The 113,237-nt window shown below is 64.9% G+C and carries 104 protein-coding genes and 1 rRNA gene; 44 read left to right on the plus strand and 61 right to left on the minus strand.

All coding sequences use genetic code 11. From position 1 onward, the window contains the following. A 5S ribosomal RNA gene (gene rrf / locus LJ656_RS28575) occupies positions 1-110 on the plus strand; the annotation flags it as partial. Between the two features lie 163 nt (positions 111-273). Here rrf and LJ656_RS28580 read toward each other — a convergent pair. Next, positions 274-1,266: a LysR family transcriptional regulator gene (locus LJ656_RS28580; protein WP_230512843.1), complete on the minus strand. Its 993-nt coding sequence runs from the start codon at positions 1,264-1,266 to the stop codon at positions 274-276. A gap of 198 nt (positions 1,267-1,464) precedes the next feature. On the opposite strand from LJ656_RS28580, the gene LJ656_RS28585 reads away from it, so the two are divergent. From LJ656_RS28585 to scpC, 3 genes are all read left to right on the plus strand, one after another. Next, complete coding sequence (locus LJ656_RS28585) at positions 1,465-3,663, plus strand: FUSC family protein (RefSeq protein ID WP_230512844.1); 2,199 nt, start codon at positions 1,465-1,467, stop codon at positions 3,661-3,663. A gap of 126 nt (positions 3,664-3,789) precedes the next feature. Continuing rightward, positions 3,790-4,008, plus strand: coding sequence for a hypothetical protein (locus tag LJ656_RS28590; protein ID WP_230512845.1), 219 nt, complete (start codon positions 3,790-3,792; stop codon positions 4,006-4,008). A gap of 219 nt (positions 4,009-4,227) precedes the next feature. Beyond that, on the plus strand, positions 4,228-5,727 hold the full coding sequence (gene scpC / locus LJ656_RS28595; protein ID WP_230512846.1) for a succinyl-CoA:acetate CoA-transferase ScpC: 1,500 nt from the start codon (positions 4,228-4,230) through the stop codon (positions 5,725-5,727). A 104-nt stretch (positions 5,728-5,831) separates the two neighbouring features. Here scpC and LJ656_RS28600 read toward each other — a convergent pair whose 3' ends face one another. The 3 genes from LJ656_RS28600 to LJ656_RS28610 all read right to left on the minus strand — a co-directional run bounded on the left by LJ656_RS28600 (position 5,832) and on the right by LJ656_RS28610 (position 8,636). Then, the gene (locus LJ656_RS28600; RefSeq protein ID WP_230512847.1) at positions 5,832-6,086 is read right to left on the minus strand and encodes a GlsB/YeaQ/YmgE family stress response membrane protein; all 255 of its coding nucleotides are present in this window, start codon (positions 6,084-6,086) and stop codon (positions 5,832-5,834) included. Between the two features lie 163 nt (positions 6,087-6,249). Beyond that, positions 6,250-6,957: an MgtC/SapB family protein gene (locus LJ656_RS28605; RefSeq protein ID WP_230512848.1), complete on the minus strand. Its 708-nt coding sequence runs from the start codon at positions 6,955-6,957 to the stop codon at positions 6,250-6,252. Between the two features lie 503 nt (positions 6,958-7,460). Further along, positions 7,461-8,636 carry a metallophosphoesterase gene (locus tag LJ656_RS28610; RefSeq protein ID WP_230512849.1) on the minus strand — a complete coding sequence of 392 codons (1,176 nt, stop codon included), beginning with the start codon at positions 8,634-8,636 and terminating at the stop codon, positions 7,461-7,463. A gap of 566 nt (positions 8,637-9,202) precedes the next feature. Here LJ656_RS28610 and LJ656_RS28615 point away from each other — a divergent pair. Further along, entirely contained in the window at positions 9,203-9,550 is a 348-nt protein-coding gene (locus LJ656_RS28615) for a hypothetical protein (RefSeq protein WP_230512850.1), read from the plus strand. Positions 9,551-9,684: 134 nt separating this feature from the next. On the opposite strand, the gene LJ656_RS28620 is transcribed toward LJ656_RS28615, so the two are convergent. Beyond that, entirely contained in the window at positions 9,685-10,269 is a 585-nt protein-coding gene (locus LJ656_RS28620; protein ID WP_075303885.1) for a malonic semialdehyde reductase, read from the minus strand. 150 nt (positions 10,270-10,419) lie between these two features. On the opposite strand from LJ656_RS28620, the gene LJ656_RS28625 reads away from it, so the two are divergent. From LJ656_RS28625 to yjfF, 5 genes are all read left to right on the plus strand, one after another. Continuing rightward, a complete protein-coding gene (locus LJ656_RS28625) occupies positions 10,420-11,016 on the plus strand; it encodes an alpha-ketoglutarate-dependent dioxygenase AlkB family protein (RefSeq protein WP_230512851.1) in 597 nt (198 codons plus the stop codon). A 227-nt stretch (positions 11,017-11,243) separates the two neighbouring features. Beyond that, positions 11,244-12,230 carry an ABC transporter substrate-binding protein gene (locus LJ656_RS28630; protein ID WP_230512852.1) on the plus strand — a complete coding sequence of 329 codons (987 nt, stop codon included), beginning with the start codon at positions 11,244-11,246 and terminating at the stop codon, positions 12,228-12,230. Between the two features lie 255 nt (positions 12,231-12,485). After that, positions 12,486-14,165 carry a sugar ABC transporter ATP-binding protein gene (locus LJ656_RS28635; protein ID WP_230512853.1) on the plus strand — a complete coding sequence of 560 codons (1,680 nt, stop codon included), beginning with the start codon at positions 12,486-12,488 and terminating at the stop codon, positions 14,163-14,165. Further along, on the plus strand, positions 14,162-15,205 hold the full coding sequence (locus LJ656_RS28640) for an ABC transporter permease (RefSeq protein WP_230512854.1): 1,044 nt from the start codon (positions 14,162-14,164) through the stop codon (positions 15,203-15,205). The genes LJ656_RS28635 and LJ656_RS28640 overlap by 4 nt, the downstream gene beginning before the upstream one ends. Continuing rightward, complete coding sequence (gene yjfF, locus LJ656_RS28645) at positions 15,202-16,296, plus strand: galactofuranose ABC transporter, permease protein YjfF (RefSeq protein ID WP_230512855.1); 1,095 nt, start codon at positions 15,202-15,204, stop codon at positions 16,294-16,296. The genes LJ656_RS28640 and yjfF overlap by 4 nt, the downstream gene beginning before the upstream one ends. Positions 16,297-16,375: 79 nt before the next feature. Here the strand turns inward: yjfF and LJ656_RS28650 are convergent, their stop codons facing one another. The 10 genes from LJ656_RS28650 to LJ656_RS28695 form a co-directional block, all read right to left on the minus strand. After that, positions 16,376-17,056, minus strand: coding sequence for a VIT1/CCC1 transporter family protein (locus tag LJ656_RS28650; protein ID WP_230512856.1), 681 nt, complete (start codon positions 17,054-17,056; stop codon positions 16,376-16,378). 15 nt (positions 17,057-17,071) lie between these two features. Then, entirely contained in the window at positions 17,072-18,640 is a 1,569-nt protein-coding gene (locus LJ656_RS28655) for an MltF family protein (protein ID WP_230512857.1), read from the minus strand. A gap of 208 nt (positions 18,641-18,848) precedes the next feature. Then, on the minus strand, positions 18,849-19,790 hold the full coding sequence (gene mdcH, locus LJ656_RS28660; protein WP_230512858.1) for a malonate decarboxylase subunit epsilon: 942 nt from the start codon (positions 19,788-19,790) through the stop codon (positions 18,849-18,851). Continuing rightward, a complete protein-coding gene (locus LJ656_RS28665) occupies positions 19,790-20,518 on the minus strand; it encodes a malonate decarboxylase holo-ACP synthase (protein WP_230512962.1) in 729 nt (242 codons plus the stop codon). The genes mdcH and LJ656_RS28665 overlap by 1 nt, the downstream gene beginning before the upstream one ends. Then, positions 20,518-21,342, minus strand: coding sequence for a biotin-independent malonate decarboxylase subunit gamma (mdcE, locus tag LJ656_RS28670; RefSeq protein WP_230512859.1), 825 nt, complete (start codon positions 21,340-21,342; stop codon positions 20,518-20,520). The genes LJ656_RS28665 and mdcE overlap by 1 nt, the downstream gene beginning before the upstream one ends. Beyond that, a complete protein-coding gene (locus LJ656_RS28675; protein ID WP_230512860.1) occupies positions 21,339-22,247 on the minus strand; it encodes a biotin-independent malonate decarboxylase subunit beta in 909 nt (302 codons plus the stop codon). The genes mdcE and LJ656_RS28675 overlap by 4 nt, the downstream gene beginning before the upstream one ends. Next, positions 22,244-22,561 (minus strand): malonate decarboxylase subunit delta, encoded by a 318-nt coding sequence (locus LJ656_RS28680; RefSeq protein WP_230512861.1) that lies wholly within the window; start codon positions 22,559-22,561, stop codon positions 22,244-22,246. The genes LJ656_RS28675 and LJ656_RS28680 overlap by 4 nt, the downstream gene beginning before the upstream one ends. Positions 22,562-22,566: 5 nt before the next feature. Continuing rightward, positions 22,567-23,511: a triphosphoribosyl-dephospho-CoA synthase gene (locus tag LJ656_RS28685; protein WP_230512862.1), complete on the minus strand. Its 945-nt coding sequence runs from the start codon at positions 23,509-23,511 to the stop codon at positions 22,567-22,569. Positions 23,512-23,513: 2 nt separating this feature from the next. Continuing rightward, positions 23,514-25,175, minus strand: coding sequence for a malonate decarboxylase subunit alpha (gene mdcA / locus LJ656_RS28690; protein ID WP_230512863.1), 1,662 nt, complete (start codon positions 25,173-25,175; stop codon positions 23,514-23,516). Between the two features lie 20 nt (positions 25,176-25,195). Beyond that, positions 25,196-25,969, minus strand: coding sequence for a GntR family transcriptional regulator (locus LJ656_RS28695; protein ID WP_230512963.1), 774 nt, complete (start codon positions 25,967-25,969; stop codon positions 25,196-25,198). A gap of 228 nt (positions 25,970-26,197) precedes the next feature. Here LJ656_RS28695 and LJ656_RS28700 point away from each other — a divergent pair, with 228 nt between their 5' ends. Then, entirely contained in the window at positions 26,198-27,496 is a 1,299-nt protein-coding gene (locus LJ656_RS28700) for an MFS transporter (protein ID WP_230512964.1), read from the plus strand. A gap of 33 nt (positions 27,497-27,529) precedes the next feature. Here the strand turns inward: LJ656_RS28700 and LJ656_RS28705 are convergent, their stop codons facing one another. Beyond that, positions 27,530-28,462 carry a DMT family transporter gene (locus LJ656_RS28705; protein WP_230512864.1) on the minus strand — a complete coding sequence of 311 codons (933 nt, stop codon included), beginning with the start codon at positions 28,460-28,462 and terminating at the stop codon, positions 27,530-27,532. Between the two features lie 102 nt (positions 28,463-28,564). On the opposite strand from LJ656_RS28705, the gene LJ656_RS28710 reads away from it, so the two are divergent. Beyond that, positions 28,565-29,443, plus strand: coding sequence for a LysR family transcriptional regulator (locus tag LJ656_RS28710; RefSeq protein ID WP_230512865.1), 879 nt, complete (start codon positions 28,565-28,567; stop codon positions 29,441-29,443). 49 nt (positions 29,444-29,492) lie between these two features. Here LJ656_RS28710 and LJ656_RS28715 read toward each other — a convergent pair whose 3' ends face one another. Further along, positions 29,493-30,992 (minus strand): carbohydrate porin, encoded by a 1,500-nt coding sequence (locus LJ656_RS28715; RefSeq protein WP_230512866.1) that lies wholly within the window; start codon positions 30,990-30,992, stop codon positions 29,493-29,495. Between the two features lie 304 nt (positions 30,993-31,296). Here LJ656_RS28715 and LJ656_RS28720 point away from each other — a divergent pair, with 304 nt between their 5' ends. The 4 genes from LJ656_RS28720 (at position 31,297) to hutC (LJ656_RS28735) (ending at position 34,714) form a co-directional block, all read left to right on the plus strand. After that, positions 31,297-32,022, plus strand: a complete 726-nt coding sequence (locus LJ656_RS28720) for a hypothetical protein (RefSeq protein ID WP_230512867.1) — start codon at positions 31,297-31,299, stop codon at positions 32,020-32,022. Between the two features lie 190 nt (positions 32,023-32,212). Then, on the plus strand, positions 32,213-33,049 hold the full coding sequence (locus LJ656_RS28725) for an arylamine N-acetyltransferase family protein (RefSeq protein WP_230512868.1): 837 nt from the start codon (positions 32,213-32,215) through the stop codon (positions 33,047-33,049). A 76-nt stretch (positions 33,050-33,125) separates the two neighbouring features. Beyond that, positions 33,126-33,806: a methyltransferase family protein gene (locus tag LJ656_RS28730; RefSeq protein ID WP_230512869.1), complete on the plus strand. Its 681-nt coding sequence runs from the start codon at positions 33,126-33,128 to the stop codon at positions 33,804-33,806. Between the two features lie 119 nt (positions 33,807-33,925). Then, a complete protein-coding gene (hutC, locus tag LJ656_RS28735) occupies positions 33,926-34,714 on the plus strand; it encodes a histidine utilization transcriptional repressor HutC (protein ID WP_230512870.1) in 789 nt (262 codons plus the stop codon). 26 nt (positions 34,715-34,740) lie between these two features. Here the strand turns inward: hutC (LJ656_RS28735) and hutC (LJ656_RS28740) are convergent, their stop codons facing one another. From hutC (LJ656_RS28740) to LJ656_RS28760, 5 genes are all read right to left on the minus strand, one after another. Further along, complete coding sequence (gene hutC / locus LJ656_RS28740) at positions 34,741-35,589, minus strand: histidine utilization transcriptional repressor HutC (RefSeq protein WP_230512871.1); 849 nt, start codon at positions 35,587-35,589, stop codon at positions 34,741-34,743. Beyond that, entirely contained in the window at positions 35,586-36,461 is an 876-nt protein-coding gene (locus tag LJ656_RS28745; RefSeq protein ID WP_329958911.1) for an amino acid ABC transporter ATP-binding protein, read from the minus strand. Before LJ656_RS28745 ends, hutC (LJ656_RS28740) begins: the two co-directional genes overlap by 4 nt. Before the next feature lie 13 nt (positions 36,462-36,474). Beyond that, positions 36,475-37,137 (minus strand): amino acid ABC transporter permease, encoded by a 663-nt coding sequence (locus LJ656_RS28750; RefSeq protein WP_230512872.1) that lies wholly within the window; start codon positions 37,135-37,137, stop codon positions 36,475-36,477. A 26-nt stretch (positions 37,138-37,163) separates the two neighbouring features. Next, positions 37,164-37,814: an amino acid ABC transporter permease gene (locus LJ656_RS28755; protein ID WP_230512873.1), complete on the minus strand. Its 651-nt coding sequence runs from the start codon at positions 37,812-37,814 to the stop codon at positions 37,164-37,166. Positions 37,815-37,899: 85 nt separating this feature from the next. Next, a complete protein-coding gene (locus tag LJ656_RS28760; RefSeq protein ID WP_230512874.1) occupies positions 37,900-38,727 on the minus strand; it encodes a transporter substrate-binding domain-containing protein in 828 nt (275 codons plus the stop codon). Positions 38,728-39,046: 319 nt separating this feature from the next. Here LJ656_RS28760 and LJ656_RS28765 point away from each other — a divergent pair, with 319 nt between their 5' ends. Further along, positions 39,047-40,018 (plus strand): isopenicillin N synthase family dioxygenase, encoded by a 972-nt coding sequence (locus LJ656_RS28765; protein WP_230512875.1) that lies wholly within the window; start codon positions 39,047-39,049, stop codon positions 40,016-40,018. A 24-nt stretch (positions 40,019-40,042) separates the two neighbouring features. Continuing rightward, positions 40,043-41,503 carry an FAD-binding oxidoreductase gene (locus tag LJ656_RS28770; RefSeq protein ID WP_230512876.1) on the plus strand — a complete coding sequence of 487 codons (1,461 nt, stop codon included), beginning with the start codon at positions 40,043-40,045 and terminating at the stop codon, positions 41,501-41,503. Positions 41,504-41,553: 50 nt separating this feature from the next. Here the strand turns inward: LJ656_RS28770 and LJ656_RS28775 are convergent, their stop codons facing one another. Further along, positions 41,554-44,970, minus strand: coding sequence for an alpha/beta fold hydrolase (locus LJ656_RS28775; RefSeq protein ID WP_230512877.1), 3,417 nt, complete (start codon positions 44,968-44,970; stop codon positions 41,554-41,556). Between the two features lie 252 nt (positions 44,971-45,222). Further along, on the minus strand, positions 45,223-46,014 hold the full coding sequence (locus LJ656_RS28780) for a hypothetical protein (protein ID WP_230512878.1): 792 nt from the start codon (positions 46,012-46,014) through the stop codon (positions 45,223-45,225). 251 nt (positions 46,015-46,265) lie between these two features. On the opposite strand from LJ656_RS28780, the gene LJ656_RS28785 reads away from it, so the two are divergent. Beyond that, on the plus strand, positions 46,266-48,110 hold the full coding sequence (locus LJ656_RS28785) for a hybrid sensor histidine kinase/response regulator (protein WP_230512879.1): 1,845 nt from the start codon (positions 46,266-46,268) through the stop codon (positions 48,108-48,110). Here LJ656_RS28785 and LJ656_RS28790 read toward each other — a convergent pair. The 4 genes from LJ656_RS28790 to LJ656_RS28805 form a co-directional block, all read right to left on the minus strand. Beyond that, positions 48,076-48,858, minus strand: a complete 783-nt coding sequence (locus LJ656_RS28790) for a response regulator transcription factor (protein ID WP_230512880.1) — start codon at positions 48,856-48,858, stop codon at positions 48,076-48,078. The genes LJ656_RS28785 and LJ656_RS28790 overlap by 35 nt on opposite strands. Positions 48,859-49,068: 210 nt before the next feature. Beyond that, on the minus strand, positions 49,069-49,224 hold the full coding sequence (locus tag LJ656_RS28795; protein WP_230512881.1) for a hypothetical protein: 156 nt from the start codon (positions 49,222-49,224) through the stop codon (positions 49,069-49,071). After that, positions 49,199-50,203 carry a cytochrome d ubiquinol oxidase subunit II gene (gene cydB, locus LJ656_RS28800; protein ID WP_230512882.1) on the minus strand — a complete coding sequence of 335 codons (1,005 nt, stop codon included), beginning with the start codon at positions 50,201-50,203 and terminating at the stop codon, positions 49,199-49,201. The genes LJ656_RS28795 and cydB overlap by 26 nt, the downstream gene beginning before the upstream one ends. Before the next feature lie 19 nt (positions 50,204-50,222). Next, positions 50,223-51,635, minus strand: a complete 1,413-nt coding sequence (locus LJ656_RS28805) for a cytochrome ubiquinol oxidase subunit I (RefSeq protein ID WP_230512883.1) — start codon at positions 51,633-51,635, stop codon at positions 50,223-50,225. Positions 51,636-52,299: 664 nt separating this feature from the next. Here LJ656_RS28805 and LJ656_RS28810 point away from each other — a divergent pair. The 3 genes from LJ656_RS28810 (at position 52,300) to LJ656_RS28820 (ending at position 55,757) form a co-directional block, all read left to right on the plus strand. Then, positions 52,300-53,121 carry an alpha/beta fold hydrolase gene (locus LJ656_RS28810; RefSeq protein WP_230512884.1) on the plus strand — a complete coding sequence of 274 codons (822 nt, stop codon included), beginning with the start codon at positions 52,300-52,302 and terminating at the stop codon, positions 53,119-53,121. Positions 53,122-53,619: 498 nt separating this feature from the next. Continuing rightward, on the plus strand, positions 53,620-54,414 hold the full coding sequence (locus LJ656_RS28815) for an NAD-dependent epimerase/dehydratase family protein (RefSeq protein WP_230512885.1): 795 nt from the start codon (positions 53,620-53,622) through the stop codon (positions 54,412-54,414). Between the two features lie 44 nt (positions 54,415-54,458). Next, positions 54,459-55,757: an MFS transporter gene (locus tag LJ656_RS28820; protein ID WP_230512886.1), complete on the plus strand. Its 1,299-nt coding sequence runs from the start codon at positions 54,459-54,461 to the stop codon at positions 55,755-55,757. Between the two features lie 142 nt (positions 55,758-55,899). Here the strand turns inward: LJ656_RS28820 and LJ656_RS28825 are convergent, their stop codons facing one another. From LJ656_RS28825 to garL, 9 genes are all read right to left on the minus strand, one after another. Further along, on the minus strand, positions 55,900-56,193 hold the full coding sequence (locus tag LJ656_RS28825; protein ID WP_230512887.1) for a contact-dependent growth inhibition system immunity protein: 294 nt from the start codon (positions 56,191-56,193) through the stop codon (positions 55,900-55,902). A gap of 275 nt (positions 56,194-56,468) precedes the next feature. Further along, the gene (locus tag LJ656_RS28830) at positions 56,469-56,756 is read right to left on the minus strand and encodes a contact-dependent growth inhibition system immunity protein (protein WP_230512888.1); all 288 of its coding nucleotides are present in this window, start codon (positions 56,754-56,756) and stop codon (positions 56,469-56,471) included. Between the two features lie 91 nt (positions 56,757-56,847). Then, entirely contained in the window at positions 56,848-57,138 is a 291-nt protein-coding gene (locus tag LJ656_RS28835) for a contact-dependent growth inhibition system immunity protein (protein WP_230512889.1), read from the minus strand. 85 nt (positions 57,139-57,223) lie between these two features. Then, the gene (locus LJ656_RS28840; protein ID WP_230512890.1) at positions 57,224-57,490 is read right to left on the minus strand and encodes a contact-dependent growth inhibition system immunity protein; all 267 of its coding nucleotides are present in this window, start codon (positions 57,488-57,490) and stop codon (positions 57,224-57,226) included. Positions 57,491-57,600: 110 nt separating this feature from the next. Then, the gene (locus LJ656_RS28845; protein WP_230512891.1) at positions 57,601-57,891 is read right to left on the minus strand and encodes a contact-dependent growth inhibition system immunity protein; all 291 of its coding nucleotides are present in this window, start codon (positions 57,889-57,891) and stop codon (positions 57,601-57,603) included. An 84-nt stretch (positions 57,892-57,975) separates the two neighbouring features. Beyond that, the gene (locus LJ656_RS28850; protein ID WP_230512892.1) at positions 57,976-58,266 is read right to left on the minus strand and encodes a contact-dependent growth inhibition system immunity protein; all 291 of its coding nucleotides are present in this window, start codon (positions 58,264-58,266) and stop codon (positions 57,976-57,978) included. Between the two features lie 9 nt (positions 58,267-58,275). Further along, positions 58,276-59,109: an RNase A-like domain-containing protein gene (locus tag LJ656_RS28855; RefSeq protein WP_230512893.1), complete on the minus strand. Its 834-nt coding sequence runs from the start codon at positions 59,107-59,109 to the stop codon at positions 58,276-58,278. Between the two features lie 392 nt (positions 59,110-59,501). Continuing rightward, positions 59,502-60,416, minus strand: coding sequence for a 2-hydroxy-3-oxopropionate reductase (locus tag LJ656_RS28860; protein ID WP_329958912.1), 915 nt, complete (start codon positions 60,414-60,416; stop codon positions 59,502-59,504). An 11-nt stretch (positions 60,417-60,427) separates the two neighbouring features. Further along, positions 60,428-61,228 carry a 2-dehydro-3-deoxyglucarate aldolase gene (gene garL, locus LJ656_RS28865; RefSeq protein WP_230512895.1) on the minus strand — a complete coding sequence of 267 codons (801 nt, stop codon included), beginning with the start codon at positions 61,226-61,228 and terminating at the stop codon, positions 60,428-60,430. 238 nt (positions 61,229-61,466) lie between these two features. Here garL and LJ656_RS28870 point away from each other — a divergent pair, with 238 nt between their 5' ends. Further along, on the plus strand, positions 61,467-63,050 hold the full coding sequence (locus LJ656_RS28870) for an aldehyde dehydrogenase (NADP(+)) (protein ID WP_230512896.1): 1,584 nt from the start codon (positions 61,467-61,469) through the stop codon (positions 63,048-63,050). Positions 63,051-63,157: 107 nt separating this feature from the next. Here LJ656_RS28870 and LJ656_RS28875 read toward each other — a convergent pair whose 3' ends face one another. The 3 genes from LJ656_RS28875 to kdgD form a co-directional block, all read right to left on the minus strand. Continuing rightward, positions 63,158-63,901, minus strand: a complete 744-nt coding sequence (locus LJ656_RS28875; protein WP_230512897.1) for a FadR/GntR family transcriptional regulator — start codon at positions 63,899-63,901, stop codon at positions 63,158-63,160. A 202-nt stretch (positions 63,902-64,103) separates the two neighbouring features. Further along, positions 64,104-65,474: an MFS transporter gene (locus LJ656_RS28880; protein WP_230512898.1), complete on the minus strand. Its 1,371-nt coding sequence runs from the start codon at positions 65,472-65,474 to the stop codon at positions 64,104-64,106. 186 nt (positions 65,475-65,660) lie between these two features. After that, entirely contained in the window at positions 65,661-66,578 is a 918-nt protein-coding gene (gene kdgD, locus LJ656_RS28885) for a 5-dehydro-4-deoxyglucarate dehydratase (protein WP_230512899.1), read from the minus strand. A gap of 258 nt (positions 66,579-66,836) precedes the next feature. Here kdgD and garD point away from each other — a divergent pair, with 258 nt between their 5' ends. The 7 genes from garD (at position 66,837) to LJ656_RS28920 (ending at position 75,393) form a co-directional block, all read left to right on the plus strand. Continuing rightward, positions 66,837-68,426 carry a galactarate dehydratase gene (gene garD / locus LJ656_RS28890; RefSeq protein WP_230512900.1) on the plus strand — a complete coding sequence of 530 codons (1,590 nt, stop codon included), beginning with the start codon at positions 66,837-66,839 and terminating at the stop codon, positions 68,424-68,426. A 206-nt stretch (positions 68,427-68,632) separates the two neighbouring features. Next, a complete protein-coding gene (locus tag LJ656_RS28895; protein ID WP_230512901.1) occupies positions 68,633-69,496 on the plus strand; it encodes an NAD-dependent epimerase/dehydratase family protein in 864 nt (287 codons plus the stop codon). Further along, the gene (locus tag LJ656_RS28900; RefSeq protein ID WP_230512902.1) at positions 69,497-70,432 is read left to right on the plus strand and encodes an SMP-30/gluconolactonase/LRE family protein; all 936 of its coding nucleotides are present in this window, start codon (positions 69,497-69,499) and stop codon (positions 70,430-70,432) included. Between the two features lie 610 nt (positions 70,433-71,042). After that, complete coding sequence (locus LJ656_RS28905) at positions 71,043-72,035, plus strand: TRAP transporter substrate-binding protein (protein WP_230512903.1); 993 nt, start codon at positions 71,043-71,045, stop codon at positions 72,033-72,035. Positions 72,036-72,213: 178 nt separating this feature from the next. Continuing rightward, positions 72,214-72,723, plus strand: coding sequence for a TRAP transporter small permease (locus LJ656_RS28910; protein WP_230512904.1), 510 nt, complete (start codon positions 72,214-72,216; stop codon positions 72,721-72,723). A 13-nt stretch (positions 72,724-72,736) separates the two neighbouring features. Then, on the plus strand, positions 72,737-74,089 hold the full coding sequence (locus tag LJ656_RS28915; RefSeq protein WP_230512905.1) for a TRAP transporter large permease: 1,353 nt from the start codon (positions 72,737-72,739) through the stop codon (positions 74,087-74,089). Positions 74,090-74,166: 77 nt separating this feature from the next. Continuing rightward, the gene (locus tag LJ656_RS28920; protein WP_230512906.1) at positions 74,167-75,393 is read left to right on the plus strand and encodes a porin; all 1,227 of its coding nucleotides are present in this window, start codon (positions 74,167-74,169) and stop codon (positions 75,391-75,393) included. Here LJ656_RS28920 and LJ656_RS28925 read toward each other — a convergent pair. Next, positions 75,390-75,620, minus strand: coding sequence for a hypothetical protein (locus LJ656_RS28925; RefSeq protein WP_230512907.1), 231 nt, complete (start codon positions 75,618-75,620; stop codon positions 75,390-75,392). The two genes, LJ656_RS28920 and LJ656_RS28925, sit on opposite strands and share 4 nt — an antisense overlap. A gap of 214 nt (positions 75,621-75,834) precedes the next feature. On the opposite strand from LJ656_RS28925, the gene LJ656_RS28930 reads away from it, so the two are divergent. After that, positions 75,835-76,389 carry a putative glycolipid-binding domain-containing protein gene (locus LJ656_RS28930; RefSeq protein WP_230512908.1) on the plus strand — a complete coding sequence of 185 codons (555 nt, stop codon included), beginning with the start codon at positions 75,835-75,837 and terminating at the stop codon, positions 76,387-76,389. Here LJ656_RS28930 and LJ656_RS28935 read toward each other — a convergent pair. The 7 genes from LJ656_RS28935 to LJ656_RS28965 all read right to left on the minus strand — a co-directional run bounded on the left by LJ656_RS28935 (position 76,350) and on the right by LJ656_RS28965 (position 83,607). Next, the gene (locus tag LJ656_RS28935) at positions 76,350-77,327 is read right to left on the minus strand and encodes an alpha/beta fold hydrolase (RefSeq protein WP_230512909.1); all 978 of its coding nucleotides are present in this window, start codon (positions 77,325-77,327) and stop codon (positions 76,350-76,352) included. The genes LJ656_RS28930 and LJ656_RS28935 overlap by 40 nt on opposite strands. Beyond that, positions 77,324-78,211, minus strand: a complete 888-nt coding sequence (locus LJ656_RS28940; RefSeq protein ID WP_230512910.1) for a metal-dependent hydrolase — start codon at positions 78,209-78,211, stop codon at positions 77,324-77,326. The genes LJ656_RS28935 and LJ656_RS28940 overlap by 4 nt, the downstream gene beginning before the upstream one ends. A 77-nt stretch (positions 78,212-78,288) precedes the next feature. Further along, positions 78,289-79,197 carry an SDR family NAD(P)-dependent oxidoreductase gene (locus tag LJ656_RS28945; RefSeq protein WP_230512911.1) on the minus strand — a complete coding sequence of 303 codons (909 nt, stop codon included), beginning with the start codon at positions 79,195-79,197 and terminating at the stop codon, positions 78,289-78,291. Between the two features lie 42 nt (positions 79,198-79,239). Continuing rightward, positions 79,240-80,874: a flavin-containing monooxygenase gene (locus LJ656_RS28950; RefSeq protein WP_230512912.1), complete on the minus strand. Its 1,635-nt coding sequence runs from the start codon at positions 80,872-80,874 to the stop codon at positions 79,240-79,242. 169 nt (positions 80,875-81,043) lie between these two features. Beyond that, positions 81,044-81,934, minus strand: a complete 891-nt coding sequence (locus LJ656_RS28955; RefSeq protein WP_230512913.1) for a MerR family transcriptional regulator — start codon at positions 81,932-81,934, stop codon at positions 81,044-81,046. Between the two features lie 46 nt (positions 81,935-81,980). Further along, positions 81,981-82,562 carry a GNAT family N-acetyltransferase gene (locus LJ656_RS28960; protein WP_230512914.1) on the minus strand — a complete coding sequence of 194 codons (582 nt, stop codon included), beginning with the start codon at positions 82,560-82,562 and terminating at the stop codon, positions 81,981-81,983. A 157-nt stretch (positions 82,563-82,719) separates the two neighbouring features. Then, positions 82,720-83,607: a DMT family transporter gene (locus LJ656_RS28965; RefSeq protein WP_230512915.1), complete on the minus strand. Its 888-nt coding sequence runs from the start codon at positions 83,605-83,607 to the stop codon at positions 82,720-82,722. 111 nt (positions 83,608-83,718) lie between these two features. Between LJ656_RS28965 and LJ656_RS28970 the strand changes: the two genes are divergently transcribed. Next, positions 83,719-85,152: an aminotransferase-like domain-containing protein gene (locus LJ656_RS28970; protein WP_230512916.1), complete on the plus strand. Its 1,434-nt coding sequence runs from the start codon at positions 83,719-83,721 to the stop codon at positions 85,150-85,152. Positions 85,153-85,267: 115 nt separating this feature from the next. Here the strand turns inward: LJ656_RS28970 and LJ656_RS28975 are convergent, their stop codons facing one another. The 3 genes from LJ656_RS28975 to LJ656_RS28985 form a co-directional block, all read right to left on the minus strand. Next, positions 85,268-86,338 (minus strand): TAXI family TRAP transporter solute-binding subunit, encoded by a 1,071-nt coding sequence (locus LJ656_RS28975; RefSeq protein WP_230512917.1) that lies wholly within the window; start codon positions 86,336-86,338, stop codon positions 85,268-85,270. A gap of 352 nt (positions 86,339-86,690) precedes the next feature. Next, complete coding sequence (locus LJ656_RS28980) at positions 86,691-87,950, minus strand: hypothetical protein (protein WP_230512918.1); 1,260 nt, start codon at positions 87,948-87,950, stop codon at positions 86,691-86,693. A gap of 416 nt (positions 87,951-88,366) precedes the next feature. Then, positions 88,367-89,902 (minus strand): MDR family MFS transporter, encoded by a 1,536-nt coding sequence (locus LJ656_RS28985; RefSeq protein ID WP_230512919.1) that lies wholly within the window; start codon positions 89,900-89,902, stop codon positions 88,367-88,369. Between the two features lie 75 nt (positions 89,903-89,977). Between LJ656_RS28985 and LJ656_RS28990 the strand changes: the two genes are divergently transcribed. Both LJ656_RS28990 and LJ656_RS28995 read left to right on the plus strand, forming a co-directional pair. Further along, positions 89,978-90,667 (plus strand): TetR/AcrR family transcriptional regulator, encoded by a 690-nt coding sequence (locus LJ656_RS28990; RefSeq protein ID WP_230512920.1) that lies wholly within the window; start codon positions 89,978-89,980, stop codon positions 90,665-90,667. Positions 90,668-91,112: 445 nt separating this feature from the next. Further along, positions 91,113-91,631 carry a response regulator gene (locus LJ656_RS28995; RefSeq protein ID WP_230512921.1) on the plus strand — a complete coding sequence of 173 codons (519 nt, stop codon included), beginning with the start codon at positions 91,113-91,115 and terminating at the stop codon, positions 91,629-91,631. Positions 91,632-91,745: 114 nt separating this feature from the next. On the opposite strand, the gene LJ656_RS29000 is transcribed toward LJ656_RS28995, so the two are convergent. Further along, a complete protein-coding gene (locus tag LJ656_RS29000) occupies positions 91,746-92,357 on the minus strand; it encodes a Fur family transcriptional regulator (protein WP_230512966.1) in 612 nt (203 codons plus the stop codon). A 115-nt stretch (positions 92,358-92,472) separates the two neighbouring features. Beyond that, positions 92,473-93,099, minus strand: a complete 627-nt coding sequence (locus LJ656_RS29005) for a glutathione S-transferase family protein (protein ID WP_230512922.1) — start codon at positions 93,097-93,099, stop codon at positions 92,473-92,475. Positions 93,100-93,295: 196 nt separating this feature from the next. Here LJ656_RS29005 and LJ656_RS29010 point away from each other — a divergent pair, with 196 nt between their 5' ends. Then, positions 93,296-94,963 carry an ATP-binding domain-containing protein gene (locus tag LJ656_RS29010; RefSeq protein ID WP_230512923.1) on the plus strand — a complete coding sequence of 556 codons (1,668 nt, stop codon included), beginning with the start codon at positions 93,296-93,298 and terminating at the stop codon, positions 94,961-94,963. Positions 94,964-94,976: 13 nt separating this feature from the next. On the opposite strand, the gene LJ656_RS29015 is transcribed toward LJ656_RS29010, so the two are convergent. Continuing rightward, positions 94,977-95,924, minus strand: a complete 948-nt coding sequence (locus tag LJ656_RS29015; RefSeq protein ID WP_230512924.1) for a phosphoribosyltransferase — start codon at positions 95,922-95,924, stop codon at positions 94,977-94,979. A 267-nt stretch (positions 95,925-96,191) separates the two neighbouring features. Here LJ656_RS29015 and LJ656_RS29020 point away from each other — a divergent pair, with 267 nt between their 5' ends. Both LJ656_RS29020 and LJ656_RS29025 read left to right on the plus strand, forming a co-directional pair. Continuing rightward, positions 96,192-96,740 carry a putative pterin-binding protein gene (locus LJ656_RS29020; protein WP_230512925.1) on the plus strand — a complete coding sequence of 183 codons (549 nt, stop codon included), beginning with the start codon at positions 96,192-96,194 and terminating at the stop codon, positions 96,738-96,740. Next, the gene (locus tag LJ656_RS29025; RefSeq protein WP_230512926.1) at positions 96,710-98,548 is read left to right on the plus strand and encodes an ATP-binding response regulator; all 1,839 of its coding nucleotides are present in this window, start codon (positions 96,710-96,712) and stop codon (positions 98,546-98,548) included. Before LJ656_RS29020 ends, LJ656_RS29025 begins: the two co-directional genes overlap by 31 nt. A 51-nt stretch (positions 98,549-98,599) precedes the next feature. On the opposite strand, the gene LJ656_RS29030 is transcribed toward LJ656_RS29025, so the two are convergent. The 3 genes from LJ656_RS29030 to LJ656_RS29040 form a co-directional block, all read right to left on the minus strand. Beyond that, on the minus strand, positions 98,600-99,454 hold the full coding sequence (locus LJ656_RS29030) for a helix-turn-helix domain-containing protein (protein WP_230512927.1): 855 nt from the start codon (positions 99,452-99,454) through the stop codon (positions 98,600-98,602). Positions 99,455-99,734: 280 nt separating this feature from the next. Further along, positions 99,735-101,075 (minus strand): type II toxin-antitoxin system HipA family toxin, encoded by a 1,341-nt coding sequence (locus LJ656_RS29035; protein ID WP_230512928.1) that lies wholly within the window; start codon positions 101,073-101,075, stop codon positions 99,735-99,737. Between the two features lies 1 nt (position 101,076). Continuing rightward, positions 101,077-101,340, minus strand: coding sequence for a helix-turn-helix domain-containing protein (locus LJ656_RS29040; RefSeq protein ID WP_230512929.1), 264 nt, complete (start codon positions 101,338-101,340; stop codon positions 101,077-101,079). A gap of 244 nt (positions 101,341-101,584) precedes the next feature. On the opposite strand from LJ656_RS29040, the gene LJ656_RS29045 reads away from it, so the two are divergent. From LJ656_RS29045 to zwf, 5 genes are all read left to right on the plus strand, one after another. Further along, positions 101,585-102,925: an NAD(P)/FAD-dependent oxidoreductase gene (locus LJ656_RS29045; protein ID WP_230512930.1), complete on the plus strand. Its 1,341-nt coding sequence runs from the start codon at positions 101,585-101,587 to the stop codon at positions 102,923-102,925. Positions 102,926-102,987: 62 nt separating this feature from the next. Beyond that, a complete protein-coding gene (locus LJ656_RS29050) occupies positions 102,988-103,620 on the plus strand; it encodes a C39 family peptidase (protein ID WP_230512931.1) in 633 nt (210 codons plus the stop codon). Between the two features lie 77 nt (positions 103,621-103,697). Then, the gene (locus tag LJ656_RS29055) at positions 103,698-103,946 is read left to right on the plus strand and encodes a hypothetical protein (RefSeq protein ID WP_230512932.1); all 249 of its coding nucleotides are present in this window, start codon (positions 103,698-103,700) and stop codon (positions 103,944-103,946) included. Between the two features lie 83 nt (positions 103,947-104,029). After that, positions 104,030-104,962 carry a bifunctional Delta(1)-pyrroline-2-carboxylate/Delta(1)-piperideine-2-carboxylate reductase gene (lhpI, locus tag LJ656_RS29060; protein WP_230512933.1) on the plus strand — a complete coding sequence of 311 codons (933 nt, stop codon included), beginning with the start codon at positions 104,030-104,032 and terminating at the stop codon, positions 104,960-104,962. Positions 104,963-105,227: 265 nt separating this feature from the next. Beyond that, complete coding sequence (gene zwf, locus LJ656_RS29065) at positions 105,228-106,709, plus strand: glucose-6-phosphate dehydrogenase (protein ID WP_230512934.1); 1,482 nt, start codon at positions 105,228-105,230, stop codon at positions 106,707-106,709. A gap of 191 nt (positions 106,710-106,900) precedes the next feature. Here zwf and LJ656_RS29070 read toward each other — a convergent pair whose 3' ends face one another. Continuing rightward, on the minus strand, positions 106,901-107,809 hold the full coding sequence (locus tag LJ656_RS29070) for a LysR family transcriptional regulator (protein ID WP_230512935.1): 909 nt from the start codon (positions 107,807-107,809) through the stop codon (positions 106,901-106,903). A gap of 101 nt (positions 107,810-107,910) precedes the next feature. On the opposite strand from LJ656_RS29070, the gene LJ656_RS29075 reads away from it, so the two are divergent. Beyond that, a complete protein-coding gene (locus tag LJ656_RS29075) occupies positions 107,911-108,978 on the plus strand; it encodes an SDR family oxidoreductase (RefSeq protein WP_230512936.1) in 1,068 nt (355 codons plus the stop codon). A gap of 97 nt (positions 108,979-109,075) precedes the next feature. Next, positions 109,076-110,221 carry a nucleoside hydrolase gene (locus LJ656_RS29080; RefSeq protein ID WP_230512937.1) on the plus strand — a complete coding sequence of 382 codons (1,146 nt, stop codon included), beginning with the start codon at positions 109,076-109,078 and terminating at the stop codon, positions 110,219-110,221. Positions 110,222-110,253: 32 nt separating this feature from the next. Here the strand turns inward: LJ656_RS29080 and LJ656_RS29085 are convergent, their stop codons facing one another. From LJ656_RS29085 to LJ656_RS29095, 3 genes are all read right to left on the minus strand, one after another. Further along, the gene (locus LJ656_RS29085; RefSeq protein WP_230512938.1) at positions 110,254-111,210 is read right to left on the minus strand and encodes a LysR family transcriptional regulator; all 957 of its coding nucleotides are present in this window, start codon (positions 111,208-111,210) and stop codon (positions 110,254-110,256) included. Then, entirely contained in the window at positions 111,207-111,410 is a 204-nt protein-coding gene (locus LJ656_RS29090; protein WP_230512939.1) for a hypothetical protein, read from the minus strand. Before LJ656_RS29090 ends, LJ656_RS29085 begins: the two co-directional genes overlap by 4 nt. Before the next feature lie 559 nt (positions 111,411-111,969). Further along, positions 111,970-113,022 (minus strand): NAD(P)-dependent alcohol dehydrogenase, encoded by a 1,053-nt coding sequence (locus LJ656_RS29095; RefSeq protein WP_230512967.1) that lies wholly within the window; start codon positions 113,020-113,022, stop codon positions 111,970-111,972. Positions 113,023-113,237 lie beyond the last annotated feature (215 nt).

Below are 113,237 nucleotides of genomic sequence, written 5' to 3' on the forward strand. Positions count from 1 at the left end.
ATGACCATAGCGAGTCGGTCCCACCCCTTCCCATCCCGAACAGGACCGTGAAACGACTCTACGCCGATGATAGTGCGGATTGCCCGTGTGAAAGTAGGTAATCGTCAGGCTCCTCATGCAGTATGTCCAGAACCCCGGTGTCTCCGAAAGAGAACCGGGGTTCTGGCGTTTACGCGGCTGTTTCAGGCGATCGCTAAAGAATCGTTTCAACCGATATTGTTTGTGCGCACCTAGCGTGCGCACAAACAAATCATGTCGATCAAGAACGCCTGCTTACGCAGCAGGATCCGCGCTTCCGGTGGCATCAACGGGTAAATGGCTATCCACCGAATCGATGTGGCCAATCTCGGCAAGCAATGCCTCATCGCGAGCGATGACTTTTGGCAAGTGCGTGCGCAGAAATTCCACCCACGTCCGCGTCTTCGCGTCGATGAACTTGCGCGATGGATAAAGCGCGTAAATATTCATTTTCTGCAGCGTATATTCCGGTAGCACACGCACCAGCGTGCCATCGCGTAATCCGGAAATGGCTGCGTACAGCGGCACCATGCCGATTCCCATTCCTTCGCGAATTGCCATCACCAGGGACTCGGCGATGTTGACGTGCACCGGCCCGTCCACTTCCATCAGCTCGCTGCCGTTTGGACCCTCGAGTGTCCATTCGTGCGGCGGAAATGCCGGCGTGTGCAGGATCAGACATTCATGGCGCGCGAGGTCCGCGGGCTTTTGCGGCGCGCCGTGCGTCCGGATATACGCTGGCGATGCGCACAGGATGCTGAACGTCGTGCCCAGATGAAACGACACTAGCTCCGAGTTCGGCAACGTCGACGCGCCGATCACGGCGACATCAGCGCTGCCCTCGAACAGGTCGGGCATGCGTTGCGACAACGTCAGTTCCACTGTCACTTCGGGATAGAGCGTGCGATACCGCGAAATGGCCGGCAGCACATAGTGCTGCCCGATGCTCGCAAAGCTATGCATGCGCAAGGCGCCGACCGGGCGTTCGTGCGCGCAACTGGCTTCTTCTTCGGCGATATCGACGTCTGCGAGAATCTGTTGCGACCGTTTCAGATAGCGCTCGCCAGCGGTGGTGAGGGCCAGCCGGCGCGTCGAGCGATTCAGCAGGCGGGTGCGCAGATGCGCTTCGAGTTCCGAAACCGCGCGCGACATCGCGCCGGTCGTGGAATTGAGTGACTGCGCGGCAGCGGTGAAGCTGCCGGCTTCGACTACGCGCACAAATACGCGCATGTTTTGTAGCGTGTCCATCAAACCTTCTATTTCCTGACCAAGGCCATATTGTCCGCCTGTCGCGGAAAGCTATTGTTGTCCTTTCTGGAACATATGTTCTGCGCGCATCGGCTTAATGCGCGTATCGCGGACTCCTACAATCGGCGCCTCTCCATTGGCTTGCGCAGTTCCGGCCGGTGGCTCTTTCAGCGACCAGGCGGGGCGCACTGTCTTCAGATGAAACACGATCATGCGATCAAGCGGTCGGCCGGATTTTTTCGGGCGCGCGGCCTCACGCAGCAACGATTCAGCCGGTCCGTGCTCGAACAGTCCGTGCGCGACTGGGCGAACACCGACGGTCTGACCTGGCTGCATCTGCTGAAAACGGTGACTGCGGGGCTGCTCGCGCTGGGCGTCGCGATGCTGTTCGATCTGCCCCAGCCGCGCATCGCCATGACCACCGTGTTCGTGCTGATGCAACCGTTCAGCGCGATGGTGCTGGCAAAGAGCTTCTACCGGATTTTCGGCACGGCAGTCGGCACGGTCGCCGCGCTGCTGCTCGGCGGACTCTTCGTCCAGCAGCCCGAACTGTATATGCTCGGCATGATCGTGTGGGTGAGCGCGTGTATTGCTGCGGCGGTGCGGTATCGGCATTTCAGATGGTACGGCTTCGTGCTCGCGGGTTATACCGCCGCATTGATCGGCATTCCGAACGTAATGGCGCCGCAGGGACTATTCCTCGCTGCGCTCACGCGCGCGGCGGAGGTGGCGGTCGGAATCGTGTGTTCGAGTGCGGTCAGCGCGTTGATCCTGCCGCAGCGCTCGAGTCTCGCACTCCGGCGTACTCTCCAGATCCGGTACGCGAATTTTACTTCGTTCGCCGCCGAGGTGCTCGCCCGCGGGTTCGAGCGTCATCAGTTCGAGCGGCGCTTCGCGGATCTCGTCGATGAAATCGCGGGCTTCGAAGCGACGCGCACGTTCGTCGCCTTCGAGGATCCGGCGTTGCGCTCGCGCGGCCAGCATCTGGCGCGGCTAAACAGCGAGTTCATGGATGCCTGCGCGCGGCTGCATGCGCTGCATCAGTTGCTCAAGCGTTTGCGAGCGAACCATCAGGCGTCGATACTCGAGGCAATCGCACCGTACTTCGACGAACTGGCCGCGCTGTTGGCAGCCAGGTCACCGGAGGCCGTCGACGCTTCGCGCGTAGCCGCCGATCTGCGTCTGTTCCAGGCGAACCTGCCGCGCCGCATGCGCGAATCGAAGCGCCCCCTTGAAACCGCATCGGCCGAATCCCGGGCGGACTTCGATACCGCAGCGGAGTTGTTGTATCGCTTCGTCGGAGAATGGATCAATTATTCGGATACCTATGCGTCGTTATCGTGGCGAAAATCGGAGCGCTGGCGGCATGCTGAAGCGCGTCACGCGCACAAAAGTCACCATATAAGCCGGACCAATAACTTCGTCGTACTGTTCGCGTTCGTGCGCTCGGCGGTCGTGATCGGGATCGCCGGATCGTTCTGGATCGCAACCAACTGGCCGAGCGGCGGACTTGCGGTAATCGGCGCGACGCTGGTTTGCGCGTTGACCTCGACCGCGCCGAACTCGACGAAAATGGCCGTGCAGATGGCAATCGGCGCGGTAGGCGCGACCGTGACCGGCTATCTGTTCATGTGCTACGTGTATCCGAATATCGACGGCTTCCCACTGCTTTGCGCGGTGCTCGCACCGGTGCTCGCGTGCGGTGCGTTCATCGCGACGCGACGCGGCGCGGCCGGCTACGGGATCGGCTTCTCGGTGTTCTTCTGTCTGCTCGCCGGCCCCGACAACGTCGTCAGCTACGCCCCCGATCTGCTGATCAACAACGGTATCGCGTTGACCGCGGCGATGCTGCTCGCGGCGCTGGCCTTCGCGGTGGTGTTTCCCGCGGACATGCGCTGGCTGACCGGGCAGATCATGGGCGATCTGCGTGCTCAGGCGGTTTGCGCGTGCAAGGACGACTTGCCGGGCCTCAATCAGCGATTCCAGTCGAGCACGCACGATCTGACTTCGCAGCTGCGGATGCTGTTGACGCACCGTTCGCGGCGCCGGCGCGAGGCATTGCGCTGGATGCTGGCGACGATCGAAGTCGGCCACGCGGTCATCGACCTGCGCAACGAAGCGGCGCGCGCGCTGTATGTGGACGCGCTAGAGCCGCGCTGGCGTAACGTGCTCGCCGATACCTGCGACGATCTCGCGCACCTGTTCGAGCACCCCGAACCACGCGCGCTCGAACGCGCACTGATCTCCGTGCGCGCGGCGTCGTGGCTCGCGCAGGACGTCCTGCAAACGGTGCATGCGGAGCGCGACAGGCGTCACGACCTGCAGCGCATCCTCAGCTGTCTGCACTTCATCCGGACCGCGTTGCTCGACCGCGACGCGCCGTTCAACCGGCGCTGAGCGGGGCGGCGATCTTTCCGCCAGATGGAAGAATCCCTTCCGGCCGACCCCATTTATCCGTGCAGGTGACGGTCATATAGTTTCATCACTGCTTCACAGCAGTAGTCGTAAGTCCTGGAGAAAGTGATGAAAGTGTTGAAGATGGTTCTGATTGCCTGTTCGTTGTCCGCTACCGCCGCTGCCTATGCGCAAACGGCGCCGGCAGAAGCGCCGCAACAGGTTGCGCAAGCAGCAACCCCGCGCGCCAATAACGCGGTGTCCAAAAGCCGCGCATTGGCACCGAAAGCCAAAGCCGAAGAGTGCGTTGGCCCGATGAGCTTCTGCAATATCTACTTCGGCAGCTAGCGCGCCGTCCGCTGTATCGCGCGACATGCGGGCTGGTGTTTGATCGATGCCTTGCTGACGCGCAAACTCTGTCGCGAACCCTGTCTCGCGACCCAACACCTGCCTGCGACGCCGTCCGATCGAGACGCCGCAGCGGGTGCGGCACCCGCCTGGTGAACCAAGCACACCGCAGACGTGCGCGCCAGAGACGGAGCTGGTGACTATGGAGAGACCCGTTTCATGTACGAAGACCGCATTCGTTGCGCCGCGCTGCGCGAAAAAATCACCACGGCCGCCGACGCGGCGCTTCTGATTCAGGATGGCATGCGCGTTGGCGCAAGCGGCTTTACGCGCGCGGGCGACGCGAAGGCGGTGCCGGTCGCGCTTGCCGAGCGCGCACGCCAGCAGCGCGAGCCGCTGCGCATCACGTTGATGACCGGTGCGTCGCTTGGCCACGACGTCGACCGCATGCTGACCGAAGCCCATGTGCTCGCGCGCCGTCTGCCGTTTCAGGTGGACAAGACGCTGCGCGACGCGATCAATCGCGGCGAAGTGATGTTCGTCGATCAGCATCTGTCCGAGACCGTCGAAATGCTGCGAGCCAACCAGCTCGGCAAGCTCGACGTCGCGATCATCGAAGCGGCGGCGATCACCGAAACTGGCGGCATCGTGCCGACCACTTCGGTCGGCAATTCGGCGAGCTTCGCGATTCTCGCCGAGAAGGTCATCGTCGAAATCAATCTCGCGCAGCCGCTCGCGCTCGAGGGTCTGCACGATATCTGGATTCCGGGCCGCCGGCCGCATCGCGAGCCGCTGTCGATCATGCGCCCGCAGGACCGCGTCGGCACGCCGGCCATCGAGATTGCGCCCGAAAAAATCGCCGCGATCGTTATCACCGACATGCCCGACAGTTCGTCCACGGTGCTGCCGGCGGACGAGGAAACCGCTGCGATCGCCGGTCATCTGATCGAATTTTTTCAGCACGAAGTCTCGCACGGCCGTATGCCGAAGCGGTTGCCGCCGTTGCAGGCGGGGATCGGCACGATCGCGAACGCGGTGCTGGCCGGTTTCGTCGATTCGCCGTTCGACGTGTTCGAAATATATTCCGAAGTCCTACAGGATTCGACCTTCGATCTGATGGATGCCGGCAAGGTCAGCTTCGCTTCCGGCGCATCGATCACGCTGTCGGCGACGCGCCAGGCGCAGGTATTCGGCGAACTCGAACGCTATCGCGACCGGCTGGTGCTGCGTCCGCAGGAAGTCAGCAATCATCCGGAAGTGATCCGGCGACTCGGTCTGATCGCGCTGAATACCGCGCTCGAATTCGACATCTACGGCAACGTGAATTCGACGCACGTGGGCGGCACGCACATGATGAACGGCATCGGCGGCTCCGGCGATTTTGCGCGCAACGCGTCGTGCGCGATCTTCGCGACCAAGTCGATTGCGAAAGACGGCCGCATTTCGAGCATCGTGCCGATGGTCCCGCATTGCGATCACAACGAACACGATGTCGATGTGGTGGTCACCGAGCAGGGTCTCGCCGATCTGCGCGGACTCGCGCCGCGCGAACGCGCGCAGCTGATTATCGAGCGTTGCGTGCATCCGCTATATCGCGATCAACTGCGCGACTACTATCGCGATGCATTGCAGTGGGGCGGCCAGACGCCGCATTGTCTCGACCAGGTATTCGCATGGCATCGGCGCCTGCGCGATACGGGTTCCATGCTGCCGGCCTGATCTGTAATCGAACGGAAAGAAAAGCTGTCTGCAAAAAGAAAGAAGCGCCAGCGGCACGAGCCGGCTGGCGCTTCTTTTTTTTATTGAATGTTTGAAAGCGGTGCTTAAGAACCTCGTCGCACGAGCCGGATAATAAACAGCAGAATCACCGCGCCGATCAATGCGGTAATGATCGAGCCGATCCAGCCGCTGCCGAGCGAAATATGCAGTACGCCGGCAAGCCATCCGCCGATGAACGCGCCGACAATCCCGACGATGATGTCGACAATCAGGCCGAAGCCGCCGCCCTTGACCAGCACACCGGCGAGCCAACCGGCGATCGCGCCGATGATAAGCCATGCAATGATGCCGTGTTCCATGTTCGAGACTCCGTAGTTGTATGTGAAAAAATCACGGTGATAGAGCTTAGTCGAAGGTTATGGGACAGTCCATGTTGAGGACACGGAATTAACATTGTCTAAATCTGCTGCCAGCTAAGTGTAGACGATGTGCCGCGAATAAAGCGGCCGTGCACCCGAGGCTTCACTCGGGCGTCGGTTCGGCTTCGCGCGCGCTCCAACTGACGCTCGATACGCTTTTCTCCATGCTCAGGCGGCTCGCCATCTGCTCGAGCTTCGATTGATACTTCGGATGCAGCTTCAGCGTCGCGGCGACGCGCATACGCCCGGGATCGCCGTCGACGTCCTCGCTCGTCAGGCTTTGAAACGACAGAGGCGCCGAATACATCGAGTTCGAGATTGCCGTACGAATGTGAACCTCATCGGCTTCGCGGCACACGATCGTCAGCACGTATTCGCGCACGAGATCGGCGTTCGAAACCGGCGTCGCATTGATCATCCGGCTCACTTCGCGCAGCACGGTATTGGCCAACAGAACGATCACGGTGCCCGCGATCGCGGGCCCGTAATGTCCGGCGCCGCTCAATACGCCGACCGCCGCCGAGCACCACAGTGTCGCCGCGGTGTTGATCCCCTGGATCGAGCCTTTGTCGCGCATGATTACGCCGCCGCCAAGAAAGCCGACGCCGAACACCACATAGGCGGCGATCTGGGTCACGCCGGAGACGCCGTTGCCGGTCAGCACGCCGAGCGTGACGAACAGGCACGAGCCGCTCGCGACGAGCGTGATCGTGCGCAAGCCGGCATTGCGCTGGCGCATCTGCCGTTCGAGGCCGATGGCCACGCCACAGGCGAAAGCGGTCAGAAGCCGCAGGAAGAGTTCGAGTGTCATCGTTCAGAAAGGTTGGCGCTCGTGCCGTTGCAGTGTGCTTCCTTCGCATGACAGCGTCAGGTCGTCCACGATCTTTCGTTGACCGAACGGACGAACATGCGCGCTCACGCGCGATGCGGCGCGCGGACGCGAACCCGGCGGCGCATCAGGTGGCGCATCAGGCGCGCGGGTTCGACGCGTGCGGCATCGGCATGGCAGTGCGCCACGCGCTGCTTCACTGGCAGTACGACACGTGAATGAAAAACGTAAATGAGGCGAGAGCGACGTGCGCCATCGAGCCCGAGGGCAGGACGGCGACAGAACGAACGGACTGACGCGGAAACCTGCCGCTCAGGCGAGCGGGCAAATCGATACTCGGCGGCTACAACTGCTACTGTCCAAGATCGTGATTCCGGTTAAAAGAAGTGCGCGAATTTTAGGCGGCTGTGTAAAGGTTCGTCAAGCCGCGCCGCAGGGCCGACTCGCGGGATCGACACTCGAAATTAAAACGGACTGCGAATATTTCATTCGGCTGCACCCTGCGCCAGCCCCGGCACCAGCCGTACGCGCGTGATTTCCGACGGTGCGCCCAGCCGCTTCGGCGGTCCCCAATAACCGGTCCCCCGGCTCGTATAGACCCACAGTCCATTGAGTCGCGCGAGACCGGCGGTGAACGGTTGCTGCAGCCGCACGAAGAAATTCCACGGAAAGAACTGGCCGCCGTGCGTATGCCCCGACAACTGCAACGTGAAGCCCGCTGCCGCCGCCGCTTCGGCCGAACGCGGCTGGTGGGCGAGCAGTACCTTGATCAGTACGTCGCCGGGCGCGCCCGCGAGTGCCGCGACCGGGTCGCTGCGATGCGCGGGGTCGTGATGGCCGGCGGAGTAGTCGGTGACGCCGGCGATCACCGCGCGAGCCCCGTCATGATCGACGACTACGTGCTGGTTCAGCAGTACTTGCAGACCGAGCCGGCGGAATTCGGCGATCCACGAGTTCGCGCCCGAGTAGTACTCGTGATTGCCGGTCACCAGAAACGCGCCGTGCCGTGCGCTAAGCCGCGACAATGGCTGCGTATGCCGGCTCAGTTTCGCGACGCTGCCGTCGACCACGTCGCCGGTCACCGCGATCAGGTCCGGCTGCAGGCGATTGACCGCGTCGACGATCGCATCGACGTAGCGGCTCTTGATCGTCGGGCCGACGTGAATATCGGTGATCTGCACGATCGTGAAGCCGTCGAGCGCGGCGGGCAGATCGTCGATCGGCACGTCGATCGTCACGACGCGCGCGCGACGCCGCGCATTGACGAGGCCGATCAGCGTCGTCAGCAGCGCGGCGAGCGGCACCGCCGCCGCCGAACCGGTGCGCCAATGCGCGATCGCGAGCGTGTTCGGCCAGATCGCATCGATCGTCAGCAGCGAGGCGAGCACGAGATCGCGCGCGAATGTCAGCACCAGCAGCGACGAAAAGAAACCCATCGCCAGCAAGCCGACCCACGCGATCCGGTCGCCGAGCGGCTGACGCTTGATGCTGCGCGCCATCATGCCGAGCGGAATCACGAGGATCGACAGCAGCAGCCACAGCACGCACAGCAAGCGGCCGGTCGCGGCGATCGGCATGTCGGGCAGCAGGCGCAAGCCGACATAGATATGCAGCACGATGCCAATCAGAATGATGCGGGTAAGAAACGATGAACGGCGCATAGAGAAGATCGGGACGGGAAGGGACCGAAGGCCGGCGTCGACGACGGCGCCTCGTGCGGTGAGCAGCCGCTGAGTACGAGGCGCGTATTGCGCTGACCAATACGGTCTGACATATCGGCAGCGTAACGATCGGCAGCGTAACGAATGGCAACCCCGGAAAAAGCAGCCGGACGCCTGCGGCGAGTCATTCTACCGGCATGTTCAGGCCCTTGCAGGCGACGCAAAAATCGCGCCCTCGCACTGCAACGCGCGCGTTCCTGACCAGGTCGACGAGCACTTCGGCGGGTGCAAAAAGCCGTGCGCGACTGCGCTTACACCCTCGGGCGCAACAACTGCTCGCCGATAGTTTTGCAGGACCTCGCGGCAAACATTTCAATGCCTATGCAAGCGAATTAAATGGGCTTTGAATTGTATTGTGCGTGGACTATGCTTGAACCAACCAGCAGATTTCGCGGCCAGCGCGGCAGTCCTGCGAAGCCACGGCGGGATGCGTCGCGGTGGGAGCCGCGCGGTTCGGTTGCGACTGGTTCTATCGCCGGCACAGAGACAGGCGGCGGGAGGCACACATGAAGCTGCTCAAATCGGATCGCCACTGGCGCCATGCGCACGATGCGCATCACGTTCATCATGTCCATCACGTCGGGTACGAGGGCAGTCACGTGATGCTGCCGCTCGTCGGCATTTCGCTGATGGCGATTGCACTATATGTCGGCGTGCGCGATATCGACTTCTCCGAACTCGGCAAGAGCGCGCTATTCGACGTGGTGATGGTTTGCGTGGCACTCGGCATTGCCGGACTATTCGGGGCGGTCGGGGCATGGCTGCGCTCGAATGGCGACGACGGCGAAGAGGGATTCTGCTTCATCGGCGCGTTGATCGGCACGGTGGTGTTTTATATCGCGGTGCTGACCTGACCTGACTTCACCTTACGCAACCCAAAGCGCGGTCACACGAAACGGGTCAACACGAGGCCCGCGCCATGCAACCCGCGCCGCGAGCCCGTGCCGCGCGTCGCATCACGCGTCGCATCACGCGCTTAACTCATTCATCAAACAATGCGCGCCGCCTCGTCGAATGAAAAACGCGGGCTGCGCGGAAACAGCTTCGACGCATCGCCATAACCGAGGTTGATCAGGAAGTTCGACTTCACGGTCGTGCCGGCGAAGAACGCCGCATCGACCTTCTGCGCGTCGAAGCCGGACATCGGCCCGGTGTCGAGACCGAGCGCGCGGGCGGCGAGAATCAGATAACCGCCTTGCAGCGTCGAATTGCGAAACGCGGTATCGGCGATCGCGCGCTCGTTGCCGGCGAACCAGCTGCGCGCGTCCGCATGCGGAAACAGCTTCGGCAACTGCTCATAAAACGCCATGTCCATCCCGACGATCACCGTAACCGGCGCGGCCATCGTTTTCTCGAGATTGCCGGCCGACAACGCCGGACGCAGTTTTTCCTTGCCCTCGGGCGTCTTCACGAACACGAAGCGGCCCGGGCTCGAATTGGCCGAGGTCGGGCCGAGCAGCACGAGTTCGGTGAGCTGCTTGAGCAACGCGTCGTCGACCGGTTTGTTCTGCCAGCCGTTGTGGGTGCGTGCGTCGCGAAAGAGTTGGGCAAGCGCCTGATCGGAAAGAGTCATGAACGTGGTCCGTGAAAGAATGGTAAGGAACCCCAGGAAAAACGCGGCAACGCGGAGTCGATCGACCGCGCGGCACGGCGCTTTGGCGGGCCGGCCATTGCCGCCATAATAGCCAGGGTTACTACTCGTCCGCTCGTATTGAGCATTCCGATGACCGATCTATTCAACGACCTGCCGGCGCCCGACGTCGACTGGTATCCCGACTGGCTCGCGCCGGCCCCGGCCGAGCGGATGCTCGCGCGGCTGATCGACGAGGTGCAATGGCGTCAGGACACGATGGGCACGCCCGCCGGCCGGGTCGCGCTGCCGCGTCTGACCGCGTGGCAAGGCGAGCCCGACGCGGTCTATATCTACTCGGGCATTCGCAACGTTCCCGAACCGTGGACGCCCGCTGTCGCCGAACTCAAAGCCGCCGCCGAAGCGACCAGCGGCGCGCGTTTTAACAGCGTGCTGCTCAATCGTTACCGCAGCGGCGCCGACAGCATGGGCTGGCACGCGGATCGCGAACCCGAACTCGGCCGGCAGCCGGTGATCGCGTCGGTGAGTCTGGGCGTCGCGCGTACCTTCGACCTGCGCCACAACAAGACCGGCGTCGTGCAGTCGTTTTCGCTGAAGGGCGGCAGCTTGCTGGTGATGAAGGGCGATACCCAGGCCGAATGGCGCCATCGCGTGCCGAAACAGCCGCGCGTGAGCGGCGAGCGCATCAATCTGACGTTCCGGTGGGTCACGCCGCGTCAGCCCGGATAAATCCCGACGCGTTCTCAACCGCGGTCCCCGCCGCATTCCCAAACTTTCCGACCATCAACCAGCGCACCCCCGCGCGCCATACCAAAATTGATATCGACGGCGCGAATCATATGATTGGACGGGTAACGCGTCGCACAGTACGCTACATCACGATCCACGCACCATGAGGGCCACGAGGGCTGGGCAGGTGACGGGGTCGCGACACAACAACGATTAAGGAGACAGTCATGGCGAATACACGACGTGCCGCGTGCCGCGCGCTGGGCGCGCTTGCACTTTCCGCGAGTTTTGGAATGCTGACGTTGGGCGCGCCCGGCGCGCACGCCGAGGACAAACAGATCACGCTGGGTTTTGCGCAGGTCGGCGCGGAAAGCGCATGGCGCACTGCGAATACCGAGTCGGTGAAGTCGGCGGCGGCGGACGCCAAGATCAAGCTCAAATTCTCCGATGCGCAGCAGAAACAGGAAAACCAGATCAAGGCGATTCGCTCGTATATCGCGCAGAAGGTCGACGTGATCGCATTCTCGCCGGTGGTCGAATCGGGCTGGGAGCCGGTGCTGCGTGAAGCGAAAGCCGCCAACATTCCGGTGATCCTGACCGACCGCAACATCGACGTGAAAGATACGTCGCTGTACGTGACGATGATCGGCTCTGACTTCCTCGAAGAAGGCCGGCGCGGCGGCAAGTGGCTCGAAGATCACTACAAGAACGACAAAGGCCCGGTCAATATCGCCGAACTGCAAGGCACGGTCGGCTCGGCGCCGGCCAACGATCGCCACTCCGGTCTGATCGAAGTGATCAAAAACGATCCGAAGTTCAAGATCATCGCGTCGCAAAGCGGCGACTTCACGCTCGCCGGCGGCAAGCAGGTGATGGAAGCGTTCATCAAGACCTACGGCAACAAGATCAACGTGGTCTACGCGCATAACGACGACATGGCGCTCGGCGCGATCCAGGCGATGGAAGAAGCCGGCATGCATCCGGGCAAGGACGTGATCGTGGTGTCGTTCGACGCGACCAAGGGCGGCTTCCAGGCGATGGCCGCGGGCAAGATGAACGTCGACGTCGAATGCAGCCCGCTGCTCGGACCGCAACTGATGTCCGCGGTCAAGGACGTGGTGGCCGGCAAGCAACTGCCGAAGCGGATCCTGACGGAAGAGACGGTATTCCCGATGAGCGTGGCCGCGCAGACTCTGCCGACGCGCAAGTACTGACGCTATCGAGGCAAGCCGGAGCCCGCGCCACCGCGCGCGCGTTCCCGGCGCCGCGCACCGTTGCGACGGGCGCGTAATAAACGTGCAACCGAAACGTGCAATAGAGACGTGCAACGGGCGTGCGGCACGAGCAGATCATAAGATTTCTCCAGTGGTGCCTGACCGCCCGGGCTGCTTCGGCAGCGGGCGGTCTCTTTTCACGGGCCTGCCGCCGGCACCGCCGCCAAACCACGCATAGAAGATCGAGCGAGGTCCATGACCCATTCCGCTTCCGAACCGAATCAGCCCGGCCAGCCTGAACGCGGCTCGCCGCGCCCAACCGGCGCGCCGGTCTCCGAGGATGCCGCCGGCACGCGCGCGCCGATCCTCGAGATGGCCGGCGTCAGCAAGACCTTTCCGGGTGTCAAGGCGCTGCAACGCGTCGACTTCCGGCTCTTTCCCGGCGAAGTCCATACCTTGATGGGCCAGAACGGCGCCGGTAAATCGACCCTTATCAACGTGCTGACCGGCGTGTTCGCACCCGATGGCGGCACGATCCGGCTCGGCGGCGAGGAGGTCGCGTTCGCGTCGCCGCAGGAGGCCGAAGCGGCCGGCGTACGGACGCTGTACCAGGAAGTGAATCTGTGCGCGAACCTGTCGGTCGCGGAGAACATTTTCGCGGGCCGGCAGCCGCGCCGCTTCGGCGCGATCGACTGGGCCGACATCAAGCGGCGCGCGCAGGAGGCGCTCGCGCGTCTGGACGTATCGCTCGACGTGACCCGCTCGCTCGACGCGTATCCGATCGCGGTCCAGCAGATGGTCGCGATCGCGCGGGCGCTGTCGGTCGACGCGCGCGTACTGATCCTCGACGAGCCGACCTCGAGTCTCGACGACAGCGAGGTCGCGCAGCTGTTCAAGATCCTTCGGCATCTTAAGCAATCGGGCATTGCGATCCTGTTCGTCACACACTTTCTCGAACAGACCTACGCGATCTCCGACCGCATCACGGTGATGCGCAACGGCGAGCGCGAAGGCGAATACCTTGCGCGCGATCTGCCGGCCGATCTGCTGGTGGCGAAGATGGTCGGCCACGAGCGCATGAGCGCGCGTCTGCGCGAAGCGGCGCACGAAGAGCAGGCCGCCGACGAACTGCCGGACGAACTGCCGGAGCACGCAGCCGAAGCTGAAGCAACCGAAGCAACGCAAGCAACCCACGCAGCGAGCCGTCAACCGTTCATCGAGCTGCGCGGCGTCGGCCGGCGCGGCACCTTGCAGCCGATCGATCTCGACGTGCAGCCGGGCCAGATTCTCGGCCTCGCCGGTCTGCTCGGCTCCGGCCGCACCGAAACCGCGCGGCTGCTGTTCGGCGCGGATCGCGCGGACAGCGGCACGATCCTCGTGAACGGCAAGCCGGTGAAACTGCGCTCGCCGCACGACGCGGTGCGCCACGGCATCGGTTATTGCGCGGAAGACCGCAAGAAGGAGGGCATCGTCGCCGAACTGTCGATCCGCGAAAACATCATGCTCGCGTTGCAGGCGCGGCGCGGCTGGTGGCGCAAGATCAGCCGGCAGCGCGCGCGCGAACTGGCCGACACGTGGATCGAGCGGCTCGGCATCAAGGCGTCCGACGCCGAGCAGCCGATCGCGCTGCTGTCCGGCGGCAACCAGCAAAAAGCGCTGCTCGCGCGCTGGCTCGCGACCGATCCGAAACTGCTGATTCTCGACGAACCGACCCGCGGCATCGACGTCGCCGCGAAGTTCGACATCATGGACCGGCTGCTCGCGCTGTGCGCGAACGGTCTGTCGATCCTGTTCATTTCGTCGGAGATCAGCGAGGTGCTGCGCGTCAGCCATCGCGTCGCGGTGCTGCGCGATCGCCGCAAGATCGCCGAGGTCGCCGGCACCGCATCGAACGAGGACAACATCTACCGCCTGATCGCAGGGAGCGGCGAATGAAGCTATCGAACTGGGTCGCGCGCGACGGCGCCGAACGTCCGCTGCTGTGGCCATGCATCACGCTCGTGCTGTTGTGCGGGCTCAATCTGCTGGTCAATCCGCATTTCCTGTCGGTGCGGATGCTCGACGGCCACCTGTTCGGCGCGCCGATCGACATCCTGAATCGCGCGGCGCCGCTGGTGCTGGTCGCGATCGGCATGACGCTCGTGATCGCCACGCGCGGTATCGACATCTCGGTCGGCGCGGTGGTCGCGATCGCCGGCGCGGCGGCCGCGACGATTCTCGCGACCCAGCCGGTCGCGAGCGGCGCGCTGGTCGCGCAGGCGCTGGTGGCCGCGCTGCTCGTCGGCGTGCTGAGCGGCATGTGGAACGGGTTGCTGGTGTCGTTCGTCGGCATGCAGCCGATCATCGCGACGCTGATCCTGATGGTCGCCGGCCGCGGGATCGCGCAACTGCTGACCGCCGGCCAGATCATTCCGATCGGCGCGCCCGCGTATCTGTTCGTCGGCGGCGGCTACTGGCTCGGCGTGCCGTGCTCGGTGTGGATCGCGACGATCGCGGTGCTGGCCACCGCGGCGCTGATCGAAGGCACCGCGCTCGGGCTGTTCATTCGCGCGATCGGCGTGAATCCGGTCGCGACGCGCCTCGTCGGTCTGCGCTCGAAGGCGATCGTGTTCGCGGTGTACGCGTTCTCGGGTCTGACCGCGGCGCTGGCCGGCATCCTGATCAGCTCGAACGTGCGCAGCGCGGACGGCAACAACGCGGGCCTGCTGCTCGAACTCGACGCGATTCTCGCGGTGACGCTCGGCGGCACGTCGCTGCTCGGCGGCCGTTTCAGCTTCGCCGGCACCGTGCTCGGCGCGCTGATCATTCAGACGCTCACGTACACGACCTATTCGATCGGCGTGCCGCCGGAAGCGACGCTGGTCGTGAAGGCGGCCGTCGTGCTGGCGGTCAGCGTGATCCAGTCGCCGGCGGCCCGCGCGCTCGCGGTGTCGTTCGGCGCATCGCTCGTCAAACATCGCGGGGTGGCACGATGACGCGCATTCTCGAAGCACTCGCGCGCGTGGTCGATCCGCGCACGCTGCCGATCGCGGTGACGGTCCTGCTGTTCTGCGCGCTGTTCGGTTTCGGCTCGGTGATGTACACCGGCTTCTTCTCGTGGCAGGTGCTGCTCGATCTGCTGGTCGATAACGCGTTCCTGCTGATCGTCGCGATCGGCATGACGTTCGTGATCGTGTCGGGCGGCATCGATCTGTCGGTCGGCTCGGTGGTCGCGCTGACGACGATCGTCGAAGCGGTGCTGTCCGAGCACATGCATCTGTCGGTGTGGGTCATCATTCCGCTCGTGCTGCTGATGGGCACCGTGTTCGGCGCGGTGCAGGGCGCGCTGATTCATTTCTTCAAACTGCAGGCGTTCATCGTCACGCTGGCCGGGATGTTCTTCGCGCGCGGGCTGTGTTTTCTGATCACCACGCAGTCGATCACGATCACCGATCCGACCTTCCAGAGGATCTCGGCGTTCCGTCTGAACATCGGCATCGGCTCGGTGTCGGCGAACGTGCTGATCGCGCTCGCGACGCTCGCGGCGGCCATCTACGTCGCGCATTTCACGCGCTTCGGGCGCAACGTCTATGCGGTCGGCGGCAATCCGCGCTCCGCGCTGCTGATGGGGCTGCCGGTCGCGCACACGCGGATCGGCGTGTATGCGCTGAGCGGTTTTTGCTCGGCGCTCGGCGGCGCGGTATTCACGTTCTACGTGCTGTCCGGTTATGGCCTGCAAGGACAGGGGATGGAACTCGATGCGATCGCCGCGACGGTGATCGGCGGCACGCTGCTGACGGGCGGGGTCGGGTATGTGGTCGGTTCGCTGTTCGGCGTCGGCATTCTCGGCACGATCCAGACGCTGATCACGTTCGACGGCACGCTCAGTTCGTGGTGGACGCGGATCGTGATCGGCGCGCTGCTGTGCGCATTCTGTCTGCTGCAGCGCCTGATCGAGCGGCATGCGAAGTCGGTCGGCCGGCCCGGCGGGACCGGCGCGGTGGCGAGCTCGGGGCGCGCGCATCCGCAGCACGAGAGTGCGGCGCCTGCTTCGGATACCCAGGTGTTGGGCAGGGCGCCGGGGTGAGGGCGGGGTAAGGGCTGGGTAAGGGCTGGGGTATGGGTGCTGCGCATGCATGCGCGGCGCTCGCGCGAACGCGTGCGCGTCACCCGCCCAGCAGAATGATTGCGACCGTCAGCGCGATGCCGAGCAGCGTCATCACGAAGCCGGTCTTCAGCGCGCCGCCGCCGGTATAGCGGCCCAGCGCGAAGCCCGCGACGAACAGCATCAGCAGGGTCAGCACGCGTGAGATCACGAGCGCCGCCGTGCGATCGCCGATCAGCAGAAACGGCAGCGCCACCGGAAACGTCGCGACGACGACCAGCAGGAACACCCCGAGCGCGCCGACGAAGTCCTCGCGGATGAAACGCGCGCGCGGCGGCAGCGTGGTTCTGGCGGCAAGACGCGCGCGAATCAGCTCGAGTTCCGCATCGTCGACGAGCGGTTCCAGCGACGCCGGCAACGCATCGCGCAAGGTCTGCACGGCGCTCGCGCGATTCGCGTCGCGCTTCACGGCCGACGCCAGCGTCAGCCGCTGGCCGCGATCGGCCAGATTGCGCACGATGAACATCACCGCGTCCGCGAGGCCCCACGCGAGGTTGCAGCCGAGCGCGGTGAAAAACAGCTTGCGGCCGGCGTCGTCGCCGGCGCCCACCGCCTTGACCGCGCCGACGAACGTCAACGCCATGAACAGGCCGAAACACAGTTCGGTCACGCGGTCGACGGTATTGAGGACCGGCTGGCGCTTTTCGGGCAACGACTGCGGGAGCGGCGGGGCGGTAGCCATGGGAACTCCATTGTTTCACTGTGATTTGCGCACTTGCCCCAGCGCGCGCTGCCGCGCGGCCTGGGCATCCTGAATCAGTCGATAGGCGGCGTAGTACTTGTAGATGTTGCGCACGTAGGTCGTCGTCTCGATACCGATCTTCTCGCCGACCACGATCTCGACGTTGTTGAACCATTTGTCGGCGGACAGTCCGCGCGCGGCCGCTTCCTTGCGCATCTTCGCAATGTTCGAAGGTCCCGCGTTATAGCTCGCGAACGCGAACAGCGCGCGGTCGGTGTCGGAGAACTTCGCGTCCGGGAAGTAGCGGGCCATCAGCTTGTCGAGATATTTCGCACCCGCGTGGATATTCGCTTCGGTCACCTTGATATCGCCGACCGCGAGTTCCTTGCCGGTCGCGGGCATCAACTGCATGATGCCGATCGCGCCGACGTGGCTGCGCGCGTTCTGATTCAGCTGCGATTCCTGATAGCCCTGCGCGGCCAGCATCAGCGGATCGAAGTGATATTGCGAGCCGTACTTCTCGAACAGCGCGACGGTGTCGCTGAAACGCTTCAGTTCCGCCGACTCCGCATTGTTGGAAATCTGTTTGACCCGCTGCAACTCCTGGCGCAAGCGCACTTCCGCGACGCTCTGTTTCTTCACGTAGTCGCGATAGAAGTCGTTGATCGCCTGTTGCAGTTTCGGACTTTGCTTGCGGATCGCCCAGCCGATATAGCCGCCTTCGCGCACCGCGAGCTTGTCGTGCACGACGATGTTCGGCAGTACCTGATCCCAGAACTTCGCCTTCCAGTCATCGACCACGAGGATCTGGATCAGCCCGACATTGAGCATTTCCATCGCGTCCTCGTCTTCGAGCGCATCGGGCAGCAATACCAGCTTGACCGGCGCTTTGCCTTCTTTTTTGAAGCGCGCGTTCAGCGCGGTCAGACTGTCGAAATAGCTGCTGCTCGCGCGAACGTGCACGGTCTTGCCGCTCAGATCGTCGAGCGTGGTGAGCGCGGGGGACTTCGGCCCGGTGACGACAAGCTCCCGCACCGGCGTGCGGTCGCGCGGCGCGACGAAATCGACCTGCTTCAGACGCGCGTCCGTGGCGGTTAGATTGCCGGCCGCGATATCGCCCTTGCCGGCGACCAGCGCGGGCAGCAACTGGTCGCGCGTAGTCGGAATGATGATCAGCGTGAGCGGACGTTTGCCGAGCACGGGCTGATAGACCTTGTTCAGATAACGCTCGAAGTCGCGCATCAGCCCGGCGGTCAAGCCGCGTTCGTGGCCGAGTTCGTTGAAATAAAGCGTCCTGCTGTACGGCACCAGCACGCGGATCACGCGCCGGTCGAGCATCGCGTCGAAATCGCCGAAGCGCGGCTGAATCGCGAGATCGAGCCGGCGGGGCGCGCCTGGGGCGGCGGCTGAAGCGGCGGCTGAAGCGGCGGAAGAGGGAGCCGGCGGCGCGTTGCGCGACACGGCCGGCGGGGCAACCGCCGGCGTGGCGGCGGGCGCGGCCTGCGCGGCGCAGCAGCGGGTCTGCCCGCCGAATGCGCCGAGACAGCAAGCTGCCACGACCAGCATCGTATGAACAAATCGCATGATGTCGCGCCGAGCGCCGCGCTCGTCATTGACTGTCGCGCGTGGCGACGGGTGCGGCCACGGAGCTGGCCGGTTGCGGCTTCCCGCGAAGGAGGCCCATATTTCCATAATGGCACAAGCGCACTGGCTGGAAATGGGCCTATGGTCCTATAGCAGCCGCGATAGCAACCACCACCCGCCGCGGCTGGTTGGCGGCCCGCGGATCAGGTCAGTCGCGCTCCAACCTTCGACGTACGGTCGCCACGAGGCGGTCGAACTGCCCGGGCGCAAAGGTATTCGCCGCGAGCGCGGTGGTGTCCGGAAAGTTCTCCCGCGCGATATCGGTCAGCACTTGGCCCGGCGGCGCTTCGAGCAGCACGCTCGCGCCCATTTCCTGCATCGCGGTCAGCGCATCGAACCAGCGCACCGTGTAGCGCATGTTGGTCGCGAGGTCGTCGCGGATCGCGTCAGCCGTATAGAGCGGTCGTCCGCCGCGATTGCCGATGTAGCCGCTGTGCGGCCGCTGGAAAGGCAGTTCGCGCGAGAACGCGAGCAATTCGTCGCTCGCTTGCGCGAGCAGTTCGCAGTGCGAAGGCACGCTGACCGCGAGACGCGTCGCCTTGCGCGCGCCGGCCGCCAACGCACGGTCGATAAACGCATCGAGTGCGTCGTTCGGGCCGGCCATCACGATCTGGCGCGGCGCATTGACGTTGCCGATATAAACGCGTTGCTGTGTCGCTTCAGCATGCTGCGCGGCGAGCGTGTCCACCTGATGCTCGCTGAGACCGGCAATCGCCGCGAGACCATAGCCCGATGGATACGCGCTTTCCATCAATTGCGCGCGTCGCCGCACCATCTTCAATGCGTCGCCGAATGCAAGCGCGCCGCAACTCACGGCCGCCGGATACGCACCCACCGACAGGCCCGCGCTGATCTGCGCGCTCAAGCCTGCGTCGGCAAGCGCGCGGGCGAGCGCGACGCCCGCGATCGTCAGCCCCAGCTGCACGGCGACGGTCGAGTTCAATGCGTTTGCTGAGTCGAGCGTCAGCACGTCGACGCCGAGCGTGTCGGACGCTTCCGCCAGCGTGTCGCTGACCGCGCGATGCTGCGGCAGGCGATGCAGAAAGCCGTCGCTTTGCGCGCCCTGGCCGGGAAACAACAGGGCGAGCATCAGGCCGTACCGCCATGTGTATCGACAGCGGCCCACGGATCGGCGAGCAGGCTTGGGCCGCTCGCAGCGCGGGCGAGCACGCGTGCTTTGCCCGCCGCCCATTCGACCAGCGCGACGCCGCCTGCGGGTGTTTCGAGTTGCGCATCGATACGCATGCCGAGACGTGTCGCGACCGTTTGCAGTTGTTCGAGCAATGCGCGCGCAAGCTCCAACGCAAGCGGCTGCGGCGCGCGGATCAACAGATCGAGATCGCTGGCTTCGGTAACGGTCTGGAGATGGGTCGCGAGTTCGAAGCCGGCGCTACCGGTAGGACCCCATACGAATCTGGCGAGCGGACCCTGCGCGTCCTGCTGTAACGAAGCCAACGCGGCGAAGCAGGGCAGCTCGGCGCGTTCGGCGGACGGTTGCAACTGCGCCAACGCTTCGGGCGACACCGCATCGACGATATCGTCGGCATGCGCCCACGTGCCGTAACGCTGCGCGCGTGTGCCGCCGCGCATGCCAACCGCGATAAAGCCGTCGGCAGCAAGCGCGCGCCGAACCACCGCATAACGCGCACGCGCGAACGCGTCGCGCACCCATGCGGGTTCGCCGTCGAACGAACGCAGGCAGTGCAGGTGCAACAGGTCATGCGGGCGCCACCGGGCGGTGCCCGCAGCTTCCTCCGTTGCGGCGGCCCGCAAATCACCGCACGTATCCGCAAACGGCGGCGCCGCACACACGCGCATCACACCGCATCCCACTGTTCGGCGAGCCGCCGCCGCACCTCGATCGACGCCGCGCGGGTCTGTCGCGCCGCATCCGAATCGAGCCGCCGCGCAAGGCTGCGCTCACCCGCGCGCGCATCGCGAATCTGCTCGGCCAGCACCGTCCGCACCCGCTCGATCTGCGCGGCATCCGGCGCATCCGCATCGACGCCTTCGATCAACCGGTCGAGCAGGCCCAGCTTCGCGAACGACGCCATCGAATACGACATCGGCACGATCTTCTCGCCGAGTTCGTCGAGCGCTTCGACCGTGCGGCGCGTGACGCGCGCGGCCGCTTCCTTGCCCATCGCGTGAACCATCGTGCCGGGCGCGTCGAGCGCGACGATCCGGTTCGCCTGGTAGCCGTGCGCGAGGAACGCGCCCGACATCGCCGGGCCGACGATCAGCGCGATCACCGGATGACCGGCGTCGCGCGCGCTCGCATACGCATCGACGGCGGCCGCGCACGCGAGGTGGATGCCAAGCATTTCCTCGCGATAGCCGTACGCCTGGCTCTTCACGTCGACGATCGCGACGATCGGGCGGCGCGTGCCCGAGGCACCGGCACGCGCATCGGTGTCGATCGCGTCGCGCACCGCGCGCGCGAGCAGCCAGCCCTGTTCGAGGCCGACCACGTTGCTGGTCGCACGCGCAAAGCGGTTCGCCGGGTCGGGCACGACCGTGATGAAGCGTGCGGTTTCGCCGCCGAGCGGTGCGTCGCCGCTCCACACCGGCGCCGCGCTCGAAGCCGTGCCGGCGAGTGCGTTGAACCAGCGCGCGCCGCGCGTGAGTGTCGTGTCGTTCATGCCTGCTCCCCGTTCGATGCGTGCTGGCCATGCGGGTTGTACGCGTCGCGCAACGTCGCGGGCGTGACGCTTGCGGGATCGATCTGCGCGAGCCGTTGCAGGAACGTGTCGACCTGCTCGCTGCGATGCGCGGCCGGCACGCCCTGTGCGAACGCGGCCCGCACGGCATCGCGCACCGCGTTGGTGGCGTCGTCGACGAGCCGGTCCGCGAGCGCGCTCGCGACCCGTTGTTCGCCGCCGATCAGTTGCCACACGCGGCGGCGATCGCTCGCGTCGAGTTCGTCGATACCGGCTTCCTGCTCGATCACTTCGGGGCCATTCATGCCGAGCCGCCCCTGGCGAGTCATGACCAGATACGAGCACAGCGCGGCCGCCAGCGACATCCCGCCGAAGCAGCCGACCATCCCCGCGATCACGCCGACCACCGGCACATGCCGGCGCAACGCGACGATCGCCGCCTGAATCTCTGCGATCACCGCGAGCCCGAGGTTCGCTTCCTGCAGCCGCACGCCGCCGGTCTCGAACAGCACGACCGGGCGCACGAGCATGCCGCGCTCGCAATCGCGCAGCGCCAGTTCGAGCGCGGCGGCGATCTTGCTGCCCGACACTTCGCCGATGCTGCCGCCCTGGAACGCGGATTCGAGCGCGGCGACCACCGCCGGTTCGCCGTCGATCGTGCCGCGCGCGATCACGCAGCCGTCGTCGGCCTGGCAGACGATGCCCTGCATTGGCAGCCACGGCGATTCGAGCCGGTCGAACGGTCCCAGCAATTCGCGGAAGCTGCCCGCGTCGAGCAGCGCGCGGGCCCGCTCGCGCGCGGGCATTTCGATGAAGCTGTCGCGCAGCAGCGGCGCGGCTGGCGTCACGGCCTGATGCGAGCTGTGTTGATTGACCGCCGTGCTCATACCGCGCCTCCTTCCTCGGCCGCTTCGACCGCTTCCGCAAGCCGCAAGGCGACCACGCCGGGCGTCGCGCCGAAGTCGTTGATCTCGATCCGGGCCGCGCCGTCGTAGCGCGTGAAGAAGCGGTCGAGCACGCTCTTCCAGATATGGCTGTAGCCGTCGACGCTGGTGCGCACCACCACGTGCGCGCCGAGCGGCCCGCCGGCAGAAGCGGCCGGCGACAGCAGCACTTCCAGATCGCCCGAGCCGACCACGCCGACGTGCGCGCGGGTCGTGACGGCGCGTTGCGCCGGATAGTCGAAAGTCAGATGTTCCATGAGGCTCAGCTCCGGCCGGCGTCGCGATGCGCCAGCATGTCGAGAAAGAGGGTGGCGGCGAGCAGATCGGCGGCGCCGCCCGGAGACGCGTTCAGCGCCAGCAAGTCGCGTTCGAGCGCGGCGAGCGCGACGCGGCCCGCCGGTGTCGAGCTGCCGCCCGCGACGAGCACGCGTTGCGCGCCGCGCTGACCGGCCTGCAAACCGGCAAGGCCCGCGCGATGCAGCAGGCAGGTGTCGTCGAGCGTGGTCATGATCGCGAGCAGCGCGTCCACGCGCGCGGCGTTTTCGTCGATGCCGCGCGCACGGGCCGCGTGCAGCGCCGGAAGGCCGACTCGCAGCGCGTGCGGAAAGCCGTTCTGCGCTTCCTGGCGCGCGCCGCCGACCCGATAGCGTTGCCGCGCGCGTTCGCCGTGACTGTCGGACGGCGCGGCGAAGCGGTCCGGGAAGCACGCGATCCGCGCGGCCAGCGTGCAGACGCTCGCCGCATCCGGATGCCTGGGATCACCAGGTATCGACGCGGGCGCCGCCAGCTTCGATTTCAAATCCAGCGCAACCCCGGCGACCAGCAAACCGACGATCCAGATCGCGCCGCGATGCGCGTTGCTGCCGCCGGTCGCGCGCATCATGTCCTGTTCGCCGGCGCGGCCGATCTGCGCGAGTTCGGTACGCAGCAGCGCGGACGGTTCGGCGCGGCGGCGCGCGGCGCGCGCGAGCGCGGCGAAGGTCGGTTCGAGCGCGTGCGCGGAGCGCAGCATCAGCGCGAGATCGAGGTCGCGATGCGCGCCGCTGCCGCGCCGGTCCACTAGCGCGGGCTTCGGCGTGAGTTGCGCTTCGTCGCTCAGCGCGTTGACCGCGTAGCGCGCGAGTCGCGCATCGTCGAGTAATGGCGCCGCGACCCACGCACCTGCGGAGTTCCGGCTACGTTCGAGTAGAACCGCAGCGGGCGCCATCGTCACCAGCTCCGGAAGCGCGCGGGCGGCGCGTACAGACCGCCGGACCACGTGACCAGATCGTCGATGCTGCGCGCCGCGAGCAGCGAACGCTTGGCCTCGCCGCGGCGGATGCCGAGATCTTCCGGATACGCAACGATGCCGCGCCGGCGCAACTCGGCGGTCTTCTGCGGCTGCGCGCGCAGACCGATCGGCGTGACGCCGGCGACCGCGGCGAGCGCCGCGCGCCGCTCGTCGATCCCCTCGGCCTTGTGCAGATGCGCGATGCCTTCCTCGGTGACCACGTGGCTCACGTCGTCGCCGTAGATCATCACCGGCGCGACCGGCATGTTGTTTTTCGCGCCGACCGCGACCGCGTCCAGTTCGTCGACGAAGGTCGGCTCGCCGCCTTTCTTGTAGGTCTCGGCCAGTTGCACGACCAGCTTCTGGCCGCGCGCGACCGGCCCGTCGCCTTTCAGCAGCTTCAGCCACGCTTCGCTCGAATGGCGCCGGCCGCGCGGATCGTGGCCCATGTTCGGCGCGCCGCCGAAACCGGCCAGCCGGCCGCGCGTAACGGTCGACGAATTCGCGTCCGCGTCGATCTGCAAGGTCGAGCCGATGAACAGATCGACGCCGTATTGGCCGGCCAGCTGGCACAGCACGCGATTCGAGCGCAGGCTGCCGTCGTTGCCGGTGAAGAACACGTCGGGGCGCGCCTCGATATACGCCTCCATCCCGACCTCGCTGCCGAAGCAGTGGATGCTGTCGACCCAGCCCGATTCGATCGCGGGGATCATCGTCGGATGCGGATTGAGCGTCCAGTTGCGGCAGATCTTGCCTTTCAGGCCGAGCGATTCGCCATAGGTGGGCAGCAGCAGTTCGATCGCCGCGGTGTCGAAGCCGATGCCGTGATTGAGCGAGGTCACCCCATACGGCTCGTAAATGCCGCGAATCACCATCATCGCGGTCAGCACCTGCAGGTCGCCGATATGGCGCGGATCGCGGGTGAACAGCGGCTCGACCGCGAACGGGCGGTCCGCCTGCACGACCACGTCGACCCACGAGCCGGGAATATCGACGCGCGGCAGCTCGTCGACGATCTCGTTGACCTGCACGATTACGATTCCATGCCGGAACGCGGCGGCCTCGGCGATCGTCGGCGTGTCCTCGGTGTTCGGGCCGGTGTACAGATTGCCGTAACGGTCGGCCTTTTCCGCGCACAGCAGCGCGACGTGCGGCGTCAGATCGACGAACATCCGCGCATACAGTTCGACGTACGTATAGATCGCGCCGATTTCGAGCTGCCCGTCTTCGAGCAGTTGCGCGACCCGCAGACTCTGCGGCCCGGCGAACGAGAAGTCGACCTTGTGCGCGATGCCGCGCTCGAACAGCGTCAGATGTTCAGGACGACTGATGCTCGAAATCAGCAGATGCACGTCGTGCAGTTTTTCCGGATCGACCTTTGCAAGCGAGCGCGACAGGAAGTCGGCCTGCTTCTGGTTGTCGCCTTCGAGCGCGACGCGCTCCCCGGGACGGATCAGCGTTTCGAGCGCATCGACGATGCGATGCGCGGGCAGCACGCCGTCTTCGAGCCACGGAGCGATTGCGGCAAGGCGGCGGCGTTTTTCGTCGCGGCGGGTCGTCCACGAGCGGCCGGCGGCGGACGTTTCGGCGGGGTGGTTCATCGGCTCAGTCATCGGCTCAATCAGCTCCCGTTGGTGGCGCGCGCTCGTCTGCCGCGCGGCTTCGGTTGATTCGCGAGCGCGGCTTCGGCCTGCGCGCGTTCGGTCAGAAAACGGTGCAGCAGTTCGCCGGTGCCGAGCAGATGCGCGGCGACCAGCGATTGCGCGGCCGCGATATCGCGGCGTTGCACGGCTTCGAGCAGCGCCGCGTGTTCGCTGTCGGACTCGCCCTTGTACGACGGCAAGCCGAACTTGAGCCGCAGATAGCGTTCGCCGCGCCGGTGCAGCAGCCCGATCATGTCCTCGAGCTGCGGCCGGCCGGCGGGCGCGTAAAGACTCATATGGAACGCGGCATTGCGCGCGACGTAAAGCGACGAGTCCGCTTCGCGCTCGGCGGCGCGGCACAGATTGGCGGCTTCGCGCAGTGTGGCGGCGGTGTGATTGGGAATGGCCAGGCCGATCGCGAGACTTTCGAGCGCCGAGCGGATCTCGTAGATCTCGCGCGCTTCATCGGCCGACAGCGGCGCGACGCTCGCGCCTTTATGCACCTCCGCGCGTGCCCAGCCCTCGCTTTCGAGCTGGCGCAGCGCCTCGCGCACGGGAATTGCGCTCACGGAGAAATGCCGCGCGATTGCGTCCTGCCGCAACGGCGCGCCGGGCGCCAGCGTGCCGTCGACGATCGCGGCACGCAGCGCCTCCGCAATCACGTGCGAGGTGCTTTCGCGCGGCGTGGCGGCCGGCAGAAGCGGGCCGCGTGCCCGCGCGTCCAGGGGAAAACCTTCGGTTGCGTCGCTCATAAGATCAAATATTATATATAAAAAGACGCTAATTAAAGCGCGGGCAAACCCGCAATCGTTGCATCGCAAGTCACCGCCGAAAGCTACAGGAAAGTTTTCGCTGAAAGCGCTAGCGCTATCCCATCGTTAGTTGTACGAGGGGCTTGCCGAACAATCAATACGCGTGCGCTGTCGTTTTCCTCTGTCGTTTTCGTTAGGTTCGCCAACTAGTTTGTCTGGAGGAGCATGATGAATACATTGACCGACCGCAGTGCGGTCGCGCGGCGGCGCACGCCGCTGAACCGTTCGCAGATCGCCGGCTTCTGGGGCGCATGGGCCGGATGGACGCTCGACGGGATGGACTCGTTCATTTACGCGCTGGTGCTGACGCCCGCGCTGACCGAACTGCTGCCGCGTTCCGGTTTCGCGGCGACGCCGTCGAACGTCGGGCTCGCCGGGTCGATCCTGTTCGCGCTGTTTCTGGTGGGGTGGGGGCTGTCGTTCATCTGGGGGCCGCTCGCGGACCGCTTCGGGCGCACCAAGGTACTGGCCGCGACGATCTTTACGTTCGCGATTTTCACCGGCCTCGCGGCGACCGCGACCAACGTGTGGCAGCTCGGCATCTATCGCTTCATTGCCGGCGTCGGGATCGGCGGCGAATGGGCGCTCGCCGGCACCTATGTTGCCGAGGCGTGGCCGGAGGATCGTCGCAAGATGGGCGCCGGTTATCTGCAGACCGGCTATTACGCGGGTTTCTTTCTCGCCGCCGCATTGAACTACACGATCGGCGTGCACTTCGGCTGGCGCGCGATGTTCCTGACCGGCGCGGTGCCGGTCGTGATCGCGATCATGATTCTGTTGCGCGTGAAGGAGCCGGAGAAGTGGCAGAAGGCCGAGGCGAGCACCGTGCGCGCGAAGCCGCTGCGGGAAATTTTCGGGCCGGCGTACCGGCGCCGCACGTGGGTCGCGTCGATTCTGCTGACGATCGCGATCATCGGGCTGTGGGCCGGCGCGGTGTATGAACCGTCCGCGGTGATCCAGCTGGCGACGCGCGCCGGCATGTCGAAGGCCGACTCGATCCGCACCGCGTCGCTCGCGACCGGACTGCTGTCGATCGGCACGATCCTTGGCTGTCTCGCGTTGCCGCCGCTCGCCGAGCGGATCGGCCGACGCATGACGCTCGCGGTGTATTTCGCCGGTATGGCGGTCGCGATCGCGGCGAGTTTCGGCTGGGCGTTCTATCTGCCGAACGGGCTCGCGCCGTTTATCGCGTGGCTGTTCGTGCTCGGCTTCTTCGGCGGCAATTTCGCGCTGTTCAGCCTGTGGCTGCCGGAGCAGTTCGAGACTCGCGTGCGCGCGACCGCGTTTGCGTTCTGCACGTCTTTCGGGCGCTTTATCGGCGCGGGCGTGAACTTCCTGCTCGGCGCGGCGGTGCTGCATATGAACACGCTCGGCGTGCCGGTCGCGTTGACCGCGCTCGCGTTCGTGATCGGGCTGTTCGTGATTCCGTTCGCGCCGGAGACGAAGGGCGAGGTGCTGCCGCAATAGCGGCGGTAATCGCGGCAGGCGCGCTTTGTCCCGCTACTTCGCGTGACTGCGCGCCCGCACGCCAGGCATTAGCAGAGACAGCAACGGCCAGCCGAGATTGACACCGAGACTCGCGACGACGATCAGGCCCATCCCCGCGAGTTGCGGCACCGACAGCGCACGGCCGTACACCACCGCATCGACGACGATCGCGGTCAGCGGATACACGAACAGCAGCACCGCGATCACCGGCGTGCTCAGCTTGGGCAGCGCGCCGTAAATCAGCACATACGACAGCCCGGTATGCAGCACGCCCATGCCGATCAGCCAGAACCACTGCATCGGCCCGATATGCGTGAGCGTCAACGAACCGACCAGCGGCGCGACCAGCGGCAGACACACGACGCCGACCGCGCATTGCATGAGCGTCAGCAGATGCGGGCGCAATTGGCCCAGACTCTTCGCGATCAGCGTGACGCTCGCATACAGCAGCGAGCCGAGCAGCGCTTCGCCCAGGCCGATCAGATAGCTGCTGTGGCCGTGCAGCGTATCCGTGGCGAGCACGCCGGACGCGAGCACCAGCCCGACGAACGCGGTCGCGATCCAGCCGAGCCGGTCCGCGCCGAGCCGTTCGTTGAACAGCGCCGCGCCGATCAGCACGACCCAGAACGGCTGCACGTGAAACACCACGGTCGCGACCGCGATGCTGGTGCGATGGATCGCGTCGAAGAAGCCGACCCACTGCGTCACCATCAGTACACCTGAGATCAGCGCGAGCGTGACCGTACGGCGGGTGAACTGTGCGCGCGTGAAAAAGCCCTTCCACGCGCAGTACGCGGCGAGCGAAAGAAAGCCGAACAGGCAGCGGAAAAACACCAGCGTCAGCGCATCGAGCCGCGCTTCTTCGACGAACACGCCGATCGTGCCCATCAGCAGTCCGCCGCTAGCGAGCGTGATCGCGCCTTGTTGTCGTGACGTGAGGGACATGCGTTACAGCTCCAGTAGACGATGCACCCGAGTATCGGCCCGCTTGCCGTCCATCGACAAACGAATTAAATTGAGCAATTCCATTAGCCGGATTGATAAATCGTGAACCCCGAATTCGACGTCGATTTATTGCGCAGCTTCGTCGCGGTCGTGGACGCGGGCAGTTTCACGAAGGCGGCGGCTAGCGTGCATCGTTCGCAGGCGGCGGTCAGCATGCAGATCAAGCGGCTCGAAGCGATGCTCGGCACCACGCTTTTCGCGCGCAATACCCGCAGCCTCGCGCTGACGCGGCCCGGCCATACGCTGCTCGAATATGCGCGGCGCGCGCTGGCGTTGCAGGAGGAGGCGTGGTCGGCGATCGTGCGGCCCGAGGTGACCGGCCGCGTCGTGCTCGGCGCGCCGGACGATTACGTGTCGTCGCTGCTGTCGCCGGTGTTGCGGCGCTTCTCGACGCTGTTTCCGCACGTCGAAATCGAGATCGTCTGCGCGCAGAGCACCGCGCTCGCACCGATGCTCGCCGACAACAAGATCGACCTCGCGTTCGTCACGCGCGACCGCAAGCTGCGCGGCGAATTCGTGCGCGCCGAACCGATGGTGTGGGTCGGGGCGTCGGTCGATACGCCGGTGCTGGCGGCCTCGCCGTTGCCGGTGGGGCTGTACGAGCCGGGCTGCGTCGCGCGCCAGCACACGCTCGCCGCGCTCGATGGCGCGCGGATTCGCTATCGCGCGGCGTTCAGCAGCGCGAGCCTGATGGGGCTGGTCGCGACCGTCGATGCGGGCTTGTCGGTGATCGCGCTCACGCGTTGCAGCGTGCCGCCGCGGCTCGCGATACTCGGCGAATTGCAGGGGCTGCCGGCCATCGCGCCGCTCGAAATCGTGGTCGCGCGCAGCGCGAAGTCGGACCGGCCGACTTGCGATTATCTGGCGCAGCAGATGGTGCAGGATCTGTCGTTGCGCGCGGTCGGACGGGCCGGCGCGTAGCGGCGGCCGCGCCCCGCACGCGCTCCCCACGTGCCCCGCACGTCCAGCGTCAGAAATTGATCAGCGTCCGCACCCCGATCACAAACGTATTGCGCAGCGGTTGCGTCGGATCGTTCGGATTCTGGCCCGCACCCGCGTTGAACGTGTATTGCGCGTCCGCCTGCAATTGCCACCACGGCGCGATCTGATACTGGTAGGTCGCCTCGAGCGCGGTTTCGCTGGTACGCACGCCATACGGACCGCCGCTGAACGCGCGGAAGTCCTGATCGAGTCCGTTCGCCCGATGGCCGATCTTGATATAGCTCAGCGCGAGTCCCGCGCTGTCGTTGTCGCGGCCTTCGAACGGCGCTTTCAGCACGACGCCGAGATTGGCCGAGACGCTCACCAGGTTGCGGTCGCCCGGCGCGCCCATCACCCGCGCGAACACGTTGAGGCTGCGCGGGCCGTCCGCCGTGGGCCGCCACACGGTCTGATCGGCGACCGCGTAGAGGCTGTAGTTGCCGCGATGGGTCGCGGCGCTGCCGTTCGAAGCGGGATTTGCGAGCGATAGCCCGTTGCTGTCGTAGCGCTGGTCCGCGAAACGATCGCTGTGATACCAGAGGCCGATCCTGTAGAGGCCCGGCAGGCCGCCGCTGGCAGAGGCTCCGGCTCCGGCTCCGGCTCCGGCTCCGGCCGATGCCGCTGCGTCGTGGTCGGCCGGCTGATTGATCGCGTACTGCAATTCGCCGATCCACAGCGCGCCGTTGCCGAGGTTGAAGTTAGTGCCGCTCATGTTGGTCGGATCGTTGCCGAGCGGGTCGCCCGCGAACACGCCGGCGAGCGCGGTCAGCGACGGCGTGATCTGGCCGCGCACGCGCACGCCGAGGCTCGCCAGCGGATACGCGGGGCCGCCCGACGGCAGGTCGTACGACGGCAGCGCGGGCCAGCCTAACATCGTGTTGAGGAACAGCGCCGAGTTCGTACTGGCGATGAACTCCTGATCGAGGCTTTGCTGGCCGATCTTCACGTCGACACGCTTGTCGAGAAACGACTGCTGGTACCACAACTCCCAAAGCCGCGTCGCGCGATCGGCGGCGATGCCGCTCGCGGTATTGAGCGTGCCCAGTTTGTTCTGGCTGAAATTGGTGCCGTGAATCTGCAGCGCGCTGACGTAGAACAGGCCGCCGGGCAGACCGAACGCCTTCGCGGTATCGAGTTGCAGGTTCGCGAGGGTGAGGCCGTCGTAATTGGCGCCGCGCGCGAGCCCGCCGCGCAGATTGGCGAGCACTTCGCTGGTTTCGGTCAGCGAGAAGGTCACCCCGTACTGGTCGAGCCACGGACGCAGGCCGCCGATATCGCCGAGCAATTGCTGGCGTTGCCATAGACCGGCCGGCTGTTCGGTCGCCTGTTGCGCCGGTGCTGCCGCCGCGTTCTGATCGGCTTGCGGGGTTTGCTGCGTTTGCGTATCGGCATCGGTTTGCGCGAGCGCGCTGCCAGTGCCGAGCGAAGCCGACGCGAAGGCGGCGCACAACGCGAGCCCGCGAAGTCCGTGGGGCAGGCTGATCTTCATCGAGATCCTTTGTTGGTGTCGTGTCTCTGTCGGACGATCGGAGAGCGGCGGCGCTGCACGCGATCGGGCGAGTGCAGCGATGGCGCCGCTGGGAATGGGCGTGATCGTACGCACGTGCATCGGGGGCGTCAATTTTGATGCGAATGGTTCTTATCAATTCACGCGCATCGTCGCGCGCGGGCTCGTGTAGTGAATAGTTAATGAATGTTCGATCGCACCCGATTGGTCTGTTCATAACGAACCCGCGCGGCGCTCCGGTGTCGAAGCGCACGAATTACCCGTAAGCCAAAGTAAGGAGATATCGATGAACAAGCGCATTCTTTTGATTTCGTTGCTGACGAGCGGCGGTTTGATGCTGGGCGGCGCGGCACAGGCCCAGATGAATCTGAAGCATTTCGGCATCGGCGGCGGCGACAGTTCCGCGCAGGGCGGCATCGCTGGGGCGGTCGGCAATGCGCTCGGCGGTGGCGGTTCGAACAGCGCGTCGGCGGGCGGCGTCGCGCAACTGCTGCAAACCTATGTCGGCGCAAACCAGCAGGTGCTGAGCGGCCAGTCGAGCCTGGCGTCGGCGATGGGCATGAGCAGCGCGGCCGGCCAGGCGCAACAGGCCGCGGGTCTGCTGAGCGGCGGCACGCCGTCGGTCAGTCAGCTGACCCAGATGGGCAGCACGCAACAGTCGCTGTCGCAGAAGCTGACCGATGCATTCGCGAGTCACGCGAGCGGCAGCGCGTCGGCGACGCCGGTCAACAAGCAGGCGTTCACCGAAGGTTTGACCTCGCTCGGCAAGGGCGTCAGTCAGTATTCGAGCCTGCAATCCGGACTCGGCAGCATCGGCCAGATGAGCCCGGCTTCGCTGCTGCAATCGGGTCTCAATCCGCAGACCGCGCAAAGCGCGTCGTATATCGCGCAGTCGGCGCCGGGACAATTGCAGTCGCTGATGTCGACGCTGAGTTCGGCCGTGCAGTTCGCGTCGAGCAACGGCATCAGCGTGCCGTCGATTGCGACCGCCGCGTTGAAGGGCGGCATGTAGGCGCCGGCGCGAGCGGGGGTGAAGTAGCGGCAGGCCGGCGCGGCCTTTGCGATGTAAGCGGACGCCGCGCAGGCCGCCAATCGGATCGGCTATGATCCTCTCGCTAACGGCGCGGCCCGCCGCTCTCAGGGCGCGCGCCAGCGCCGGCGGCCGCCCGGCACCGTTCCCGCAACCCTATCGAACCACGCCGATGTCCGACCTTCTGAATCTGGAAAACTACTTCACCCGCATCGGCTATCAAGGCCCGCGCACGGCCACGCTGGACGTGCTGCAGGCGCTGCACCGGCTGCATCCGGCCGCAATCCCCTTCGAAGATCTGAATCCGCTGACCGGTCTGGCGGTCAAGCTCGACCTCGCGTCGATCGAGCGCAAGCTGGTCGACGGGCAGCGCGGCGGCTACTGCTTCGAGCAGAACACACTGTTCGCCAACGTGCTGATGCAGCTCGGCTTCAAGGTCACGCCGCTGCTCGCGCGGGTGCTGTGGGGCGCCCCGCCCGACGCGCGGCCGGCGCGCACGCATATGGTGTTGCGCATCGAACTCGACAATGATATGTGGCTCGCCGACGTCGGCTTCGGCGGCGTGACGCTGACCGCGCCGCTGCGCGTCGCGATGGATCTCGCGCAACCGATTCCGCTCGGCACCTTCCGTCTGATCGACGCCGGGCGCGATAGCGCGTATCTGCAGGTGCTCGCCGCCGATGGCAACTGGGCCCAGGTCTATCACGTCGATCTGCGCGCGGTCGAATGGGTCGATTACGAAACCTCGAACTGGTACACGTCGACGTCGCCCGAATCGTTGTTCGCGCATAACCTGCTGGCGGCGCGGGTGCTGCCCGACCGGCGGCTCGGGCTGCTGAACGATCAGTACAACGAGCGCGACGGCGCCGGCCGGGTAGTCGCCGAACGGCGCCTCGCGAGCGCCGCCGAACTGGCCGACTGTCTGCGCGAGCGTTTCGGTATCAATTTGCAGGGCTTCGACATCGCGGCGATCTTCGAGCGCGTGCGCACGCGCGACGTCGGGAACTGACGCGGCGCGCCGGGCGCACTGCCCCGATCCGAGCACGACGAGAAGCACAACGAGAAGCCCAACGAGGAGCACAACGATGGTCGCGCGTATGATCCTGCAATCGCTCGCCTGGCTCGGCTTCATGGGGGTGCTGCTGTTCGGCGCGGCCGGCACGCTCGCGTGGCCCGCCGCGTGGTGGTATCTGCTCGAACTCGCGCTGCTGAGCCTGTGGCTCGGCTTGTGGCTCGCGCGGCACGATCCCGCGCTGCTGGCCGAGCGTCTCGCGCCGATCGTGCAGGCGCAGCAAAGCCGCTGGGACCGCTTGTTCATGGCCGTGATCGGGACCCTCTGGGTCGGCTGGATGATCCTGATGGGCTTCGACGCGATGCGGTTTCGCTGGTCCGCGCCGGTGCCGTTGTGGCTCGCGATCGTCGGCGCGTTCTGCGTGATGCTGTGCATCGTGCTGTGCCGTTCGGTGTTTCGCGCGAACAGTTATGCGGCGCCGGTCGTGAAAATTCAGGCGAGCCGCGGCCACCGGGTCGCCGACAGCGGCCCGTATCGGTACGTGCGGCATCCGATGTACGCGGACGCGCTGCTGTTCTTCATCGGCACGCCGCTGCTGCTTGGTTCATGGTGGGGCCTCGCGGCGCTGCCGCTGATGGCGTACGCGTTCGGTTGGCGGGCGGTGCGCGAGGAGCGCGTGCTGGCCGCGCAACTCGACGGCTATACCGACTACATGGCGCGCGTGCGTTACCGTTTCGTGCCGTATCTCTGGTAGCGCCGCGCACGCTCACCGGTCGCTGGCGCGCGCCGAAGCGGGTAAGATTGGCCCCGGCCGCCGGAGAACCGGCCACGGTGTGGCAACTGAGCACCGGCGAACCATGCAAGAGGTTTGGAGTGAAAACAACCACACACGCGCAGCACGTGCCCGCCGCATCCCCCGCAACATCCGAGCAGCAACCCGCCCCCGCCGAACGCGCGCGCGAGACGCCGGCCAGGGCGATGCCCGCCTACGAACAGATCAAACGCTATGTGCTCGAACGGATCGGCGAGGGCGTCTGGAAACCGGGCGGCCTGATCCCGTCGGAGACGGAGCTGGTCAAGGAATTCGGCGTCGCGCGCATGACCGTCTCGCGCGCGCTGCGCGAGCTGACCAGCGAGCGCGTGCTGACCCGCGTGCAGGGCTCCGGCACGTTCGTCGCGCCGCAACGCTATGAATCGACGGTGCTGGAAATCCGCAATATCGCCGACGAAATCGCCGCGCGCGGTCATCGTCATGCGGCGCGCGTGCTGACGCTCGAACCGAGCGACGACCCCGACGCGCTCGCCGCGCTCGGTCTTACGAGCGGCCCCGCGTTTCATTCGTGCATCGTGCACAGCGAGGAAGGCGAACCGATCCAGTACGAGGATCGCTACGTGAATCCACAGGTGTTTCCCGACTACCTGCAACAGGACTTCTCGATCGAAACGCCGAATCACTACATGGTGCGGCTCGCGCCGATCCAGCGCGCCGAGTTCCGCATCTACGCGCAAAAGCCCGGCGCGCAGGTGCGCCGGCATCTGCTGATGGAGATCGGCGAACCTTGTCTGCTGTTGTGGCGGCGCACGTGGGTCGGCGAACATGTGGCGACGTCGGTGCGGTTATGGCATCCGGCGTCGCGCTTTCATCTGGCGGGGACGGTGTAGCGGGCGGGGCTTTTCAAGCCTGTCGTTCAGCCCTGGCGCTGCGACGTATTCGGCGAAAAGCGGCAACCGAGCCGGTAACGCGAACCCGGGTGCACGAAGCGCGCGAACGTCACCGCGACGCCATTGGTCCATGTGCGGCGCGTGAGCGTCAGACACGGCTCCTGCGGATCGATTTCGAGCAGCTCGGCTTCGGCGCCGGTCGGCCGCGCCGCGTCGACCACGTGTTCGAGATCGTGCATCGGCACGACCGTCTGCAGATATTCGGACGGCTTGAGCGCCGAGAAATCATGCTGCAGAAAATCCGGCGCGACGGCCGGATTCACATAGCGATCCTCCAGTTGCACCGGTAAGCCGTTCTCGCGGTGCACGCAAATCACATGGAACACCGACGCACCCGGCGGCAAATCGAGCGCATTGGACACCGTCACCGACGCGCTCTCGCGTTGCAACAGCACCATGTCGCATCGATACGCATGGCCGCGCGAGCGGATCTCGTCGCCGATATGGGCGATCATCAGCAGCGTCGATTGCGGCTTGTTCGGCGCGACGAAGGTGCCGACCCCCGACACTCGCGTGACGAGCCCCGCATCCGCGAGTTCGCGCAGCGCGCGATTGACGGTCATGCGCGACACCCCGAGCGTCGCGACCAGATCGAGTTCCGACGGCAGCCGGTCGCCGGCGCGGCGCTCGCCGGAATCGATGATCTGGCGGATGTGCTGCTTGACCTGCTCGTAGCGCGCGGCCGGCGCCGCGTCGCCAGGCTGGGCGGCGTGGGCGGCATGGGCGCGGCCGGCCAGCGCTGCGCTCACGCCACGGGCGAGCCCGCCAGCTTTGCCGGGCTTGCCCCGCAGCCTGCCGCGGGCGGTCGGACTCATAGCGGCTGCGCGTCGTCGGCGCCGCGCGTCCAGAACGCATTGCGGTCGAAATAGTTTTGCAGGAACTGCCGCAGCCGCGGCTGCGCTGCATCGTGAAACACGTCGCGCGGCTTGCCCTGCACGGCGATGCGGCCTTGGTCGATGAACACGACCTTGTCGGCGACCTGCGCGGCAAAGCCCATTTCATGCGTGACGACCGCCATCGTCATGCCGTCGCGCGCGAGTTGCTTCATCACCTGCAGCACTTCGCCGACCAGTTCGGGATCGAGCGCGGAGGTCGGCTCGTCGAACAGCATGATGTGCGGTTCCATCGCGAGCGCGCGGGCAATCGCGACGCGCTGCTGCTGGCCGCCCGACAGCCTGGCCGGATACGCGTCGCCCTTGTGCGCGAGGCCGACCGTCTCGAGCATCGCATTGGCGCGGCGGCGCGCTTCGTCGCGCGGCAGCCGGCGCACTCGCAGCAGCGCTTCCATCACGTTCTCGAGCGCGCTCATGTGCGGCCACAGATTGAACTGCTGGAACACCATGCCGACGTTGCGGCGCACGCGATTTATTTCGCCGTGCGAAGCACGCACGCGTTTGCCGTTGCGCTCGCTATAGCCGAGCAGTTCGCCTTCGATCCGCACCTCGCCGTGATCGTAGGTTTCGAGCGCCGCGAGACAGCGCAGCAGCGTGCTTTTGCCGGAGCCCGACGGCCCGATGATGCAAACCACTTCGGAGCGCGCAATCTGCAGATCGACGCCGCGCAGCACTTCGACATCGCCGAAGCGTTTGCGCAGGTCGTGCACGTCGATCAGCGGCGCGGCCGTGCTCGCGGCGTCGGCGAGGTTCGCGGCGGACGCGGAAGAGGGCATGTCGGCGATGGCGTTCATAAGGGTTCCTGAATCATGCCATGAAGCGCGCGAGGCGGGACTCGGCCCACATCCCCGCGCGCGAGGTCAGTTCGACCAGCGCGAGGTAGCACACGCACAGCACCAGCAGGGTTTCGACGAAAGCGAAGGTTGCCGAACCGATGCCGGTCAGCACGAAGGTCAGCTCGGGCACGGTGACGATCGACAGCACCGCGGTTTCCTTGCTCAACACGATGATCAGATTGGTCAGCGCGGGCACGATCAGCACCAGCATCTGCGGCGCCTGAATACGCAGGATTGCTTGCCAGCGCGTGAGGCCGAGGCACGCCGCCGCTTCCAGATGACCGCGCGGCACCGACTGGAAACCGGAGCGGAATACCTCGGCGAAATACGCGCTGCCGTAAAGGCCGAGGCCGACGATGCCGGCCGTCATCGGTTCGAGTGTCAGACCGATCGATGGACCGCCGTAGTACAGCAAAAAGAGTTGCACCAGAAACGGCGTGCCGCGCAGCAACTCGATATAGACGCGCAGCGCGGCGCGCACCCAGCGTCCGCAGAACAGTTGCAGCACCGCGATCAGAAAACCGATCGCGAGACCGATCGCGACGCCGGCGGCCCAACTGCCGAGCGTGGTCGCGAGACCGGCGGCGATGGGCTGCAGGTTGTGCGTGATGATGGCGGGATCGAACGTTTGCATGGCGGTCTGGGCGTGGATGGCAGCGGTCAGGCGTGCCGCAAACGGTGTTCGGCCGTGTGCGCGACGAGCGCAAGCGCACCGCAGATCACGAAGTAGATCAGGCCGGCCGCGACATACGCTTCGAGCGGCCGGTAGGTGCTCGCGGCGATGTTCTGCGCGGTGCGGGTAATTTCGGCGACGCCGACCACCGAGATCAGCGACGACGCCTTGATCAGCAGCACCATTTCATTGACCAGCGACGGCAGCGTCAGACGAAACGCCTGCGGCACCAGAATGCGCCGCAGCGTATCGAGCGGCGTGAGGCCGAGCATGCGCGCCGCTTCCAGGTGGCCGGGCGGAATGCTCAGAAAGCCGCCGCGCAGAATTTCGGCGATATAGGACGCGGAGCACAGCGATACCGTGCTGATCGCGGCGACGAGCGGCGACACGTTGATGCCGGCGAACGGCAGCAGGTAGTAGACCAGCAGCAGCTGCACCAGCATCGGCACGCCGCGAAAGAAGAACACATAGGCGCCGCCGGCCAGCCGTGCCGCGCGATGCTGCGACAGCCGCGCGCTGCACACCGCGATCGCGACGAAGAAACCGATCACGAGGCCGCTCAGCGAAATGCCGATGGTCGCTAGCGCGGCCTGCAGCAGCAGCGGCAGGCCCTGAACGAAGACGGTCGTATCGAACATGATGTGCCGGCCGGTGGGACGGTAAGGGCGGCGCGCGGCCCGTTGCGGGGCGCCGCGCCGATCGTGCTCAGGACACTTGCGGCGCTCAGTAGTTCGGCGCCGGCAGCGTGGTCGGCATATCCATCGCGACGCCGAACCATTTCTTCTGCAACGCGGCGAGGCGGCCGTCGTTATGCATCTTCACGAGCGCCGCGTTGAACGCGTCGGCGAGCGGTTTGCTGTCGGCGTCCTTGCGTAGCGCGTACGCGAAGTACACCTTCGCGCCGAACGGCGGCTGCACGACCGCGAACATCTCCGGGCGCTGCTTCGCGACATACGCGATATTGGTCATCGAGTTCGCGACCGCCGCGATGCGGCCGGCGGCGAGGTCCGCATACGCCTGGTTGTTGTCCACGTACTCGCGGATTTCGGGCGGCTTGGGCAGCGTCGCGGTGTAGGCCTTCAACTGGTCGAGCTGGGCCGAGCCCTTGCCCGCGCCGACCGTCTTGCCGGCGATATCCGCCGATTGCTTCAGCGACGTATCGTTCGCGCGCTTGAGCAGCGCGTCGGTCGCGTCGGCGACCGGCAGCGTGTACGTGTAGCGTTCCATGCGCGCCTTCGTGATCGTCAACGGGCCGCCGACCATGTCGAACTTGCCCGCTTCGAGACCGGGCAGCACGCTCGGCCACGGCAGATCGATGAAGCGCACCTTCACGCCGATTTCCTTGCCGACCTCCGCGAACAGATCCTTGTTGAAGCCGGCCTGCTGACCGTTCTGCAGAAAGTCGAACGGCGCGAACTGCATCTCGGTGCCGACCACCAGTTCACCGGCTTTTTTTACTTTGGCGAGCTGATCGTCGGCATAAGCGGCGACGCTGGCCGCGCACAGCGACAGCATGACCAGACCACATTTCCAGCCTGCAAGGATACGCATGGGATTCTCCGGGGGCGAACGGGGTTCGGATCGTTGTGATGTTTCTGGTCGGCATGGAACGCGTGGCGACGACTGCGCGTTGCGCTTCCTGCCAGGCAGTATATACCGCGTTTCCAGCGGAAAATAAATGCTCTCGCGAGTAGAGAAAAGCCCTGATATCAAGGTGTGCGATGCAACTTGCCCCGTTGCTTTTGGCGGTATATACAACTGCAATGCAGCGGCGCGGCAGCGCTTTTTTGCCGGCTCGCGCCGGGCGTTTCAGCAGCGGAAACCGCCGTACCGGAACTTTCATTCGTCCGATCTTCGAAGGAGCAGTGCAATGCCCGTGACCCGCATTCCGATCATCGATCTCGCCGGCGTACGCGCGCGCGATCCGCATGCGCTGCAACGCGTCGCGACGCAAATTCATGAAGCGTGTACGACGATCGGCTTTTTCTACATCGTCAATCACGGCGTGCCGCAAGCGACGATCGATGCCGCCGAGCAAGCCGCGCGCACGTTCTTCGCGTTTCCGGTCGAGACGAAACGGCGCGCGGCGGTCAATCACCGGCATCGCGGTTTCAACGCGCTCGGCGACGCGACGATGTATCAGGCGAAGCGCCCCGACTACAAGGAGTTCTTCAGCATCGGCCTCGAATTGCCGGAGGACGATCCGGACGTGCTCGCGGGCCAGGCGTTGCGCGGGCCGAACAACTGGCCGGACTTCATGCCGCAATTGCGGCCGGCGCTGTACGGCTATTACGAGGCGCTCGGCGCGTGCGGCGCCGATCTGTTGCGCGCGGTCGCGCTGAGTCTTGGCGTCGATGCGGATTTTTTTGCGCCGCGCTATACGAAGCGGATGCAGCGCACGCAGATGGTCTACTATCCGCCGCAGCCGCCGCAAGCGCAGGACGACCAGTTCGGCGTCGCGCCGCATACCGACTACGGCTGCATCACGCTGCTGTGGCAGGATCAGGTCGGCGGGCTGCAGGTGCGCGAGATCGCCAACGATACGTGGATCGATGCGCCGCCCATTGAAGGCAGCTTCGTCGTCAACGTCGGCGATCTGCTCGCGCGCTGGACCAACGACCGCTTCCGCTCGACCTTGCATCGGGTGATCAACGCGTCGGGGCGCGAGCGCTATTCGATCGCGACGTTCTACGATCCGACCTATGGCGCGCTGGTCGATCCGCGCGAACTGGGCGCGAGCGATGCGCAGGTCAAATATCAGCCGGTGGCCGCCGGCGATTACATACTCGGCCGGATCAACGACTCGATGGGCTATCGCAAGAAACTCGCCGCCGCGTCATAAGGCGGTCAACAACAGGACTACTGGATGACAGATCACGGTATTACCCAGCAGCCGGTGCATGAGCCGGCCGACGCGGCCGCGCCGCTCGCGGCGAATCTTGGCGCGAATCTCGACGCGACCCTCAACGCACTGCGCGCCGCGCTCGGCGCCGACGCGGTGCGCGTCGGCGAGCAGATCGGCGAACGCGCGCTGACCGACTGGACCCGTCACGAACCGACGCGGCCGGCCGCGTTGCTACTGCCGCGTACAGTCGAACAGGTATCGCGCGCGCTCGCGATCTGCCATGCCGCGCATCAACCGGTGGTGCCGCAAGGCGGAATGACCGGACTCGCGGGCGGCGCGATCGCGCGCGCGACCGATATCGCGTTGTCGCTCGAACGACTCAGCGGCGTCGAAGAACTCGACAGCGCGTCGGCGACCTTGACCGTGCGCGCCGGCACCACGTTGCAGGCCGCGCAGGAAGCGGCGGAGCAGGCGGGCTTCGAACTCGCGCTCGATCTCGGCGCGCGCGGCTCGTGTCAGATCGGCGGCAATCTGGCGACCAACGCGGGCGGCAACCGCGTGATCCAGTCGGGCACCGCGCGCGACCAGGTGCTCGGACTCGAAGTGGTGCTTGCCAATGGCGACGTGCTGACCTCGCTCGGCAAGATGGTCAAGAACAACACCGGCTATGACCTGAAGCACTGGTTCATCGGCTCGGAAGGCACGCTCGGCGTGATCACGCGCGCGGTGTTGCGGCTGCATCCGCGGCGCGCGGCGCGCCATACCGCGCTGGTCGCGCTCGGCGATTACGACGCGGCGGTGAGCCTGCTGCGGCGGCTGGCGACGCGCTTCGGCAACGACATCGGCGCGTTCGAAATCATGTGGCCGGACTTCTACGATTTCGGCGTGAAGCTGACCGGCACGCGCTCGCCGTTCGCGCTCGCGCATCCGCTCTATGCCTTGATCGAGCACGCGGGCTTCGATGCCGACGACGATGGCACGCGTTTCGCGCAAGCGCTGAACGACGCGCTCGAAGCGGGCGCGCTGCGCGACGCGGTGATCGCGCAGTCGGTCGCCGATGCGCGCGCGCTGTGGGCGATCCGCGAATGCACGGCGGAGTTTCCGGTGCGGCTCGATCCGATCAACTTCGACGTGAGCTTGCCGATCGGCGAGATCGGAGCGTTCGTCGAGCGCTGCCGCGTGGCGTTGAACGAGCGTTGGCCCGGCAACGAAGCGTATTTCTTCGGCCATATCGGCGACTCGAATCTGCATCTGACCGTCGACGGCCGCTCGGTGCCCGGCGTCGATCATCACGCGGTCTATGCGTTCGTCTACGAGATGCTCGGGCCGTTGCGCGGCTCGGTGTCGGCCGAGCATGGGATCGGCTTGCTGAAGCGCGAGTTTTTGCCGATCTCGCGTTCGCCGGCGGAGCTCGCGGCGATGGTCGCGATCAAGCGCGCGCTCGATCCGCACGGCATTCTGAATCCGGGCAAGCTGTTTTAAGGGCCCATCGGCGGCATATGGGCGGCGCGTCGGCGGCTGCGGCGTCGCCGTCAGTGCTCGTCCAGATAGCGGACGATCAGCGGATAAACATCGACCGCCGCGTTCTTGCCGAAGATGCAGTCGATATGTCCGTAACCCGGAATCAGATGCCGTTCATACGGCTGCTCGGGGAAGCGGTTGCGCAGCATGTCGAAGGTCAGTTCGGTGCTTACCGGCAGATAGGTTTCGTTCCTGTCGCCGTGAATAAAGCCGATCGGCAGCCGCATTCCTTCGATTCCCTTCATCCCGTTCGCGCCGGCGAGATAGACATTCTCGCCGTGCGCATCGACCACGTGACCGGCCCGCACCATCGTGGCCAGATGCTGGAACACCGCCATGTCGTGGATACCGAACAATTCCTGCAGGTTCGCATGCAGCGTCTCGTTCAACTGCTCGTGCTCGTACAGCAGTCCATACAGGAAGGTCGCGCGATGGCAGATCGGATTGCCGCAACCCTCGTCGTGATCGAGCGGATAGAGCCGCAGCGCTTCGTCGAACAGATTCGCGGGCCACGAATCGTGTTGCGTGTAAGCAGTGAGATCGCGCACGTGCAGATGCTGCATCAGGTCCGGGATATGCAGCCCGGCCTTCACGCGCTGCAACTTGCCCGGCACCGGATGCGCGGCCACCTGCGAGATCACCGCCGAGCGCACGCCGGCGAGCCCGTATAGCAGCGACATGCTGAGCGCGAGGCCGCCCATGCAATGGCCGAGCACCTGGATTTGCGGCACACCGGTCAGCTCGCGAATCTTCGCGACCGCCGCGGGGATGTCCTCGCGCGCGACCTTGTCGACGTCGGTCGGCACCAGCACGCTCGGCAGTTCGATGCTGACGCGCAGATCGACGAGCCACACGTCGTAGTCCGACGCGCATAGATATTCGACGAGGTTGGTCGCGATCAGATCGGTCGAAAAGATCCGGCTCGATACGCCCGAGCCGTGGATCAGCAGGACCGGTTTCGCGGGCTTGCCGCTGGCCGCGTCGTGGTAGCGCGTGAGTTTTAGTGTGGTGCCGTCGGGCGTCGTGAAGAACGTGATCTGCGGCGGCGGCGCGCGCAGCGTGCGCTTCGCGCGCGGCGCCAGCGTCGGATCGTAGAACTGCAGCGGCGCGGCGACCCCGCCGTATTCGCTAAACAGCACGCCCGCGAAGAACTTGCCGAACTTCAGCGTCCATTCGAGGCGGGTCTTCAGATCGGGCGCATGCGTGACTTCGAGCGTGCGCTGCTGCTTCAGGAAGTTCGCCGGCGTGATTATCAGCGTCGCGGTGCCGGCCAGCGGCGCCGTTTCATCAGCCGACGCGCGGATTTGCGCATACAGCGTGTTGGTCTGCTCCCACAGGTTGATCGGCGACGTGCGCGTGATGATCTTCCGGCCGGTCAGGTACCAGGTTTTGCCTTCCACTGAAGCGAGCGTCATGTGATACGTCATGTTGCGCTCGTCGACGTCCGATGCGTCGACCACGAACAGGTTGAACGTGCCGTCGGTGATCGTCAGCGGTTGCGCGGACAGCGCGGGGCAGGTCAGCGTGCCGGCGGTGCGCGCCAGATGATCCGGATTGCGCAGCATATCGGCGAGGTCGTCCGATTCGACCGTCAGCGTGAATTCGATCGGACTGGTTGCCGCGTCGCCCACGGCCGCGGGCGTGTAGGTGCCGACCATCGTTTCGGTGAAGCGCAGGCCGATCTTCTGCGCGGGCGGCGGCGCGGCTGTGCCTTGCGCCGCGTAGTCGATGGACCAGCCGTGCTTCGCGGCGAGCAGCGCGCAGTTGCGTTCGGCGAGCGCGGAAATCGTCAGCAGCGGATTGACGCCGAGCGACATCGGCATCACCGCGCCATCCATCACGTACAGACCGTCGTGCACCGCGTTGCCGGTCGCGCCACTGAACACGCAGCCGGTGTGATCGACCACCCCATGCTGCGCGTCCTCGCCCATCCCGCAGCCGCCGAGCGGATGCACGGTGACGGTGCGGCGGCCGAGAATTTCCGTCGAGATCGGATTGCGCAGATATTTGCCGCCGAGCGGCACGCTCGCCTTGATCAGCACGTCCTCGATGGTCTGGAACACCGGCTGGCTGCCGGCGTTCGGCCATGCGATACGCGCGCGGCCGCGGTCGTCGATCGAGATGCGGCCGCGTTCGTCGTCGTGCGCCATCACGAGGTAGCTCTGCGTGTGATGCAGCGCGCCGTGATACGGGCCGCGGATCACGTTGTCGATCGTGCGCGCGTCGTACGCGAGCCGTTCGTGCAGCGGCGGCGTGCCGGCCGGATCGACGCCTTCGAGCGGCGCGGCCGCCCCGAGCATCGCGACCAGCGCTTCGCCGACCGGTCCGGCCAGCGAGCCTTCCTCGATCACGTAGCCATCCTGAACATCGGCGGCCGCCGCGCGATTGTCGATCAGGCCGGTTATGGTCGGCCCGACCGGCTCGATCTCGCCCGCGGTGTGCTCGCCCCAGCCGACGCCGTTGATCGTGTCCCGGGTGTTGTACGCGAACGCGAGCACGTCGCCATTGCCGGTGAAATGCTGGCCGAGCATATCGGATAGGTTCAGCCCCGCGTCGCGCGAGCGCAGCAGCAATGCGGTCGAGCCGATCGAGCCGGCCGCGATGATCACGATATCGGCGAGCACGAATAGATCGGGCGCGCCGAAGCTTTCGCGGCCGAGCTTGACCAGCTGGAAGTTGACCTTCCATTGCTGCGTGGCCGGATCACGCAACACGGAATGCACGGCCGTGCCGGTGAAAATCTGCGCGCCGTGCGCGACCGCATCGGGCAGATAGTTCATATGGGTGGAGTTTTTCGCGTCGTAGTTGCACCCGGAGTTGCAATCGCCGCAACCGACGCACGCGTGCTGTTCGACGCCGGCCGCATTCGGGCCGCTGTTGAACGTGACCGTGATCGGCGGCCGGCTGAAACGGTCGGCCATGCCGAGCGCCTGCGCGGATTTTTCGAGCGCCTGCAGCTTCGGCAGCGGCGGGAAATCGGCGGGCACCGGCGCCGGCGACAGCATTTGCCACGCGAGCGCGTAGCCGTCGTCGCGGCCGCGCTGATCGGCGCGCAGCGCGGCAGGCCAGCGCGGATCGTCCCACAGCCGCGGATCTGCTCGCAGCGCGACGTTCGCATTGATCAGCGAGGTGCCGCCCAACCCGCAGCCGACCACCGCGTTGACGTCCTCGTTCACGTGCACTTCGATTAGCGCGAGCCGCGAGCCGATCTGTTCGGCCGCAGTGTTGTACTGAATATTTTCGACGCCCTGCACGGGCGTGCGCGGATACTCGCCCGCGATGAACTCGCGGCCGCGTTCGAGCACGCACACGCTGCGGCCCGCGCGCGCCATCCGGCTCGCGGCGATCGCGCCGCCGTAGCCCGAACCTATCACTACCACCTCGTAATGCGATTGCAGCGCCGTCGGCGCGCTCGATAAGCGGTTCATCGGGACCACCTCGTCTGGAATCGGATGCGGGGAGCGCAAGCTGCGCTTCGGAACAAAGACGGCGCGTGGCGGCAGCTTTTTTATCGTAGGCGCAACGCGCGCGCAAAAAAAGCGCGCCGTGGAGGGCGCGCAGACGTAGCGTGCGAGGTACCGGGGCGCATGGCCGGGACGTCCCCTTGCCGGTGATAGCCGGCCGTCCCGTCATGCGCCGCTGTCGTCGCCTTTATGTGGCCGGTTTGTTATCCGAACTAATTAGGCGGCCACTTCATTGCACTCGCTGGCATTCGACTGCGCCGCGAGCAGGTTCAGCGCGAGCAGGATCGCCGCACGATTTTCGAGTTCGATCGCGATGCCGAGCGTTTCGGTCAGCCAGCGGCCGATTTTGGTATTGGAAAAATCCGCCGCGCCCGCCGTCTTTTTCATCGTGACACCTAGCTTGACCGCACGATAGTGATAGGAGGGGACCCGATGCCGAGTCGCCACCGCCGACAGTCCGCCCTTGCCCTCGGAGCACCAGCCGAGGCTGCCGGCCAGCACGATGCGCTCAGGCTCGTCGAGTCCTTCGATAAACTCGCGCGCCGCGTCGCGCACCCGCTGCTCGTTCAGCCCGTATTGCAGCAGCACGCTGTCGACCGGATCTTCGAGCGCGCGCGCATGCAGATCGATCTCCTGCACGACACCTTCGCTTTCCATCGACACATTGCGTTGATGGCACGCGCTGCGCAGACAGTCGATCAGATAGCGGCGGAAATATGCGCACAGCGCATAGCTGTTGGACGGCGCACTGTCGGCGCACGCGCTGGTTTCAGTGTGGCCGGGCGCGAGCCGCAGCACCTTCGCGTAGATGAACTGGGCGACCAGTTCCTCCTTGTCCTCGCCGAGCGCCTGCAATTCGAGCGGGTGATAGGTGCGCAGCGCGCGCTTGACCAGTTCGACCATCGACACCATTTCGTCCGCCGACAGCCGGGTGCGCCTGCGCCACAGCTCGGGAAGGATCGCGTCGTCGAGTTGGCGGGCGAACTCGTAGCTCGGGACTGCACCCATGGAAACCTCCGTCACGGTTGGCAGGGAGCGCGGTTCGGCCACGGTGGAGAGGGCCTTTAGAACTGGCGATGTGCCGGTGATGCCGCGCTGAAAACGTGAGTGCAGTATGGTTTGCGGCAACACCTTCGCCTATATGGATTAAGTGTTAGCTGATGGGTAAACTGCCGGGTAAACCTTCTGACGAACTACTAACTATTCGTCTGATGGATGGGGGTCCGAAGTAAAAGAACGCCGCAAAAGGAGACCGCGCGATGCGGGCCGAGCCGATCCAGCGTGCTATCGACGAAGACCTGGTGCGAGTGCTGTACGCGCAGGATCCGATCGCGTTCTTTTCCCACTGGTTTTCGATCGCGGTGCTGGTGGCGATCTACTGGCCGCACGTGCCGGCGCTGCCGCTTTTCATTGCCTGCTTCGTTTTCTACGGCCTCGCCAATTGCGCGGGCCTCGCGCTGTGGCTGTGCAACCGCCGCTATCCGCGATGGCTGTCGCCGCGCGACTGGATCTATCTGCACGCGCTGCGCGGCGTGCTGCTGTACAGCGGACCGGGCTTCGCGGTGTGGTTCGCGTTCCAGAGTCCGCAAACCGATTTGCCGGTGCTGCACACCGTGATGCTGGTCACGCTGGCGGCCGGCGTGTTCATGTCGAACGGCTTCGACCTGCTGAATTTCTCGACCTCGATTCCATTCCTGCTGCTGCCGTCGATCGTATTGCTGTTCGGCTCGCATACGTTCGATCGCACGATTCTTGCGATCGTGCTGGCGTTCTTCTTCTGCGCGATCAACGTCTATGCGATGAGCTACCGCAAGCTGTTTCGCCAGGTCGTGCAGGCGCGCGTCGATCAGCAGTACCTGGCGCAATCGCTGGCCGCGCAAAAGCGCGTCGCCGAAGAGGCGAGTCTCGCGAAGACGCGCTTCTTCGCGGCCGCCAGCCACGATCTGCGCCAGCCGCTGCATGCGATCGGGCTGCTCGCGGCGTCGCTGAACGATCCGGCCGCGACCCCCGCGCAGCACGCGAAAACCGCCGGCCATATCGTCTACAACGTCGAGGCGCTGAACCAGCTGTTCAATCAGGTGCTCGATCTGGCGCGGCTCGAAAGCGGCGTGACCCAGGTGATCCGGCTGCATTTCCGGCTTGCCGAGCTGTTCGAGCGGGTCGGCAGCCAGTACCGGCCGCAGGCCGCCGCGAAGGGGCTCGCGCTGCGGATCGCGCCGACTTCGCTGGTCGTCTACGACGATCCGGTGCTGCTCGAACGGGTGCTGAGCAATCTGCTGTCGAACGCGGTGCGCTATACCGACGAAGGCGCGATCTGGCTTGGCTTGCGGCGCGCGGGGCGGCGCAGCGGCGGCTATATCGAGGTGCGCGATTCGGGCGTCGGCATCGCGCCGGAAGAGCATGCGCGGATCTTCGAGGAGTTCTATCAGGTCGCCAATCCGCAGCGCGACGCGCGCCAGGGGCATGGCCTCGGGCTGCCGACGGTGAAGCGGCTGGTCGGCCTGCTCGGCGGCGAACTGCAACTGCGTTCGGCGCCGGGGCGCGGTTCGGTATTCCGTTTTCCGGTGCATGCGGGCGACCCGAGCGGGATCGTCGCGAGTCTCGACGATACGGTGGCGAGCGGGCCGGCGGCGCGCGGACGGCGGGTGCTGTGCATCGACGACGAGCCGTCGATTCTCGAAGGGCTCGCGAGTCTGCTGGCGCGCTGGGGCTGCGAGGTGCGCGGCGCGCGCGACGAAGCGCAAGCGCTCGCCGCGCTCGGCGACGGCTTCATGCCCGACGCGGTGCTGTGCGATTACCAGCTCGCCAATCACCGCACCGGCGTGCAGGCGCTCGGCGCGATCCGCGCGGCGCTCGCGCGCGCGGGGCAGGCGAATGTGGTGACGCTGCTGATTACCGGCGATATGGCGTCGACCGAGCTGGCGGCGCTCGCATTGCAGGGGATTCCGGTGCTGCACAAGCCGGTCACGCCGGCGCGCCTGCGGCGCACGCTGGAGATGCTGTGGCAGCAGGCGGAAGCGGAGCGCGGGCGCGGCGCGCAGCCGCCGACGAGCGCACGCGCAGCGAACGCTACAGCGTCTTCCCCGCCTCCAGCCAGCCGTTGATCACCGCGATCGCGGTCGAGCGGTTGTGCACGCCGAGCGCCCGAAAAATCACCGACAGATGGACCTTGACCGTGCCTTCGGCGACGCCGAGATCGCGCGCGATCATCTTGTTGGTCCAGCCGCGATGCACGAGCCGCATGATGTCCTGCTGGCGCGGCGACAGATTTTCCAGCAGATGCTGCTGATGAGGTTGCAGCGAGGGGAGTTGGGTCAGCGGTTCGATTTGGGCGACAGCGGCGCCGCGGGCGGCAGTGGCGGTGGTGGTGGCGGACCCGCCGGCTTGCGCGCCGACCCCGGCGCTCAGCGCGACGTCGGTGCCGCTGCCGCTCGCCTGCGCGTCGCGCGAGCCCAGCAAACTGAGCGCCTCCATCGGCACATAGGCGCCGCCGGACAGCACCAGTTCGATCGCCTTCAGCATCACGCTGGCGGGCTGCCGTTTCGGTACGAAGCCGAGCGCACCGGCCGCCAGTACCGCGCGCATTTCGTCGGGCGATTCTTCCGCGGACAGCACCACCACCGGCAGCGCCGGATTCGCCTTCAGCAGCGCTTCGAGCGAACTCGCGCCGCTCATTCCGGGCATATGCAGATCGACGATCGCGAGATCGTGATTCGCGTCGGGGCGCGCGGCGCTCGCGAGGGTTTCCCAGCTGTCGGCTTCGTCGAACTGCGCGTCGGCATCGAAGCCGCGCAGCATCCCTTTGACACCTTGCCGGATCAGTTCATGGTCGTCGGCCACAAGAAACTTCATGATGTCTCCGCGAGTCGAGCCTGTCCGTTGAGGGTTGCCGGCATCGTTCGATGCGCTACGTGATGTTAATGCAGGTCTCCCGCGCACAGGTTCCGGCTTGCTTGGTAGACGAGCCGCGCGGCCGGTTTTTGAAGCGCCGCGCCGCGCGTGTTGCCAGTTTATGCCGCTCCCGGCTCGACGGGCGCCGGCGTGCCGAGCACCGGGGCGCCGTTATTTGACCGCGAACAGCGTCGCGTACATCAGCAGCTTGAACGCGTAACCGAGCGACAGCGCGGCGGCCACGCCGCCGCACCACAGCGCGATGAACCAGAGCCAGCCCGGCAGCTTGCGCTCGCGTGCTTCAGTGATAGTGGTGTTGGTCGTCATGGCGCACCTTGCCTCGAAAAACCCAGTAACCCATCGTCGTGTACGCGATGATGATCGGCAGAATCACCGCCGCGCCGACCAGCGTGAAGGTCTGGCTGGCGCGCGGCGCGGCCGCGTCCCACAGCGTCAGGCTCGACGGAATCGCGTACGGCCACAGGCTGACCAGCAGCCCGAGATAGCCGAGCAGCACCAGCGTCAGCGCCAGCACGAACGGCGTGTTGTGATGCCGCGCGCGCACCGCGCGATGCATGAAGAACGCGCATACCGCGACGAGGAACGGCACCGGCAGCAGACGGTAGAAGATCCCGTCATGGAACCAGCGTTGCTTGATGCCGGCGTCCATCATCGGGGTCCACAGACTGACCACCACGATGAACCCGAGCAGCACCAGCGTGAGCGGCCACACCACGCGATGCAGGCGCCGCTGCAGATCGCCTTCGGTCTTCGCGACCAGCCAGCAGCAGCCGAGCAGCGCATAGGTCGCGACGAGCCCGAGACCCGTCAGCAGGCTGAACGGCGTGAGCCAGCCGAACGCGTCGCCCGCATAGCCGCCGTCGATGACCGGAATGCCTTGCAGGAATGCACCGAGCACGATCCCCTGAAAGAAGGTCGCGCCGGCCGAGCCGCCGATGAACGCGAGGTCCCACAGGTGCTTGGTGCGGCGCGCCTTCGCGCGAATCTCGAACGACACGCCGCGAAAGATCAGGCACACCAGCATGAAGATGAGCGGCAGATAAAGCGCCGACAGGACGGTCGAGTAGACGATCGGAAACACCGCGAACAGCGCGGCGCCGCCGAGCACCAGCCAGGTTTCGTTGCCGTCCCAGACCGGCGCGACCGTGTTCATCATCAGGTCGCGCTCCTTCTCGTCGGGGAAGAACGGAAAGACAATGCCGATGCCGAGGTCGAAGCCGTCCAGCACGACGTACATGAAAAGGCCCAGCGCGATGATCGCGGCCCATACGACGGTTATGTCCATACTGTTTCTCTCGTGGCGGTTAGGCGGCGTCGATCATCTGATCGGCGGCGGACAGCGGGCGGCGCGCGGTTTGCGCGGACGTCGGTTGCGGCGCGTCGTGCGGGCTTTGGCCCGGCAGCGCGGGGCCTGTGCGCATCAGCTTGAGCATGTAGTAGATGCCGGTGCCGAACACGAGGAAGTAGACGACCACGAAAGTCATCAGCGACAGCCCGACCTGCTGCGCGGTCAGCGGCGAGACCGCCTGCGACGTGCGCATCACGCCGTACACGACCCACGGCTGACGGCCCGCTTCGGTGGTGACCCAGCCGGCCAGCAGCGTAATGAAGCCGCTCGGACCCATCGCCAGACACAGGCGCTGGAACCACTTCGACTCGAACAGACGGCCGCGGCGGCGCAGCACCCATGCGGCGATCGACATTGCGATCATCAGCACGCCCAGGCCCGCCATGATGCGAAAACTCCAGAACACGACGGTCGAATTCGGCCGGTCTTGCGGCGGGAATTCCTTCAGGCCGCGGATTTCGCCGTCCCAGCTGTGGGTCAGGATCAGGCTGCCCAGGTGCGGAATCGATACCGCGTAGCGGGTGGTTTCGGCCTTCATGTCGGGGATGCCGAACAGGTTCAGCGCGGTGCCGCCTGTTTCGGTCTCCCAAAGACCTTCGATCGCGGCGATCTTCGCCGGCTGATATTCGCGCGTATTCAGACCGTGCTGATCGCCGACGAAGGCCTGGATCGGCGTGAGGACCAGCAGCAGCCACAGCGCCATCGAGAACATTTTCTTGACCGCCGGATCGCGCCGGCCGCGCAGCAGATGCCATGCGCCGACCGCCGCGACCACCAGCGCGGCGACGATGAACGCCGCGAGCGCCATATGCGCGAGGCGGTACGGGAACGACGGATTGAAGATGATCTTGAACCAGTCGAGCGGCACGACCTGGCCGTTGACGACTTCGAAGCCTTGCGGGGTCTGCATCCAGCTATTGGAGGCGAGAATCCAGAAGGTCGAGATCAGCGTGCCGATCGCGACCATCAGCGTCGCGCCGAAGTGCGCGCGCGCACTGACGCGTTGCCAGCCGAATAGCATGATGCCGAGGAAGCCCGCTTCGAGAAAGAACGCGGTCATCACTTCGTACATCAGCAGCGGACCGGTGACCGGTCCCGCGAAACTGGAAAAGCCCGACCAGTTGGTGCCGAACTGATAAGCCATGACGACGCCGGAGACGACGCCCATACCGAAGGCCACCGCGAAGATTTTCGACCAGAACAGGCAAAGATCTTTGTAGTAGGTCTTACCGGTTTTCAGCCAGCGCCATTCGAGCACCGCGATAAAACTGGCGAGTCCGATACTGAGTGCCGGAAAAACGATATGAAATGAAACGGTGAACGCGAATTGAATGCGGGCGAGATCGAACGCCGATATTGCAGAGCTCATAATCGTGTTGTGCGTGATAGCCGGGTGAGCGGACTTCCGCGCGTCGACCGGTGTCGGTGCGCACTACCCTCGGGCAGATGGCGCAAGCGTAGGGGATCGAAGGAAATCGTGTTGCAATGCGCCGTGCGTCAAAGAACCGCGTTGTTTAATCGCTAATTTGCATATCGATCTCGCAAGTTCTTGATGAGGATCAACTTTTGGTTCGTGCATAACGGGAAGGGATTCGCGCACCCGCGCATGCAGTGCGGCAATCGACCGCGCTGCAGCAATACGCTGCGGCGATGGCTTGCGCGCTGTTGTCGCGGCGGTTCGAGCGCGTGGTCCGTCGGCAACCGACAATCGATCCATCCGAACCGACTTCTTCTGTTGGCACGCTAGCCACCCGATTTTTTTACTTCTACGATGCTCGCTTCCAGCTGAACGCTTCAGCTATTTCTTTTCGTTTTATTGATTGCGCATTAACCAGTCCGTTATCTGGGCCGTTTTCGCGTTATTGCGTAATTGCGTTATTGCAACGGCCTGTGATGAGTCGCGGCTGTGGGCGTTTGCCTGACTTATTTGCTGCCGCTGTGCTTGCTGTCACGCGCGGGCGGCATGCTTCGATACTGCATCAGCTTCATCCACCTGCCGGCGACGGCAGACTTCATCCTTCAGGAGTCAGCAGATGAGCACGATCAAAACGAAAGACGGTACGTCGATTTTCTATAAGGATTGGGGCAAGGGGCGCCCCGTCGTGTTTTCGCACGGCTGGCCGCTGACCGCCGATGCGTGGGATGCGCAGATGCTGTTTCTCGGCAACAAGGGCTTTCGCGTGATCGCGCACGACCGGCGCGGCCACGGCCGCTCGGAGCAGCCGTGGGACGGCAACGACATGGATACCTACGCGGACGATCTGGCCGCGCTGATCGAGCATCTCGACCTGCAGGACGCGACGCTGGTCGGTCATTCGACCGGCGGCGGCGAGGTTGCGCATTACATCGGCCGTCATGGCACCGCGCGGGTCGCGAAGGCGGTGCTGATCGGCGCGGTGCCGCCGCTGATGCTGAAAACCGCGGACAATCCTCTCGGCCTGCCGATCGACGTGTTCGACGGGATCCGCAAGGGCGTCGTCGACGATCGCTCGCAGTTCTTCAAGGATCTCGCGTTGGCGTTCTACGGCTACAACCGGCCGGGCGCGAAGGTCTCGCAAGGCGTGATCGATTCGTTCTGGCGCCAGGGGATGGCCGGTTCGATCAAGGGCTTGTACGACTGCATCAAGCAGTTCTCCGAAGTCGATTACACCGAAGACCTGAAGAAAATCGACGTGCCGACGCTGGTGCTGCACGGCGACGACGACCAGATCGTGCCAATCGACGCAGCCGGCCGGCAGACCGCGAAGATCGTCAAGGACGCGACGTTGAAGGTCTATGCGGGCGGTCAGCACGGCATGTGCACGGTCGAGGCCGACAAGGTCAACGCCGATCTGCTTGAGTTCATCGGCTCGTGATTGGGGTGAGGGCTGTCGGATTGGTTGCGCTGTAACGGGCTGTGTAGCGCGGTTAAAGCGTGGGTAAAGCGCGGGACGGGTGAAAGACGGGTAGGGCGCGATGGGCGGTCGTGTAGATGATTCGCCGTGCGTCGGCTTGCCGGTTTCACTGCCGTCCCGCGCTTTTTCGTTGGTGCCGTTCGACGCGCGAGCCTCGGGTACGGGCTGGCCGCGATGCGCGGGGTAGCGGCGCGACCCTCCGATTAATGAACGATTACACCCTCTTAGTCATACGATGTCGCATAAATATGATGTTGGGCATCTCATTGATTATTAAAGAGATCGAAAAGGAACACCCCACTGTTTACGGGTAAATGCCTAGTTGAAATCCGGCTGTCAATCGTTAATAGTACGTTATCGTACAACCTGAGTGGGTTAGCGCCGCCCCCGACGCGGCTCGCAGACCGCTCGATCCCCGTCCCCTGTTGATCTCGCGCGCGGCGCAGCAAAGGAACCCTTATGAAGAAGATCGCCTTGAGTGGCGCCGGCGGCCAGCTCGGCTCCGTAGTACGTGCAGAATTCGTCGCACGCGGCATGCCGTTGCGTTCGGCCGCGGGCTCAAAAGCGTTGACGCCGCTGGTCGATGGCGAGGACGTGATGAACGGCGATCTGCGCGATCCGGCGGTGGTCGACCGGCTGCTGAACGGCGTCGACGTGCTGATCCATTTCGCTGGCACCAGCGTCGAGCGTCCGCTGCCCGAGATCATCGAGAACAATCTGCGCGGTCTCGTCGAAGTGTATGAAGGCGCGCGCCGCAACGGCGTGAAGCGCATCGTGTTCGCGAGTTCGAACCACGCGATCGGCATGTACCCCGTCACCGAGCATCTGAGCCTCGATTGCGAACTGCGCCCGGATGGCTTCTATGGGTTGTCGAAGGCGTGGGGCGAATCACTCGCGCGGATGTACTGGGACAAGCACGGAATCGAAAGCGTGTGCGTGCGGATCGGCAGCTGCCTCGAGCGGCCGACCGAGCAGCGTCACCTGAGCACGTGGTTCGGCCATCAGGACCTGTTCCATTTCCTTGAGCGCTGCATCGAAGTGGAACACGTAGGGTTCCTGACTATCTGGGGCGTGTCGGCGAATACGCGCAGCTGGTGGGACAACAGCGGCGCCGCGCGGCTCGGCTATCAGCCGAAGCAGAACGCCGAGGATTACGCGGTCGACATCGAATCGCGTCCGAATCCTCTCGATGAGCTCGGCCAGCGCTTCCAGGGCGGCAGCTTCGTCGGCATCGATTATTCGCGCAAGTCGTAAGCCCCGTCGGTCGAACGGGAGTTGTTTGAGCAGGAGATGTGGCAATGAAGATCAAGGGTATTCGCTGGTGGATGGTGGGTCTGGTCGCGGCCGGGTTGATCATCAATTACCTCGCGCGCAACACGCTGTCGGTCGCGGCACCGACGCTGATGAAGGACCTGAACATCACGACCGAGCAGTACGCGCACGTGGTGGTCGCGTGGCAGCTCTGTTATGCGTTCATGCAGCCGGTCGCCGGCTTCGTGCTCGACACGATCGGCACCAAGCTCGGCTTCGCGGTGTTCGCGCTGGCGTGGTCGGTGGCTTGCGCGGCGGCCGCGTGGGCGACCGGCTGGCGCAGCCTGGCGGTGTTTCGCGGGCTGCTCGGGCTGGCCGAGTCGGCGGGCATTCCGGCCGGCGTGAAGGCGACCAGCGAGTGGTTCCCGGCGAAAGAGCGCTCGGTGGCGATCGGCTGGTTCAACATCGGCTCGTCGATCGGCGCGCTGCTGGCACCGCCGCTGGTGGTGTGGGCGTTGTTGCGCGGTCAGTGGCAGCTTGCGTTCGTGATCGTCGGCGTCGCGGGGATTGTGTGGAGCGTGCTGTGGATGTTCGTCTACAAGCATCCGCGCAACCAGAAGCTGCTGGGCAACGACGAGCGCGACTACATTCTGAGCGGCCAGGAAGCCAAGCATAGCGACGACGTTAGCACCCCGAAACGTAACTGGCGCGCGATGCTGGTGAGCCGCGACTTCTGGGCGATCGGGATTCCGCGGATGCTGTCGGAGCCGGCGTGGCAGACCTTCAATGCGTGGATTCCGCTGTACATGATGACCGAGCGTCACATGAACCTGAAGGAAGTCGCGATGTTCGCGTGGATGCCGTTCCTTGCCGCCGATATCGGTTGCGTGCTCGGCGGTTATCTGAGCCCGCTGTTTCATAAGTACGCGAAGGTGTCGCTGTTCACGTCGCGCAAGATGGTGTTCGTGGTCGGCGCGCTGTTCATGATCGGACCGGCGTGCGTGGGTCTGGTGGCGAGTCCGTATGTGGCGGTGGCGTTGTTGTGCGTCGGCGGTTTCGCGCACCAGACGCTGTCCGGAGCGCTGTATGCGATTACGTCGGATATGTTCGGCAAGAACGAAGTCGCGACCGCGACCGGCATGGGCGGGATGGCGGGTTATCTGGGCGCGGCGGTGTTCACCGCGTTGTTCGGCGTGCTGGTTACGCAGATCGGTTATAGCCCGCTGTTCGTCGTGCTGGCCGTGTTCGACCTGATCGCGGCGGCGGTGGTCTGCCTGATGGCGAAAAGCTCGGACAGGGCGCCGGAGCCGAAGTGGATTGGGGCGGAGCCGGTGGCGGTGAAGTGATAGTGGATGACGGTTGGCTTTGCTTTCGGCTTTGCTTTCGGTTTAGCTTAGCTTTAGCGGGTCGATCTGGTAGTGATGTGAGAGGCGGCGTCCATTTGAGTGGGCGCCGTCTTTTTTGTTGCTCGGATTGGGGCGGGTGGGACTATTCACGTAGGAGCCGTTTTAGTTCTTCGAGGAATGAGGCGGTGGTGTGGCCCCACGGTTCGGGATCAACGTAAAGGCCGTAGATTTTTTCGAAAGATGCATCCAGATTGGCGGAGTGGTTGCGCTTGAAGCGGTCAATTTCAGTTGCGACTTGCGTACGAATAACCTGGTCGTTTTCCTCCTTGAAGCAGCAGAGGATCTCTGCAACGGTGTTGCCCCACAAGTCGAAATCTTCATTGAAATAGCCACGAATCAAAAAATCCAGGTTCGGGTAGTGCGATTGGATAGTCATAGTGGTCTCATGGCGTTGGGTGAGGGGCGCTTGGTTTCGCATGGTCTTGGAACTCACGTGTTTCGGCGTGGTTTGTGGAGAGCCTGACGAAGGCGCGGGCAATCGCTTCGGCGTGTGTGCGACCGGTATCCGCTCGACTTGCCAACGCGTGATCAAGCGGCGCTGGCGCTTGACGCGGGCAGCCTCGGTGGCTCGACGCGCGCAAACATGAGTCGTCAAACTTCAAACCGGGTGCATGGCATCGACCTGGCGGAAGCGTTGCGACAAGTGGGCTATTAGCTTAGAAGCCGCTTTAGTTCTTCTAGGAATGAGGTGGTCGTGTATCCCCATAATTTCGGGGAAAAGTCTGGTCCGTAGTCGATTTCGAAGGCGGTGTCCAAGTCTTCGGGGTGTTCGCTGATAAACGAGTTTATCTCGCGGATCAACTCAAGGTGACTCTCCCGGGGACAGTCGCGCTTGTAGCAAAAGATGATTTCTGGAAGCGTATCGCCCCATAGATCGGAATCTTCATTGAGATACGCACCGAAAAGCTGGTACATCTTCGGGTAGCGGATTGATGACATACATTCTCTTTGTAGAATTCAAGGATACGATTGTCGCGACGCCTGGCTGTTCAGGGAGATAGGGTGCCGTTCGAGTGTGGCGGACAGTGGGCTATTCCCTCAGAATTCGCTGCAATTCCTCAAGGAATGAGGCGGTCGTGTAGCCCCATAATTCCGGGTCAAAACCTTGCCCATAGTCGGTTTCGAAGGCGGCGTCCAGATCTTCTGGATGTTCGCCAATAAATAAATCAATTTCTTGAATCAATTCAAGATGATGTGCCCGCTTGCTGTCACTTTTATAGCAAGAGACGATCTCGAAAAGCGTATCTCCCCACAAATCGAAATCTTCATTAAGGTATGCACCAAACAACTGAAACATTTCTGGGTGACGTTTAGATAGCATATGTCCCATTTATCCGTAAATCTAAACTTTCCCTCGGTTTGCTTCTTCTGGCAGACATGGGATGGATCGTACGTGTACGAGCAGGCTACTCACTGAGAATCCGCTTCAGTTCCTCAAGGAATGAGAGGGTCGTGTAGCCCCATAATTCCGGTGAAAAATTTCGCCCATAGTCGGTCTCGAATGCAGAGTCAAGATCATCCAGATGTTCATTTATGAATAAATTAATTTCGCGGATCATCTCAAGGTGACTCTCTCGTGGGCAGTCTCTTTTGTAGCAGGAGAGGATTTCGGGAAGCGTATTTCCCCATATGTTGGAATCCTCGTTCAGGTAGCAGCAAAACAGCTGAAACATTTTTGGATGGCGAGTCGATAAACATACATCCCCTTCATACAATTCAAGGATGGTCGTGACGCGTGCGTGTGTCGGGAGGTATGGACCGTCCAGGTGTGGCGGCCAGCGGACTATTCTCTAAGAAGCCGTTTCAGCTCTTCGAGAAACGACGCAGTCGTATACTCCCACAATTGCGGATCAAAATCGTGCCCGTAGTCGGTTTCGAATGCGGTGTCCAGATCGTCGGGGTGTTCGCCTATGAATGAATCTATTTCGCGGATCATCTCAAGGTGGCTCTCTCGTGGGCAGTCTCTTTTATAGGAAGAGATGATTTCGGGAATCGTGTCTCCCCATATCTTGCAATCCTGATTGAGGTAGGCGCCAAACAACTGATACATCTTTGGGTAGCGAGTTGACCACATAAAATCCATCCATTTGCGAATACGATATCCTCGCCCGTCGCTGTTCTAGCGAGCGTGAGGTCGGCTGGCATGGCGTTCGACGGACTATTCCCTGAGCATCCGCTTCAATTCCTCAAGGAATGAGGCGGTCGTGTACCCCCATAATTCCGGATCAAAATCTTGCCCATAGTCGGTTTCGAAGGCGGCGTCCAGATCTTCTGGGTGTTCGCTAATAAACAAATCAATTTCTTGAATCAGTTCAAGATGATGCGCCCGCTCGCTGTCACTTTTATAGCAAGAGACGATCTCGAAAAGCGTATCTCCCCATAACCGGCAATCCTGATTAAGGTATGCGCCAAACAATTGATACATTTCCGGGTGGCGTTTAGATAGCATGGTTTTTCCTCATTCAACGTAGGCGGTTAAAATGTAATATGGCATGCCATTGTAGGTTTGATATTTTAAAACAATGACAACCTTATTCATCAGCGTTAAATTACCGGTCTTTCGAGTTACCCCATATCCGATGTTCCCCTGTACCGTTTGCATCAGAGTGAGAGGCCTGCGTTTCCCTGATGACTCTGCCCAATTCCGGATGCTGGCCGCATTGGTGCGCATAACTTCTGATATCGCTGATTCGGCCCGTTCAAGGTTCGTGAACGACGAAACGATTTTTCGATCCGGTTCGATCTTGAGCCTCTCGCGCAACTGAGCTTCGGTCCGCCCAACGTGCTTCTGCAGTGTATGTCCCCCAATCCCGCTCCCGTTTTTCGCTTCATGCATTTCCAGATTGATCCGCCCCATCGTAATGCGCGAAGCGCGCGCCGCCTTGATCGAGCCTGCAAACCCGAACGGCACGGCCAGATCTAGCAACACGGCAATACTGCCCGCCATGTCGGGGCTGGCGTTCATCGCTTCGGCCAGCTTTGTCGCGCCCCGCTGGGTCAGCGTCGCCGTGTCTCGCGCCGTCCATATCTGACGCAGACCGGCCGCCGCGGTGTCGGAGCCATGTGCGCCGAACATGATGCACCCGGCCTTACTCGCCATCGTTGGTTCAGGCATGACACACAGCGCGCCGGCTCCGGCCATTTCCAGCACGCCGCCGACGAGCTGTAGTCCGCCCCACAGGCGGTTCGTAACCATTTCAGTGGAGCTGATCGATTGGCGGCCCAATATCGCCGCCAACTGCGGTGCACTGAGTACGACCCGCACGCCGTCTTGTTCTTGTTCGCTCGACATCCCATATTCCTTTGTGCTTATTCGGGCGTGCCAAAGTATCAGTCGAGCACAATGAGCGATATGGGCGATGGATGATTCTGGCGTTTAGTTGATAAAGATCAAAATAAAAAGGCCACTCAAACAATTTGAGCGGCCTTTTTCGGCTATCAGCGATGGAGGTTATTTACCTTTGTTTCGCGCCATTTCACAGATTTGAAAATCGTCTCGATAAAAATATCGAGAAGTCGGAGGAGGGGCGCCCATCGCAAAAAATCTCCCCGCCTGAAACGAAAAGCGGCACCGCGCAAGAACCTCGCGCGATGCCGCAATAGAAAAGTGCGATCAGGCAAGCCATCGGTTACGTGAGGCCCAAAAACGGCCCACGCCAACCAGCCTGAATCCGCTAACTCACCTCACTCCACCTTCTGCCCAATCTCATGATTGGCGAGCACTTCGAGCGCGCGCACCATCGCCGAGTGATCCCACGCCTTCCCGCCATGCGCGACACACGCATTGAACAGCGCCTGACAGGTCGCGGTATTAGGCAGTGAAACCCCAAGCGCCTGCGCGGTCGACAGCGCCAGATTCAAATCCTTCTGATGCAGCTCGATCCGGAAGCCCGGATCGAAGGTCCGCTTGGTCATCCGCTCGCCGTGCACTTCCAGAATCCGCGACGACGCGAACCCGCCCATCAGCGCCTCGCGCACGCGCGCCGGATCGACGCCGGCCTTCGATGCGAGCAGGAGCGCTTCGCCGACCGCCTCGATGGTCGCCGCGACGATCACCTGGTTCGCGACCTTGCACACCTGGCCCGCGCCGACCGCGCCGATCAGCGTGACGTTCTTGCCCATCATGTCGAACAGCGGCTTCACGCTGTCGAAGCTCGCCTGTTCGCCGCCGACCATGATCGTCAGCGAGCCGGCCTTCGCGCCGACTTCGCCGCCCGACACCGGCGCATCGAGATAATCGGCGCCGCTCTCGCGCACGCGCCCCGCGAACTCGCGGGTCGCCATCGGCGAAATCGAGCTCATGTCGACCACGATCTGGCCCGCGCGCAGCGCGCTCGCGAGGCCGTTTTCGCCGAACAGCACGCGCTCGACGTCCGGCGTGTCCGGCACCATCACGAAGATCACGTCCGCGTGCGCGGCCACCGCGGCGGGGTTCTCGCACGCGAGCGCGCCGGCCTGGGTCAGTTCGGCGGGCACGCCGCTGCGCGTGAACGCGGCGAGCGACACGCCGTTCTTCAGAAGGTTGGCCGCCATGGGCTTGCCCATGATGCCGAGTCCGATAAAGCCTGCTTTTTGCATGGAATGCTCCGAAGGTGTGATGGCGACGCCGTTCAAGCCGCGCCCGCCTGGTTTGGCATGAAATGCTTCTGCACCGCCTGCGCGGCGCCCTTGAGCAGCCCGAGATCCGCGCAGACGGCGACCACGCGCGCGCCCATCGACAGATAACGTTCCGCGTCGGCCTGCACCGGCGCGAGGATGCCGCTCGATTTGCCGGCCGCCCGCGCGCGCTCGAACACGTGCGCGATCGCCTGCTGCACGTCCGGATGGCCGGCGTTGCCGAGCTGCCCATACGACGCCGCGAGGTCGGACGGGCCGACGAACACCGCGTCGACGCCGTCCACAGCGAGGATGCTGTCGATCGCGTCGACCGCGTTGCGGCTTTCGATCTGCGGGATCACGCAGACGTTGTCATTGGCGATTTCGAAGTAATCGGCGACGGTGCCGTAACGGTTGCCGCGATGGCCGACCGACACGCCGCGAATGCCCTGCGGCGGATAACGCGTCGCCGCGACCGCGCGGGCGGCGTCGTCGGCGCTGTCGACGAACGGCACGAGGAAGTTCGAGAAGCCGCTGTCGAGAAAGCGTTTGATCGCGACGCTGTCGTTGGCCGGCGGCCGCACCACCGGCGCGGTGCCGCTGTCCTTGAGCGCCATCAGTTGCGGGATCAGCGTGAGCACGTCGTTGGGCGCGTGCTCGGCATCCAGCAGGATCCAGTCGAAGCCGATGGTGCCCATCAGTTCGGTGACGATCGGGCTGGCCAGCGAGCTCCAGCAGCCGATCTGGGTTTGGCCTTCCCGCACCGCGCGGCGGAAATGGTTGGGTAAGGACTGATAGGGCGTGACAGCGGGCATGCGGTATCTCCTCGAACTGTTATGGATCGGGAACAGGCTCGGTCGACGCCCTAAAAAACCGCAAAATGCGAGTTATAAGTCGTCGTACATCTTGGTTCAGATTAGCATTGGGGCCGGTCGTTGTAACGGGCACGTAAACCCGTAGATCCCTGTCGGGCAAGCGTTCCGGGTTGCATGAAGGCCTGTCAGTGTTGTAGGATGACTTATATCCAAAGCGTTCACTTGAGGAAAGCCAAAAATGCCTATTACCGGCGAAATGCTGATCGGTCGCAAAGCGGTGCGCGGCGAAGAAAAAGCGCTGCGCGCATTCAATCCTGCCACGGGTTCCGACATCGCGGAGCCGGTGTTCGGCACCGGCACGGTTGCCAATGTCAACGCGGCCTGCGAGCTCGCGCAACAGGCGTTCGATTCGTACCGTCAACTGCCGCTCGCGGTGCGCGCCGAGTTTCTCGAGCGTATCGCCGACGGCATCACCGCGCTCGGCGATGAGCTGATCGAGCGCGCGCAGGCCGAATCGGGTCTGCCGAAAGCGCGCCTGGAAGGCGAGCGCGGCCGTACCACCGGCCAGCTGAAGCTGTTCGCGCAAACCGTGCGCGCCGGCCAGTGGCTGACCGCGACGCTCGATTCGGCGCTGCCGGAACGCAAGCCGCTGCCGCGCTCGGACCTGCGCATGCAGAAGATCGCGCTCGGCCCGGTCGCCGTGTTCGGCGCAAGCAACTTCCCGCTCGCGTTCTCGGTCGCCGGCGGCGACACCGCCGCGGCGCTCGCGGCAGGCTGCCCGGTCGTCGTGAAGGCGCACCGCGCGCACCTGGGCACCTCGGAGCTGGTCGGCCGCGTGATCCAGCGCGTCGCGCAGGAAATGGATCTGCCGGAAGGCGTGTTCTCGATGATCGTCGGCGCGGGTAACTCGGTCGGCGAAGCGCTGGTCGCGCATCCGGCGATCAAGGCGGTCGGCTTCACCGGTTCGCGCGCGGGCGGCACCTCGCTGATGCGCGTCGCGGCGGCGCGTGCCGAGCCGATTCCGGTCTACGCGGAAATGAGCAGCATCAACCCGGTGTTCCTGCTGCCGAACGCGCTGAACGCGCGCGGCGACAGCATCGCGCGTGGTTTCGTCGACTCGCTGGTGCTCGGCGCCGGCCAGTTCTGCACGAATCCGGGTCTCGCGATCGCGATCGACAGCGACGCGCTGAAGGGCTTCGTCGCGACCGCGTCGGAAGCGCTGACCGTGAAGCCGGCGCAGACGATGCTGACCGCCGGCATCCACGCCGCGTATGAAGACGGCGAGAGCAAGCTGGCCGCGACCAGGGGCGTCGAAGTGGTGGCGCGCGGCGCCGCGGCGAGCGGCCCGACCCAGGCATGCGCGGCGCTGTTCGTGACCGACGCGGCGACGTTCCTCGCGAACCCGGCGCTCGAGGACGAAGTGTTCGGCCCGGTGTCGACGATCATCCGCTGCAAGGACGAGCAGGAAATGCTCAAGGTCGCCGAGCACTTCGCCGGCCAGCTGACCGCGACGCTGCAGATGGACCGCGCCGACGTGGCGGCCGCGAAGAAGCTGGTGCCGATCCTCGAGCGCAAGGCTGGCCGGATTCTGGTCAACGGTTTCCCGACCGGCGTCGAAGTGTGTCACGCGATGGTCCACGGCGGCCCGTTCCCGGCGACCTCGGACAGCCGCGCGACCTCGGTCGGCACGACCTCGATCGACCGCTTCCTGCGCCCGGTCTGCTATCAGGACTTCCCGGCCGAGTTGCTGCCGGAAACGCTGGCCGACGGCAATCCGCTGCAACTGTGGCGCCGTCTGGATGGCGAGCTGTCGCGCGGATAAGCGTGGTTGGTGCGGCCTTGCGCGTTTGCGCGCGTGAGGCCGATAGACAAAAAAATGGCCGGGAAATCCCGGCCATTTTTTTCGCCCTCGAGCGTGTCGCGGCAAGCTCAGCTATTCGTCTCGCCGACCTCGTTCGCGCGCCGCAGACGCTCGCGGCTATTGGACAGATGCATGCGCATCGCCGCGCGCGCGCCTTCCGCGTCGTGACGCGAGATCGCTTCGAGAATGCTCTCGTGTTCGAGATTGACCAGCGACAGATACGCATCCGGATCGGCGCGCGCGATGCCGGCCGAGTCGAGCCGGTTGCGCGGAATCAGCGCGCTGCCCATCTGCGTGAGGATATCGACGAAGTAGCGGTTGCCGGTCGCGCGGGCCACCGAGATATGGAACTGCAGGTCGGCGTCGACGCTGTCGAGTCCGTTGTGGCGGGTCGCCTCGATCGCGTCGAGCGCGGCGCGCATCCGGCTCACGTCGTCCGGTTTCGCGCGTTGCGCGGCGAGGCCCGCGCATTCGGTTTCGAGGCTGATACGCAGCTCGAGAATCGACAGTACGTCGCGCAGGGTAGTGGCGGGCACCATGTCGATGCCGAGTTTTTCGCGCTGCGGTTCGAGCACGAAGCTGCCGATCCCGTGCCGCGTCTCGATCACCTTGCCCGCCTGCAGCCGCGAGATCGCCTCGCGGATCACCGTGCGGCTCACGCTGAGCGTGCCCATCAGCTGCGATTCGGTCGGCAGTTTGTCGCCCGGCTTCAGCACGTTGCTGGCGATCTGCTCGGTCACGTAGTTGACGACGAACTCGGCAAGATTGCGAGCGCGTCGTGGCGGGGCCGCGGATGCCAATGGAGTAGCCATCGAAAACGCTCCTTTTCTGGTTGTTTGCTGAGATCCCTGCGTTTCATTATATCGTCGTCTGACGACTGAATATATTAGAGCTCGATCGTTTTTCGGCGCAATTGTGACGAATGGAGTCGGAGCGCCGCCACACCGCATGTTTGGGCGCGTGGGCGGCGGGGACAGGGGACCGCTCCGACCCGTGGAAGTACGATAACGCAGCTCACAGCGCGCGCAGCTCGACCCGCCTGATGTCCTTGACGATCACCAGGTAGCTGATCACGGTCAGCAGCGCGTTCGCGCCGACGAACACCAGCGCGCCGTTGAACGAGCCCGACTGCGCGACCAGATAGCCGATCACGATCGGCGTGACGATGCCGGCGGCGTTGCCGAACATGTTGAAGATCGCGCCCGACAGACCCAGCGCTTCGCGCGGCGCGGTATCGGCCACCACCGCCCAGCCGAGCGCGCCGATGCCCTTGCCGAAGAACGCCAGCGACATCAGCGCGACCACCAGCCAGTCGGCCGACACGTAGTTGCAGCCGATGATGCAGGTCGACAGCAGCATCCCGCCGACGATCGGAATCTTGCGCGCGACGGTCAGCGAAAAGCCGCGGCGGATCAGCCCGTCCGACAGCACGCCGCCGAGCACCCCGCCGAGAAAGCCGCAGATCGCCGGCAGCGATGCGATCAGACCCGCGTGCAGGATCGTCATTCCGCGGGCCTGCACGAGGTAGATCGGAAACCACGTCAGGAAGAAGTAGGTCAGCACGTTGATGCAGAACTGCGCGAGATAGACGCCGAGCAGCATCCGGTTGGCGAGCAGCTGGCGCACCAGCGACCAGCCGCCGGCCTTCGCGATGTCAGGCGGACGGGCGGCGCCGCGCGGGCCGCTCACGAGGCCGCCGCCTTGCTCGATGTACTCGAGCTCGGCCTTCGACACGCGCGGATGGTCGGCCGGGTTCTTCATGAATTTCAACCACGTCAGCGCGAGCACGAGCCCGAGCGCGCCCATCACGACATACACCGAATGCCAGCCGAACGCGTGGGTCAGCCAGGCCATCAGCGGCGTGAACACGACCGCGGCGAAGTACTGGGCGGCATTGAAGATCGCCGACGCGGTGCCGCGCTCGCCGGTCGGAAACCAGCTCGCGACCACCTTCGCGTTGGCCGGGAAGGCCGGCGATTCGGCCGCGCCCATCGCGAAGCGCAGCACGAACAGCGCGGTCACCGCGGCGCCGGCGCTGCCGAACACGCCGATCGAGCTTTGCAGCAGCGTGAACAGCGACCACGAAAAGATGCTCGCCGCGTACACGCGCCGCGCGCCGAAACGGTCGAGCAGCCAGCCGGCCGGCAGTTGCGACAGCACGTAGGCCCAGCTGAACGCGGAAAAGATATAGCCCATGCGGACCGCGTCGAGGCTGAACTCGCCGCGCATCGCGGAACCGGTGACGGACAGCGTCGCGCGGTCGGCGTAGTTGAGGGTGGTGATCAGAAAGATCAGCAGCAAAATCGCGTAGCGGACCCTGGTGCGCGTCGCGCTATCGGCGGCCGCGCCGGTTCGGGTCGAACGGGCCGAGGGGCTCATGTCCATGGGGCATCTCCTGTGGGTGCGGGCGAGGCTGTGGCGCCACGCCCGGTGGCGCGTGGCCGTCTGCTCTCGTGCGAATGCACAAACGCCCGGCGACGTTGCCGTGCCGGGCGTTCGACGGGACCGTCTGGGCGGTCCTCGTTCATCAGGCTGCGCGCATACGCGTTGCGCGCAGCCGACGCCGGGGCCTTACTGCGGTCCGAGCTTCTTGATCAGCGCGTCGAGCATGTCCAGCTCTTCGGCGGTCAGATCGGTCAGCGGTGCGCGCACCGGACCCGCGTCGTGACCGACCAGCTTCGCGCCGGCCTTGACGATGCTGACCGCGTAGCCCGCGCGGCGGTTGCGGATCTTCAGGTACGGCAGGAAGAATTCGTCGATCAGCTTGCCGACCGTTGCGTGGTCGTCAGCGGCGATCGCGCGGTAGAAGTCCATCGCGGTCTTCGGGATGAAGTTGAACACCGCCGACGAGTACACCGGCACGCCGAGCGCCTTGTACGCTGCCGCGTAGACTTCCGCGGTCGGCAGGCCGCCGAGGTACGAGAAACGGTCGCCGAGGCGGCGGCGGATCGTCACCATGTTTTCGATCTCGCCCACGCCGTCCTTGAAGCCGATCAGGTTCGGGCAGGTGTCGGCCAGACGCTCGAGCATGTCGGCGTTCAGCTTCGAGTTCGCGCGGTTGTAAATGATCACGCCCATGTTCGGCACGGCCTTGCACACTTCCTCGGCGTGCGCCGCGATACCTTCCTGGGATGCTTCGGTCAGGTAGTGCGGCATCAGCAGGATGCCGTGCGCGCCGTGGCGCTCGGCTTCCTTCGCGTACTGGATCGCCACGCGGGTCGGGCCGCCGGCGCCGGCCAGGATCGGCACCTTGCCCTTGCACACTTCGGTCGCGGTCTTCACGACGTTCGAGTAGTCGTCTTGCGTCAGCGAGAAGAATTCACCCGTGCCGCCGGCCACGAACAATGCCGAAGCGCCGTACGGCGCGAGCCATTCGAGGCGTTCGGCGTAGGTGTCGGCGCGGAAGTTGCCTTGGGCGTCGAAGTCGGTGACGGGGAAGGACAGAAGGCCTTCCGAAACGATTGCTTTGAGTTCCTGCGGTGTCGTCATGGTCAGTAATCCAGCGTCGGAATGGTGTCGTGTTGGTCGGGTCCGACCGGGGCAGCGGCGCTGTCCCGGTAGAAAATCTTGGTTCATTCAGATTTCTTATACGTCATCGTACAACAACAATTCCGCTAACTCAACGGGGTTTTCACGGCATAATCCACCCTATAGGGTAAATACGGAACATCCGGCACAACTTCCGTGTTGTAGGATGACGTATGAATAGCTGGCGTGGCAGGTTGACAACGCCTCAAGGATCGATCAATGGAACAAACTCCGCTCTATATACGCGTGCATCCGAATGACAACGTCGCGATCGTCGTCAACGACGGCGGTCTGGGCGAGGGCGCGGTATTCGCCGATGGCCTGAAGCTGCGCGAGCGCGTGCCGCAGGGCCACAAGGTCGCGCTGGCCGATCTCGCTGAAGGCGACGAAGTGATTCGCTACAACGTGGTGATCGGCTATGCGCTGAAGGCGCTGCCGAAGGGCAGCTGGATCAACGAGCACGTGATCCGCATGCCGAGCCCGCCGGGCCTCGAAGATCTGCCGATCGCAACGACCAAAGCGCCGGAGATGGCGCCGCTCGAAGGCTATACGTTCGAGGGCTATCGCAACGCGGACGGCACGGTCGGCACCCGCAACATCCTCGCGATCACGACCACCGTGCAGTGCGTGGCCGACGTCGTGCAGCACGCGGTCACCCGCATCAAGGCCGAGCTGCTGCCGAAGTATCCGAACGTCGACGACGTCGTCAGCCTCGGTCACACCTACGGCTGCGGCGTCGCGATCGACGCGCCCGACGCGATGGTGCCGATCCGCACCGTGCGCAATATCGCGCTCAATCCGAACTTCGGCGGCGAAGTGATGATGGTGAGCCTGGGCTGCGAGAAATTGCAGCCCGAGCGGCTGATGCCGGCGGGCACGATTCCGATCGTGTCGGCGGCCAATCCGAGCGAGATCGCCGACATCGGCGACCTCGGCGCCGACGAGAACGGCGACGTGGTGGTGCTGCAGGACGAATCGCACGTCGGCTTCATGTCGATGATCGAGTCGATCATGCGCACGGCCGAGGGTCACCTGAAGCGCCTGAACAACCGCCGCCGCGAAACCTGCCCGGTGTCGGACCTCGTGGTCGGCGTGCAGTGCGGCGGCAGCGACGCGTTCTCGGGACTGACCGCCAATCCGGCGGTCGGCTTCGCGACCGATCTGCTGGTGCGGGCCGGCGGCACCGTGATGTTCTCGGAAGTCACCGAAGTGCGCGACGGCGTCGATCAGCTAACCGCGCGCGCGGCCAACGCGGACGTCGCCCAGGCGATCATCCGCGAGATGCAGTGGTACGACGATTATCTGAAGCGCGGCGGCGCCGACCGCAGCGCGAACACGACGCCGGGCAACAAGAAGGGCGGGCTGTCGAACATCGTCGAAAAGGCGATGGGCTCGATCATCAAGTCGGGCAACTCGGCGATCTCGGGCGTGCTGTCGCCGGGCGAGAAGGTCCGCCAGAAGGGCCTGATCTACGCGGCGACGCCGGCCAGCGACTTTATCTGCGGCACGCTGCAGGTCGCCTCGGGCATCACGCTGCACGTGTTCACGACCGGTCGCGGCACGCCGTACAGCCTGGCCGAAGTGCCGGTGATCAAGGTCGCGACCCGCTCGGATCTCGCGCGCCGCTGGCACGACCTGATGGACGTGAACGCCGGGACCATCGCGACCGGCCAGGCGAGCATCGAAGAGGTGGGTTGGGAGCTGTTCCGCCTGATGCTCGAAATCGCCAGCGGCCGTCAGCAGACCTGCGCGGAGAAGCTCAAGCTGCACAACGCGCTGGTGCTGTTCAACCCGGCGCCGGTGACCTGAGCGGTAACGCAACGCAGCGCAACGCACCGCACCGCACCGCACCGCGGTGCAGCCGCGGCGAGCGCTGGACGTGCCGGCGTTCGCGTTGGCGGGCGCCCGGGCCGCGCGCCGCTTTCGCTCCTTGCTCCGGTCCGCCGCTGCCATTGCCGTTGCAGCCGCGGTCCCGATCCGCCCGATATTCCAGAACCATAAACAGACATCAATCCATGACCGATTCGAACGTTGACCGCTCCGCGGCCAGGAAACCCTTCCGTCGTCTGCTGCTGACCGGCGCCGCCGGCAACCTCGGCAAGCAGTTGCGTCCCGCGCTCGCCCAATGGGCCGACATCGTGCGCGTGTCCGACATCGCGCCGCTCGGCGAACTCGCGCCGCACGAAGAAGCCGCGCTCGTCGATCTGGCCGACGCGGAGGCAGTGCATGCGCTGCTCGAAGGCGTGGACGCGGTCGTGCATCTGGGCGGCATCTCGGTCGAGGCGCCGTTCGAAGACATTCTCGAAGCGAACATCCGCGGCATCTACAACCTGTACTCGTCGGCGCAAAAGCACGGCGTGAAGCGCGTGATCTATGCGAGCTCGAACCACGCGGTGGGCTTTCATCCGGTGACCTCGGTGCTCGGCACCGACGCGCCGCTGCGCCCGGACGGCATGTACGGCGTGTCGAAGTGCTTCGGCGAATCGCTGTCGCGCTATTACTTCGACCGCTTCGGTCTCGAAACCGTGTGTCTGCGGATCGGTTCGTCGTTCGAGCAGCCGAAGACCGCGCGGATGCTGGTCACGTATCTGAGCTATCGCGACTTCATCGAACTCGTGCGCTGCTCGCTGTTCACCAACCGGGTGGGCCACGCGATCGTCTACGGCGTGTCGGATAACCGCATCAAGTGGGTCGACAACACCAATGCCGCGTTCCTCGGCTTCCGTCCGCAGGACAGCTCCGAGCAGTTCGAGCATCTGTTCCCGCCGGTCGCCCCCGACACCCGTTTCGACGACCCGACCCAGCTGTACCAGGGCGGCCCGTTCGTGCTGGCCGGCCCGATGGAGCCGAAGCGCGAGGCCGGCAAGGATGCGAAGTAAATGAGCGCGAACCCGCAAGTCGAACGTTTCGAAGCCGCCGGGCCGCTGCCCGCCGCGACCGGCGAAAGCCCGGTCTGGCGCGCGGCCGAACAGGCGCTGTACTGGGTCGACATCCCGGCGAAGAAGATCGTGCGCGGCTCGCTGGAGACCGGCAAGCGCAGCGAGTGGCAGTTGCCGGAACAGGTTGCCTGTATTGCGTTCGATCGCAACGGCACCGTGCTGGCCGGCTGCGAGACCGCGCTGTTCGCGGTGACGCTGGCCGCCGCGGCCGATACTGGCGCGTCTGCCGGCGAACCGCTGACGGCGTCGCTGCGCAAGCTCGCGGCGCCGGAATTCCCGCACCCGGGCATGCGTTTCAACGACGGCCGCTGCGATCGCCAGGGCCGCTTCTGGTCCGGCACGATGGTGATGGACATGGCCGCGGCGATCCCGGGCGGCGCGCTGTACCGCTTCGACGAGAAGGGCACGCTGTCCGCGCCGGTGGTCGATGCGCTGATCACGCAGAACGGCCTGGGCTGGTCGCCGGACGGCGCGACGATGTACCTGTCCGACTCGCATCCGCAGCGCCGGCTGATCTGGGCGTTCGACTATGACGTCGCCACCGGCGAGCCGCGCAACCGCCGGGTGTTCGCCGATCTGAACCACTACGTGGGCCGTCCCGACGGCGCGGCGGTGGATGCCGACGGCTGCTACTGGATCTGCGCGAACGACGCCGGCCAGCTGCTGCGTTTCACGCCGCAGGGCAAGCTCGACCGGCAGATCGCGGTGCCGGCCATCAAGCCGGCGATGTGCGCGTTCGGCGGCCGCGATCTCGACACGCTGTTCGTCACGTCGATCCGGCCGGGCAGCGGCGCGACCGAGCACGACGGCCAGGTGTTCGCGCTGCGGCCCGGCGTGAAGGGACTGCCCGAGCCCGAATACGCCGGGCAACTGTAAGCGGATTCAAATACGGCAAACGCCGGGACGCGGTTTCAGGTCCCGGCGTTGTCATTTCCGGGTCATGTTCTATGGCCCTTAATTTGTCACTCGTCGTACAACACATAGCAATCAGACCACGCTCGCATCCGGCTTATCTCACAAAAATACAACACTTGAAGCGACCTTTTTAAATGCCTGCTGGGGCGATGCCGAGCCGCGCTGCGTCTGGACGCGCTGCTGCGCCGGTCAGTGCTGCCGGAGCCCCGCTGGGTGCGGGTAAATACCGTCTGTACAAGCTAAAGGCCCTTTTATAGACTTCATATGTCGTCGTACAACATATAAGCCCAAACAAATAGCTTTCTGCGGTTTGGCTGTGCGTGCGAATGCGATGCGCTTAAGCGCAGCAGTGCGGTTGTCGTGAAGGCCGCACGCGCTGTGCGAGCGCGCCGACGCGATCGAAGTAAGTAGTCGAGCGATCGACTGGAGTGCTGGATTCACTGCGCCGGGGAGTTGCGCAGCCAGTACGGCAAGTGCCCGCACCTGCGAGGGGGTGAGCGCCGCCGGGGACGCATCAAACCATGTCACATCCCCAGTCGATGGGATGGTCTATTTTTCAAGGAATGTCACGATGAACAAGAAGTTTGCCTCTTCCCGTGTTTCGATGACCGTCGCGGCCGCGGCGCTGGCGTTCGGCTCGATGTCGGCGCAAGCGCGCGTGTTCCGTTGCGCCGACGTGCACGGCGATACCTTCCCGACCAACATGGCGGTGAAGTTCATGGGCGAGCAGATCAACAAGGCGACCGGTGGCAAGGATTCCGTGAAGGTGTTCGGCAACAGCGCGCTCGGTTCCGAAAACGACACGATCGACCAGGTGCGCATCGGCGCACTCGACATGGCGCGTGCCAACGGCGCGGCGTTCAACGAGATCGTGCCGGAATCGATGATCCCGTCGCTGCCGTTCCTGTTTCGCGACGTCGATCATTTCCGCAAGGTGATGTACGGTCCGGAAGGCCAGAAGATCCTCGACGCGTTCACCGCGAAGGGCATGGTCGCACTGACGTTCTACGAGAGCGGCGCGCGTTCGATGTACGCGAAGAAGCCGATCAAGTCGCCGGCCGACATGAAGGGTCTGAAAGTGCGCGTGCAGCCGTCGGACCTGATGGTCGACGAAATCAAGGCAATGGGCGGCACGCCTACCCCGATGCCGTTCTCGGAAGTCTATACGGGCCTGAAGACGGGTCTCGTGGACGGCGCGGAAAACAACCTGCCGTCGTACGACGAAACCAAGCACTTCGAAGTGGCTCAGGTGTACTCGGAAACCCAGCATTCGATGACGCCGGAAGTGCTGGTGTTCTCGAAGAAGATCTGGGACAAGCTCTCGCCCGAGGAACAACAGATCATCAAGAAGGCCGCGGCCGACTCGGTGCCCTACTACCAGAAGCTGTGGACCGCGCGTGAAGCCGACGCGCAGAAGGCTGTGACGAAGGGCGGCGCAACGATCGTGACGGCTGCGCAAATCGATCGTCCGGCGTTCGTGAAGGTGATGCAGCCGGTGTGGGTGAAGTACGAAAAGACCCCGGCGATGAAGCAGATCGTCGACGAAATCCAGGCAGTCAAGTAAGCCGGTCTCGCGTCGTTCGACGCACTACGTAATTTGCAACGCTTGTAGCAGCAGTGGCGCGAAGGTCTCGCGGGGCAACCCTCGAGGCCTTGCGTCGTGCGGTGTCGCGCGCGCGTGACCACCGTGTCCGCACCGCACTGCTGCCTGTCACACATCGGTCGTCAGCAAGGACAGGGTCATGAGTTTCCTTAAACGCCCAAACGATTTTCTTTTTCGCGTGCTGCTGGTGCTGGCGTCGTTCGCCCTCGCCGCACTGTGTCTGCTCGTCATTTATAGCGTGGTAATGCGCTACGTATTCGCCGATGCGCCCGACTACGTCGAGCCCATCGCACTGCTGCTGGTGATCCTGATCGCGATGTTCGGCGCCGCGCTGAAGGTTCGCGAAGGCGGCCACATCGGCCTGGACTCGCTGGTCAAGAAGCTGCCGCCGAAAGGTCAGGTGGCGGCCACCGCGATCCAGCACCTGTGCCTCATCGCTTTCGCGGTGGCGGTGTTCGTCGGCTGCTGGGAAATGGCGGAGACCACGATGCACGACCGCATTCCGATCATCGGCGTGCCGGAAGGGCTGCGTTACTGCATCCCGATCGTCGCGAGCGTGTGCATCGCGTTGTTCTCGCTCGAACATCTGCTCGAACTGTTCGCCGGCAAGCGCAGAGAGCAGGCGCTCGAACTCTCCGTCACGGAATAAAAGCAGATCCATCATGGAACTTACCCTTCTCACCGTCAGTTTTCTCGTGTTCCTCTTCCTGGGGGTTCCGGTTTCGTTCGCCCTGGGTCTGTCCTGCGTGCTGACCTATCTGTTCGAAGGTCTGCCGACCGCGACCGCGATGCAGTCGATGATCTCGGGGATGAACGGCTTCTCGTTCCTCGCGGTGCCGTTCTTCATCTTCTCGGGCGAGCTGATGCTGCACGGCGGCATCGCCGACCGCATCCTGCGTTTCGCGCAGTCCACCGTCGGCCACTTCCGCGGCGGCCTCGGGATGGCCAACGTGGTCGCCTGTACGCTGTTCGGCGGCGTGTCCGGTTCGCCGACCGCCGACACGTCGGCGATGGGCGGCGTGGTGATCCCGCTGATGAAGCGCGAAGGTTATAGCGCGGCGTACGCGGTCAACGTGACGACTCACTCGTCGCTGGCCGGCGCGCTGATGCCGACCTCGACCAACATGATCATCTACGCGTTCGCGGCGCAAGGCGTGAGCGGCGTGCTCAACGGCAAGCAGATCACCGGCGTGTCGATCGGCGACCTGCTGTTCTCGGGTCTGTTGCCGGTGCTGTGGGTGATGGGTCTCGTGCTGGTCGCCGCGTACTGGCAGGCCGTGAAGTTCGGCTATCCGCGCCGTGCCGACGGTTCGACCGGTCTGCAGCGCTTCCCGGGCTGGATGGCGGTGCTGCGCACCTTCATCGGCGCGGTGCCGGGCCTGATGGTGATCGCGATCATCCTGTTCTGCGTGGCGCGCGGGATTGCCACCGCGACCGAGGCAGCCGCGATCGCGGTCGGCTATTCGCTGATCCTGACGATCGTCGTGTATCGCTCGCTGTCGCTCGCCAAGCTCGGCCATGCGCTCGGCAAGGCGGCCAAAACCACCGGCGTGGTGCTGCTGCTGATCGGCGTATCGAACATGCTGCGCTTCCAGATGGCCTATCTGGAGATTCCGGACGCGATCGAACGCATGCTCGACGGCGCGACCTCGCTGCCGTGGCTGATGCTGCTGTACATCAACGTGATCCAGGTGTTCCTCGGCACGTTCGTCGACATGGCCGCGCACATCCTGATCACGACGCCGCTGTTCCTGCCGATGGCGATGCACAACGGCGTGGGTCCGGTTCAGTTCGGCATCATGATTCTGCTGAACTGCGCGCTCGGTCTGGTGCACCCGCCGATCGGCTCGGTTCAGTTCATTGGATGTGCAATTGGCAACGTGTCGATTGGTGAAACTACCAAGGTGGCGTGGCCGTATTACCTGGCTATCTTCAGCGCCATCAATATCGTGACGTACGTTCCGTGGTTCTCGACGTGGTTGCCCAGTGTGATCAACGGGCACCCGGTGTTCTAAGCAGATAATTGATTTTTTCCACACTCAGCGGTGCCTGCCCGGGCCGCAAAAAGATAGTTTCCAACAGAGGAGTAAAAATGAAAAAGACTCTCGTCGCCGCAGCTGTGGGGTTGGTCGCCCTGAGCGCACAGGCTCAAAGCAGCGTGACTTTGTACGGTATCGTCGATGCGGGGATCGGCTGGCAGAACAGCTCCACGACGCTGAGCGCGCTCGGTTCGTCGCGGCCGTCGCCGGGTGGTGCCTCGCAAGTCAAGATGATCAACGGCATTTGGGCAGGCAGCCGTTTCGGCCTGAAGGGCTCGGAAGATCTGGGTGGCGGCACCAAGGCCATCTTCACGTTGGAGCAGGGCTTTAACAGCGCGAACGGCGCGCAATCCGTGACGGGTCTGATGTTCAGCCGTCAGGCATGGGTTGGTCTGACGAATGCGCAGTACGGTACCTTCACGGCCGGCCGCCAGTACACGTCGTACTACACGCTGCTGTCGCCGTACAGCCCGACCACGTGGCTGACCGGTGCCTACGGCGCGCACCCGGGTGATATCGACTCGCTGGACACGCTGTACCGCGCGAATAACTCGCTGGTCTACACGTCGCCGAGCTTCCGCGGCCTGACGATCAGCGGTTCGTACTCGCTCGGCGGCAATGCGGGCAGCACCGGCGCTGGCCAGGTGTGGAGCGTCGCTGCACAGTACCTGAACGGCCCGGTCGGTATCGCCGCAGGTATCCAGCGCATCGACAACGCGGGTATCGCTACGCGCACGCCGCCTGCCGTGAACTGGAATTCGGCGATGTCGAACAACGGCGCAGAACCGGCCGTGTCGGCAATCAACAACGGCTTCCAGACCGCAGCGAAGCAGCAGCGCGTTGCCGTGACCGGCGGCTACGCGTTCAACTCGCAGTGGGACGTGTCGGCTTCGTACTCGAACGTTCAGTACGCTCCGGGCGCGGGCTCGTTCTTCGGCAACACGCAGATCTGGAATACCGGCGGCGCGGTGCTGCACTACAAGCCGATCGCCGTGCTGGACCTGGCTGCTGGCTACAGCTACACCCGTGCAACGCAAGCGAACGGCATCACGAGCGCGGCGACGTACAACCAGTTCAACCTGTCGCAGTACTACACGCTGTCCAAGCGCACCGGCATCTACGCGCTGGAAGCGTATCAGCGTGCTAGCGGCAAGACGCTGGCAGGCGACGGCCGTACCATCATCGACGCAACCGCAAGCATCGGTGACGCTCAGAACGGTTCGCCGGCTTCGTCGCGCAGCCAGGTTGCTGTCGGCGTGGGCATGATCCACAAGTTCTAAATAGTTACTGAAAAGATGGCGGCGTGTTGTTTTGCTGCCACAACAACACGATTTTTTCGGGTTGTCAGTGATGCAGGCTGCGCATGAAAGTGCGCAGCTTTTTTTTCGCCCGCAGCTTTTCGAGGGGCGGAGAGCGCCGTTGCCGGAATGTCCGTGGCGGCGTATTTCGGTGCGACGCCGGTCCGATCCGGACGCCGCCGCAAAGCGCGAATTTCTTCGGCTCTCAAGCGTCCGTCCACAAGCGGCCACCCCTGGCCCGGTATGCGCCTTTGACGTCGGTCAGCGGCGAATTAACTCTTCAGTTAAAACATTGGGTCGTCGCGCGTTGAGAGTGGCTATTTTTCGTCCGTGCGTGTCTAAGCCGGGCGCTGCGTTGCACGCGCGCTTTCGCGCTACGATACAAGCCCGGCGCGCGCCGCGCCGTTTGCTGAGGAGACGCCAATGCGTGAATTGCGATGGACTTCCGAAGAAGGCGACGGCATCGAGCATCTGAGCTTCAATGCGCACGACGACGGCTTTGCGGTGGAGAGCGTCGTGGTCGGGCAGCGTTACGGCAAGGCGTACGGGCTGCACTACGCAGTGCGCTGCGATGCGCAGTGGCGTACCCGCTACGCGTGGCTGAAGATCGTCGGCGGCGGCGAGCTGGAGTTACATGGCGACGGCGCGGGCCACTGGCACGACGGGCACGGGCTTGCATTGAGCGCGCTCGAAGGCTGCATCGACATCGATATTGCCGCGACGCCGTTTACCAACACGCTGCCGATTCGCCGCCTGCAACTGGCCGAGGGCGAGCGTCAGCCGATCGAAGTCGCGTACATCTCGACACCCGATCTGCAGGTCACGCGCGCCGGGCAGGCGTATTCGTGCATCGCGTTGAATCGCGAGTACCGCTATGAAGGCATTTTCCGCGACTTCGTCGCGAACCTGACGGTGGATGGCGACGGTCTGGTGATCGACTATCCGACCTTGTTCGCGCGTTCGCCGCGCGGGGGATGAGCGGCGCGCGCGGCGGCGTCGCTCGTTTGCATATCCGCTGACTGCGCATCGACGAAGCGCGCGATGCTCGCCGCGATCCGCTCCGGCTCGCGCAGCACGACCCAATGGCCGGCGTCGATTTCGATGCGCCGGTACGCGCCGAGCCAGCCTTCGAGGCCCAGCGACAGCGCCGGCCCGACGTAACGATCGCGCAGCGGCACGATGAACTGCACCGGCACTTGCGTGCGACGCGCGCGCGGCCGCCTCAGTTTGTCGATGAAATTCGCGCGATACAGATTGAGTCCGTTCAGCGCGTTGCGCTTTTGCGCGGACTCGCGTTCGGTGCGGACGCGTTCGGTCACGCGCAGCCACAGCGGCCACATGCGGGCGCCGCCCGCGCGCCAGATCAGCTCCGGCAGCAAGGGCAGGTGAAAGAAGAAGATGTACCAGGACTTCAGCGTCTGGCGCACGCCGCTGCCAAACGGGCGCCTCGCGCCGCGCGGGCTCGCTGCGCGATCGGCATCCGGCGCGCCGCGGCCGCGCAGATCGAGCGACGCATGATCGAGGCACGGCCCCGAGATCGACGTGTATGACGCGATGCGGTCGCTAAACGCCGGATCGGTGACCGCTTCCCAGCTCTGAATCGAACCCCAGTCGTGACCGACGAGGTGAAACGGCCGCGCGCCGCAAGTCGCGTCGGCGACCGCGGCCAGATCGGCCGCGAGCCGTGCGAGCTTGTAGCCGCTGCGCGCGGCGGGCGCGCCCGACGCGCCCGCGCCGCGCACGTCGTAAGCAATCACCCGATAGCGCCGGTCCAGCCGCGCGCGCACCGGCTCCCACACCGAGGCCGAATCCGGATAGCCGTGCACCAGCACGAGCGGCGGCGCGTCGCGCGGACCGCTCACGTAGACCGCGAGCCGCACGTCGCCGGCGTCGACCGAAAGCGTTTCGCGGATCACGCGGCCGCCCGCACGCCTCGGCGTGCGCGGCGCGTGCCGGGCAAGCCGACGTTGGCGGCATTAGCGGCATCTACCGCGGCGACGAGGCCGTCGATGCGCGCGAGTTGGTCGCGATTGTCGTGATCCCACGGATGGAAGCCGGGCCGGAAAAAGCTCAGCCATTCGCCGGCGATGCTCGGCAACACGCCGCGGCGCGGTCCCCACACGTAGCGGGTCAGCCGCCACATGCCGCGCAGATGGCCGCCGCGTTTGCGATCGGCGACGATCAGGCGCACGTTGTAGTCGAACACGATCAGCCAGAAAATCAGCGTCGTGATGAGCATCGTGCCGGCGCGCAGCAGATAGCGGCCGAGGCCGGGCATGAGCACCGCATTCCACACGTCGTAAGAAACGGACTTGTGCTCGGTTTCCTCGAGCGCGTGCCACGTCCACATCTGCGTATAGCCTTCGACGGAACCGGCGATACGGCTCGAGTCTTCGAGCAGCAGCGCGGCCAGCATCGCGGTGTAGTGTTCGAGGCAGACCGTGATCGCCAATTGCCAGGAGTGCGGCAGATATTTGCGGAACAGGTTCAGAAACCACAGCAGCCGGTTATCGAGCTTGTGAGCGGGCAGCCCCGCCTGTTGCAGCAGATCGTTGTATTCGATGTGCTCGCGCGTATGCATCGCTTCCTGACCGATGAAGCCGAGCACCTGCTTCTTCAATTCCGGATCGTCGATCCGGTCGCGATAGTTGCGCACCGAATCCATGAAGAAGCGCTCGCCGGCCGGAAACAGCAGCGACAGTGCGTTGTAAAAGTGCGTGACGTGCGAGCCCTGCGCGTGCCAGTCGCAGGCGCGCTGCGCTGGCAGGTTGAAACGTAGGTCGCGGCGAACTGGCATCATGGCCCTTCTCCCGATGATTTATTACGTACTGCAAAGCTGAATGGCGGTGTGCGGATGCGGGCGACGGCGCACGTGCTTCAGGCGCGCCCGCCGTCGAGCTGCGCGGCGCGACGCGCGCGCCTGGCCGCGCTGCGTTTGAGCCGGCGCGTCTGCATGACGACCAGCGCCTGATGCGCGGCGGGCAGCGTGCGGGCGAGCCAGTCGGCCGCGCGTGCGTCGCGGCCGATCAGCACGCGCCGTTTGTTTTTGCGCACGCCGTCGAGAATCACGCGGGCGGCGTCGTCGGCCGTGGTGATAAAGAACTTCTCGAAGTCGTCGCGGCCTTGCTGCTCGTTCTCGACCATGAAGCCGACCATGTTCGGCGCGATCCGGCTGGCCTGCGCGATATTGGTGCGGATGCCGCCCGGATGCACACAGGTCGCGGAGACGCCGCATTTGAGCAGGTCGAGTTCCTGGCGCAACGCTTCGGTAAAGCCGCGCACCGCGAACTTGGTCGCGTTGTAGCCGCTCATGCCTGGCTGTGCGAACAGTCCGAATACGCTCGAGGTATTGACGATATGACCCGCGCCGGACGCCTTCAGGTACGGCAAAAACGCCTTCGTGCCATGCACGACGCCCCAGAAGTTGATGCCGACGATCCACTCGAGATCCGCGTACTCCATCCCTTCGATCGTGCTCGACAGCGCGACGCCCGCGTTGTTGAACACGAGGTTCACGCCCTCGTGTTCGAGCGCGGTGGCGGCGGCCCAGTCGAACATCGCGGCGCGATCGGCGACGTCGAGCTCGCGCGTGGTAATGCGGAGCGGCGCGCCGAGCCGTTGCGGCGCGGCGGCCCGCGCAAGCTGCGCGGTCTCGGCGAGGCTGGCCGGATTGCGGTCGGCCAGCGCGAGGTGGCAACCTTCGCCCGCCAGCTGGATCGCCAGCGAGCGGCCCATGCCCGAACCCGCGCCGGTGATCGCGGCCACTCTGTCGGTGAAGTTCTTCATGCGCTTTTCCTCCCTGATGGATGCGCTGTCGTTTTTATCGGTTCAGCTCGCTTCGGCCGACGTGACCGCGGCGTTCGCGAGTCCTTGCCGGGCCGCGCCATGTTCGGCTGGATGGCCGGCAAAGGTGTCGCCCTGCGCGGCAGGTGCGGCGGGTGCATACGCGAAGTAATCGTCGAGGCGGAAGCTGCTGGTGGCTTGGCGAAACCTGTACGCGAAGCCCGGCCACAGCGTGGTGTTCTTGCCGGTCTTCGGATCGAGATACCAGCTGTTGCAGCCGCCGGTCGACCAGATCGCGCGTCCGAGCTTCTGCTGGATGCGCTCGTTGTACTGACGCTCGACCTGCGGACGCACTTCGATCGCGGCCGTGCGCTCCGCTTTCATCGTCTGCAGTGCCTGCAGGATGTATTCGACCTGCGACTCGATCATGAACACCATCGAGTTATGGCCGAGCCCGGTGTTCGGGCCGACGATCATGAAAAAGTTCGGATAGCCAGGCAAGGTCGTACCGAGATACGCGTGCGCGCCGTCGCGCCACGTATCGACGATGTCGACGCCGCCGCGCCCGCGCACGACGCCCGGCGCAAACGGATCGGCAACCTGGAAGCCGGTGCCGAAGATCAGACAGTCGGCCGGGTGGCGTACGCCGTCGGTCGTGACGACCGCGTCGGCCTCGATCCGCGCGATGCCGGTCGTGTTGACCGACACGTTCGGCTGCGCTACAGCCGGGAAGTAGTCGTTCGAGATCAGGATGCGCTTGCAGCCCATCGTGTAGTTCGGCGTGAGCGTCGCGCGCAGTTGCGGGTCGGGCACCTGGCGGCGCAAATGGCGCGCGGCGACTTTCTGCGCGGTCTTCATCAGCGACGGATGCACCGCGAAGCCGACTGCGCGCGATTCGAGCATCCAGTACAGCGCCGAACGCATGATCTTCTGCGTGAACGGCAGCCGTTTGAACAGCCATTGTTCGAGCGGCTTCAGCGGCCGGTCGGCCTTCGGCATGATCCACGGCGGAGTGCGCTGGAATAGTTCGAGGTGCGCGACGCGCGGCTGGATTTGCGGCACGAACTGGATCGCGCTCGCGCCGGTGCCGATCACCGCGACGCGTTTGCCTTCGAGCGGATAGCTGTGATCCCAGTGCTGCGAATGAAACGCCTTGCCCGCGAAGTTTTCGATGCCGGGAATCTCGGGCAGCGCCGCGCGCGACAGTCCGCCCATCCCCGAAACCAGCACGCGCGCCGACCATTGCTGGCCGTTCGCGAAGCGCAGTTGCCAACGGTGGCGCGTTTCGTCGTAGTGCGCGCTGGCGAGTTCATGACCGAAGCGCAGATGCGGCTCGATGCCGAAGCGTCGCGTGCAGTCTTCGAGATACGCGCGAATTTCCGGTTGGCGCGCGAACATGCGGCTCCAGCGCGGATTCGGCGCGAACGAAAACGAGTAGACGTGCGATTGGACATCGCACGCGCAGCCGGGGTAGTGGTTGTCGCGCCAGGTGCCGCCGACCGAATCGGCTTTCTCGGCGATCACGAAATCGGTAAAGCCGGCCTGCCGCAGACGGATCGCCATGCCGAGGCCCGCGAAGCCGGAGCCGATGATCGCAACGTCGGTCTCGACCGGGGCGGGCTGCGCAGGCTCGCCCCGCTGGGACCGGGCGGCATCGTGGGACATCGTGCGGGCGTTCATCCGGACCGTCTCCTTGCTTACGCTGCTGACTGTTACATTGAGTGATGTAACAATAGAGGCGGAGAAGGTCGGACGCAAGGCGCTGGCTAGAAGGGGGGCTCTAGGACGGTCTCAAGCGCGCATCGTCGCGCGTGAATGCTTGGCCAGCGGATCAGGCGATCGCCGCAGCTTATTTTTTCGCTTTGCTTTTGCGCGCCGCGCCGCGTTTTTCCGCCGCTCGTTCGCGTTCGTGTGCGTGATGGCCGTCGGCCGGATGACCGAGCCTCGTCGCCATGATCGCCGCGACGCGGTCGCCGAGATAATCGCCGGACGCTTCTTCGAGCGCGCGATTCATCTCGCCTTCGACCAGCACGCTCGCGAGCGGCCGCAGCCGCCAGATCGCATCGACCAGCTCGGGCACGTCGGCGGGCGGCGGCAGCGCGTCGGCTTCGTAGCGATCGAGTTGACGCACGACCAGATCGACCAGCGCCTTCGCGATCGCGTTGAAATGCGGCCGCGCGATGCTGACCGCGTCCAGCAAGTCGGCGAGCGGAATGCCTTCCCTGGCCATCGTCGCGCCCGCGGCGATTGCGCTCGGGCTATTCGATACGAACGACAGTCCGTCGCGTTCCAGCACGCCCAGTTCGACCGCTTTCGCGAGCGCGCTCGGCGACGCCTTGTCGCCGAACATCTGCAGCAGTTCGATCAGCGAGTACTTGCGCGGCCGTTCGCGCGACCAGCGTCCGCCAATCGCGGTTTCGAGTCCGAGGATCGAGCGCAGATCATGACCTTCGTCGACCGCCTTGATCAGATCCTGGATGTTCGCGAGCGTGTAGCCGCGCGCGAGCAGGTGATTGATCAGCTTCAGACGCGACACGTGCGTGTCGTCATAGACGCCGACCCGACCGCGCTTCTCCGGCGGCGCGAGCAGACCGCGATCCTGATACGCGCGCACGTTGCGCACCGTGGTGTCGGTGACGCGCGCGAGTTCGTCGACGGTGTATTCGTTGCGCGGCGCGGTGGTGGCCGGCTGGGCGGGCGCGGCGGACGCGCGGGGAGCGGAGGAAGACGGGTTCGGCATGCACGGATTCTAACGCGGCCGTGCGCGCGGCGACCAGCGCGCGGGCCTAGCGCCGCGCGCCGGCCGCTGCGTTTGAAACGTCGTCGGGCGCGGCCGACGCACCCGCGCCGAGCGTGCGTTGCATCAGCGTGGTATCGATCCAGCGGCCGTGCTTGTAGCCGACCGCTTTCAGCGTGCCGGTCAATTCAAAGCCGAGTTGCGTATGCAGCGACAGCGAGCCGCCGCGGCCGCCGTCGGCGATCACCGCGACCATCTGGCGCCACGGTCCCTGCTCGCAGCGTTCGATCAGCGCTTGCAACAGCACGCGGCCGATCCCGCGGCCGCGATACGCGTCGTTCACGTAGATCGAATCTTCGATCGTGTTGCGATACGCGGCGCGCGGCCGATACGGCGTCGCGTAGCAATAGCCGGCGATCGCGCCGTCGATTTCCGCGACCATGTATGGCAGACCGTGACTGCGCACCGACGCGAGGCGGCCGCGCAGATCGTCGACGGACGGCGGGGTTTCTTCGAACGACGCGACGCCGTGGAGCACGTGGTGCGCGTAGATCGCCTGGATCGCGACGAGGTCGGCTTCGGTCGCGTCGCGGATGACCGGGCTGTTGGAGGTAACGCTAGTGACACTCATGCGGATGTCCTGCTGCGGCGGGAGGCGGTGGGTGAGGCGATTCGCGCCATCATGACATACCGGTTCGCGCGCCGTCAGATCCGGTCCCGAAAAAGCGCTCGTGACAAGCCGCGCGACTCGCGCGGTTGGCGCGGCTTAGACAGGACTCACACCGGACTCACACAGGACGTTGCGCGGGCGCTGTGCGCGCAAAGCGCCGCGCCCCCGCCACGCAGGCCACCACGACCACGGTCACGATAATCATCGACGCCGGCACCTGCTCGTGCAGCAGCACGCCGGCCAGTAGCAGTCCGAAGAACGGTTGCAGCAGTTGCAGTTGCCCGACTGCCGCGATGCCGCCCAGCGCGAGCCCGCGATACCAGAACACGAAACCGATCAGCATGCTGAACAGCGACACGTACGCGAGCCCCCACAGCGCGGCCGCGCCGACGCCGTCGAACGACGCGGGACGGGTCCACCAGGCGAGCGGCAGCATCAGCGGCAGCGACAGCACCAGCGCCCACGAAATCACCTGCCAGCCGCCCAGATGACGCGACAGCCGCGCGCCTTCCGCATAGCCGAGTCCGCAGACGATGATCGCCGCGAGCATCAGCGCGTCGCCGAGCGGCGACGCATCGATGCCGTGCCGCAACGCGAATGCGGCGACCGCGCTGCTGCCGAGCGCCGAGAACAGCCAGAACGCCGGTTGCGGCCGCTCACCGCCGCGCAGCACGCCGAAGATCGCGGTGGCGAGCGGCAGCAGGCCGATGAACACGACCGCATGCGCGGCGCTCACGTGGCGCAGCGCAAGCGCGGTCAGCAGCGGAAAGCCGACCACCACGCCGAGCGCGACGACCACCAGCGGCAACAAATCGCGCCGCTGCGGCCGTGTTTCGCGGAACACCAGCAACAGCAGCAGCCCGAGGATGCCGGCGATGGTCGCGCGCGCGACCGTCAGAAATATCGGATCGAGTCCCTGCACGGCGAGCCGGGTGGCCGGCAGCGAACCGCTGAAAATCAGTACGCCCGCGAAACCGCTGAGCCAGCCGTTGGTGGTCTTGTCCATCGCAAACATCCCGTGCGCTAAAAGATCTCGATGATGCTCGCCCGCGCGGAAAACGTTAAGCTACAGATCAGTACAGTTCGCACAAACTGTACCGAACAAGGAGCAGTACAGATGGCACCAAGCAGCGACAACGAGGTGGGGCCGGGCACGCGTGTCGGCCTCGTGATGGAACGTCTGCGCGAGCGCATCGCGAGCCGCGCGCTGATGCCGGGCGCACGCGTGCCGTCGATCCGCGCGATGACGGACGCGCTCGGCGTGTCGAAGTCGACCGTCGTGGAAGCTTATGACCGGCTGGTCGCGGAAGGGACGATCGTCGCACGGCGCGGCTCGGGTTTCTTCGTGTCCGGACATGCACCGCCGCTCGCGCTCGCCGATCTCGGCCCGCGCCTCGATCGCGAGGTCGATCCGCTGTGGCTCACGCGGCAATCGCTGGAAACCGGCTCGGCCGCGCTGAAACCCGGCTGCGGCTGGATGCCGGCGTCGTGGCTGCCGGAAGACGGAGTGCGCCGCGCGCTGCGCGCGGTGGCGCGCGATCCGCAGTCCTTGCTGGCCGACTATTCGAGTCCGGCCGGCTTGCCGGCGCTGCGCCAACAACTGACGTGGCGGCTCGCGCAGCACGGCGTCGACGCGCCGCCCGAGCAGATCGTGCTGTCCGACGGCGGCACCCACGCGCTCGATCTGGTGTGCCGCTTCCTGCTGGAGCCGGGCGATACCGTGCTGATCGACGATCCGTGTTACTTCAATTTCCAGGCGTTGCTGCGCGCGCACCGGGTGCGTATCGCAAGCGTGCCTTATACGCCGCAGGGGCCGGATCTCGCCGCGTTCGAGCGGGCGCTGCGCGAGCATCGGCCGCGGCTGTATGTGACCAATTCGGCGATCCACAATCCGACCGGCGCGACGCTCGCGCCGGCCGTCGCGCACCGGCTCCTGAAACTGGCGGGCGAGCACGACCTGCTGATCGTCGAGGACGATATCTTCGCGGATTTCGAGGACGAGCCCGCGCCGCGCCTCGCCGCGTTCGACGGCCTCGCGCGGGTGGTGTCGATCGGCAGTTTTTCGAAGACCTTGTCGGCGGCGGCGCGTTGCGGGTATATCGCCGCGCGGGGCGACTGGGTCGAGCCGTTGATCGATCTGAAGCTCGCGACCTCGTTCGGCAACGGTCAACTGACCGCGAGCGTCGTGCACCGGATGCTGGTCGACGGCACCTATCGGCGTCATCTCGAAGCGATGCGCGCAAAGCTTGCCGATGCGATGGGTGAGACGGTCAGGCGGCTCGGTTACGCGGGCCTCGGCATCTGGACGCTGCCGCGCGCGGGGCTGTTCGTGTGGGCGCGGCTGCCCGGCGGGCTCGATGCCGCCGAGGTCGCGCGTCATGCGCTCAGCGAGGGCGTGGTGTTCGCGCCGGGCAACGTGTTCAGCGCGTCGCAGGCGGCGGCCGGATTCCTGCGTTTTAACGTGTCGCAATGCAATCGGCCAAAGGTGTACGAGGCACTGCAACGCGCGATGGAGGCGAGCACGGTGGCCGGTGCGCATGAGCGCATTTGAGGCGCGCTCGATTCGCGTTTGAATCCCGCTTGACGCGCGCTTGGATCCCGTTTGACGCGCCCGCGCGTGCCGCCGCTTCACCGCGAGCGCCACGCGGCCGGCTACCGCTAGTGCGCTATTTGCACAGCAACAGCATCCGCTCCTGCTCCGAGCACGGCGTGCGCGGTTTCTGCGCGGCCTGCACGGCCGTCGCGTTCTGTGCGGTGCGGTTCGCGAGGCACGCGCGCAGATGTTTCTCGACCGGCGAGTAGTACTTCCAGCCGCGCACGAGAGTCGGCAGTTCGAGTTTCACCTGCTTCCATTTCGGGTGGCCGTGCTCCTGTAAATTGTCGAAGTTCGCGCACAACGAGTCGGCAAAATGATTCAGATTACTAACCGTGTCGCGCAGGCCGTAGTCGTAGGTAACCAGAAACGCCTTCACCGTCAGGCCGGGTACGTCTTCCTTGAGCCAGGTCGGATAGCTGCTTTGCCGGATCGTGGTCGGAAAATAGGTCTGTTTCGCGCGCGTGGTTTCCGCCGCGTTCGGGTCGACCGGCAGTAGCCGCAACTGCGACAGCAACTCGGGTTTCATCTGGGTGAACAGGTTCGCCGGCTGGCCGACCACGATGATCGCGACGTCGACCTTGTTGACGATCAGCGCGGCTAGCGCATCCTCGTTGCTCAGATGCTGGACGTTCTGTTCGGGAATCGGCTGGCCGAACATCAGTCGATAGAGCGTCGTCGCCGACTGCGCGGTGCCGCTGCCGAGCAGCCCGACGCTGATGTTTTTGCCCTTGATGTCGGCGAGCGTCTTGAGCGGCGAGTCCGCACGCACGACGACGTTAATTTCCTCGTCGTAGAGCGGCATGATCAGCCGCAATGGCCGGATGGTCGTGCCCGCATCGGGGTTGCCCGAGTTGGCCATGTCGATGAACGCCTGGTACACGTCCGACTGCACCAGCGCGAGCTTCACGTTCGGCTCGTAACGCATCCGCTGCACGTTTTCGGCCGAGCCTTTCGACGCCACTACTTCGAGATCGATGTTGACCGGCGGAGCCACCCATTTCGCCAGATCGTTGCCGATCTGGATATAGGTGCCGCGCTCGGGACCGGTGACGATCTTGTAGTGCGCCGGTTCGGCGCTCGCCGCCAGACCTGGAAGCAGTGCCGCCAGCGCCAGCCACCCCGCGAAAAGTCTCTTCAGCATGGTCTTTCTACCTATCGGTCAGGTTGATCCAGCTTCGCGCGCGGGTCGCACGCCAAGCACCAGAGATCCGGTTGCCATGTCATGTTCGAGCCGCTGTGAAGGTCGGTCCGTCTGTTGCCGCTCAGAAGACGCCCAATAATGTGCGGGGTAGAACAGACAGCGGCCGCTTGATTCGGTATGCGAATAGTTTCCCTCTGGCCAGGTCGCGCGATGCGCGTCCGCAGCGTCGCGTGAACCTTGAGGCGGCACCGTGTGCTGCCGAGGGTTCATGCGACAGGCGGGCGTGCCGGTTGCGGTCGACCCGGTTGCACGGGTGTTGTCCGGTCGCTGCCGGCGGTGGTTCGCCGGGCGCTTACGCGGCCGCGGCCGTCTGCTGTGGCGCGTGCGCGAGCGCTGCGCCCGGCGGCACTGCGCCCGGCGCCGCCGCATGCGGTGGCGTGAGCGGCGCCCAGCCGGTCTCGCGAATCACGCGTTCGAGTATGGTTTTTGCCGCATCGTTGCTGCTGTCGATCGCCAGTGCGTCGTTCGCGTGCTGACGCGCGCATGGCCACGATTGCTGCGCGACGCAGGTCTGCGCGGCCTGCAATGCGCGGTCGCGGCGCTCGACGAGCGGGCGCATCTGGCCGGCCAGATCGCGTGCGTCGCTGTTGCCGGGTTGCAGCGTCTGGACCACGGCGAGCGCGGCGAGCGCCTGCGAAAGGTCGTTCGCGTGGAACGCGGTGCGCGCGGCCTGCAGCGCTTGCGCGGCGTCGCGGTACTGCGGCGCGGGCCGCACGGTGGCCGCGGCGAGCGGCGGCGTGGGCGCGCCGGGTGCCGCGGGCGCGGCAGGTGCAGCCGGTGCCGCGGGGGCGACCGCAGCAAGCGGCGCCGCGGGCGCGACTCGCGCGATCGCGGCAGCAGGCGCGGCTGGCGTAGGCGCAGGTGCGGGCGCAGGCGCGGGCGCGGGCGGGGCGGCATTAGCGGCAGTCTGAGGCGCGGCGGTCGGCGCGGCAGCGGCGGGTGCAACCGGGCGGGGCGTCGCGGCCGCATGCGCGCCGAGCGCCTGCGCTGTGGTCGGCGCCGCCGCCAGCGGCGCGATGGTGCCGGCCGTGATGGAGCCGGTCGGCGCGGTGCCGGCGATTGGTCTGGGATCCTGAGTAATCTGCTCGACACCCTTGTCTTCTGATTCGCCGCCGACGCTAAATAGCGCATAAGCGACGTAGGCAACCACGCCCACGACGATCGCGCCTATCACGTACAGCACACGGCGGATCGTCTGCGCAGGGTTGCGCGGCGCATAGTACGGATCCTCGAACTCGGGGATCGTCGTTTCCGTAGTCGATACCAGCGCGGTGTGTCGGAGCGGCTGGCTGGGCAGCAGATCTTCGGTATGCAGCGCGGGCGTGGCCAGGCTTGCTGCGTCAGCGCTGCCGGGCGCGTCGTCGAAATGCGGCAGCGGCTTGTGCGTGGCACTCGCGCGGCTGCCGGGAATGCCGCTGCGGTGATGCGGATCCCATTCGAGCGGATGCGCGGTGCCGCAATACGGACATAAATCGACTTGCCGGTACAGCGCGCCGCCGCAGCGTTTGCAGGGTGTCGGAAAACTTTGGCCAGTTGCTGTCTGGGTAGACATGCCGTGGACCCACCTTTAGTAAACGATGCCATGAAGGCATGCTCCGGATCGTGTTGAGGCAGGAGCCTTGTCCGCGGAAATACGATCCACATGCGGGGAGAGTCTCGGAGACGTAAGTCTCGCCTACGTTGGTGAGGGTTCCAATATGTGGCGTTTCAAACAGAACGTCAATTGCCAGGGGCCCCTATGTTGTGTGCGCTAACGCACACTCTGGCGTATGAAGAAAGTCGGCGCGCGTGCGCAACGCATCGCGTGCCGCGAAGAAAATGGCCGTCAGAATGAAAACGAGGCCGACGCGTTGAGCGTGCGGCCTCGTTGCGGAGAGGGGCGTCGTGCGCGTGCATCAGTGACGTACATCACGGACGTACATTAAGCGCTTCCATCAGCGCCGCGCGCGCCTGTTTCGCCGACACTTTTTAGTGCTTGCGCAGCGGATGATCCTTCAGCAGCCACGCGAGAACGAACGCCAGCACCACCACGCAGGCGGCCGACAGATAAACCGTGTGCAGCGCGCCGGCGAACGCATGCAGATAGTCGCTGCGCAATGCTTCGGGTAACTGATGGATTGCCGTTGGCCCGAGCGCATGCGGCAGTTCGGTATCGGGTGGGATCAGTTTTTCGAGGCGGGCGCTCAACCCGTTTGAGAACACCGCGCCAAAGCCGGCCACGCCGATCGAACCGCCGATCGAGCGGAACAGTGTCACGCCCGAGGTGGCCACACCCATGTGTTTGAACTCGACGGTGTTTTGCACCGCAAGCACCAGCACCTGCATCACCATGCCCAGACCGCAGCCGAGCAGACCCATGTACAGATACATCACATGAACCGGCGTGTCGATCTGCAGGCGCGCGAGCAGCAGCATCGCCACCGACACGAGGAAGGTGCCGATGATCGGAAAAATCCGGTACTTGCCGATCTTGCTGATGATGCGTCCGGTCACCATCGACATGATGAACAGGCCGCCCATCATCGGCAGCATCTGCATGCCGGCATGTGACGGCGTGGAGTTTTTCACGACCTGCAGATAGAGCGGAATGAACGTCACCGAACCGAACAGCGATACGCCGATGATGAAGCTGGCCAGACTGCTGATCAGGAACGTGCGCTGTTTGAACAGTTCGAGCGGCATGATCGGTTCGGCCGCGGTGCGTTCCTCGTGAATGAAACCCCAGATCGACACGAGGCCGATGCCGAGCGTGAACCACAGTTGCGGCGAGGTCCACGGCAGGATCGTGCCGCCCTGGCTCGTAAACAGGATGATGCAGGTCAGCGCGCCGGCGAGAAACGCGGCGCCCATATAGTCGATCGTGTGCTTCACCTGCTGCACGCGCGGTTTGAACACCGCGCCGATCACCAGCAGCGACACGACGCCGAGCGGCAGGTTGATATAAAAGATCCAGCGCCATGTGAGGTGCTCGACGAGAAAGCCGCCGAGCAGCGGGCCGATCACCGTGGCCAGACCGAACACGCCGCCGAACACCCCCTGAAACCGGCCGCGCTCGGCGGGCGGAATCACGTCGGCGATCGCGGCCATCGTGACCACCAGCAGGCCGCCGCCACCGAGACCTTGCAGCGCGCGCAGCACGATCAGCTGGCTCATGTTCTGCGCGATCCCACACAGCGCGGAGCCGACGAGGAACACGACAATCGCGGTCTGCAGCACGATCTTGCGGCCGAACAGGTCGCCGAACTTGCCGTACAACGGCACGACGATCGTCGAGCTGAGCAGGTAGGCAGTCACGACCCACGACAGATTGTTGAGCCCGCCGAGTTCGCCGACGATGGTCGGCAGCGCGGTCGACACGATGGTCTGATCGAGTGCGGCGAGCAGCATGACGAGCAGCAGAGCCGGAAACAGCAGGCGCACCGGCGGATGCTCGGTGGCGGCCGGGACCGCCTGCCGATCCGGCTGGGCGGAGTCGACGGACGGGTTCGTGACGGGTTGATTCATGGTGACGACGCGTTGAAATTAATTAACGTGGCGATTAATATATGCGACATCGCCTCCAACGTCAAATTGAATGCAATGGCAAGGATTCCAGCAGACGGCCCCGCAGCGGCCACGCCCGCAACCACCCGCCGCCCGGGCCGGCCGAGCGGCGCCGCGCGCGGCCCCGAACAGCGCGCGCGCCTGCTCGACGCCGCGCTTACGCTGTTCGCCAGGCAGGGCATCTTCGAAACCTCGCTCGGCGAGATTGCCCGCGAGGCCGGCTTCACGCCGGCGATGATGCATTACTACTTCAAGAACCGCGATCAACTGCTGGACGTGCTGATCGACGAGCGTTTCATGCCGTTGCGCGAGAGCCTCGGCGTGCCGTTTCACGAGCATCCGGACGATCCGGTCGCGGCGATCACGCAGCTCACGCAGCGCCTGGTGCAGGTCGCGAGCGACAATCCGTGGTTCGCGTCGTTGTGGGTGCGCGAAGTGATCAGCGACGGCGGCCTGCTGCGCCAGCGCATGCACGAACGCTACGGCTACGCGAACCAGAAGGCGTCGCTGCTGGCGATCGCGCGCTGGCAGAAAGAAGGGCGCCTGAACGCAGCGCTGGAGCCCGCGCTCGTATTCGTCACGCTGCTCGGCATGACGATCCTGCCGCTCGCGACGTCGAAGCTGTGGCGCAACGATCCGGTCCGGCGCAACCTCGGCGCCGCCGACATCGCGCGGCATGCGGTTGCGCTGCTGGTGCAGGGGATCGGGCCGGCCGAGGGCAACTGAAGCCCCCCGATGCATCGGCAGCCCGAGGCCGTTTATCGGCCACACGTTCGCCGCTTCGCGCCAAACCGATGCGCATGCCACGAGCCGTGCCGCGAAGGCACGCCACATGCTACCTGTCCGGTTGAATGCGAGGCCGCGCAACCAGAAGCACTGCGTGGCATCGCGCGAACTACACGAAGGACAGAAAAGCTAGCCGGCGGGGAACGCGGTGCGAACGGGGTTCGCACGAACCGCGCCGGCGAGTCGGGTGCCGGCAATCGGTGAGCCGCGGAAAACTGCGGAAAGCAGACAGCACTATCGCGGCGGCTGCCGAAAGCCGTTTTTTTCATCGGCGTGCAATTTTGGCGCGTTACCGTGCGCACGCGTTGTACTCGGGACGGCTGTGAGCGATGCTTTAAAATCGCGGACCGCTCTGCAACTCGGCGTGCGAAATCGAGTCGGAATCATGGACAGCAACACCCTGGCCGCGCATCTGGGCGGCGAGCAGCAAAATGACAGTTTGGCCGGTTCGGATGTCCTGACCGGTTTCTCAGCGCAACAACAGAAACAGAAAATGAACGCAGCAATGAGGCTCGATCAAGCCACGATCGTGCTGGTGGAAGACGACCCGGACAGCCGGGAGTCGCTAACCCTGTTACTCGAGGCCGAAGGCGCGAACGTGTGCGCGGTGGCGGATGCCGAAGAGGGCGTCGAAGCCGCGATGCGGCTGTTGCCCGATGCCGTCGTCTGCGACCTCGATCTGCCGGCAATGGACGGCTTCTACCTGATCCAGAAACTGCGCGATCACGAGATTCGCGGCGATCACTCGCCGGCGGTGGCGGTGGCGCTCACCGGCCATACCGACGACGCATACCGTCTGCGCAGCATCGGCGAAGGCTTCCAGCATTTCATGACCAAACCCGCATTGCCCGAAGATCTCGTCACGTTGCTGCACGACGCGATCGACGCGCGCGGGGTGCGCTGAGTTTCGCGTTGCACGTCGCCGGTTAGCGGTTCGTCGCGGGTGTCGGGTATCGAGCGGTGCAGGCCGGTGCGCGGCGGGTCGGCCGCGGTTAGCTGCGGGTTAGCCTGGGGGTAGTTATTTCGTCGCTGTCGTAGCCGCCGGCGCGGCGGCAGCCGCTGCTTCAGCCGCCTGACAGGCCGCGCACAATCCCTTCAGTTCGATTTCATCGCTCGCGAGCCGGTAGCCCGCGTCCTCGATCTGTGCAACCAGCGCCTGGCGCAGCTTCGGCTGGTGCAGTTCGGTGACGCTGCCGCACTGCTGACACACGACGAGGATGCCGTGCTGACATTGCGTCAGGTCGTGACAGACGGTGAACGCATTGATCGACTCGATCCGGTGCACGAGTCCGGCCGAGAGCAGAAAGTCGAGCGCGCGGTACACGGTCGGCGGCGCCGACCCGGGATGGATCTGGCGCATTTCGTCAAGCAGCGAGTACGCCTTGGTCGCGCGGCCAGAGTTCAGCAGCAGTTCGAGCACTTTGCGGCGGATCGGCGTGAGCTTTTCGCCGCGTTCACGGCAATATTGCTCGGCGAGTGCGAGGGCGGCTTCCTGCGACGGGTCGTGCGCGTGCGCCTCATGGCTGTCGTGATGCGCATGAGCGGCATGCGCATCAATGGAGTGGGCGGAATGGGCAAGGTCGGCGGGCGAGGGCTGAGGGCCGGTCGCGGCGGGCTTGGGGGTCTTCATGCGTCGATTATAGAGGCCCGCGGGCCGCGCCGCCCCGGCGCACTTGCCCCACGGGACGGGCACCGGCAAACGCAACTGGCGGCTCGGCGCCCGCGCGGCCTCCCGATTGCGTTTATCAGGTCAGCGGAAAATCCACGTACTTCTTGAATCCCGAGCGCGTCGCGAGACGCGAATACCAGCGCTCGAGATTCGGCAGCGGCGGCCGTTCGATGCCATCGAGCCCGAACCAGCGCTTCGCATACGCGCCGATCACGATGTCGGCCAGCGTGAACTTCTCGCCTTCGAGAAAGAAGCGCCCCTGCAGATGCGTGTCGAGCAGACGCCACAGCGCGGTGACCGCTGTCACGTCGGCGGCGAGCTTGGTCGCGTCGCGCTCGGCGGCCGGCGTACGCACCAAGGCCCAGAACACCGGGCGTTCGGTCGGCTGCAATGTAGACAGCGACCAGTCGAGCCAGCGGTCGATACTCGCGCGCAGTTTGGGCTCGGCCGGATACAGCAGGCTCGATTCGCCGTATTGCATCGCCAGATAGCGCAGGATCGAGTTGGATTCCCACAGCACGAAGTCGTCGTCGACCAGCGTCGGAATCTTGCCGGTCGGGTTCATCGCGAGATAGTCGGGTTCGTTGTTGCGGCCGAATTGCAGGCCGGCGTCGATGCGGTCGAACGGCAGCACGAGTTCGTCGCAACACCACAAAATTTTCTGGACGTTGACCGAGTTGGTGCGTCCCCAGATCGTAATCATCCGGTCAATCCTTTCTCTTACGGTTGGCAAGCCGCGCAGCGCGCGCGGCGTTCAGCCGGTAACGATACACGATGCGCGTGCCGTTGCACTGATGCGAGTGCGCAGCGGCTCTTTCGAGCGACCTGCCGATGCGTACAATGACCGCACCCTGATTCGCACCGCCGGCTCGGGCACCCCAAACACACTGAGGCACCGCATGGCCCGCATTGTTCCCGACGACTGGAAGAGCCTCGAAGCGACCGGCGCGGCCGCGCGCGAACGCGAAACCCTCACGCTGCTCGAAAAGGCGCTGCCCGCCGATTACACGGTCTACCACGGCGTGCACTGGACGCGGCTGAACCAGAACTTCTCGGTGTTCGGCGAGGCCGATTTCGTGATTGTCAGTCCGGCGGGGCGGGTGATGATCGTCGAGCAGAAAACCGGCTTTTTGCGCGAGACGCCGAAGGGGCTGGTCAAGGTCTATCTGCAGACCGAACGCAACGTCGCGATTGCGCTTGCGCATACGATCGAAGGGTTGCACCGGCGCTTTACCGCGGCGTTCGGCGCGGGCACCTATTTCATCGAGGAGCTGCTGTACTGTCCCGATCACATCGTCAAGGACGCGGCGATCGCCGGCGTGAATCCGGCGCGCATCGTCGATGCGACGCGGCGCGAGCGGCTTGCCCCGGTGATCCGCGAAGCGTTGCCGGCCGACGAGCCGCGGCTTGCGTGCGCAGCGAAAATCCATCACTTCCTCGCCGACGAACTTGCGCTCACGCCCGATACCAGCGCGCTGGTCGGCCAGGCCGGCACGCTGGTCACGCGCCTCGCCGGAGGTCTGGCCACGTGGGCTCGCAGGCTCGAATTCGAACCGTTCCGTTTGCGCGTGATCGGCACGGCCGGCTCCGGCAAGACCCAGCTCGCGGTGCAGGTGATGAAGGATGCGGTCGCGCGCGGGGCGCGGCCGTTGTACGTGTGCTTTAACCGGCCGCTTGCCGATCACATCGCGCGGGTCGCGCCGCCCGAGGCGAAGGTTGCCAACTATCACCAGCTGTGCGACTGGGTCTTGCGCGATGCGGGCCGCGCGCCGGATTTCCAGGCCGCGCAGGTGTTCGAGCAACTGGAGCAGGGCTTCGCCGCGACGCCGCTCGGGCCGCACTGGCGGTTCGACGTGCTGATCGTCGATGAAGGGCAGGACTTCCAGCAGCCGTGGGTCGCCGCGCTCGAGCGGCTGCTGGTCCCCGGCGGCGCCTGGTGGTGGCTGGAGGATCCGCTGCAGAATCTGTACATGCGCGAGCCGGTCGCGCTGGCGGGCTGGACCACGCTGAAGGAAACCACTAATTACCGCAGTCCACGCGACATCCTCGACTATCTGCGCGAGGTGCTCGGGCCGTCGCTGCCGCTGGCCGCCGCGTTGAGCTCGGGCAGTCCGTTCGACGGCTCCGAGGTCTCGCTATCCGTGTACGACGACGCGCAGGCGCCGGAAAGCGCGGTGGATGCGACCAAGCGCGCGATCACCCAGGCGCTGTCGCTCGGCTTTCGCAAACAGGACATCGCGGTGCTGTCGTTTCGCGGCAGAGAGGGTTCGGCGCTCACGGCGCTCGACCATCTCGGGCCGCATCGGCTGCGCAGTTTCACCGGCAAATACGATCTGTTCGGCAATCCCGAGTATCGCGACGGCGACGTGCTGTTCGAGTCGATCTATCGCTTCAAGGGGCAGGCGGTGCCGTGCGTGATCTTCACCGAGATCGACTTCGACGCGTTCGACGAGCGCATCGCCCGCAAGCTGTTCGTCGGCGCGACGCGCGCTACGATGAAGCTGATCGTGGTCGCGTCGCAGCGGGCCGCGCGGCATTTGCCGCGAAGCGGGGGCGGCGACGCGTAATTACGATGCTGACTCAGTTCCACGCCCGCCCGCTCACAAGCATCCCAGTGCGCGTCAGCGCATCCCACCAGATCACCCGCAACAGCGGCGCCTGCTGCGCGATCAGCAGCGCCTGCACCGGCTCGCTTTCGACAAAGTGCGTCACCCCCGCGCGCAACGCCGCGCTCGCCTTGTGCGCAGCCGCGCCGGCCGGGCTGTCGTCGTGCGTGCCGGGCGCGCGCATCACCAGTTGCAGATGACCGAAGCCGTGGCGCGCGAGCCATGCCTCGGTACGCGCGCGATCCATCTCGGGGCGCCCGGTGATGATCGTGCGCACGCGCTGCAGGTCGATGCCGGGCAGCACCTCGAACGGCAGCAGCGCATCGCGTTCGGCCAGCGCCGCCAGCAGGTCCTCGTCGTAACGCGCGAGCGGCACGTCGGGCAGCAGGATGCCGTCAAGATCGATCGCGTAGGCCGCGTAGTCGTGATCGTCGGCCATCGCGGGTGCGGCGCCGGCTTCGACGCGCGCCCAGTCGTCGCGGTACTGCTCGGTGTACGCCTGGCGCTCCCACGGAAACAGCGCGAAGTAGCCGCGCGCGTCGATTGCGTAGTCGGGCTGCGTGCGGCTCAGCTCGTCGACCGCGCCGGTCAGCGTTTTGACTTGCAGGCCCTGCGCGCGCAGAAACGCAATGCAATCGACCAGCGTGAAACCGCGTCCGGCGATGTCCTCGCACAGCAGCACTTTCGAGCCGGCCGGCGGAACCGGCAGCGTCGAGTCCCACGCGACCGCGCGGGTGCCGCGGTCGTAGCGCAGAAACGCGACTGGCGTGCCGACCGCGTGCGAGACCATCAGCGCGAGCGGTGCGCCGCCGCGCAGAATGCCGAGCGCCAGCGTGAATTGCTCGGCGAGCAACGTGGGTTGCAGCGATTCGATCCAGTGATCGAGCTGTTCGTACGTCAGAGGCAGGACCGGCTTGTTCATGACTATCGGGGCGCGAGCTCGCGCGAGGGATGGCGGATGGGCGCGGGGAGGCGGGCGGCGCGAGTCTGACGTGCCGGCGCGACGGCGCGCAGCCGCGCTTTTGAGACAGCGGATTTTGGCGATATTATGCATGCGGGTCAAAGGTCGCGTGTCGGGGTGGCATGCGTTTGACCGCGCGGCACGACGCGGCCTACCGCGGCGGCGTCGCGCATCAGCGCCGCCGGTGAGCCGGTCCCGCGAATCAACCAGAAACGGATAACAAAATAGATGGCCAACGTGATTGCAACGCTGCGTGGCAGAGCAGATGGAACTGGCGCTCCCGGACGGGCGCGCTGGCTGGTGGGACTGATGCTCGCGCTGGCCGCGTGCTGTGCGTACGCGCAGCAGAGCCCGGCGTTGTCGCTCGACGTGGAAGGCAAGATCGCCAACACCAACGACGCCGCACACCGCGTCTATCACTTCAACGAGGCCCAACTGCTCGCCTTGCCGACCCATACGATCACGACCGCGACCACCTGGACGCCGCGCTCGACCTTTACCGGCCCGCTGCTGGCGGACATTCTGAAGGCGGTCGGCGCGTCCGGCACCGAGATCGAATTTCGCACCTTCGACGACTACACGTACACGGTGCCGGTCTCGGATTGCGCGCGCTACGGCGTGATCGTCGCGTACGCGATGAACGGCCAGCGTCTGAAACTCAGCGACTTCGGGCCGCTGTTCCTCATTTACCCGCGCGACGCGTTTCCCGACGAACTGAAGGGCGCGCTCGGCGATTCGAAATTCGTATGGCAGATCAAGGCCCTCGTCGTCAGATAGCGCAGCGCTCGTGGCGGCGGTTCATGCACGTGCTGATCTGGCTGACCGCGCTGGCGGCGCCGGCCGGCGCGATCGGCTACCTGCTGTACGCGAACCTGCTCAATCCGCGCGCGACCCAGCAGCTGACCGGCACCTACGACGGCTTCTACTGGGATGCCGCGCAGTTGCAGATCGCCTACGCGCGCTTCGAAAACCAGCTGCTGCTGTATCAGTCCGGCTCCGACGACGACTACCAGCGGCTGCAGCTGCGTTTCCAGTTGCTGCAATCGAAGCTGCACGTGATGGCCGGTTCGACGCACCGGCTGTCCGCGGAACTCGCGCTGCTGCAACGGCAGCTCGACGAGATCACCGCGCTCGATCATCTGCTCGACGCGGTCCAGCCGGAGCTCGACGCGCTGGAGCATGACCGGCGCGGCGCGACGCGGATCGTCCGGCAGATGCACGAGCACTGGAACGAGGTCAACGATCTCGCGCTGTCGCGCCGTTTCGCCGACGTCGCCGACCGCGAGGCGATGAACCGCGATTTCATCGACAAGCGGCGGATGCTGTTCGCCGGCGGCCTGTTGCTGTTGCTGTTGTCGGCGGCGGCGACGCTGCTGCTGGTGCTGAACGGCCGGCGCCGCGCCCGGCTCATGCGTCAGCAGCGCGCGGCGCTCGACGCCGAGCATCAGGCAAGCCGCGCCGCGCGCGAAGCGGCGCTCGCGAAGGATGCGTTTCTCGGCATGATCAGCCACGAGCTGCGCACGCCGTTGCACGCGATCGTGTCGTCGGTCGAACTGCTCGGCTTTAATTACCACTCCGAGGCCGACCGCAAGGTGATCCAGCGGCTCGAAACCGCCGCGCGTCATCTCGAAGCGCAGATGAAGGACCTGACCGACTATGCGCGGCTCGGCGCCGGCAAGCTCGAATTGCGGCACCAGCATTTCGAGCCGCGCGAGTTGCTGGCGTCGATCGTCGACGAACACGCGATGTCCGCCGAGGCCCGCGGCCTGACGCTCGAAAGCGCGGCGAGCGGCGCCGCAGGCCTCGTCGAGTCGGACCCGCACCGGATCCGCCAGATCGTCAACAACCTCGTCACCAACGCGATCCGCTACACCGAAACCGGCGGCGTGCGGGTCGAGTTGCGGCAGCAGCCGGCGCTGCTGGTGTTCGTCGTCAGCGACACCGGGCCGGGCGTGCCGCTCGCGCAGATTCCGCGGATCTTCGAAGAGTTCACGCAACTCGACGCGTCGCGCACGCGCCGCTTCGAAGGCGCGGGGATGGGACTGGCGATCGTGCAGGGGCTCGTCAAGCTGTTCGGCGGCACGGTCGATGTCGCGAGCACGCCGGGCAAGGGCACGACCTTCACGGTGAGCATTCCGGTGGTGCCGGTCGCGACCGTCGAGCCGCTCGGCGAAGAGGCGCAGGCGCGGCCGGACGGCGCGCGGCCGTGCGTGCTGATCGTCGACGACAACCGGCTGATTCGCGAGTCGCTCGGCGAGATGGCCGAGCACATGGGCTACGACGCGTATGCGCTCGGCAACGCCGACGACGCGCTCGCGTGGCTCGACACCCACCGCTGCGACGTGGTACTGCTCGATCTGCATATGCCGGAGCGCGACGGCTACACGTTTCTCGCGGACTTCGCGACGCGCGGCGGACCGTCGGCGGGCGTGCCGGTGATCGTGGTCAGCGCGTACGCGCCGGAACTCGTGCGCGAAGGGCAGAGCGATGCGCCGCCGTTCTTCGAGACGTTATTAAAGCCGGTGCATTACGAGGATCTGAAGCACGCGCTGCAGCGGGCGCTGGCAGCGCGGCGCAAGGAGTGACGGCGCAAGGAGTGAAGGCAGTTGCGCAGGCAGTGACATCGCCCGCCGGCCTCACGGCCGGTTCAGACGTTTCGACAGATCGGCGACCAGAATCGCCATGCGCGCGGGCTTCTCGTAACAGGCGACGTTGTAATCGCGGATGACCTGGCTGATCTCCGATTCGCTGGCCTTGCCGGTCAGCAGCTCGCCGGTCAGCACGAAGATCGGCGCATCCGGGTTTTCCGACCCGCGCACCGCGCGGATCGCCGCCGCCGAGGTCTGCGTGCCGAACAGCCAGTCGACGATCACGCCGTCGAACACCTGAGTCTGCAATTGCTCGGTGAAGGCCGCGAGCCCATAGATCGCCACCGCGGTGAAGCCGCTGCGCTCCAGATAGTCGCGCAGATTGTCGGCGCTCGCGCGATCGTCGTCGACGACCGCGATGGTCGGCTTGTCGGTCTCGGCGCGGCGCGGATAGATCTCGATCTTGTGGACCTCGTAGGCACTCTGGTACAGCGTGCCGTCGTGCCGCGCGACCCGCCACTGACCGAGCCGCGAATAGGCGACGAACTCCGGCCGGCTGCCGGGCTCGAGCGCGGCGCCGACCCACGCGGTGCAGGCCAGTTCCGTAGCGCCGATGCAGAACAGCGCCTCCTGGGCCACCGCGCCGACCACGCCCGGATCGAGCGATTGCGCGCCGAACAGCTGCGCCGCCGGTTCGTCGAATACTTCGGCGACTTTCTTGATCTGCGACAGGGTCCACGGGCTATTGCCGCGCAGTTTGCGGTGCCCTTGGGAAAAACTCAGGTCGAGGATCCGGCATAGCTCCGTGGTCTGCTGGCGTTTGCCGATTCCATGCCGGCTCATCAACTCGCGCACGCGCTCGGCAACCGCGATGGAGTCGGGTGAGTGTGTTTCGTTGGCCATACTGCTTGAGAATCCGCCGTCTTAAAGGGTACAGGGGGAGCGCGTTCGACAGGCGCCGCCGTCCGCGCGCGGGTAGTGCGCAAGGGTCGGCTACGCCGGGGTCAGCCAATTTACCGTAAAAAAATTCACAATTTGTGATTTTGTCAGGCCGCCCGCCGGGTCGCCGATTGCAGGCGACGCAACGGTCCACGCCCACGTTTTTATGCATTACGCATGAACGTATTTTACCGGCGAAACGCTGACGAAACGGTAGGGATTGCGCGTAAGGAGTCGCGCGGCTTCAGTTGGCCGGCATGGCGTCGAGTTTGCGCGCCGCGTTCTTCAACCCTTTGAGAATCCGTTCCGCGACTTTCGACGGAAAGCGATCGGGCAATGCCGCCGCGACCCGGTCGATCACGCCGGGCGTCTGTTCGATCAGCCGCTGGATCAGCGGCTCGGCGTCGTCGCCGTACGAGCACTTGAGCGCCATCGCGTTGAAATGCCGCCGCTGCACGTCGCGAAACGCGTCGTGCTTGCTGCGCGACCACAGGCCCATCGCGAGGCGCGCCTTGTACCACGACCACTGATTCGGACCGTTGCCTTCGACCGGCCAGATCGACATCACGTCGTAGAGCGGCGTGAGCCGGAACTGGCCGCGCGCGAGCAGGCGGATGCTGAAGTTCTTCGCGTGGCCATCCGGTGCGGCGAGCATCCAGAACAGGATCTGGCTGGCGAGCAGGGTTTCGAGGTCGCGCCGCGCATCGACCGATTGCTGCAGGATCCGCGCGAGCTCGCGGATTCCCGGGCCGCCCTGGTTTTCGTACTTGCGATGCGACGGCACGCCATACACCTGGCAAAAGTCCTCCTGCGGCAGACGCAGCAGCCAGTTGCCGCTCGAATGCAGCTGGCGGTCGAAGCGCTCGACCGCCAGCACGCGCTGCTTGCCGAAGCTGAGCACCTCGGTGTTGGCGACCGGCAAGCCGTACTCGCGCAGAATCCGCAGACACAGCCATTCGTTCTCGACCGACGTGCTCAAATCCGTGAGCCGGTTGCCGACGAGGCCGAGCGGCAGCTTGAAGATGTGGGTGGTCGGCGTGGCGCCGTGCGGCCGTTGCCAGCGACCGTCGTGCCACAGCAGCGCGGTCTTTTCCTGCGCGCCGGCGAGCGAGATGCGGAAGTCGTCGGGTTGATCGGGCGCGCCGAGCGTCGGATTGGTCACCGTCTGGGCCAGCAGCAGCTCGATTTCGTCGTCGGTGAGCGGGGTGCCCTCGATCCGGTCGACCCCGCTCGGCACGTCGTCTTCGGCAAGCAGCTGGACCGCGCCGACGCAGTCGCGGCCGATCGCCTGCAGCAGATCGAAGGCGTCGAGCGTCTCGGTCTGGTAGCGTGCCGCGATGCGTCTGCGGATCGCCTCGCTGTCGGGCAGCAGGTTGTCGAAGTAGTTGAGGACGTGCGGCCCTTTGTGCGCGCGGTTGCCGGGCATGAACTGCAACGACAGTGACAGCGGCCGCCCGGCGGGCGACGCGACCCAACCGGCTTCGTAGACGAATTCCATCGGGCCGCGCGTGGGCAGGCGCCAGAGCCCGACGCGTTCGCCGTTGGCCCAGACCGACAGGGCGCGGGAGTGAGTGGGCCGCGCCATCTCACCACTCGGTCGCGGCCGGGGTTTCGGCGGGCGGCGGCGGGTCCTGGTCCTGGTCCTGAACCTGCAGCCGCAGACCGTAGACGCCGCACAGCGCCAGCAGCTGCGCGACGGTCACGGTGCTGGCGTCGGACTCGAACGCGGAGATGCGGCTCTGGCTGACGCCGATCCGCGCGGCCGCTTCGGCCTGCGTGAAGCCGGCCTCGCGCCGGCTGGCCGACAGCAGTTGGGCCAGTTGGGCCGGTGTCGCAATGAAACTGAGCATGGCGGATTATCTGCGATACGAATAAATGCATTATATTCGCGATATGAATATTTGGCAAATATTCGTGTGGTGAATAAACGGCAAATATTCGCTTTAAGAATAAATGGTGTCGCATCGACCATTCCGCTGTATCGCCCGCGCAGCGCGGGTTTGCGCGCCGCGAGGTGTTCGGTCTCGCGCGCGGCATTGCGAACAACGCGTGCGCCTGCGAAGATGACGCCCACTTTCCGTCACCCGTTCCGTCATGACCACGACTTACCCGCTGCATTCGAACTTCACCCGCGCCGACCAGCCGTTTCCGACCCATGCCGACGTCGTGATCGCCGGCGCCGGCATCATGGGTTGCGCGGCCGCCTGGTATCTGGCGCGCCGCGGTCTGTCGGTGGTGGTGCTCGACAAGTCGCGGATCGCCGGGCAGCAGTCGTCGCGCGCTTGGGGCTTCGTGCGTCAGCAGGGCCGTGAAGCCGCCGAAGTGCCGCTGATGATGGCGAGCATTCCATTATGGAAAGAGCTCGAGCGCGAGCTGAATTTCGATCTCGAGTGGCGCCAGGGCGGCTGTCTGTATGTCGCGTCCAATGAAGAGGACTGGGCGTCGTTCCAGCAATGGCTCGAGGTCGCGCGTCAATACGGGCTCGACACGCGCACGCTCGAGCGCAAGCAGATCGATACGGTCGTGACCGGGATGCATGGCCCCGCGCTCGGCGGCCTCTACACGCCGAGCGACGGCCAGGCCGAACCGCGCCGCGTCGCCGCGGCATTCGCGGCCCGGGCCGCCGAAGCCGGCGCGCTGTTTTTCGAAGGCTGCGGCGTGGTCGGGGTCGAACGGGCGGGCGGCGCGATTGCCGGTGTGGTGACCGAGCGCGGCACCGTGCGCACCTCGCGCTTTATCTGCGTGGCCGGCGCGAGCAGCTGGCGGCTGCTTAGAACGCTCGGGCTCGAACTGCCGCAGCAGGCGGTGCGCGGCACCTGCATGCGCACCAATGCGTTGCCGCCGATTACCGCATCGACGTTCTGGGGGCACGGGCTCGGCATCCGCCAGCGCGCGGACGGCGCGATCAATCTCGCCGACGACATGCAGGTCGACGTCGACATGACGCTCGGCCACTTGCGCGCGCTCAAATGGTTTTTGCCCGAGCTGTGGAAGCAGCGCGAGAAATTCAGCTTCCATCTGAACGGCGCGTGCCTGCGCGATTTGCGCGAGCGTTTGCCGGGCGGTGTGCCCGACGTCGAGCGCGTGCTGGCTCCGCGCGATCCGCAGCCGCAGCCGAACGCGGGCCATGCGCCGCGCGCGCTGCAAAAGTTGCGGGCGCTGTTTCCGGCGTTGCGCGACGCGCAGGTCGTCGAGGCGTGGGCCGGGCTGATCGACGTGCTGCCGGACGGCATTCCGGTGATCGACGCGCCGTCGCAGGTTCCCGGTCTGACGATCGCGACCGGCTTCTGCGGCCACGGTTTCGCGATGGGGCCGATCGTCGGCAAGCTGCTCGCGGAACTGAACGATGGCGGCCAGGCGTCGCTCGATCTGTCGGCGTTCCGCTTGCAGCGCTTCTTCGACGGCACGATGCAGCGGCCGCGCAGCATGCTGTAACGCCGCGCTTCACGCTGATCTCATCTATAGCGCTAAAAACCACCGCGACCACCGTACCCACCATGACCGAACCCGCACTGCGCCACGCCGATGTTCCGTATTACACGCAATGGGGCAGCCCCGAGTGGGTGCGCGAAATCGTTGAATTGCAGCGCGACCCGTGCGGCGATCCGCACTGGCAACGCAGCGGTTTCGCCGACCCCGAGCACTACCGCTTCTGGGCGAAACGGCTGTGCGGGCTCACCTGCCTGGAATCGGTACTCGACTACTGGCGCATCGCGCACGCGCCGCGCGCCGCGTTGCTCGACGACGCGTTGCGGCACGGCGTGTACCGGTTGCGCGACGACGGCGGCGTCGATGGGCTGATCTACCGGCCGTTCGCCGGGTGGGTCGGCGGCGCGTTCGGGCTGCGGGTCGGGGTGCTGCCGCAGGTCTCGATCGAGGACATCGCCGCGCAGCTCTCGGCCGACACCTTCGCGATCGTGTCGGTGAGCTCGGAGATCCGCTATCCGGAGCGGCTGAACCGGCGCCGCGGCGGTCATCTGATCCTGCTGCACGGCCGCGATCGCGACGGCGTGTGGTTTCACAATCCGTCGGGTATCGCGCCGTATCAGGCCGACGCGTATCTGCCGTTCGCGACGATCGAGCGTTTCTATGCGGGGCGTGGGATGACGCTGAGCCGGGGCGCGCGATAACGGGCGAGACCGCGTGCCGGGGCAGGCCTGTTTTGTGCTACCCGCCGAGCATCGTTATTCGACCCCACGGAGCTGCGATGAATCGACGTTTATGTCTGCTTGCCGCCGGCCTTGTCGCGCTGGGCGCCACTGGCTCAGCCGCCGCGGCGAGCCGCGACGAACAGGCCCATGCCTGCCGCGGCGACGCGATGCACTTTTGCGCCGCGGAAATTCCCAACGAAGAGAAGATCACCGCCTGTATGAAGCAGCATATCGACGAACTGAGTCCGGCTTGCCGGGCGATGTTCAAGACGGGCAAGAAGGACGAGCGCAAAGCCGCGAAGTAAAACGGCGCGCGACTGGCGGTTTTATTTCCGCTCGGTTACGGTGGCGCATACCGACATCAACCGAGCATTGGACCGTCCTGCCCATGAGCCGCCCGACCACGCAGATTTTCGACGCCGCCGCCAGCGCGCGCCTGATGCCGTATGCCGCTCTCGTCGACGCGCTGAAGCGCGCGAGCATCGATTACGCGCAGCAGCGCATCGTCAGTCCCGAGCGGCTCGTCGTACCGCTGAACGCCGGCGGCATCATGCTGTCTATGCCCGCGACCGCGCCCGACCTCGCGATTCACAAACTCGTCAACGTCTGCGCGAGCAATGGCGCGCGCAATCTGCCGACGATTCACGGCCAGGTGATGGCCTGCGACGCCGACACCGGCGAGACGTTGTACGTACTGGACGGCCCGACGGTGACCGGGCGCCGGACCGCGGCGATGTCGATGCTCGGCATCGCGACGTTCGGCGCGCGCGCGCCGCGCGAATTTTTGCTGATCGGCACCGGCACCCAGGCGCTCAATCATCTCGAAGCGATCGGCGAACTGTATCCGGACGCGCGCGTATGGGTAAAGGGCAGTGCGCCGGCACGTGCCGACGCGTTCTGCGCCGCGCAGCGCGGCAAGGTGCGCGAACTACGGCCGCTCGCGCCCGAACTCGCGGCGCTGCCCGAGTCGATCGATGTCGTGATCGCGCTGACCACCAGCCGGCAGCCGGTCTACGACGAAGCGGCGCGCGCCGGGCGGCTCGTGATCGGCGTCGGCGCGTTCACGCCCGAGATGGTCGAGATCGGCGCGAGCACGCTCGCCGGCAGCGCGTTGTTCGTCGACGATCCGGCCGGCGCGAAGCACGAGGCCGGCGATTTCATTCAGGCCGGCGTGGACTGGGCACGGGTCGGTGGGATCGCAGCCGTGTTGCAGAACGCGCAGACGCTGCCGGCGGGACCGGTGGTGTTCAAGAGCGTCGGCTGCGCGGCGTGGGATCTCGCCGCGTGCCGGGTCGCGCGCGCGGCGTTGGCGGGTAAGTAATACATTAAATGAGGCGCCGGGTAAGGTAGTGAATAAGGATTGACGCGCGCCGCCGAAACCGTAAAAGTCCCTTAAAAACAGGCCTCTGCCGCGCGGTGTTGGCATCTTGCGCCAAGCTGCGGCAGATGTTGCCGTGCAAACTATCTCAAAACGTTGCACCATAGGCGTTTGCCGGAAAAAGCGCCACGTGGACGAGTGCCGTTGACCCGTTCGCGATTCGCCGATTCCTGATCGACGCCTTTTCTCTAGACGCTGCGACCGTGCCATGACGACCCAACAAGCTTCCGCCACACCCGACCTGCCGCTCGACATGATCATCTTCGGCGGCACCGGCGACCTGTCGTTCCGCAAGCTGCTGCCTGCGCTGTACATGGCGCATCTGCACTGCAATCTGCCGCCCGAAACCCGCATTCTGACGATTGGCCGCAAGCCGTGGTCGCGCGAAGAATACATCGCCGAGTTCATGGAGCAGAAGGCCAAGCCCTTCATCGAGAAGAAGGCGTTCGACGCCGCCGCGTGGGACAAATTTCTCGCGCTGTTCGAATACGTGCGGATGGACGTCGACGCGCCGGACGACTATCAGCGCCTGAAGGAAGCATCGCGCGACGGCGTGCGCCGGGTGTTCTATCTGGCCACGTCACCGGATCTGTTCACCAACATCTGCGAGAACCTGTCGACGGCGGGGCTGGTGGATGCGCACTCGCGGGTCGTGCTGGAAAAGCCGCTCGGCCACGATCTGGCGTCCGCGCAGGCGATCAACACCGCAGTCGGCAAGCATTTCAGCGAAGCGCAGATCTACCGGATCGATCACTACCTGGGCAAGGAAACCGTGCAGAACCTGATGGTGCTGCGCTTCGGCAATCCGATTTTCGGGCCGCTGTGGCAGGCGCCGTACATCAAGAGCGTGCAGATCACGGTGGCCGAAACGGTCGGCGTCGGCAGTCGCGCGGGGTTCTACGACAAGACCGGCGCGCTGCGCGACATGGTGCAGAACCACCTGCTGCAACTGCTGTGTATCGTCGCGATGGAGCCGCCGGTGTCGCTCGACCCCGACGCGGTGCGCGACGAAAAGCTCAAGGTGCTGCGCTCGCTGCGGCCGATGACGCCCGAAGATATTGCCCGCGACACGGTGCGCGGCCAGTACACGGCCGGCGCGGTGGACGGCGAAGCGGTCAAGGGCTACCTCGAGGAAGACAATGTGCCGGCCGGCAGCCGCGCGGAGACCTTCGTCGCGCTGCGCGCGAAGATCAACAACTGGCGCTGGGCCAACGTGCCGTTCTTCCTGCGCACCGGCAAGCGGATGCAGAAGAAGCTGTCGGAGATCGTGATCGAATTCTCCGAACTGCCGTTCTCGATCATTCCGAGCGGCGGGCGCACTTACGGTAACCGTCTGGTGATCCAGTTGCAGCCGGAGGAATCGATCCAGTTGCAGATGCTCGCGAAAGAGCCGGGCAGCGGCATGCATATGCTGCCGGTGAACCTGAACCTCGATTTGCAGCAGGCGTTCACCGAGCGTCGCGCGGAAGCCTACGAGCGGCTGTTGATCGATGTGATTCGCGGCCGCCTCACCCACTTCATGCGGCGCGACGAACTCGAGGCGGCATGGGCGTGGGCCGAGCCGATTCTCGACGGCTGGGCGAAGTCCGGCGAGCGGCCGCGTTCGTATTCGGCGGGCACGTGGGGGCCGGCGGCATCGACCGCGCTGATGGCGCGCGAAAACGCGGTGTGGGCGGAGGAATCGCAGTAATACGTTGGGTTGAGCAGGGGCGTGCCGGCCCGGCGGTTGGTCGGCGGTGCGCGCATTCATGCGGCTCGTGACCTCCGTAACGACGTCACGAGCCGCTCTTGTTTACGGGGTCGGTGGCGCGCAACGCAGGTCGGAGTGGGCCTAAGTGGCCGGCTATGCCGGGCGGCCGGGCCGATCATTAGTCATCCGGATCATTCGATCCGCACGTGTTGAGCGAGAAAATCCAGCCACGCGCGCACGCGCGCCGGCAGCGGGCCGCCCCGGCCGAGATAAACCGCGTTGACCGGTTCGGTGTCGCCGGGGGCGAATTCGTCGAGCAGCACCGTCAGACGTCCCGCGCGCACGTCGTCGCGGACCTGAAACGCGGCGAGCCGCGCCAGTCCCACGCCCGCCAGCGTCAGTTGCCTCAGCGTGTCGCCGTCGCTCGCGAGCGCGTTGCCGTCGACCGGCACTTCGATCCTGCCGTCAAGCGGATCGACGAGCGGCCAGCCGTTGACCGCGCGTGCGAAACCGAAGCCGAGCCGGTTGTGCGCGCGCAGTTCGGCCGGCGTGCGCGGCGTGCCGCGGCGCTCGAGATACGCGGGCGCGCCGACGATTACCATCGCCGCATCGCCGAGCTTGCGCGCGACCATCTGCGAGTCCTTTAGCGGGCCGCTGCGAATCGCGACATCCGTGCGTTGTTCGAGCAGATCGACGACCTGATCGGTCAGCACGAGATCGACTGTGATGTCCGGGTGCGCGTCGAGAAAGGCCGGCAGCAGCGGCACCAGATAGTGGCGGCCAAGCGGCACGTTCGCATGCACGCGCAGACGGCCGCGCGGCGTCGCGCCGACCGCGGCGCTGCGCTCGGTCTCGTCGAGTTCGGCGAGCACTCGTACGCCGCGTTCGTAGAACACGCAGCCCTCGGGTGTGAGTTGCAGATTGCGTGTCGAGCGATTCAACAGACGCGCGCCGAGCCGCGTTTCGAGGCGCGCCACGAGTTTGCTGACCGCCGATGGCGCCATGCCGAGTGCGCGCGCCGCCGCGGAAAATCCGCCGAGCTCGACTGCCCGCACGAACACCTCGAGTTCGCCGGAGCGGTTCACGTCCAATCGTGCCATCGTGAATTCAGTTCACAGGTGATGTGCCAGCGGGCAGTCTACCGAAACCCCGTGCGCGCCGATATCTTCCGCTTACTCGACATAACGGACGGAGTCTGGCGATGAACACGGTAACGGCAACGAAAAAAGTCGCATTGGTGGCCGGCGCGCACGGCGTGATCGGCCGCAATCTGATCGACCATCTGGCCACGCTCGACGAGTGGGACGTGATCGGTCTCGCGCGTCGTGGCGGCGCTGCGCACGGCCGCGTGCAATACGTGGGCGTCGATCTGCTCGACGCGGCCGACACGCGCGCCAGACTGCGCGCGCTCGATCACGTCACGCATGTGTTTTACGCGGCCTACCAGGACCGCGCGAGCTGGGCCGAACTGGTCGCGCCGAATCTGGCGATGCTGACGAACCTGCTCGACGCGCTCGAGCCGGTCGCGGCGGGCCTGGAGCACCTGAGCCTGATGCAGGGCTACAAGGTGTACGGCGGTCATCTCGGGCCGTTCAAGACACCGGCGCGCGAAGACGACGCGCAATTCATGCCGCCCGAATTCATGTTCGATCAGCAACGCGTGCTGGAAGCACGGCAGACGAACGCGCGCTGGAACTGGTCGGCGATCCGCCCCGCGGTGGTCGGCGGGATCGCGCTCGGCAATCCGATGAATCTCGCGCTGGCGATTGCCGTCTATGCATCGATGTCGAAAGAACTGGGCTTGCCGCTGCATTTTCCCGGCAAGCCGGGCGCCTACGACAAGCTGCTGGAAATGACCGATGCCGGTCTGCTCGCGCGCGCGACCGTCTGGGCCGCGACCGAGCCGCGCGCGGCGAACCACGCGTTCAATATCGGCAATGGCGATCTGTTTCGCTGGAACGACCTATGGCCGAAAATCGCCCGTTATTTCGGGCTCGAGGTTGCGCCGCCGTTGCCGTTGTCGCTGGCCACGGTGATGGCAGACAAAGCGCCGCTGTGGGACGCGATGACGCGCAAGCATGGTTTGCAACCAGTCGCCTACGAACAGATATCGTCATGGCGGTTCGCCGACTTCGTTTTCTCCTGGGACTACGATATCTTCGGCGATGGCTCGAAGGCGCGGCGCTTCGGCTTTCACCAGTTCGTCGACACGGAAAACATGCTGTTCGGTATTTTTGACGAGTTGCGGCGGCGTCGGTTGATTCCGTGATTTATTGGCTCTGCATAACAAGTTGATTTCATCGCGATTACGCCTATGATTGTTTTCCTTGTCCGCGCGACACGGCGGCATCCCAACGGAGACAACGATGAGGCGAATCCTCGTGGCATTGAGCTGGGCGGCGGGCGTGGCGATCATGTTCAACCTGGGCGCTTGCGGCGGTAGCGAACTCAATGCGGGGGCGGGGGCGCCGAAGGTGATCATCGACAGCGACTACAACACCCTTTCCGACGACGGCCAGCTCGGCGTGATGGCCGCGCAATTGCAGGCGCAGGGATCGCTGAACGTACTCGGCATTACCGTCGTGTCGGGCAACCAGTGGCTGATGCAGGGCGTGGCCGATGCGCTGAAAGCGGTCGAGCGTCTGGGCGTCGAAAGTCGGATCGGCGTGTATGCGGGCGCCAATTACGCGCTGTCGCATGATTACGCGACGATCCAGCAGGAACAGAAAGCCTTTCCCGGCGGCGACGGTTATCTCGGCGCATGGAGCACGCCCGAGCCAAAATCGGCAAGCGACCTCGTCGCGCCGCCGGACGGTTTTGCGACGCACACGAAGGTGCAAAGCGAGAGCGCGGTCGATTTCATCGTCGAGTCGGTGAAGCGCTATCCGGGCGAGGTCACGATACTCGCGATCGGGCCGCTGACCAATATCGCGCTCGCGACCCGCGCGCATCCGGAGATCGTGCCGCTGATCAAGCAGATCATTTACATGGGCGGCGCGATCGACGTGCCCGGCAATACCACGCCGACCGCCGAGTTCAACTGGTGGTTCGATCCCGAGGCGGCGAAAACGGTACTGCGTTTGCCGATCAAACAGACGGTGATTCCGCTCGATGTGACGAACACGGTGCAGATGAACAAGGCGCTGTACGATCGCGTCGCGCACGATCCGGCGAAGCAGACCATCATCACGCAGTTGTTCAAGACGCTGAACGGCTATGGCTACGATGGCAAGAACGGCTTCGAGACGAATCCGAACTACACGACCAACATCTGGGACACGCTGACGCTCGCTTACCTGATGCATCCGTCGTTCGCGACGCAGACGGTCGACGAGTGGGTGGACGTGGATGCGAGTTTCGGCGCCAACGATGGCAAGGCGACCGGTTATAAAAGTTCGCCGCCGGCGGGTTTGCAGAAGATGACGATCGTCAAACGTTTCGACAATCCCGCCTTTTTCGATTTCTATGTCGATTTGCTGACGCGGCCGGTGCCGGTCAAATTATCGAACTGAGATTCCCGACTGCACGCGTACCTGCACCCGCCTCAGGCGGGATGCAGGCCGCGCAGCAATTGCCGCACGTGCGACAGGTCCTGCTCGACGTGGCCGGCTTTCTCGAACAGTTCGGCGAGCCAGTCGACGAATGCGCGTACGCGTGGCGACACCCGGCGGTTTTTCACATAGGCGACGGAGACCGGCATCGGCACCGGTTTCCATTGCGGCAGCACTTCACGCAGCAGGCCCGAATCGAGGTACGGCTGTGCGGCGATCCGCGCGGGCTGAATCAGCCCGAGGCCTTGCAGACCGCAGCTCAGATAGGCCTGTTCGTCGCTGACCTGGATGAAGCCGTTGAGTTTGACGCTGAGCGCTTCGCCGTCCACTTCGAAGTCGAAATCGCATTCGCGGCCGTTATGCGGCGACACGCAGTTGACGGCGACGTGCGCGCGCAGCTCGGCGAGGTCGGCGGGTGCGCCGTGGCGGGCCAGGTAGTCGGGGCTCGCGCAGGTCACGTGCTCGAGGGTGCCGAGGTGTTTGGCGACCAGATTCGAATCCGGCAATTCACCGAGCTGGATGCTGCAGTCGATTGCTTCGGAGACCAGATCGACGGATCGGTTGCTGACGCCGATGGCGAGATCGAGGTTCGGGTAGCGGGCATGGAAGTCGTCGAGAGCGGGAAGCACGATTGCGCCGGCGACCGCACTGGGCATTTCGATGCGCAGACGGCCGGCCAGGTTGTCGGTCGCGTGACGGATGCTGGCTTCCATTTCGTCTATGTCGGCCAGGATTTGCGCGCAGCGCTCGTAGTACGCGGCGCCTTCCGGCGTGACGCTCAGGCGGCGGGTTGTGCGCACTAGTAATGCTGTGCCCAGCAGGGCTTCCAGGTTCTGGACGATTGTTGATGCGGTTGCACGCGGGATGTTTAATGACTCCGCTGCGCGGGTGAAGCTGTTGGTGTCCACGATTCGGATGAATGTGCGCATTGCAGTTATTCTGTCAATCACGGGGCATACTCCTTGAAGGTGGTGCTTTTTTCGCCTGCGGCGGGGCTGGTTTTTTTGTGGTTTGCTTTTTTTTTGTCTGTGTTCTTTATGGTGTTGGCCTTTCCTTGCTTTCTTGTCGGTCTATTAGCTCTGCCCCTGTGCGGGGCGGCACCTACTTTCTTTGCGGCTGCAAAGAAAGTAGGCAAAGAAAGCAGCTTCACACCGCTAATTCTTAAGCGGGTCCCCCGGTCAACCACCGGTAGTGGTGCATCTGGAATCCGTGTTCCCGCACACTCCGCGGTAGTGACAAAGCCGTCATCGGCTCCCACTCCGCACTGCGTGCGTCGCGGACGGGTATGCAAGGGAAAGCGGTGGTGGAGTTCTTGTTGTTGTTGAGGCCGTCGGCTGCGCCTCGGCGACGCGCCAAAAAAAGCTGATTGTTTAGGCTTCCGGGCTTCAGCGCGCGAAGCGCCGCCGGAAGAATGACTGCTTTGTCATTGGGGTGGAATGTGCGGGAACACAGATTCCAGATGCACCACTACCGGTGATTGACCGAGGGACCCACTTAAGAATTAGCGGTGTGAAGCTGCTTTCTTTGCCTACTTTCTTTGCAGCAGCAAAGAAAGTAGGTGCCGCCCCGCACAGGGGCAGAGCTAATAGACCAATAACAATTCAAGGAAAGGCCAAAAAACAAAAGAACACCGAAAAAAAAGAACCAAAAGCCCGCGCCACAGGCACAACCAAACCACCCCCAACGCGAGCAAAAAAAAGAAGCCCCCGTTACTTCCGTAACGAATCAATATCCACAACAAACCGATACTTCACATCGCTCTTGAGTATCCGCTCATAAGCATCATTAATCTTCTGCATAGGAATCACCTCGATATCGGAAGTAATCCCATGTTCACCACAAAAATCGAGCATCTCCTGCGTCTCGGCAATACCGCCAATCAACGACCCCGCGAGCCGGCGCCGCTTGAAGATCAGATTGAACACCTGCGGCGACGGATGATCGTGCTCGGGAGCGCCCACCAACGTCATCGTCGCATCCCGCTTGAGCAGATTCAGAAACGGATTCAGATCGTGCTGCGCAGCCACCGTATTCAGAATGAAATCGAAGCTATTCACATGCGCTTCCATTTCTTCGACATTCTTCGACACGACGACTTCATGCGCGCCAAGCCGCTTCGCATCCTCGATCTTCGACGGCGACGTCGTAAACAGCACCACATGCGCACCCATCGCCCGCGCCAGCTTCACACCCATATGGCCGAGGCCGCCGAGGCCAACGATCCCGACTTTCTTGCCCGGACCCGCACCCCACGTGCGCAGCGGCGAATACGTGGTGATCCCCGCGCACAGCAACGGCGCAACACCGGCGGGATCGAGATTGGCCGGCACCCGCAGCACGAACTCTTCGTCCACTACGAGTTGCGTGGAATAGCCGCCATACGTGACCTGGCCGTCGACGCGGTCCACACCGTTATAAGTACCGACCCAGCCATTCTCGCAATACTGCTCGAGACCTTCCTCGCAACTCGAACAGGTGCGGCACGAATCGACCAGACAGCCGACGCCCACCAGATCGCCGACCTTGTATTTCGTCACTTCCGGACCGACCGCCGTCACCCGGCCGACGATCTCATGACCCGGCACCACCGGATAAATCGTGTTCTTCCATTCGTTGCGAGCCTGATGCAGATCCGAATGGCACACGCCGCAGAACAACACTTCCATCTGCACGTCATGGGCGCGCGGTGCGCGGCGCTGGAATTCGAACGGGGCGAGCGGCTTGGTGGCGTCGCTCGCTGCATAGGCATAAGTCGTGCTCATGGATAACTCCAGCAAAAGAGGGTGGTCGAGCAAGAACGCGGCGCGTCGGCGATGCGCAACCTGAGTTGCGGATGCGGGCGCCACAGCATGAACCGGGTCGGGCGCGAGCGTAGGTGGATGTCGTTCGCAACATGACGGGCCACACATCCCATCGCGGCGAAGACCGGCACGCTGCGCGGCAAAAAAGGCGATCCGGCAGGGTTCCATCTTATGAG

This window comes from Paraburkholderia sejongensis, from assembly GCF_020880815.1.
Taxonomy (GTDB): Bacteria; Pseudomonadota; Gammaproteobacteria; order Burkholderiales; family Burkholderiaceae; genus Paraburkholderia; species Paraburkholderia sejongensis.

Bases quoted from the DNA above. Each gene is read 5' to 3' on its own strand.
- cydB (WP_230512882.1), bottom strand. From the start codon at position 50,203: ATGGACATAACCGTCGTATGGGCCGCGATCATCGCGCTGGGCCTTTTC.
- LJ656_RS28745 (WP_329958911.1), bottom strand. From the start codon at position 36,461: ATGAACGCCATCGCCGACATGCCCTCTTCCGCGTCCGCCGCGAACCTC.
- LJ656_RS28780 (WP_230512878.1), bottom strand. From the start codon at position 46,014: ATGGGTGCAGTCCCGAGCTACGAGTTCGCCCGCCAACTCGACGACGCG.
- LJ656_RS29070 (WP_230512935.1), bottom strand. From the start codon at position 107,809: ATGGCACGATTGGACGTGAACCGCTCCGGCGAACTCGAGGTGTTCGTG.
- lhpI (WP_230512933.1), top strand. From the start codon at position 104,030: ATGAGCCGCCCGACCACGCAGATTTTCGACGCCGCCGCCAGCGCGCGC.
- LJ656_RS28730 (WP_230512869.1), top strand. From the start codon at position 33,126: ATGGTCGCGCGTATGATCCTGCAATCGCTCGCCTGGCTCGGCTTCATG.
- LJ656_RS28985 (WP_230512919.1), bottom strand. From the start codon at position 89,902: ATGAATCAACCCGTCACGAACCCGTCCGTCGACTCCGCCCAGCCGGAT.
- LJ656_RS29010 (WP_230512923.1), top strand. From the start codon at position 93,296: ATGGCCCGCATTGTTCCCGACGACTGGAAGAGCCTCGAAGCGACCGGC.
- LJ656_RS29020 (WP_230512925.1), top strand. From the start codon at position 96,192: ATGGCCAACGTGATTGCAACGCTGCGTGGCAGAGCAGATGGAACTGGC.
- garD (WP_230512900.1), top strand. From the start codon at position 66,837: ATGGAACAAACTCCGCTCTATATACGCGTGCATCCGAATGACAACGTC.
- LJ656_RS28700 (WP_230512964.1), top strand. From the start codon at position 26,198: ATGAATACATTGACCGACCGCAGTGCGGTCGCGCGGCGGCGCACGCCG.
- LJ656_RS28685 (WP_230512862.1), bottom strand. From the start codon at position 23,511: ATGGCGCCCGCTGCGGTTCTACTCGAACGTAGCCGGAACTCCGCAGGT.
- LJ656_RS28615 (WP_230512850.1), top strand. From the start codon at position 9,203: ATGAAGCTGCTCAAATCGGATCGCCACTGGCGCCATGCGCACGATGCG.
- LJ656_RS28840 (WP_230512890.1), bottom strand. From the start codon at position 57,490: ATGTTTCAGCTGTTTTGCTGCTACCTGAACGAGGATTCCAACATATGG.
- LJ656_RS28820 (WP_230512886.1), top strand. From the start codon at position 54,459: ATGAAGATCAAGGGTATTCGCTGGTGGATGGTGGGTCTGGTCGCGGCC.
- LJ656_RS28955 (WP_230512913.1), bottom strand. From the start codon at position 81,934: ATGCCGAACCCGTCTTCCTCCGCTCCCCGCGCGTCCGCCGCGCCCGCC.
- LJ656_RS28665 (WP_230512962.1), bottom strand. From the start codon at position 20,518: ATGCGCGTGTGTGCGGCGCCGCCGTTTGCGGATACGTGCGGTGATTTG.
- LJ656_RS28915 (WP_230512905.1), top strand. From the start codon at position 72,737: ATGGAACTTACCCTTCTCACCGTCAGTTTTCTCGTGTTCCTCTTCCTG.
- LJ656_RS29030 (WP_230512927.1), bottom strand. From the start codon at position 99,454: ATGGCCAACGAAACACACTCACCCGACTCCATCGCGGTTGCCGAGCGC.
- LJ656_RS28970 (WP_230512916.1), top strand. From the start codon at position 83,719: ATGGCACCAAGCAGCGACAACGAGGTGGGGCCGGGCACGCGTGTCGGC.
- LJ656_RS28715 (WP_230512866.1), bottom strand. From the start codon at position 30,992: ATGAAGATCAGCCTGCCCCACGGACTTCGCGGGCTCGCGTTGTGCGCC.
- LJ656_RS28750 (WP_230512872.1), bottom strand. From the start codon at position 37,137: ATGCAAACGTTCGATCCCGCCATCATCACGCACAACCTGCAGCCCATC.
- LJ656_RS28870 (WP_230512896.1), top strand. From the start codon at position 61,467: ATGCCTATTACCGGCGAAATGCTGATCGGTCGCAAAGCGGTGCGCGGC.
- LJ656_RS28655 (WP_230512857.1), bottom strand. From the start codon at position 18,640: ATGCGATTTGTTCATACGATGCTGGTCGTGGCAGCTTGCTGTCTCGGC.
- LJ656_RS28945 (WP_230512911.1), bottom strand. From the start codon at position 79,197: ATGAAGAACTTCACCGACAGAGTGGCCGCGATCACCGGCGCGGGTTCG.
- mdcE (WP_230512859.1), bottom strand. From the start codon at position 21,342: ATGAACGACACGACACTCACGCGCGGCGCGCGCTGGTTCAACGCACTC.
- LJ656_RS28830 (WP_230512888.1), bottom strand. From the start codon at position 56,756: ATGTCATCAATCCGCTACCCGAAGATGTACCAGCTTTTCGGTGCGTAT.
- mdcH (WP_230512858.1), bottom strand. From the start codon at position 19,790: ATGCTCGCCCTGTTGTTTCCCGGCCAGGGCGCGCAAAGCGACGGCTTT.
- LJ656_RS29045 (WP_230512930.1), top strand. From the start codon at position 101,585: ATGACCACGACTTACCCGCTGCATTCGAACTTCACCCGCGCCGACCAG.
- LJ656_RS28930 (WP_230512908.1), top strand. From the start codon at position 75,835: ATGCGTGAATTGCGATGGACTTCCGAAGAAGGCGACGGCATCGAGCAT.
- LJ656_RS29050 (WP_230512931.1), top strand. From the start codon at position 102,988: ATGACCGAACCCGCACTGCGCCACGCCGATGTTCCGTATTACACGCAA.
- LJ656_RS28680 (WP_230512861.1), bottom strand. From the start codon at position 22,561: ATGGAACATCTGACTTTCGACTATCCGGCGCAACGCGCCGTCACGACC.
- LJ656_RS28805 (WP_230512883.1), bottom strand. From the start codon at position 51,635: ATGAGCTCTGCAATATCGGCGTTCGATCTCGCCCGCATTCAATTCGCG.
- LJ656_RS28995 (WP_230512921.1), top strand. From the start codon at position 91,113: ATGGACAGCAACACCCTGGCCGCGCATCTGGGCGGCGAGCAGCAAAAT.
- LJ656_RS29095 (WP_230512967.1), bottom strand. From the start codon at position 113,022: ATGAGCACGACTTATGCCTATGCAGCGAGCGACGCCACCAAGCCGCTC.
- LJ656_RS29025 (WP_230512926.1), top strand. From the start codon at position 96,710: ATGGCAGATCAAGGCCCTCGTCGTCAGATAGCGCAGCGCTCGTGGCGG.
- garL (WP_230512895.1), bottom strand. From the start codon at position 61,228: ATGCCCGCTGTCACGCCCTATCAGTCCTTACCCAACCATTTCCGCCGC.
- LJ656_RS28950 (WP_230512912.1), bottom strand. From the start codon at position 80,874: ATGAACGCCCGCACGATGTCCCACGATGCCGCCCGGTCCCAGCGGGGC.
- LJ656_RS28600 (WP_230512847.1), bottom strand. From the start codon at position 6,086: ATGGAACACGGCATCATTGCATGGCTTATCATCGGCGCGATCGCCGGT.
- LJ656_RS28940 (WP_230512910.1), bottom strand. From the start codon at position 78,211: ATGATGCCAGTTCGCCGCGACCTACGTTTCAACCTGCCAGCGCAGCGC.
- LJ656_RS28825 (WP_230512887.1), bottom strand. From the start codon at position 56,193: ATGACTATCCAATCGCACTACCCGAACCTGGATTTTTTGATTCGTGGC.
- LJ656_RS28765 (WP_230512875.1), top strand. From the start codon at position 39,047: ATGCCCGTGACCCGCATTCCGATCATCGATCTCGCCGGCGTACGCGCG.
- LJ656_RS28605 (WP_230512848.1), bottom strand. From the start codon at position 6,957: ATGACACTCGAACTCTTCCTGCGGCTTCTGACCGCTTTCGCCTGTGGC.
- LJ656_RS28675 (WP_230512860.1), bottom strand. From the start codon at position 22,247: ATGAGCACGGCGGTCAATCAACACAGCTCGCATCAGGCCGTGACGCCA.
- LJ656_RS28845 (WP_230512891.1), bottom strand. From the start codon at position 57,891: ATGTGGTCAACTCGCTACCCAAAGATGTATCAGTTGTTTGGCGCCTAC.
- LJ656_RS28920 (WP_230512906.1), top strand. From the start codon at position 74,167: ATGAAAAAGACTCTCGTCGCCGCAGCTGTGGGGTTGGTCGCCCTGAGC.
- LJ656_RS28975 (WP_230512917.1), bottom strand. From the start codon at position 86,338: ATGCTGAAGAGACTTTTCGCGGGGTGGCTGGCGCTGGCGGCACTGCTT.
- LJ656_RS28585 (WP_230512844.1), top strand. From the start codon at position 1,465: ATGAAACACGATCATGCGATCAAGCGGTCGGCCGGATTTTTTCGGGCG.
- LJ656_RS28610 (WP_230512849.1), bottom strand. From the start codon at position 8,636: ATGCGCCGTTCATCGTTTCTTACCCGCATCATTCTGATTGGCATCGTG.
- LJ656_RS28775 (WP_230512877.1), bottom strand. From the start codon at position 44,970: ATGAACCGCTTATCGAGCGCGCCGACGGCGCTGCAATCGCATTACGAG.
- LJ656_RS28790 (WP_230512880.1), bottom strand. From the start codon at position 48,858: ATGAAGTTTCTTGTGGCCGACGACCATGAACTGATCCGGCAAGGTGTC.
- LJ656_RS29075 (WP_230512936.1), top strand. From the start codon at position 107,911: ATGAACACGGTAACGGCAACGAAAAAAGTCGCATTGGTGGCCGGCGCG.
- LJ656_RS28960 (WP_230512914.1), bottom strand. From the start codon at position 82,562: ATGAGTGTCACTAGCGTTACCTCCAACAGCCCGGTCATCCGCGACGCG.
- LJ656_RS28705 (WP_230512864.1), bottom strand. From the start codon at position 28,462: ATGTCCCTCACGTCACGACAACAAGGCGCGATCACGCTCGCTAGCGGC.
- LJ656_RS28620 (WP_075303885.1), bottom strand. From the start codon at position 10,269: ATGACTCTTTCCGATCAGGCGCTTGCCCAACTCTTTCGCGACGCACGC.
- LJ656_RS28625 (WP_230512851.1), top strand. From the start codon at position 10,420: ATGACCGATCTATTCAACGACCTGCCGGCGCCCGACGTCGACTGGTAT.
- LJ656_RS28875 (WP_230512897.1), bottom strand. From the start codon at position 63,901: ATGGCTACTCCATTGGCATCCGCGGCCCCGCCACGACGCGCTCGCAAT.
- LJ656_RS29035 (WP_230512928.1), bottom strand. From the start codon at position 101,075: ATGGCGCGGCCCACTCACTCCCGCGCCCTGTCGGTCTGGGCCAACGGC.
- LJ656_RS28785 (WP_230512879.1), top strand. From the start codon at position 46,266: ATGCGGGCCGAGCCGATCCAGCGTGCTATCGACGAAGACCTGGTGCGA.
- LJ656_RS28855 (WP_230512893.1), bottom strand. From the start codon at position 59,109: ATGTCGAGCGAACAAGAACAAGACGGCGTGCGGGTCGTACTCAGTGCA.
- LJ656_RS28990 (WP_230512920.1), top strand. From the start codon at position 89,978: ATGGCAAGGATTCCAGCAGACGGCCCCGCAGCGGCCACGCCCGCAACC.
- LJ656_RS28635 (WP_230512853.1), top strand. From the start codon at position 12,486: ATGACCCATTCCGCTTCCGAACCGAATCAGCCCGGCCAGCCTGAACGC.
- LJ656_RS28965 (WP_230512915.1), bottom strand. From the start codon at position 83,607: ATGGACAAGACCACCAACGGCTGGCTCAGCGGTTTCGCGGGCGTACTG.
- LJ656_RS29080 (WP_230512937.1), top strand. From the start codon at position 109,076: ATGAGGCGAATCCTCGTGGCATTGAGCTGGGCGGCGGGCGTGGCGATC.
- LJ656_RS28895 (WP_230512901.1), top strand. From the start codon at position 68,633: ATGACCGATTCGAACGTTGACCGCTCCGCGGCCAGGAAACCCTTCCGT.
- LJ656_RS28810 (WP_230512884.1), top strand. From the start codon at position 52,300: ATGAGCACGATCAAAACGAAAGACGGTACGTCGATTTTCTATAAGGAT.
- LJ656_RS28835 (WP_230512889.1), bottom strand. From the start codon at position 57,138: ATGCTATCTAAACGTCACCCAGAAATGTTTCAGTTGTTTGGTGCATAC.
- LJ656_RS28630 (WP_230512852.1), top strand. From the start codon at position 11,244: ATGGCGAATACACGACGTGCCGCGTGCCGCGCGCTGGGCGCGCTTGCA.
- LJ656_RS29040 (WP_230512929.1), bottom strand. From the start codon at position 101,340: ATGCTCAGTTTCATTGCGACACCGGCCCAACTGGCCCAACTGCTGTCG.
- hutC (WP_230512871.1), bottom strand. From the start codon at position 35,589: ATGAGTCCGACCGCCCGCGGCAGGCTGCGGGGCAAGCCCGGCAAAGCT.
- LJ656_RS28910 (WP_230512904.1), top strand. From the start codon at position 72,214: ATGAGTTTCCTTAAACGCCCAAACGATTTTCTTTTTCGCGTGCTGCTG.
- LJ656_RS28770 (WP_230512876.1), top strand. From the start codon at position 40,043: ATGACAGATCACGGTATTACCCAGCAGCCGGTGCATGAGCCGGCCGAC.
- LJ656_RS28725 (WP_230512868.1), top strand. From the start codon at position 32,213: ATGTCCGACCTTCTGAATCTGGAAAACTACTTCACCCGCATCGGCTAT.
- zwf (WP_230512934.1), top strand. From the start codon at position 105,228: ATGACGACCCAACAAGCTTCCGCCACACCCGACCTGCCGCTCGACATG.
- LJ656_RS28695 (WP_230512963.1), bottom strand. From the start codon at position 25,969: ATGAGCGACGCAACCGAAGGTTTTCCCCTGGACGCGCGGGCACGCGGC.
- LJ656_RS28795 (WP_230512881.1), bottom strand. From the start codon at position 49,224: ATGACGACCAACACCACTATCACTGAAGCACGCGAGCGCAAGCTGCCG.
- LJ656_RS28720 (WP_230512867.1), top strand. From the start codon at position 31,297: ATGAACAAGCGCATTCTTTTGATTTCGTTGCTGACGAGCGGCGGTTTG.
- LJ656_RS28905 (WP_230512903.1), top strand. From the start codon at position 71,043: ATGAACAAGAAGTTTGCCTCTTCCCGTGTTTCGATGACCGTCGCGGCC.
- LJ656_RS28650 (WP_230512856.1), bottom strand. From the start codon at position 17,056: ATGGCTACCGCCCCGCCGCTCCCGCAGTCGTTGCCCGAAAAGCGCCAG.
- LJ656_RS28760 (WP_230512874.1), bottom strand. From the start codon at position 38,727: ATGCGTATCCTTGCAGGCTGGAAATGTGGTCTGGTCATGCTGTCGCTG.
- LJ656_RS28580 (WP_230512843.1), bottom strand. From the start codon at position 1,266: ATGGACACGCTACAAAACATGCGCGTATTTGTGCGCGTAGTCGAAGCC.
- LJ656_RS29005 (WP_230512922.1), bottom strand. From the start codon at position 93,099: ATGATTACGATCTGGGGACGCACCAACTCGGTCAACGTCCAGAAAATT.
- LJ656_RS28640 (WP_230512854.1), top strand. From the start codon at position 14,162: ATGAAGCTATCGAACTGGGTCGCGCGCGACGGCGCCGAACGTCCGCTG.
- LJ656_RS28980 (WP_230512918.1), bottom strand. From the start codon at position 87,950: ATGTCTACCCAGACAGCAACTGGCCAAAGTTTTCCGACACCCTGCAAA.
- LJ656_RS28880 (WP_230512898.1), bottom strand. From the start codon at position 65,474: ATGGACATGAGCCCCTCGGCCCGTTCGACCCGAACCGGCGCGGCCGCC.
- yjfF (WP_230512855.1), top strand. From the start codon at position 15,202: ATGACGCGCATTCTCGAAGCACTCGCGCGCGTGGTCGATCCGCGCACG.
- LJ656_RS29015 (WP_230512924.1), bottom strand. From the start codon at position 95,924: ATGAACAAGCCGGTCCTGCCTCTGACGTACGAACAGCTCGATCACTGG.
- kdgD (WP_230512899.1), bottom strand. From the start codon at position 66,578: ATGACGACACCGCAGGAACTCAAAGCAATCGTTTCGGAAGGCCTTCTG.
- LJ656_RS28900 (WP_230512902.1), top strand. From the start codon at position 69,497: ATGAGCGCGAACCCGCAAGTCGAACGTTTCGAAGCCGCCGGGCCGCTG.
- LJ656_RS29000 (WP_230512966.1), bottom strand. From the start codon at position 92,357: ATGAAGACCCCCAAGCCCGCCGCGACCGGCCCTCAGCCCTCGCCCGCC.
- LJ656_RS28815 (WP_230512885.1), top strand. From the start codon at position 53,620: ATGAAGAAGATCGCCTTGAGTGGCGCCGGCGGCCAGCTCGGCTCCGTA.
- mdcA (WP_230512863.1), bottom strand. From the start codon at position 25,175: ATGAACCACCCCGCCGAAACGTCCGCCGCCGGCCGCTCGTGGACGACC.
- scpC (WP_230512846.1), top strand. From the start codon at position 4,228: ATGTACGAAGACCGCATTCGTTGCGCCGCGCTGCGCGAAAAAATCACC.
- LJ656_RS28590 (WP_230512845.1), top strand. From the start codon at position 3,790: ATGAAAGTGTTGAAGATGGTTCTGATTGCCTGTTCGTTGTCCGCTACC.
- LJ656_RS28850 (WP_230512892.1), bottom strand. From the start codon at position 58,266: ATGCTATCTAAACGCCACCCGGAAATGTATCAATTGTTTGGCGCATAC.
- LJ656_RS29055 (WP_230512932.1), top strand. From the start codon at position 103,698: ATGAATCGACGTTTATGTCTGCTTGCCGCCGGCCTTGTCGCGCTGGGC.
- LJ656_RS28755 (WP_230512873.1), bottom strand. From the start codon at position 37,814: ATGTTCGATACGACCGTCTTCGTTCAGGGCCTGCCGCTGCTGCTGCAG.